Source organism: Massilia arenae, assembly GCF_008014745.1.
GTDB classification, from domain to species: Bacteria; Pseudomonadota; Gammaproteobacteria; order Burkholderiales; family Burkholderiaceae_D; genus Telluria; species Telluria arenae.
The window spans coordinates 171,620-263,816 of the sequence record NZ_VPFD01000005.1 but is presented as its reverse complement, the minus strand read 5'-3'; the positions used below and the strand labels follow the sequence as shown (position 1 = coordinate 263,816).

The window sequence follows — 92,197 nt, the reverse complement described above, 5'->3', positions numbered from 1 at the left end:
AAGTAGGCCTCAACGGCTGAAAATTTAAACTGCTCGTCGTACTTCATAAGACACCTTGAAGTGGAGTCTCACTTCAAGGGGTCACATCACAGGCGGGGACCCAAGTTTGCTTGCGTAGCCACTACGATTTGCATTAGTGGTCTGCGTGATACTTGGGTCCCCGCCTGCGCGGGGACGACGGTTTTTAGGCTAGCAATACGGTCGTTGTTCCGCTTTACTCCACGACCACCGCGCTACTGCCTCCACCGGCGGGTCGCACCAGCACCTTGGTCGCGATCCGCTCGGTCATCTCCTGCACGTGCGAGATCACGCCGACCTTGCGGCCCATCGACTGCAGCGCATCCAGGGCGTCCATGGCCACCCCCAGCGTTTCGCTATCGAGGCTGCCGAAGCCTTCGTCGATGAACAGCGATTCGACCCGCACCCGATTCGAGGACAGCGAGGCCAGGCCCAGCGCCAGCGCCAGCGACACCAGAAACGATTCGCCGCCCGACAGGGAGTTCACCGAACGCACTTCGCCGCCCATGTCCTGGTCGCGCACCATCAGCGCCAGTGACGGCATGCCCTGGTAGCTGACGCGCTCAAGCCGGTAGCGGCGGGCCAGCTGCTTCAGGTGTTCATTGGCATAGCCGAGCAGCACGTCCAGCGTGAATTGCTGGGCATAGTTGCGGAACTTCTTGCCGTCGCTGGAGCCGATCAGCTCCGACAGCTTGCCCCAGCGCTGCTCGACTGCCTGCTGGCGCTCGATCTCGGCCAGGCTCGATTCGGCCTGGCGGCGCCGCTCGTCGTCCTGCATCGCGCGCAGGCGCAGCGCGGTCGCCGCTTCGATCGATGCCTGGCGCTCGACGACCAGCGCGTCGACCATCGCCTGGATCACGTCCATCGGCTGGCCTTCCGGCGGCGCCGACTCGAGATGCGCCGCACGCTGGGCGCGCCGTTCGGCCAGGACCGTGTTGGCATTGGCCACCCCGGTCTCGATGGCGTTCAGGGCGCTGCGTTCCTGCGCCAGCCAGGCGGCGCCGACCTGCAGCAGGCGCGCCAGTTCGTCGGTGTCCCCGATTTCATCCAGGCCGTCGGCCTGGCGCCGGTAGTCTTCCAGCCAATCGGCGAGTCGCACGCTGGCCGTGGCGCCGGCCCCGTCGAGTTCCGCGATGCGCTCGATCAGCTGGGCTTGCGCGGTGCGGGCCCGGGTCTCGGCCTGCGCGGCCTCGTTGGCGGCCTGCTGGCGCGCCGCTACCTGCTCGCGCGCGCCGCTCACGGCGGCGGAGAGTTCGCGTTCGACCTCGCCCGCCGCGCGGCCCTGCCACAAGGCGGCGCGCGCCGCGCGCTTCGTGCTCGACTCGCCGTCGATGCGCTCGAATTCCGCGGCCAGCCTGGCCCCGGCCGCGTCGATCTCGGCGATGCGCGCCTGGAGCGCGCCCGCCTCGACGTCCAGCGTCGCGCTCGCGGCGGCGCCGCGCGCCTGGGCCTCGGTCTGCTCGCGCCACTGGGCTGCTTCTGCGGCGCGGGCCTGGCTCCAGCCAGCGGGATCGCGGCGCCATGCCGTCTGCCAGCCGTCGCCGTGGGCGGCGGCCATGGCAGGATCGAGCTCGGCCAGCAGGGCGTCCAAATGCGTGGCTGCCGCCTGCTGGCCGGCGTCCAGTGCTTTCAGTTCGTTCTGCAGGCGGGTCGCCGTGTCGCGCTCGGCCTCGGCACTCTGGCGTAGCCGGGCCAGCACCGATTGCGCGCCGTCGACGTCGCGCTGGGCCGCATCGCGCGCGCTGGCGGCGGCGCGCCAGGCTTGCTCGCGCCGCGCCAGCGCATCGAGGGCGTCGCGCACGGCGCTTCGTTGAACGCCGAACCAGTCGCTGCGTTCCGGCTCACCCGGCGCCTCGAACGCCAGCGGATCGGCGTCCCAGGCCTCGCTCAGGCCGGCGATGCGCAGATCGAGCGCCGTGCGGTCCTGGGTAAGCGACGCGAGACGTTCCTGCGCGGCGGCGAAGGCGGCGCCGTGGCTCGCCTGCAGCGCGCCGTTCTCGCGCACGCGCAGGCGGCAGCCGTCGACTTCGGCCCGCAGGCCCGTCAACATCGCCTTGAGCGTCGCATCCTGGTGGGCGTATGGGTGCTCGAGGGCGCCGCACACGGGGCAGGGATCGTCGTCGATCAGGTTAGCGCGCAGTTGCTCCACATTCGCGGCGCACGCCAGTTCGGCGGCGCTCAGCGAGCGCTCGGCCTGCGCCATCGCCGCTTCCAGTGCCGGCGCCGCGGCGCGCGTTTCCTGCAGGGCGCGTTCGGCGGCGGCCGCCGCGGTTGCGGCGCGCTCGGCTTCGCGCGCGAGTCCGGCCAGCGTTTCGCGCGCCGCCGACAGGTCGAGCCAGGCGCGTTCGGACGCCGCCAGCCGCTCGCGGCGGCCTTCCAGCTGCTGGCGTTCGGCGCCGATCGCCTCGGCGTCAAATTTCCCGAGCGCCGCCATCGCCGCGCGCCGATTCGCTTCCAATGTATCGAGACCTTCGATGGCTTGTGCCAGCGCGCCGGCCGCCTGGGCGTCGCGTCCGGCCGCCTGGTCGGCCGCCGTACGGGTCGCCGCCAACGCCGTTGCGCCGGCGGTAAGGGCAGCTTGTGCCTGGCCTGCCTGGCGCAGCAGTCGTTCCCACTGCGGCCAGCCGGTGGCCACGGCCTCGTGCCGGGACTGGGCCGCCAGCCATGCCGCGGCGACCTCGACCAGGCCGCGTGCGTGCGCGAGTTCCTCGGACTTCGCCCCATGCTGGACACGCGCCTCGCGCGCCTGCTGGCGCGCCGCTTCCAGCGCAGCTTTGGCCTGGGTATGGCCGGGGGCGAGCGCATCGAGCGCCGCATCCAGCGCCTTGGCCTGGTCCAGTTGCGGACCGGCGGCGCGCAGTTGCTCTTCACAGACGTCGAGGCGCGCGATGGCGGCGTCGACTTCGGCGCTGCTGGTGCGGCGAAGTTCCAGCGCCGTCGCCAGCTCGCCTTCCAGCTTCGCGACCGAAGAATGGGCCTGGCGCCGCTCGGCTTCCAGGCGCTGGACCTCGACCGCCAGCGGTCGCGCCGGCTGCACCGCTTCCAGCGTGGCCAGGCGCTGGCGTCGTTCGGCGGCCGCGGCACGTTCGCCGTTGGCGGCGGCCAGCGCTTCCTCGGCCTGGGCCTGGCCGCGCCCGAGCTTGTCGAGTTCCTGGTGCCAGCGCAGTTGCTGCTCCAGCAGGGCGTGGCGGCTGTCGAGCGCTTCACGCGCGGCATCGGCTGCGTTGCGCTCGAGGTCGAGCTGCGCGCGTTCGCTTGGTGCCAGCGGGGCCACATTGGCCAGTGCGGCCTGCAGCACCTGGGTGCGCTGCTGTTCGAGCTTGTAGCGCTCGAAGGCGCGGCGCGAGATCTCGCTGTAAACCGTGGTGCCGGTCAGGGTCTCGAGCAGTTCGCCGCGCTCGTTCTCGTCGGTCTTGAGGAAGGCCGAGAACTCGTTCTGGGCCAGCAGCACGGCGCGCGTAAACTGTTCGAACGACAGGCCGATGCGCTGGACAATCTCCGCCGCCACCTCGGTCTTGGTGCCGCCGATCGGTGCAAGTTCGGGCAGGCGGTGCAGGCTCATCTTGGCGGGCTGCAGCGCGCCGCCCGGCTTGCCGTAGGAGCGGCGCACGCTCCAGCGCGCGCGGTAGCGGCCGTCGTCGCTGCCGACGAAGTCGACTTCGGCCCAGGCCTCGGCGGCGCCGCGCCGCAGCAGGGTGCGCGGGTCGAGCGCCGAGACGGTGTCGCCGCCGACGTCCGGCAACTGGCTGCCGGCGCGCTTCTGCATGCGCGGGGTGGCGTCGTACAGCGCCAGGCACAGGGCGTCGAGCAGGGTGCTTTTTCCCGCGCCGGTCGGGCCGCTGATCGCGAACAGGCCGGTGGTGGCCAGCGGTCCGGATTCGAAGTCGACCGCGAATTCGCCCGCCAGCGAGGCCAGGTTCTTGCCGCTGATACGGAGGATCTTCATGGCGCGTCTCCTTCCACGGCGTGGAACAGTTCGGCGAACGACGCGATCTGCTCGGGCGGCGCCTCGTCGCCATATTTTTGCCGCCACAGGCGGCGGAAGATGTCGTCCGGCTGCAGCTGCGCCAGCTGGTCCAGGCTCAGGGCTTCGGTCTCGTCGGATGCCGCGACCAGCTTGCGGGTCGGCTCGATCTTGGCCAGCCGCACAGGTTTACCCGCCAGGACCGCCTCGATGCGCGCACGCAGGCCCGGCTCGGGACCGTCCAGCAGCACCCGCACTTCGAGATAGGGCCAGGCCTGCTGCGGCAGGTCCGCGTCCAGTTCCAGGGTTTCCAGCGCCGCCAGCGCCTCTTCCAGCGGGGCCGGCGCGGCCGGCACGCGCAGCAGCTGGACCGGACGCGGCACGAACAGTGGCGTGATGGCGTCGACCTTGCCGCCATCGAGATCGATGCGCAGTACCTGGTGCTGGTAGCCGACTTCGGAGAACGACAGCGGCAGTGGGCTGCCGCAATAGCGCACGTGTTCGAGACCGCCGACGCGCTGGGCCAGGTGCAGGTGGCCAAGGGCCGCATAGGCGATGCCGGCGTCGAACATGCTGACCGGCAGGGCCTCGCTGCCGCCGATCACGATGCGGCGCTCGGAGTCTTCGGACGCCTGGCCCTTGGCCATATGGCAGTGGCCCATGGCGACGATGGCCTGGCCCTCGGCCGCCCGTTCGCGCGCCAGCGCATGCGCCTGGCGGTAGAGCAGGGCGGTGCCGTGCATATAAGGGTCGCGCACGCTGTCTTCGGCCGGCTCACTGCCTTCGGCGGCGCGCAGGCGCGGCAGGTCGCCCGGACGCAGGAAGGGCACGGCCAGGCACCAGGCCGCCGTGTTGCCGTCGCGGTCGCGCAGCGGCAACAGCAGGCGCTCCAGGTCGATCTCGCCGTCGCCGCGGCGCAGGACGTTGCCGACCACGATCGTGCCATGGGCTTCCAGCAGCGGCGTCGGCGCTTCCAGCCGGCCCGGAGAATCGTGGTTGCCGGCGATGACCACTACCTGCAGGTGCGGCAAGCGGGTGCGCGCCTGCTGCAGGAAGCGGTACAGCTGGCGCTGGGCGCTCGAGGACGGATTGGCGGTGTCGAAGATGTCGCCCGCGATCAGGAGCACGTCGATCTGCTCCTCGGCCAGCGTGTCGGCCAGCCAGTCGAGGAAGCACTGGTGTTCGTAGGTCCGGTCGTGATTGTGCAAGGTCTGGCCGAGGTGCCAGTCGGAGGTGTGCAGCAGCCGCATGAGGAATTGACGAGTGAGGGTGAAGAAGGTCGGTAGGCAGGATCGGGATAGGTTCTTACTATAGCGCAGCTGGGCGCCGCCCTGCTGGACAATGGATGGGCGCAGCACGGCGTGATGCAGCGGTAGCATGTTGGAGGGGCATTTTGTAGAGGAAACTCACCCCGTCTGACCTCGCTCGCATTGTGAAATCGGGTTTGATCAATGTCAAACCCGCCCACCTTCTTCTCTCTACACTACGAAGTTCCTGTCGGCCGGCACATAGCAAACACAATAGCCGGCTACCCCTATAAAGCATCCCCGACCGCCACAGGCGTGGATTATCCACGCGCGCCGGAGGAGCAAATTGAGAGGAGACACAATGCTGACATCAACCTATACGCTGGTCGCCCTATCCGTCGAGCAGGCACGCGCGCGGATCGAGGTGCAGGCGTTGCTCGAACGCTGGCGACCTTGCGCCTGGTGGGGCGAACCGCCCAGCATGCGCCAGTACGAACAGGCTTGCGAAGCCTTGCGCCAGGTCTGCGAGGCCTGTCACTGGCGCAAGCTCGACAAGTTCGTGCTGCCGGCGCTGCGCCGCCGCGAGGATGCCGCCCGCCTTGTGGCCGAGCTGGATGGCTTGGGCCGGCAGGCGCTCGTGGCGCGCCAGGCAGCGCAGGCGGCCGCCGTCGACGGCGATCCCGGTTGCCTGGCGGCGCTCGAGCGCTGCTGCGAGCTGCTGCTCGAACGCCTCGAGCGCGAAGAGCGAGAGCTGCTGCCGCTGGCGCGCACCATGATCCCGGGCGAGACCTGGTTCGCCATCGCCAACCAGATGCTGGCGCATGATGCCCACCAGAGCGAGAACCGTGGTGAAACCCGTGGCGACAGCCGCGGCGCAGACCTGGGCGCGATGCGCGGCTTGCCGCCAGCTGAGCTTTCTTCAAGGCAAAATCGGCTTTGCCATTCGTAAATTGCCACTCGTAAACTGAGGAGAGCTGCCAGGCCGGACATGCCGATCGATACCGACGTTCTTTGCTATGATGGGAGTTTTGGAAGTGCGATTTCATCATGTTCGAATTCCTATTCAAGCGGCAGGGCGGGAAATCGGCCACGTCCGGCGACAAGCCGGAGGCCAAACCTGCCGCGGCGAAGGCCTCGGGGCCGGCGGATCGCGGCGTCAAGACTGGTTCGGGCAAGTCGGGCACTCCTGCTGCAGCTGCGCATGACGCGCAGGCTGCCCGTACCGCGCTCGCCGATGCCCGCGCACGCCAGGCCGAACGACTCAAGGCGCTGGGCGCCGACGAAGCGGCTGCCGTCGATTTCATCCTCCAATCAGAATTCTCCGAACTGCGCCTCGCCGCGGCCGAACTGGTCCACGGACGCGAGCACCTCGAGCGCGTGCACACGGCAATGCGCAACGTCGACCGCCGCGTCGCCAAGCTGGTGCAGGGCAGGCTGGACGCGATCCGCCACCACGAATCCGAACTGCGCCGCGGCGACGAGGCGCTGGCCCAGGCACGATCGCTGCTGAACGACACCCTCCTGACCCCGAATCACGTGGCCGAGCTGGACCGTAAATGGTCGGTCATCCGCGCGCCCGAGCTGGCAGCCGACTTCGACACCGTGCGCGCCGAGCTCGGCCGCCGCCTGGAATCGCAGGTGGCGCTGCAGCGCGCCATGATCGACCGCCTGGTCGTCTTGCGCGCCCTCGACGCGGGCGGGCTGGACGCGGCCGCCCTGGCAGCGCGCCTGGCCGAACTGCAGCAGGAGCAGGCGGCGGCGCTGGTCGATCCCGGCCACGCCTCGCTGCCACGCGCCCTGGTGGCCGAATTCGCGACCGAGCACGCACGCCTGACGGCCGGCCTGGCGACGATCGAACAAGACCAGGCCGCGCTGGCCGCGCGCGAGGCGGCCCTGGCCGCATGGCAGGCCCAGGCCCCGGCCGAACTCAAGCAGGAAGCGCTGCGCAGGGAGTGGCAACGCCTGCCCGCCTTGCCGGCCAACGCCGCCGCCAGCGCCGTGCAGGAGCGCTTCGACGCGCTGCTCGCGGGCCTGCCACAGGAAGCGCGTCCCGCCAAACAGGCGCCGGTCGTGAGGGAGGGCAGCAAAGAGGGCGCAAAAGAGAGCGGCAAGCCGGCCGCGCGCGGCGCCGACCAATCCTTCCTCGACAATATGGAAGCGCTCGAAGCGGCTTTGCAGCAGGGCTCGCTCGGCACCGCCGCCGAGCTCGACAAGGCGCTGAAGGAAGCCAAGGACAAGGGCATGCGCCTCTCCGCGCCGCAGGCCGACCGCCTGGCCCATCTGCGCGCCGAGCTCAAGCGGCTGTCGGACTGGGCGCGCTGGGGCGGCAACGTCTCGCGCGAAGAACTGATCAAGACCGTCGAATCGCTGCCCACCCAGGGCCTGGCGATGGCCGAGCTGGCCAAGAAGGTGGGCAGCATGCGCGATCGCTGGAAAGCCCTGGACAGCCTGTCCGGTCCGGCGCCGCGCAGCCTGTGGGAGCGCTTCGACGCCGCCTGCAGCGCCGCCTATGCGCCGGCCGCGGCCCACTTCAGGCAGCTGGCCGACGAACGCCACACCAACGCGGCGCGCGGCCAGGCCCTGGTCGAGGAAGCGCAGGCCGAGATCGGGCGCCTGCAATCGGGCGAGGCTGACTGGAAGCACGTGTCCGGCACCGTGCAGCGCCTGCGCACCGCCTGGAGCCACCTGGGTGCGGTCGACCGCAAGGAAAAGAAGCGCCTGGACGGGCTGTTCGCCGACGCCTTGACCACCTTGCAGCGTCCGTTGGAAGACCAGCGCAAGGTCGAGATCGCGGTGCGCGAGCAGCTGATCGAAGAAGTGCACAAGCTCGACCCGCACGAGCGCCATGCCGTGGACATGCTGCGCGAGCTGCAGGCGCGCTGGCAGGAACATGCGCGCGCGCTGCCGCTCGAGCGCAAGGCCGAGCAGGCGCTGTGGCAGCGCTTCCGCGGCGCCTGCGACGCGCTGTTCGCCGCGCGCAAGGAGCAGGCGCACGCGGCCGACAGCGAGCGCCGCGCCCACGAGACCGCCAAGGAAGCTGTTTGCGAACGCCTGGAAGCGGCCGCCCCGGATGCCCTGCCTGCCAACGTCGGCAAGCTGCTGCGCGAGGCCGCCGCCGAATGGCAGGCGATCGGTCCGGTGCCGCGCGCCCACGAGGCGCGCATCGACAAGCGCTATCACGCCGCCATCGCGAAAGTGCAGCAGCATGCCGACGCCGCCCGCCGCGCCCAGGACACGGCGCTGGCCGGGGCCGTGCGCGACAAGCTGCGCCTGGTCCAGTCGCTCGAGACGGCGCTGGCCAATCCCGCAGCCCAAACCCAGGCCGCGGACTGGCGCGGGCGCTGGGACGCCATGCTGGCGCTGGACGGCGGCTACGAACCGATCCTGCGCGCGCGCTTCGACGCCGCGCTGGCTGCACTGGAAGCGTCCGACGGCGAACGCGCCGCCTGCGTGCGCACGATGGAAGGCAACCGCGAACGCCTGCTGAGCGACTTGCTGCGCCTGGAAATCGCCGCCGGCATCGACAGCGGCCCCGAGTTCGCGCGTGAGCGCCTGCGCCTGCAGGTCGAGGTGCTGCAAAGTTCGCTCAAGTCGGGCCAGAAGCCGGGCGCGCAGGCGGCCGAGCTGCGCGCGCTGCTGGCCTTGCCGGCCCTGCTCGACGTGCGCACCGAAACGCGCATCGAACACCTGTTGTTGCGCCAGCCGAAGGACCATCCATGAACGAGGTGAGGGTACAGGCCGGGGATTTCGACCTCGGCCACGAAGTGGCGCGCCTGCGCGCGAACGATGCGCGCATCGGCGCCGTGGTGTCTTTTGTCGGCACCGTGCGCGACCTGAACGACGGCGCGAAGGTCTCCGAGATGGAGCTGGAACACTATCCGGGCATGACCGAGAAGTCACTGGAGGAGATCGCGGCGCGCGCCTGCGAACGCTGGCCGCTGTACGGCACCCTGGTCATCCACCGCGTCGGCCCGCTGGCGCCGCTGGACCAGATCGTGCTGGTGGCCTGCAGCGCCGCGCATCGTGGCGACGCCTTCGCGGCCTGCGAATTCATCATGGACTACCTCAAGACCGAGGCCCCGTTCTGGAAGAAAGAGCAGACGCCGGACGGCGCGCGCTGGGTCGACGCCCGCGTCAGCGACGACGCGGCCATGGCCAAGTGGCAGGCGGGGTGACGGCGCTCGGCTTTGCCGCGGTCGGCATCGGCGCTGCGCTCGGCGCCTGGCTGCGCTGGGCTTTCGGTTTGTGGCTGGGCGGCCTGCATGGCTTCGTGCAGGCCGGAACCTTGGCCGCCAACCTGGTCGGCGGCTACCTGGTTGGTCTCGCGCTCGGCTTCTTCACCGACCAGCCGCAACTGGCGCCGGAGTGGCGCCTGTTCATCATCACCGGCTTCCTGGGCGGCCTGACCACCTTCTCGAGCTTCTCGGGCGAGTCGGTGACGTTGCTCCAACGCGGGCAGGTCGGCTGGGCGTTGGCGCATACGGCGCTGCACCTGCTTGGTTCACTGCTGCTGTGCGCGGCCGGCTTCGCTACCTGGCGCGCGCTGCGGGGCTAGCCGGCGCCGGCCATCTTGAAAAGTTGTCCGCTCATCCCTATCTTGTTCTCCAGCTAAGAACAACCTCTAGGGAGCAACACCATGCGGCAAGATAAATTGACGACCAAGCTCCAGGAAGCGCTGGCGGATGCCCAGAGCCTGGCGGTCGGCAACGATAACCAATACATCGAATCGATTCACCTCCTGCTCGCCCTGCTGAACCAGGACGACGGCAGCGCGCGCTCGCTGCTGCAGCGCGCCGGCGTCAATGTCGGCGCGCTGACCAATGCCCTGAAGGCGCAGCTGGAGCGCCAGCCGAAGGTCACCGGCGCCGGCGGCAACGTCCAGGCCGGACGCGACCTGATGGCCTTGCTGAACCTGTCCGACCGCGAGGCGCAAAAGCGCGGCGACCAGTTCCTGTCGTCCGAGATGGTGCTGTTGGCGCTGGCCGACGACAAATCCGACGCCGGCCGCCTGGCGCGCGAAAGCGGCCTGGCCCGTAAATCGCTGGAGTCGGCCATTTCCGCCGTGCGCGGCGGTGAAGCGGTGAATTCGCCCGAGGCCGAAGGCCAGCGCGAATCCCTCAAAAAATACACGCTCGACCTGACCGAGCGCGCCCGGGCCGGCAAGCTGGACCCCGTGATCGGCCGCGACGACGAGATCCGTCGCGCGATCCAGGTGCTGCAGCGGCGCAGCAAGAACAACCCGGTGCTGATCGGCGAACCCGGCGTGGGCAAGACCGCCATCGTCGAGGGCCTGGCCCAGCGCATCGTCAACGGTGAAGTACCCGATTCGCTCAAGGGCAAGCGCGTGCTGTCGCTCGACATGGCGGCGCTGCTGGCCGGCGCCAAATACCGCGGCGAATTCGAAGAGAGGCTCAAGAGCGTATTGAAGGAGCTGGCGCAGGATGAAGGCCAGACCATCGTCTTCATCGACGAGCTGCACACCATGGTCGGCGCCGGCAAGGCCGAAGGCGCCATGGACGCCGGCAATATGCTGAAACCGGCGCTGGCGCGCGGCGAACTGCACTGCGTCGGCGCGACCACGCTCGACGAGTACCGCAAGTACGTCGAGAAGGACGCCGCCCTCGAGCGCCGCTTCCAGAAGATCATCGTCGACGAGCCGAGCGTGGAGGCGACCATCGCCATCCTGCGCGGCCTGCAGGAGAAGTACGAGCTGCACCACCAGGTGGACATCACCGACCCGGCGATCATCGCCGCGGCAGAGCTGTCGCACCGGTATATCACCGACCGCTTCCTGCCCGACAAGGCGATTGACCTGATCGACGAGGCGGCGGCCAAGATCAAGATCGAGATCGATTCCAAGCCCGAAGTCATGGACCGCCTCGAGCGGCGCATGATCCAGCTGAAGATCGAGCGCGAAGCCGTGCGCCGCGAGACCGACGAGGCCTCGCAGCGCCGCCTGGAACTCCTGGGCGAGGAGATTGCGCGCCTGGAACGCGAGTACAACGACTACGAAGAAGTGCTGAAGGCCGAGAAGGCGGCGGTGCAGGGCACCACCCATATCCGGGAAGAGATCGAGCGTATCCGCTTCCAGATGGACGAGGCCAAGCGCCAGAGCAACTGGCAGCAGGCTTCGGAGCTGCAGTACGGCCGCCTGCCGGAGCTGGAGGCGCAGCTGCGCCAGGCCGAGGAAGCCACGGCCCGTGCCGAAACGGATAACGTGAAACCGAAGCTGCTGCGCACGCAGGTGGGCGCCGAGGAAATCGCCGAAGTGGTCTCGCGCGCGACCGGCATCCCGGTGGCGCGCATGATGCAGGGCGAGCGCGACAAGCTGCTGCACATCGAGGACGAGCTGCACAAGCGCGTGGTGGGCCAGGACGAGGCGATCGAGGCGGTGTCGGATGCGATCCGGCGTTCGCGCGCCGGCCTGTCGGATCCCAACCGTCCCTATGGCTCCTTCATGTTCCTGGGCCCGACCGGGGTCGGCAAGACCGAGCTTTGCAAGGCGCTGGCGGGCTTCCTGTTCGATACCCAGGATGCGCTGATCCGCATCGACATGAGCGAGTTCATGGAGAAGCATTCGGTCGCCCGCCTGATCGGCGCGCCGCCGGGCTACGTCGGCTACGAGGAGGGCGGTTATCTCACCGAGGCGGTGCGCCGCAAGCCGTATAGCGTGATCCTGCTGGACGAGATCGAGAAGGCGCACCCGGACGTGTTCAATGTGCTGCTGCAGGCGCTGGACGACGGCCGCATGACCGATGGACAGGGCCGCACGGTGGACTTCAAGAACACGGTGATCGTGATGACCTCGAACCTTGGTTCGCACCGGATCCAGGCGATGGATACGGACGAACCCGCCGTGGTGAAGATGGCCGTGATGGCCGAGGTGCGCGGCCACTTCCGTCCCGAGTTCATCAACCGGATCGACGAGATCGTGGTGTTCCATGCGCTCGACGAGAAGAATATCGGCGCCATCGCCCGCATCCAGCTGCACAACCTGGAAGGGCGCCTGGCCAAGATGGAGATGACGCTGGATATCGACGAAGAGTCGCTGCAAAGAATAGCCGAGGCCGGCTACGATCCGGTGTATGGCGCGCGGCCGCTCAAGCGCGCGATCCAGCAGCAGATCGAGAACCCGCTGTCCAAGGCGATCCTGGCGGGCCGCTTCGGACCGAAGGACACGATCCCGGTGCGGGTGCGTCACGGCGAACTGGTGTTCGGCGAAGAGTCGGTCGACCTGGCCAAGTAAGCCATTCGGTTAAAGCGACCAAGGGGCGCGGCATCTGCCGCGCCCTTTGTTCGTTTACGCTCGCATGCAGGGTCTTTCTTGATGAGAATTAAGGCGCGATTTTTCAGGATGCGAAATGATCGTCCTGCCATATGGAATGCGCAGCAAAGGCGGACCCGGACTTGTTCTCATTGTAAGAAATTTCATTTCGTATGCCGGAATGAAGATTTCAAGTCATTGAAAATAAACGACAAAATTTTAGTAATCTGTCTTATATAAGAGTGATTGTGCTGCGCACAAAGCGGGCTATGATGGATTCAACGGATTCGCACTACCTACCAATCGTTGTCAATCATCTTCAGGAGAACATCATGACTAGCCGTGAACAGCAAATCGCCGAATTGCAGCAGGAATGGGACAGCAATCCGCGCTGGAAAGGCGTGGTCCGCAACTACACCGCGGCCGACGTCGTGCGCCTGCGCGGCTCGGTCCCGATCGAGCACACCCTGGCCAAACGCGGCGCCGACAAGCTGTGGAACCTGGTGCACGACGAACCCTACGTCAACGCCCTCGGCGCCCTGACCGGCAACCAGGCCATGCAGCAGGTGAAGGCCGGCCTGAAGGCGATCTACCTGTCGGGCTGGCAGGTGGCGGGCGACGCCAACGCCGCCGGAGAGATGTATCCCGACCAGTCGCTGTATCCAGCCAACTCGGTGCCGCTGGTCGTGCGCCGCATCAACAACACCTTCCAGCGCGCCGACCAGATCCAATGGTCCGAAGGCAAGGACGACATCGATTACTTCGCGCCGATCGTGGCCGATGCCGAAGCCGGCTTTGGCGGCGTGCTCAATGCCTACGAGCTTATGAAGTCGATGATCGAGGCGGGCGCCGCCGGCGTGCACTTTGAAGATCAACTGGCCTCGGTCAAGAAATGCGGGCACATGGGCGGCAAGGTGCTGGTCCCCACCCGCGAGGCGGTCGAAAAACTCAACGCCGCGCGCCTGGCGGCGGACGTGATGGGCACCTCGACCCTGGTCATCGCCCGCACCGATGCCGAGGCGGCCGACCTGCTGACTTCGGACGTCGACCCCAACGACAAACAATTCTGCACCGGCGAGCGCACGGTGGAGGGCTTCTTCCGCGTCAAGCCGGGCATCGAACAGGCGATCTCGCGCGGCCTGGCCTATTCGCCGTATGCCGACCTGGTGTGGTGCGAGACCGGCAAGCCCGACCTCGAATTCGCGCGCCGCTTCGCCGACGCCATCCATGCGAAATTCCCGGGCAAGATGCTGGCCTATAACTGCTCGCCCTCGTTCAACTGGAAAAAGAACCTGGACGACGCCACCATCGCCAAATTCCAGCAAGAGCTGGGCGCCATGGGCTATAAATTCCAGTTCATCACGCTGGCCGGCTTCCATTCGCTCAATTACGGCATGTTCAATCTCGCCCACGGCTATGCCCGCAGCGGCATGTCGGCCTTCGTCGAGCTGCAAGAGGCTGAATTCGCAGCCGCCGAGAAGGGCTTCACCGCCGTCAAGCACCAGCGCGAAGTGGGCACCGGCTACTTCGACGCCGTGACCCAGGCCATCCAGCAGGGCCAGAGCTCGACCACCGCATTGCATGGCTCGACGGAGGACGAACAGTTCTTCGAGCCAAAAAAGGTAGCGTGATCGTCGGGGCGGCGGCGTAGCCGCCGCCCCAATTGGAATTCCCAGCCGCAGCCGGTTGTAGTGGATAATGGCGCCTAATTCTGCCGCCAACTTTCTCGCGGCAACCTCTTTTAGGAATTCCAGCTTATGTTGAGCTACCGCCACGCCTTCCACGCGGGTAACCACGCCGATGTCCTCAAGCATTTTGTACAGGTGCAGCTGCACGTGTACATGAACCAGAAGGATGCCGCCTATACCTATATCGACACCCACTCGGGCGCCGGCGTGTATGCGCTCGACAGTTTCCAGTCTACCAAGACCGCGGAATTCGATACCGGCATCGGCCCCTTGTGGAGCTGCACCGACGTCCCGGCGCCGCTGAAGGAATATCTCGACCTCATCAAGGGCATGAATCCGAGCGGCAAGATGCGCTACTACCCGGGTTCGCCCTACGTGGCCGAGCAGATGTCGCGCGAGCAGGATCGCCTGCGCCTGTTCGAGCTGCACCCAGCCGATTGCAAGATCCTGGCCGATAACTTCCGCAAGCTCGACGCGCACAAGGCCGAGCAGGGCGAGCGCTCGCGCGGCCGCCGCGTGATGATCGAGCATGGCGACGGCTTCCACAGCATGAAGGCGCTGCTGCCGCCGCCGTCGCGCCGCGCGCTGGTGCTGATCGACCCGCCCTACGAGGTCAAGGACGACTACAAGCGCGTGCGCGATGCGCTCGACGAAGCGCTGGCCAAATTCCCGAGCGGCATCTTTGCGATTTGGTATCCAGTGCTGCAGCGCATGGAGTCGCGCCAGTTCGCCGACCGCCTCAAGCGCCTGCCGGCCAAGGAATGGCTCAACGTCACGCTCACCACCACCACCCCGACCCCGGACGGCACCGGCCTGCACAGCAGCGGCATGTTCATCCTGAATCCGCCGTACACGCTGGAGCCGATCCTGCGCGAAGTCATGCCCTATCTGGTGCGTGTGCTGGGCAAGGACGCCGGCGCCCGCTTCACGATCGAGACAGGCACGCAAGTGACCGGCGCCGCCGCCGGCCGCATGGTGGGCGATGCGCCACGGGCGCCGGTGGGCAATGCGCGCCGCGCCAGCCCGCTGTCGGGCAAGGGCAGCCTGCGCCTGCCGGGCCAGAGCATGCCGCGCGCAGACGAAGCGCCGGCCGCGCCAGCGAAACCGGCGCGCGCCGGTGGTCCACGCACTGCCGCGCCACGCGATGGCGCACCGCGTGATGGAGCGCCACGCAGCACTACCGCGCCACGCGGCAATGCATCGCGCACCCGCGCCGATGCCGCCACGGGCCCGCGCGACGGCGCACCGCGCACCGCGCGCAACAGCGCCGCCCGCCCGGCAGCGCCGAGCGCACCGCGCAATGGACGCACCCGCCAGGGTGGTGGCGGCCGCGGCTGATTCGGACCTCGTTCGATTCGATGTCGAAATGCTAAGATTAGCATTTTTGTAGTATAGTCGGCGTAGGTGGATGGCGCGTGCCGTCCACCGGGCGCGGCGCGCTGCCGTGACTGTTTCCAGGAGTATTTTTCGATGCACGCCGATGCAACGGCAGCGGTCTCCGTGCCGTCCGACGATTTCTTTCTTGCGCGTCAGCCCATCCTCGGGCGCGACCAGCATCTGGTGGCGTTCGAGCTGCTGTTCCGTGCTGCCGGCGAGGACGACGACGCCAAGCTGACCGACGGCGCCGCGGCCACCGCCGCCGTCATCTCGCATGCATCCCAGCTCGGCATGGAGCAGGTGGTGGGCGAGCAGCTTGCCTTCGTCAATGTCGACGAAGTGGTGTTGATGAGCGACTTCGTGCGCTTCCTGCCTCCGCACAAGGTAATCCTGGAAATCCTCGAGACCGTCGTGCCGACGCCGGAACTGCTGGCGCGGGTGGCCGAGCTCAAGGAGCTGGGCTTTAAATTCGCGGTCGACGACGTGGTCGAGCACTCGAGCGAGCTCGATAAACTGGTGCAGCTGGTCGACATCATCAAGGTCGACGTCAAGGGCGTGGTCCCGAACGAGCTGGCGCAACTGGTCGAATCGCTGCGCGGCACCGGCAAGACCCTGCTGGCCGAGAAGGTCGAGACCATCGACGAGTTCAAGCTGTGCATGGAACTCGGCTTCGAATATTTCCAGGGCTATTATTTTGCGCGTCCCGTGATCCTGAGCGGACGCAAGATCACGCCGTCCGAGATCACCATCCTGCGCCTGCTGGAGCTGGTCAACTCGAACGCCGACAGCCAGGCGATCGAGACCGCCGTCAAGCGCGACGCCCTGATCAGCCTGAACCTGCTGCGCCTGGTGAACAGCCGGGCGGTGCCGGGACCGCGCATCGAGTCGCTGTCGCAAGCCCTGGTCCAGCTCGGCCGGCGCCAGCTGGGACGCTGGCTGCAGATCCTGCTCTATACGGCGGCCGGCGCCCGGGTCGAGCTCAAGTCGCCGCTGCTACAGCTGGCCACGACGCGCGGCAAGCTGCTCGAATTGATGACCCTGCGCGTGCGGCCGGGCGACACCGCCAGCGCCGACCGCGCCTTCACGGTCGGCATCATGTCGCTGGCCGAAGCCCTGTTCTCGGTGCCGATGGCCGACATCCTGGCCCACGTCGACATCGCGCATGACGTGCGCGAAGCGCTGCTCGAGCGCGAAGGCGATTTCGGCACCATGCTGCGCATCGCCGAATTGCTAGAGGCGGCCGAGGGCGGCCGCAAGCTGGCGAGCGCGCTCAAGAAGATCGGCCTGACGGTGGCCGAGGTGCGCGAGATCGAGCTGGCGGCCTTCGACTGGGTGCGCGAGCTGACCAACGACGCCCCGCCGCCGCTGCAATAACTACTGCGGCATGCGTGACATTCCGTGAGCGTGTGGCGCTGCGTCTGGCGCTACAGTCATAGGATGAGTGTCGCCATCCTTTTCCTGGCCGCCGCCGCGGCCGTCGCTTCAGTCCACGATTCCGCAGAACAGGATCGCATACGGCAGGCGATGAAGTTCGATCTTTACGCCTGCGCGCGTCCTGCCTATCCGCCTGCCGCGCTGGCGCAAAGGGCCGGCGGACAATCGACGCTGGAAATCCAGGTCGGCGCCGGGGGCAAGGTCGCTGACGCCCGTGTCGCGGTTTCCAGCGGCAGGGCCGATCTGGACGCCGCGGCGCTGGCCAGCATCCGCACATGCAGCTTTCATGCGGTGAATACGCTGGGCAAGCCGCCAGGCAAGCGGTTCGCGGCGCAGTTCATCTGGAAGCCGGGGGAGCCGCCGCGGGCGCTCGATCCGGCGCTGGTCATGCGTACCCAGCGGCTGGCGGAACTGGGCGACCCCGTCGCCCAGAACACCCTCGGTACCTGGTATGAACAGGGCCGCTCCTTCGAAAAAGACCTGGCGCAGGCCGCGGCCTTGTACCGTCTCGCAGCGCACGGCGGCAACGCGTACGCGCAGAACAATCTCGGGGTGCTGCTCAACCGTGGCGCCGGCGTGGCGCGCGATCGCCGCCAGGCGGTTTTCTGGTATGCCAAGGCTGCGGAACAGGGGCATGGCTGGGGCCAGGCCAATCTGTCCTGGGCCTATCAGCATGGCAGCGTCGGCGAGCCGGATATGGAGCAGGCGCGCAAGTGGCTGACCCGGTCGGCCGAAGGCGGACTGGCCGCCGCCCAGGTGCGGCTCGGCCTGCTGATGCTCGATCGGGCGGCCTATGCCGAAGCGCGGGCGCCCGGTGCCCAGTGGTTCGCCCGTGCGGCCGTGGCGGACGATCCCGCAGGCCTCTATTACCTGGGGCGAAGTTACGAGCTGGGAGTCGGCAACGAGCCGGATGACGTGCTGGCCGCCGCCCTGTATCGGCGCGCGCTCGGACGCAGCGGCGGACGCGCCGAAACGGCGCTTGCGACATTGATCGAGGACGGCCGGGCGCAGGCTGAGGCGCCGGACGAAGTGCTCACGCTGTACGAGACCGCCATGCGCTCACGCGATGGCGGCGCCTTCTATCGCTATGGACTCGTGCTGGAGCGGCGGGGCGATCACGCGCTGGCGGCAGCGCTGTTCCGGCATGGGCGGACACTGGGCGACTGCCGGGCGGCTGTGCGATCCATTCAGATCCAGGCGGGGTGGACGCCCGAGGCGCGTGGTGCATCGCCGCGCGCGGTCCGGCCGGTATCGGTGAAGCGGTGCGGGGACCGGCTCGAGCCTTTGCGGCCGTCCTGGCGCGAGCTTTACTGACCCAGGAACAGGAATACGGTCGGCTTCTTGTGGAAGTCCGGCCCTTTATTGGCTGCCAGCGCCGCCTTCCACTTGGCGGCCGTTAGCGTGCGCACCGATTCGGTCGGCAGCGACAGGTCGGTCGCCACGCAGATCAGGGTGCCGGGCTGGCAAGCGGCCGCCAGCGCTTCGAGCATGGCGCCGTTGCGGTACGGCGTCTCGATCAGCAACTGGGTCTGGCGTTCGTTGCGCGAACGCTTTTCCAGGTCCTGGATGCGCTTGGTGCGCTGCGCCGCATCGGTCGGCAGATAGCCGTTGAAGGCAAAGCTCTGGCCATTCAGGCCGCTGGCCATGACGGCCAGCAGCAGCGAAGACGGCCCCACCAGCGGACGCACCGCGATGCCGTGTTGATGCGCCAGGCGCACCAGGTCGGCGCCGGGATCGGCCACGGCCGGCACGCCGGCTTCCGACACCAGGCCCGCGTCGCGGCCCGCCAGCAGCGGCGCCAGCAGTTGCGCCAGCGCCGCCGGCGGCGTGTTCACGTTCAGTTCGGCGATCTCGATTTCCTGCAGCGGCTTGGCCAACGGGTGGTCGATCGCAATCAGTTTCAGGAAAGCGCGGGCGGTCTTGGCGTTTTCGGCCACGAAGTAATCGAGCTTGCTGGTCAGCGCCTGCACCTGGGTCGGGAGCAGGGCGTTCAGGGAGCCTGGAGTGGCGTCGGTCGGGCCGAGGGTGTTCGGGATCAGGTACAGGGTGCCGGGCATGGTGAAATGAAAATGGTGGATCAGACGCCAAAAAACGGGACGCCGGCCTTGCGCAGCATCCCGGTCAGGGCGATCAGCGGCAGGCCGGTGAGGGCGGTCGGGTCGTTCGATTGGATGCTGTCGAGCAGGGCGATGCCCAGCCCTTCGTTCTTGGCGCTGCCGGCGCAGTCGTACGGCTGCTCGATGCGCAGGTAGGCGTCGAGTTCATGGTCGGGCAGGTCGCGGAAAGCGACGCGCACCTGCACGTTCTCCACTTGTGCGGCCTGGTCCGGGTCGGCAACCCGCCCATCCCACAGGCACAAAGCGGTATGGAACACGACTTCGCGTCCGCGCATCAGCTGCAGCTGGGCCAGGGCGCGTGGATGGTCGCCCGGCTTGCCGATCTGCAGCCCATCCAGGGTGGCGACCTGGTCGGAGCCGATCACCAGCGCACCGGGGTGACGCTGCGCGACGGCCTGGGCCTTCGCGCGCGCCAGGCGCAGGGCGGTGGCTTGCGGCGTTTCGCCATCCAGCGGTGTCTCGTCGATGTCGGGCGCGACGGCCTCGAAAGGCAGGTCCAGGCGCTGCAAGAGTTCGCGGCGGTAGGCGGAACTCGAGGCGAGGATGAGCAAAGGCATCGGTTTCATGGCGCTGTTTGATGAGAATACGACGGGGGAATACGACGGTTTTTTGACGCTGGCGCGAAAAGCCTGCTATTATCGCAGGTTTTCCGGGGTAACTTTCTAAATGAGCGCTTTTGTCATCGACGCCTTCGAGTTTTGCAAGAACGACGGTCATCGTGAAGGCGCTACGCCCCTGGTCGAGATGACCCGTCTGGCCGCCGAAAGCGTGGAAAAGAGCGGCGACATCACCTGGTCGATTCAGGGCGGCAAGACCCGCCACGGCTATCCGTCGATGACCCTCGCGGTCGCCGGCCACGTCAAGCTGGTCTGCCAGCGTTGCCTGCAGCCTCTGGACTACGAGATCGATTCGTCGACCATGCTGGTGCTGGGCGAGAACGACGAGGATGCCGATGGGATCGAGGAAGTCCTCGACGACGAAAGCATCGACGTGATCGTCGGCAGCCGCACCTGCGACATCCGTCAGTTGCTCGAGGATGAGGCCCTGCTGGCCTTGCCGCAGTCGCCACGGCATGACGTTTGTCCGGATACGGGCTTGCTCGATCGCCTGAAAACCGATAAAGTGTCGCCTTTCGCCGCCCTCAAGAACTTGAAGGCGGACTAAAAAGAAGAAATAGCAGGAAAAATCAGCAGCACAGGATTCGCAGTACGGTGGCGGCAGCGTAGAAACAATGTCGTCCAAAATCTGCAAAAAAACGTGTCAAACGCGTGCAATCGAGTATGGCATTCGCGGTAGTTGTAGCAGCGTTCAACATGTCGGCAGTCCTTAGGGCTTGCCGCCGAGATACTCGACTTGCATCCTTTTTGCATATCGATTGTGTTAAAATTTTAGAACTTAGTATTAGGAGTTATCATGGCTGTTCAGCAGAATAAGAAATCCCCATCGAAGCGCGGCATGCACCGTTCGCACGACTTCCTGACCGCCCCTAACCTGGCAGTCGAGCCGACCACCGGTGAAACCCACCTGCGTCACCACATCTCGCCAAACGGTTTCTACCGTGGTCGCAAGGTCCTGAAGACCAAGAACGACGAGTAATCGACGTTCTGGCTTTTAGTATCATGAAAGCGGCGCAACGTATGTTATCTGCGTGGCGCCGCTTTTTCTTTGGCATCTGCTCAGTAACCGGCTGCATCCCTGGCACCGCCGTCATGTTGAACAGCCTGGATCCCGTGCGCATGTGCGCCACGCCCCGATCCCCTCTGGCCGCCCGTCCTGTGTGAGCCGCGGCATCTCCAACAAATGACAATTAAAATATCCATTGACTGCATGGGCGGCGATCACGGCCCCTCAGTTACCATTCCGGCAGCCATCTCCTTCCTCAAAAAGCAAGCTGACGCCGAGCTCGTGCTCGTGGGCGTCGAGGATGTGCTGCGCGCAGAACTCAAGAAGCATCACGCGGACAAACACCCGCGCTTGTCCATCAAGCACGCCTCCGAAGTCGTCGCGATGGACGACCCTGTCGAAGTCGCCCTGCGCCGCAAGAAGGATTCGTCGATGCGCGTGGCGATCGAGCTCGTCAAGGACGGCAGCGCCCACGCCAGCGTCTCGGCCGGCAATACCGGCGCCCTGATGGCTGTCTCGCGCTACGTGCTCAAGACCATGGCCGGCGTCGACCGCCCGGCGATCTGCTCGATCATCCCGAACCAGAAGGGTGCGCCGACCTATATCCTCGACCTCGGCGCCAACGTCGACTGCGAGCCCGATCACCTGCACCAGTTCGCCATCATGGGTTCGGTGCTGTGCTCGGCGATCGAGGGTATTCCGCGCCCGACCATTGGCCTGCTGAATGTCGGCACCGAAGATATCAAGGGCAACGAGGTGGTGAAAGCCACCGGCGTGCTGCTGCGCGCCGATGCCGAACGTGGCAAACTGAACTTCTTTGGCAATGTCGAAGGCAATGACATCTTCAAGGGCACGGTCGACGTCGTCGTCTGCGACGGTTTCGTCGGCAATGTCACCCTGAAAACGATCGAAGGCATGTCGCGCTTCGTCAAGAGCGTGTTCAAGGAAAGCATCCTGTCGATGCTGGGCGCGCTGCTGGCGCGCAAGTCGCTCAAGAAGCTCAATCCGGAACGCTACAATGGCGCCGGCCTGCTGGGCCTGAAAGGCCTGGTCTTCAAGAGCCACGGCGGCGCCAATGCCTATGCCTTCGAGTGGGCGATCAAGCGCGCCTACGATGCCGCGCACAATAATGTGCAAGAGCACCTGTCGGCCCTGATCGCCGAACTGATGCCTAGCTCCCCGGTAACGGCTCCAGTCACTGCTCCCGCGGCCGCTCCGGCGTCCGTGCAGGACGGCCAGCGCCAGGCACAATAACCCAGCAGGATGGTGAAGCAATGAGCATGTATAGCAAAATCACCGGCACCGGCAGCTATCTGCCAGCCAACCGCGTCAGCAACGAACAGCTGGCGGCCCAACTGGCCGAGAAAGGTGTCGAGACCTCGCACGAGTGGATCGTTACCCGCAGCGGCATCGAGGCGCGCCACTATGCCGCGGCCGATGAACTGTCGTCCGACCTGGCCGTGCACGCCGCCCGCAAGGCGCTCGAGATGGCCGGCAAGTCCCCGTCCGACGTCGACCTGGTGATCGTCGCCAGTTCCACCCCCGATTTCCACGGCAGCTTCCCGAGCACGGCCTGCATCGTCCAGCAAAAGCTGGGCATGGCCAACGGCAGCGCCGCCTTCGACGTGGCCGCCGTGTGCAGCGGCTTCGTGTATGCGGTCTCGACCGCCGACGCCTTCATCCGCGCCGGCAACCACAAGCGCGTGCTCGTGATCGGCTCCGAAGTGTTCTCGCGCATCGTCGACTTCAACGACCGCACCACCTGCGTGCTGTTCGGCGACGGCGCCGGCGCCGTGCTGCTCGAGGCCTCGAACGAGCCGGGCATCCTCGGCGCCAAGTTGCATGCCGACGGCAGCCATGCCGACATCCTGTCGATTCCGGGCAACCTGGCCAATGGCGCGGTCGCCGGCAGCGGCTTCCTGCACATGGACGGTCCGGCGGTGTTCAAGCTGGCGGTGTCGGTGCTGGAAAAGGTCGCGCATGAGGTGCTGGATCACGCCGGCGTGTCCGCCGATCAGGTCGACTGGCTGGTGCCGCACCAGGCCAATATCCGCATCATGAACGGCACCGCCAAGAAACTTGGCCTGCCGCTCGAGAAGATGGTCGTCACCGTCAACGAACACGGCAATACCTCCGCCGCCTCGATTCCGCTGGCGCTCGACCAGGCGGTGCGCGATGGCCGCATCAAGCCGGGCCAGAACGTGCTGATGGAAGGCGTGGGCGGCGGCTTTACCTGGGGCGCGGTGCTGGCGCGCATGTAAGCGCCGGGCCTGGCCTCCAAGAACAACAAAACTACGGAAAACTACGATGAGCAAATTCGCATTCCTGTTCACCGGACAAGGTGCCCAGGCAGTGGGCATGCTGAACGGCTTCGCCGGTAACCCGGTTGTCGACCAGACGGTGCAAGAAGCGTCCGACGCCCTGGGCTTCGACCTCCAGCGCCTGATCGCCGAGGGTCCGAAGGAAGACCTGGACCTGACCACCAATACCCAGCCGGTCATGCTGACCGCCGCGGTCGCCGTCTACCGCGCCTGGATCGCGGCCGGCGGTCCCGTGCCGAACGTGATCGCAGGCCATAGCCTGGGAGAATATTCGGCCCTGGTGGCGGCCGGCGTGATCCCGTTCGCCGATGCCGTGCCGCTGGTGCGCTTCCGTGCGCAATCGATGCAGGACGCGGTGCCGGTCGGGCAGGGCAGCATGGCCGTCATCCTGGGCCTCTCGGCCGACGACGTGCGCGCCGTCTGCGTCGAAGCGGCGCAGGGCGAGGTGGTCGAAGCCGTCAACTTCAACGAGCCGACCCAGATCGTGATCGCCGGCCATACCGCCGCTGTCGAGCGCGCCTGCGAGATCGCCAAGGCCAAGGGCGCCAAGCGCGCCATGAAACTGTCGGTGTCGGCGCCGTTCCACTCGTCGCTGCTGAAACCGGCCTCCGACCGCCTGCGTACTTATATGTCGGAGCTGAAGTTTGCTGCTCCGCAAATTGACGTCATCAACAACGTCGACGTCGCCGTGCTGAACGATCCCGAGCAGATCAAGGACGCGCTGGTGCGCCAGGCCGCCGGTCCGGTCCGTTGGGTCGAGACCATGCAGAAAATGGCGGCGGACGGCGTGACCCAGGTCATCGAATGCGCGCCAAGCAAGACCCTGATCGGCATGGCCAAGCGCATCGACGCGAACCTCGTCGGCGAAGCGCTGGTCGACCAGGCTGCGCTGGAGCGCGTGCTGGCATCGTTCAAGCCGGCTTGATGCCTCTGAACCAAGAATAAAGGAAACCTATGAATCTGCAGAACCAAGTCGCGCTCGTCACCGGCGCATCGCGCGGCATCGGCAAGGCCATCGCGCTGGAACTGGCGCGCCAGGGCGCCAAGGTCGTCGGCACCGCCACCAGCGAATCGGGCGCCCAGGCGATCTCCGACTACCTGGCCGAATTCGGCGGCAAGGGCGTGGTCCTGAACGTGCTCGACGCGGCCCGCTGTGCGGAAGTCGTGGACGAAGTGCAGAAAGGCTACGGCAGCCTGGCTATCCTGGTCAATAATGCCGGCATCACCCAGGACAACCTGGCCATGCGCATGAAGGACGACGAGTTCGACAACGTGATCGCCACCAATCTCACCGCCGTCGGCCGTCTGTCGCGCCTGGTATTGCGCGGCATGATGAAGGCCAAGGCTGGCCGCATCATCAGCATCACCTCGGTGGTCGGCGCCGCCGGCAACCCGGGCCAGATGAACTACGCCGCCGCCAAGGCCGGCGTGGCTGGCATGACCCGCGCGCTGGCGCGCGAGATCGGCAGCCGCAACATCACCGTCAACTGCGTGGCCCCCGGCTTCATCGACACCGACATGACCAAGTCGCTGGGCGAAGGCCAGCACGAGGCCCTCTTGACCCAGATTCCGCTGGGCCGCCTGGGCCAGCCGGAAGACATCGCCCATGCGGTGGCCTTCCTGGCCGGACCAACGGCCGCCTACATCACGGGCACCGAGCTGCACGTGAATGGCGGCATGTACATGAATTAATCAGTAAAGTATTAAATAGATAAAGATCGCGTTCCAATCGGCCCCGGCCAGCCGGTCCCGATTGGAGCGCAATCCGGATTTTTAGCAGGACTTTCCGGCGAAATAGCCGCAGTCGCCGAAAATAGTTTTTCGGGTCGCAAACCTGATAAAATGCGCGCACTTTCCGCAACACATACCTTAATGGAGCTACAACATGTCGGATATCGAACAACGCGTTAAAAAAATCGTCGCTGAACAACTGGGCGTTGCAGAAGCAGACATCAAAATCGATTCCTCGTTCGTTGACGACCTCGGTGCTGACTCGCTGGACACCGTTGAACTGGTGATGGCACTGGAAGACGAGTTCGAAATGGAAATCCCTGACGAACAGGCTGAAAAAATCACCACCGTCAAGCAAGCCATCGACTACGCAACCGCGCACGTCAAGGCCTAAGTAGTCGCTTTACAGTTTTTGGGAGAATCGCTTGAGTCGTTCACGCAACCGCCGTGTCGTCGTCACCGGCCTGGGCTGCATCTCACCGATCGGTAACACCGTTGCCGAGACGTGGGATGCGGCACTGGCCGGCAAGTCGGGCATTGCCGCCATCACCAAGTTTGATGCAGCGCCATTCACGACCCACTTCGCTGGTGAGGTCAAGAACTTCGTCGTCGAAGATTACCTGCCGGGCAAAGAAGGCCGCCACATGGATAGCTTTATCCATTTCGGCATGGCAGCCGGCATCCAGGCCTTGCAGGATTCGGGCCTGGAAGTCACCGAAGAAAACGCGGACCGCATCGGCGTGGTGATCGGTTCGGGCATTGGCGGCCTGCCGATGATCGAAGCGACCAAGGAAGAATACGCAAGCCGCGGCGCACGCCGTATCTCGCCGTTCTTCGTGCCGGCCTCGATCATCAATATGATCTCGGGCGATCTCTCGATCAAGTTCGGCCTGCGTGGCCCGAACCTGGCCATCGTCACCGCCTGCACCACCGGCCTGCACAGCATCGGCGCGGCAGCGCGCCTGATCGAGTACGGCGATGCCGACGTGATGATCGCGGGCGGCGCCGAGTCGACCGTGTCGCCGCTGGGCCTGGGCGGTTTCGCCTCGGCACGCGCGCTGTCGACCCGTAACGACGATCCGGCGACCGCTTCGCGTCCATGGGACCGCGACCGCGACGGCTTCGTGCTGGGCGAGGGCGCCGGTGTCATGGTGCTCGAAGAATACGAACACGCCGTTGCGCGTGGCGCCAAGATCTATGCTGAAGTCATCGGCTTCGGCATGAGCGCGGATGCCTACCACATCACCTCGCCGGTCGAGGATGGTGCTGGCGCGGCGCGTTGCATGGTCAATGCGTTCAATAACGCCGGCATCAACGTCGACCAGGTGCAGTACGTGAATGCGCACGGCACCTCGACCCCGCTGGGCGACAAGGCTGAAGTGCAGGGCATCAAGCGCGTGTTCGGCGACCATGCCAAAAACCTGGTCGTGAACTCGACCAAGTCGATGACCGGTCACCTGCTCGGTGGCGCCGGCGGCCTGGAATCGGTGTTCACCGTGCTGGCGATCCACAACCAGGTGTCGCCACCGACGATCAACATCTTCAACCAGGATCCCGAGTGCGACCTGGACTTCTGCGCCAACACGGCGCGCGAGATGCAGATCGACTACGCGGTGAAGAACTCCTTCGGTTTCGGCGGCACCAACGGTACGCTGATCTTCGCCAAAGTCTGAACCACTTTGCCCCATCCCGGTCTAACGGGATGGGCGCTTCCAACAGCCCGGCCTGCCTCCCGTTCGTGGTGGCAGGCCGGTGCTGGCGGTAGAGGATCCTCCTCCGCCCGCCATCCTGCTCCTCATCCTTTGCTTCATGTCGCTTGCGGTGTCCGCCGTCATCGCGCCGTCGCGTCGCCTGCGCTGCCTGCTGGCCGCCTTCTGCGCGTCCCTGTGCGCGGCCGCCCTGGCCGTGGGCCTGCTGCTGCCCGAGCGCTTCGCATTCGGCGGCGCTGTCGCATGCGCGCCGCTGCTGGCCGCGCTATCGCTGGCCCGCCTCCTCACACATTCCAGAGCGATTTTGCACTCGATTGCAACGGCGCGCCGAATTGATATTTCTGGAGTTGGGCAGCTACGCCTGACGGTACAACAGGAGTTGGGGGAAGGCGGGCCGGCGGCCGCGATTCCGGGGCCGGGCCCAGCCATGACGCTGCTTCCCGGCGCCACGGTCTGGCCTTGCTGCATCGTGCTGCGCCTGCGCGCCGAGGACGGCGCGACGTGGCCGCTGGTGCTGCTGCCAGACGCCGTGGGCGCCGGCCAGTACCGTGCGCTGGCGGTGGCCGTGCGTGCCCTGGCCAATGGGGTTGCAACAATACCGATACAAAACAGCGTGAACTTATTGCAGGGGGCCAACTCTTAAGGATGTACCGATTTACCTTGCACGAGTAAATCGGTGCTTCTCGCGAGAGGGTCGCCAATGGGGCATGGTCCGTGACGACAGAACGCGAGTGTGATCAGTTGCTGGTAGAGCGCGTCCAGGCCGGGGACCAGGGGGCTTTCGATTTGCTTGTCTCCAAGTACCAGCGTCGCCTGATGCGCCTGGTGTCGCGTCTCGTCCACGATCCGGCCGAAGCCGAAGACGTGGTGCAAGAGACCTTCATCAAAGCATACCGGGCCCTGCGCCATTTTCGCGGGGATTCGGCTTTTTATACGTGGCTTTATCGAATAGGAATCAACACTGCCAAGAATTTTCTAGTCACCCAGGGAAGGCGCGCACCGACCTCGACCGAGACGGATGCCGAACGCGCCGAAGGCTTCGATGATGCAGACAGCTTGCGCGACATTAATACACCTGAATCCATGCTCGCCAGTAAGCAGATCGCCCATACAGTCAACGCGGCCATGGAGGCATTGCCGCTGGAACTGCGTACGGCGATCGTCTTGCGCGAAATCGAAGGACTCAGCTATGAGGAAATCTCCGAAGTGATGGCCTGTCCAATAGGTACGGTGCGCAGCCGGATTTTCCGGGCGCGCGAAGTCATTGCCGAGAAATTACGCCCTTTACTCGATTTCCCGGTTGACAAACGTCGGTAGGTAGCGGGATCGTACGAACACAGCACATATTGAACACTACCGACGTCGATGGAACCACCGATGGACACCAATAGAAAATTACGCGAGCAGATCTCTGCGCTGAAAGATGGCGCCCTGCTTGACGCCGACCTGGAGCTGGCATTGGCTGCGCTGCAGGGCAGCGACGGTCACCAGGCCTGGGATCTGTATCACCTGATCGGCGACACGCTGCGCGAAACGGCCGCGCCGGCGCTGTCGCCCGAATTCCGCGCGCGCCTGGCCGAGCGCCTCGCCAATGAGCCGCCGCCGCTGCGCCGCGCGGGCGTCGCGGCCGAGTCCACCGGCCTGGCGGCGGTGCTCGCCAAGACCGCTTCTTCCTGACTTTCCGGTCGGCCATCCTTATCCCAGGCTTAAATTCCATCTCTCTTGCGTCGGACGTAGGCGATACGCGGCTGGCATGGCGCGACAAAGCGCATAATTTGGCTTACCATTCAGTCAATCTTAGCCATTCGATAGCGAATCCATGACCAGTAAAACTGCCAGCCTGCTCCTGTCGGCGCTGCTCGTGTCCGGCGCCACGGCATTCATTCAACCCGTCCACGCCGCCGCCCCCGTCCCCACCCCGAACGTTTCCGGCTTGCCCGACTTCACCGACGTCATCGACAAGGTGGGGCCGGCCGTCGTCAATATCCGCACCACCGAGCGCGTGCGCACCCGCGGCGGCGCAGCGGGCGAGGAAGAAATGCAGGAATTCCTGCGCCGCTTCTTCGGCGGCCAGATGGTGCCGCGCGGCGGCGGCCGGCGCGGCCCGCAGCAACAGGAAGAAGAACGCGAAGTGCAGCGCGGCGTGGGCTCCGGCTTCATCATCTCGGCCGACGGCTTCGTGCTGACCAATGCCCACGTGGTCGAGGGCGCCGACGAAGTCACCGTAACGCTTTCCGACCGGCGCGAGTTCAAGGCCAAGGTGCTGGGCGCCGACGCCCGTTCCGACGTCGCTGTCCTGAAGCTGGAGGCCAAGAATCTGCCTTACCTGCGCACCGGCGACTCCAGCAAGATCCGGGTCGGCGAATGGGTGCTGGCCATCGGTTCGCCGTTCGGCCTCGAGAATACCGTGACCGCCGGCATCATCTCCGCCACGGCGCGCGATACTGGCGAATACCTGCCGCTGATCCAGAGCGACGTCGCGGTCAATCCCGGCAACTCGGGCGGCCCCCTGATCAATCTGCGCGGGGAAGTGATTGGCATCAACTCGCAGATCGCGACCTTGTCGGGCGCCTATAACGGCATTTCGTTCGCGGTGCCGATCGACGAGGTGATCCGCGTCTCGGACCAGCTCAAGGCCACCGGCAAAGTCACTCGTGGCCGCCTGGGTGTGCAGATCAGCGACGTCACGCGCGACGTTGCCGAATCGCTGGGCCTGGGCAAGGCGCGCGGCGCCGAAGTCTCGATGGTCGAGCCGGGCGGCCCGGCCGAGAAGGCGGGCATCAAGGTCGGCGACATCATCCTGGCCTTCAACAAGCAGCCGATCGAATCCCGGGGCGACCTGCCGCGCCTGGTGGGCGCCTCCAAGGTCGGCAGCCGCGCCAGCGTCACCGTCTGGCGCCGCGGCGCCCAGGTCGAGGTGCCGGTCACCATCGTCGAACTGCAAGAGGAGCGTCCGACCCAAGGCCGCCAGCAGCCGAAGAAACCGGCGCCGGGCGTCGCCCCGGATGCGCTGGGCCTGCAGCTATCGAATATTCCGGCCGCCGAGCGCAAGGAGCTGGGCATCGACCACGGCCTGCTGGTCGAGCAAGCGCAAGGGCCGGCCGCCAGCGCCGGCATCCAGCCCGGCGACCTGGTGCTGCAGTGGAACAATACGCCGATCACCAGCGTCGAGCAGTTCAAGGCCTTGCTGGCCAAGCACGACAAATCGAAGGCGGTGGCCCTGCTGGTACAGCGCGAGGAGACCACCCAGTACATCACGCTCAAGCCGCGCCAGTGATGCAGCAGGGGAGTATGCCGACGCAGTTCGGCCCAAGCTTTGTCCTGTATTCGCGCAGCTGGTGCCACCTGTGCGAGGACATGCTGGCGGCGCTGCGCGCGCTCGAGCCGCCCGGGCAGCCGTTCGACGTCGCCGTGCTGGACGTCGACGCCGACCCGGCTCTGGTGGCACGGTTCGACGAGCTGGTGCCGGTGCTGTACGGCGACCCGGCCCAGCCCGAGCTATGCCATTACTTCCTGGACGAGGCGGCGGTGCGGGCCTACCTGGCCGCCTGTGCCGGCGCACAGGTCGCGTCCTGAGCCACCCTCTGGAAACCGGCCTTTCTGGCTCGAAATCCGGTAAAATGCCGGGTCGGAGCGGTGATGTCTAACCTTCCAAGAATTCCAAGGCGCTCGCCTGGGGACCGGCACGGCCCCCGACGCAGCGCTTTTTCGTATTGCGCGGCCCGTTCGTCCTGCAACGCAGTGCGCCATATTTCGTCGTAATCGCCGCCTTTCGCGGCCTTTCTGGTTTTGAGCTTTGTTAATGAACAACATACGTAACTTCTCCATTATCGCCCACATCGACCATGGCAAATCGACCCTGGCCGACCGCATCATCCAGCTGTGCGGCGGCCTGTCGGACCGCGAAATGGACGCGCAAGTGCTCGATTCGATGGATCTGGAACGCGAGCGCGGCATCACCATCAAGGCCCAGACCGCGGCGCTGTCGTACAAGGCGCGCGACGGCCAGGTGTATAACCTGAACCTGATCGATACTCCGGGCCACGTCGACTTCTCGTACGAAGTGAGCCGCTCGCTGTCGGCCTGCGAAGGCGCGCTGCTGGTGGTTGACGCCTCGCAGGGCGTGGAAGCGCAGACGGTCGCCAACTGCTATACCGCGCTCGACCTGGGCGTGGAAGTGGTGCCGATCCTGAACAAGATCGACTTGCCGCACGCCGACCCGGACAACGCCAAGAAAGAAATCGAGGACGTGATCGGCATCGACGCGGCCGACGCCACCGTGTGCTCGGCCAAGACCGGCCTGGGCGTGGAAGACGTGCTGGAAACCCTGATTGCCAAGGTGCCGCCACCGAAGGGCGACCCGGACGCGGCGCTGCAGGCCCTGATCGTCGACTCCTGGTACGACCCGTATGTTGGCGTCGTGATGCTGGTGCGCGTGGTCAACGGCACCCTGCGTCCGAAAGAAAAAATCCTCCTGATGGCCACCGAGTCGGTGAACCTGGTGGAAAACATCGGCGTATTCACTCCGCGCTCGGTGTCGCTGCCGCAATTGACCGCCGGCCAGGTGGGCTTCATCATCGCCGGCATCAAGGAGCTGACCGCCGCCCGCGTGGGCGACACCGTGACCCTGGCCAGCCGTCCGGCCCCAGAGCCGCTGCCAGGCTTCAAGGAAGTGCAGCCGCAGGTGTTCGCCGGCCTGTTCCCGGTGGAAGCGAACCAGTACGACGCGCTGCGCGACTCGCTGGAAAAGCTGAAGCTGAACGACGCCGCCCTGATGTACGAACCGGAAGTCTCGCAGGCGCTGGGCTTCGGCTTCCGCTGCGGCTTCCTGGGCCTGCTGCACATGGAAATCGTGCAAGAGCGCCTGGAGCGCGAATTCGACATGGACCTGATCACGACGGCGCCGACCGTGGTGTACGAGGTCGAGATGCGCGACGGCAGCATGATCCGCGTCGACAATCCATCCAAGATGCCGGAACCGTCGAAGATCAACGAAGTGCGCGAGCCGATCGTCGACGTCAACCTGTACATGCCGCAAGAGTACGTGGGTGCGGTGATGACCCTGTGTAACGGCAAGCGCGGCATCCAGATGGACATGGCCTATCATGGCCGCCAGGTGAAGCTGCACTACGAGATCCCGATGGCCGAGATCGTGCTGGACTTCTTCGATCGCCTCAAGTCGACCTCGCGTGGCTACGCCTCGATGGACTACGAGTTCAAGGAGAATCGCGCGGCCGACGTGGTCAAGGTCGACATGCTGATCAACAGCGAAAAAGTCGACGCCCTGGCCATCATCGTGCACCGCGCCAACGCGCCTTACCGCGGACGCCAGGTGGCGGCCAAGATGCGCGAACTGATCCCGCGCCAGATGTTCGACGTGGCGATCCAGGCCGCCATCGGCGCCACCATCATCTCGCGCGAAAACGTCAAGGCGCTGCGCAAGAACGTCCTGGCCAAGTGCTATGGCGGCGACATCTCGCGTAAGAAAAAGCTGCTGGAGAAACAAAAGGCCGGCAAGAAGCGCATGAAGCAGGTTGGCTCGGTGGAGATTCCACAAGAGGCCTTCCTGGCTATTCTCCAGGTGGAAGATAAATAATGAACCTGCAACCCATCCTGGGCAATTTTGCCCTGATCCTGTTCGTCTTGATGGTGATCACGGGCATCATCTGGTGCCTGGACACATTCTATTTGGCGAAACAACGGCGCCGCGCCGCCGATGCTGCCCTGCGCGAGTACGATACGCGCAATGCCAAGCTGGTCGCGGATGGGATCAAGGTCGACCACAACGGCAACCGCGCGGCGATCGAGCAGGCCCACCTGCGCCAGCCGACCTGGATCGAGTATTCCGGCAGCTTCTTCCCGGTGATCGCGCTGGTGTTCATCTTGCGCTCGTTCTTGTGGGAGCCGTTCAAGATCCCGTCGTCGTCGATGGTGCCGACCCTGCTGGTGGGCGACTTCATCCTGGTGAACAAGTACACCTATGGCATCCGCCTGCCGATCGTTAATAAAAAAATCATCCAGATCAATAATCCCCAGCGCGGCGACGTGATGGTGTTCAAGTATCCAAAAGATATGAACCAGGATTACATCAAGCGCGTCATTGGCGTGCCGGGTGATAAAATCACGTACGAGGACAAGCGCCTGACGGTCAACGGCAAGCCGGTCGAGTACACGGCGCTGGACGACTACCTGGACGATCAGCATCCGATCTACCACAAGCAGTTCGTCGAAAAACTGCCGAGCCCGGGCGGCTTGACCCAGCACCGCATCCTGAACACGGCCGACAAGCGCAATATCGACCTGGGCAGCGTGGACAATTTCCCGCTGCGCGAAAACTGTGAATACACCTACGACAAGTTCACCTGCGTGGTGCCGGAAGGGCAGTATTTCATGATGGGCGATAATCGCGACAATAGCGCGGACAGCCGTTACTGGGGTTTCGTGCCTGATCGCAATATCGTCGGCAAGGCCTTCGTGGTCTGGATGAACTTCAGCAATCCGAAACGTGTCGGCGGTATCCAATAACAAGGGGCGCGCATGGATCGCAGGAAGCTGTTGAACAAGCAAGGCGGACTCTCCCTGTCCGGCCTGATCGGGGCGCTGGCCATCATCGGCGTGGCCGGCATCTTCGCCATGCGCATGGTCCCGGCCTATATCGAGTACAGCGCGATCAAGTCCGGGATCGCCCAGGTCAAGAGCAACGGCGGCAGCATCCGCGAGATGCAGCAAGCCTTCAACCGTCATACCAGCATCAACGACGTCGAGGCCGTACGCGGCCAGGACCTGGTCTTCACCCGCGACGGCGAAGAAACGCAGATCAGCTTTGCCTACGAAAAACGGTTGCCGCTGATGGGTAACGTCAGCCTGCTGATCGACTTCGCCGGCACCACCGACCCCAGCGGCGTGGTGGCCGAGGCCGATAGCGCCGCCCCTTAAGCCTTTATAGAAACACCGTGGCCCGTCCGGCCACGCACACGACATCAACAATGAATCTTCAGTTATTGCAAACGCGCTTGGGGTATACGTTCCGGGAAGTCGGGCTGCTGCAGCAAGCCCTGACCCACCGCAGCCATAGCAGTCTGCATAACGAGCGCCTGGAATTCCTGGGCGATTCGGTCCTCAACTGCGTCGTCGCTTCGGTGCTGTACGAACGCTTCGGCACGCTCGACGAGGGCGACCTGTCGCGCCTGCGCGCCAACCTGGTCAAGCAGCAGGCGCTGTTCGAGATCGCCCAAAAGCTCGACCTGTCGCAATTCTTGCGCCTGGGCGAGGGCGAACTCAAGTCCGGGGGCTTTCGCCGCCCCTCGATCCTGGCCGACACCCTGGAAGCGCTGCTCGGCGCGATCTTCCTCGACGGCGGCTTCGATAGCGCCCGTAACACGATCCGCGCCTTTTATATCCCGCTGCTGGAGACGGTCGACCCGGCCACGCTCGGCAAGGACGCCAAGACCCTGCTGCAGGAATTCCTGCAGGCCAAGCGCATCGCGCTGCCGACTTATAATGTGGTGGCCACCCACGGCGCCGCCCACAGCCAGGAATTCGAAGTCGAATGCCTGGTGCCCAAGCTGAGCGTGCAGGTGTTCGGCCGCGGCGGAAGCCGCCGTGCGGCCGAGCAGGCCGCCGCCAGCCTGGCGCTCGAGGCGGCCCAGAAGGCGCTGGCCAAGACGCCGGGCGCGCGCAAGCCACGGCAGCGCTCGCCCCAGCTGAAGCTGGCGGGCATCGGTACCAATCAGGGCGACACCACATCGGACGCCCAAGCAGCACAACCAGGAACAGAAAAAGCATGAACGCCACTCCCGACAATTTCCGTTGCGGCTATATTGCCATCGTCGGCCGCCCGAACGTCGGCAAGTCGACCCTGATGAACGTCCTGATCGGCGCCAAGGTGTCGATCACGTCGCGTAAGGCCCAGACCACGCGCCACCGCATCACCGGCATCCAGACCCGCGACGACGCGCAATACATCTACGTCGACACCCCGGGCTTCCAGACCCGCCACGCCAACGCGCTGAACAAGACGCTCAACAAGACCGTCTCGAACACGCTGACGTCGTCGGACGCGATCCTGTTCCTGGTCGAAGCCGGCACCTTCGGCCCGGCCGACCAGCAGGTGCTCGACATGCTGCCAAAGAATGTCCCGGTGATCCTGGTCATCAATAAATCGGACCGCGTGAAGGACAAGGCGGTGCTGATGCCGTTCGCGCAAAAGATTTCGGCCCTGTTCAATTTCGCCGCCATCGTGCCGGTCTCGGCCAAGCTGCGCTTTCAGGTCGACGCGCTGGAAGCCGAGATCAAGCGCCATCTGCCGGAAAATCCGCCGGTGTTCGGACCGGACGACATCACCGACCGCAGCGAGAAATTCCTGGCGGCCGAGATCGTGCGTGAAAAAGTGTTCCGCCTGCTGGGCGACGAACTGCCGTACACCAGCACCGTGGTGATCGAACAGTTCGAACAGGAAGGCAATCTGCGCCGCATCTTCGCCGCCATCCTGGTCGAGCGCAGCACCCATAAATCGATGATCATCGGTGACAAGGGTGCACGCCTGAAAGAAATTTCGACGCAATCGCGCCTCGACATGGAAAAGTTGTTCGGCGGCCCGATCTATCTGGAAATCTGGGTCAAGGTCAAATCCGGCTGGGCCGACAACGAAGCGGGCCTGCGCGCTTACGGTTACGAGTAAGGGCGAGGGACGCTAGCCGCGCGCATGTCCAGCCACGACCAATTTATCGACGACGCGCCGGAGCAGGGCGCGCCCGCCGCGGGCAAGCGTCCGCGCGCGCCGGCGCGTGGATCTGTAAAAGACGGCCGCATCGTCGGCCAGCCCGGCTTCGTGCTGCACAGCTATCCCTACAAGGAAACCAGCCTCATCATCGACATGTTCACCCGCGACCATGGCCGGGTGGGGGTGGTGGCGAAGGGCGCCAAGCGCCCGTTCTCCAAGCTGCGCGGCGTGCTGCAGACTTTCCAGCCGCTCTCGGTGTCGTGGAGCGGCAAGTCCGAGCTACGCACGCTGATCGATGCCGAGTGGGTCGGCGGCATGCTGCCGCTGGAACGCACCGCGCTGCTGTGCGGCTTTTATCTGAACGAACTGCTCGTCAAATTGCTGGCGCGCGACGACCGCCATCCGGCCCTGTTCGACCATTACGTCTCGACCCTGAACCAGCTCGCCCATGGCGAACCGGCGCAAATCGTCTTGCGAAAATTCGAAAGAGCCTTACTTAGGGAAACAGGCGTCGCAGCCGATCTCGGCCGCTGCACGAGCAGCCGCGGCCCGGTCGCGCCGGATCGCGATTACGTGGTCGATCCGGAGCGCGGCGCGCGCGCGGCGGGCGCCGGCGAAGTCTGGCCCGTTGTATTGGGCAAGACCCTGCTGGACATGGAGCGCGAGGACTATACTGATCCGGCGACCCAGGCGCAGAGCAAGCAATTGATGCGCTTCCTGCTGGCGCACCACCTGGGCGGACAGCCGCTCAATACGCGCCAGATTTTGATCGATTTGATGCAATTGTAAGAATAATATTATGAGCTTCCTGCAACCCGCCGGCCAGGTGATCGACCTGGGCGTGAACATCGACCACATCGCCACCGTGCGCAATGCGCGTGGCACGACGTATCCGGACCCGCTGCGCGCCGCGCTGCTGGCCGAGCAGGCGGGCGCCGACCTGATCACGCTGCACCTGCGCGAAGACCGCCGCCACATCAAGGACGCCGACGTGCTGGCCCTGCGTCCGCTGCTGGCCACGCGCATGAACCTGGAAGCGGCCGTGACCCGCGAGATGATCGACTTCGCCTGCCAGGTGAAGCCGCAGGACGTATGCCTGGTGCCGGAGCGGCGCGAGGAAGTCACGACCGAGGGCGGCCTGGACGTGGTGCGCTACTACAACGAGGTCGAGGCGGCGGTGAAGCAGCTGAAGGAAGAGGGCATCCGCGTCTCGCTGTTCATCGATGCCGATGCGCGCCAGATCGAAGCGGCGGCCGCCGTCGGCGCCACCGTGATCGAGCTGCACACGGGCCGCTATGCCGAGGCCGAAGGCAATGAAGTCGCGCACGAGCTCGAACGCATCAAGCTGGGTGTGCACGAAGGCGCGAAGCGCGGCCTGCGCGTGAATGCCGGCCATGGCCTGCACTACACGAACGTGCAGCCGATCGCGGCGATTCCCGACCTGCACGAGCTGAACATCGGCCACGCCATCGTGGCGCATGCGCTGTTCGCCGGCTGGGAAAACGCGGTGCGCGAGATGAAGGCGATCATGGTCGCGGCGCGCCTGGGCGTGTCTTACGCCCCGAAAGCCGGAGCCTGAGATGATCTACGGCATCGGCACCGACATCGTCCAGATCTCGCGTGTCGAGGCTGCCCTCGCGCGCAGCGGCCCGCGCTTCGCCGAGAAAATCCTCGGCCCGCAAGAGCTGGAAAAATACCATGCCCGCAGCGCCAAGAACGCGGTGCGCGGCCTGCGCTTTCTGGCCACCCGCTTTTCGGCCAAGGAAGCGTTCTCGAAAGCCATCGGTATGGGCATGCGCATGCCCATGACCTGGCGTTCCGCCCAGATGCTGAATGACCCGAGCGGCAAGCCGGTCATCGTCTGCAGCGGCGCCCTTGGCGACTTCATGCGCGAGCACCGGCTCAGCGCCCAGGTGACGATCAGCGACGAGGCCGACTACGGCGTCGCCTTCGTGATCGTGACCCAGGCGCCGTTGGCATCACCATCATTGGCAGAGTAATGTCCGAAGCAAAACCCGCAGCAACCGGCACTCCATCCGTCGACGTCACTCCCGAACTGGCCGCACGGCTCGGCCGCGAGCGCCTGTCGGACGCGCGCGAGGAAATGCGCGCCGAAGCCAACCGCGAATTGAGCCCGAAGTTGGAGGCCGACGTGCGCGCGCAGGTGCTGGCCGTCGTCAACCGCCTGCCGGGGCTGCCCGGCGTCTACCGCTACTTCGATGCGGCCGACAATGTGCTGTATGTCGGCAAGGCGCGCAACCTCAAGAACCGCGTCTCGAGCTACTTCCAGAAAAACCTGTCGAGCCCGCGCATCGCGATGATGGTGTCGCAGATTGCGCGCCTGGAAACAACGGTCGTCAGCAGCGAGGCCGAAGCGCTGATCCTGGAAAACAACCTGATCAAGACGCTCAAGCCGCGCTACAACATCCTGTTCCGCGACGATAAGTCTTACCCCTACATCAAGATCACGGGCGGCGAGGCCCCGCGCATGGCGTATTACCGCGGCGCGCTGGACAAGAAGAACCAGTACTTCGGTCCTTTCCCCAGCGCCTGGGCGGCCAAGGAATCGATCCAGCTGCTGCAGCGCGTCTTCCGGCTGCGCACCTGCGAGGACAGCGTCTATGCGAACCGCACGCGGCCGTGTTTGCTGCATCAGATCGGCCGCTGTAGCGCGCCCTGCGTGAAGTTGATCGCGCCGGATGAGTACAAGCTCGACGTCGAGAACGCGGCGCGTTTCCTGCGCGGACGCCAGAGCGAGGTGATGGCCGACCTCGAGCAGAAGATGCTGGATTACGCGATGGAGCTCAAGTTCGAGCAGGCCGCCTCGGTGCGCAACCAGATCCAGGCGCTGTCGAAGGTGCTGCACGCACAAAGCATGGAGACGACCGGCGACGCCGACGTCGACGTCATCGCCGTGGTGGTGCAGGGCGGGCGTGCCTGCGTCAACCTGGCCATGGTGCGTGGCGGCCGTCACTTGGGCGACCGCGCCTACTTCCCGAGCCATGTCGGTGAATCGCTGGGGGAATGCCCGATCGAAGTGGAGGTGCTGTGCGCCTTCCTGGCCCAGCACTATGCCGGCCAGTTCATCCCGGGCACGCTCATCATGAACGTCGAGTTCGACCAGCCCGAGCTGATCATGGCCCTGCAGGAGCAATGCGGCCACCGCATCAGCCTGGTGCTGCAGCCGGGCGGCCAGCGCCGCCAGTGGCTCGAGATGGCCTGCAAGGGCGGCGAGATCGCGCTGGCGCGCCTGCTGTCCGAGCAGGGTTCGCAGCAGGCGCGCACGCGCGCGCTGGCCGACACCTTGCAGCTCGATAGCGAAGACCTGGACGCGCTGCGTATCGAATGCTTCGACATCAGCCACACGGCGGGCGAGGCGACGCAGGCCTCGTGCGTGGTGTTCCACCACCACCAGATGCAGAACGGAGAATATCGCCGCTTCAACATCAACGGCATCACGCCGGGCGACGATTACGCCGCCATGCGCCAGGTCTTGACGCGCCGCTATGAAAAAGTGGCGGGCGGGGAGGGCGTGATGCCCGACATCGTGCTGGTCGACGGCGGCAAGGGACAAGTGGAGATGGCGCGCCAGGTATTTACGGAGCTGGGGCTGGATATCTCGATGATCGTCGGCGTGGCGAAGGGGGAAGGGCGGCGCGTGGGCCTGGAGACCTTGATCTTCGCCGATGGCAGGCCGGCGCAGGAGCTGGGCAAGGAATCGGCGGCGCTGATGCTGGTGGCCCTGATCCGCGACGAGGCGCACCGTTTCGCCATCACCGGCATGCGCGCCAAGCGCGCCAAGGCGCGCCAGGCGTCGCGCCTGGAAGAGATCGAAGGCATCGGCGCCAAACGTCGTCAGCGCCTGCTGGCGCGCTTTGGCGGCCTGCGTGGGGTGGTCGATGCCAGTGTCGAAGACTTGATGACGGTCGAGGGGATCTCGAGCGCGTTGGCGGAAGAGATTTACCGGCAGTTGCATTGAATGACCTCGTCCACCCTACGTTCAATCGACGGTAGGGTGGACCGGGGCGCGCAGCCGGCTGGCCGTCCACGCGTCCAACCATCACGCGCACCACCCGTTCCGCATCAATATTTCCATGCGGTCAACCCGAAGCAACTGCCAACCGTTGAGCCAACAAGCTCCGCGCAGTCGCATACAGATGAGTCAACTGGCCCAAACCAGCATACCCATGTAGACTAACGGCCAAGCATTTTTCCACGGTAATCAGCTCTCTCATGCCCTTCAATATACCGATTCTCCTGACCTGGTTACGCGTCGCGCTCATTCCCCTCGTTGTCGGATTGTTCTATCTTCCCACTGACTGGATGACGCTCCCTGAGCGCAATCTGGCGGCTACCGTCGTCTTCATCGTCGCCGCCATCACCGACTGGTTCGACGGTTTCCTGGCCCGCCGCTGGAACGAAACCTCGGCCTTCGGCGCCTTCCTCGACCCGGTCGCGGACAAGCTGATGGTGGCCGGCGCGCTGCTGGTGCTGCTCCAGCTGGATCGGGTGGACGCGATCATCGCCGGCATCATCATCGGCCGCGAGATCACCATCTCGGCACTGCGCGAATGGATGGCCCAGATCGGCGCCACGCGCTCGGTGGCGGTCAGCTCGCTCGGCAAGATCAAGACCGCGGCCCAGATGACGGCGATCCCGATGCTGCTGTTCCACGACCGCCTGTTCGGCATCGACATCCACTTCTGGGGCGAGTACCTGCTGTGGGTGGCGGGCGTGCTGACGGTGTGGTCGATGTTCTATTATTTGCGCCGCGCCTGGCCCCTGATCAAGGAGAAGGCGGGGGCGATTTAATTTGTTTCATGGGCATCCTTGACGTACAGAATAGAATCTCTATAATGCCTGCCTGTTGCGACAACAACGCAACAGAATGAAAGACGAAGCGGGAGTAGCTCAGTTGGTAGAGCGCAACCTTGCCAAGGTTGAGGTCGAGAGTTCGAGACTCTTCTCCCGCTCCAAAGATTGCAAAGCTGTAAAGCGATCTTGGAAAAAAGTCAAAGTTCTGTCATAATCGTTGTTCTGTACGCGGGAGTAGCTCAGTTGGTAGAGCGCAACCTTGCCAAGGTTGAGGTCGAGAGTTCGAGACTCTTCTCCCGCTCCAGTTTTCTGAACTGGCGCTGCAGTTGGTAGTAAATTGTAAGGCTCCATGCGGGAGTAGCTCAGTTGGTAGAGCGCAACCTTGCCAAGGTTGAGGTCGAGAGTTCGAGACTCTTCTCCCGCTCCAGGTTTTACAAGTTAAGTGGTAACACTCCTAAGCGGGAGTAGCTCAGTTGGTAGAGCGCAACCTTGCCAAGGTTGAGGTCGAGAGTTCGAGACTCTTCTCCCGCTCCAGAATTCAGGAAGATCCTTTCTTCCCTTGTTGATGTGTTTCATAACCGTTCACATCGATCAAGCGCACTATATCCTCTGGCGAGGTAGCAAAGCGGTTATGCAGCGGCCTGCAAAGCCGTGTAGACGGGTTCGACTCCCGTCCTCGCCTCCAAATAATAAACGGACGGGCCTCATTTGAGGCCCGTTTTGTTTTTATTGGACGTATAAATGCCAAATTAAATTTTGAGAGGTCGTGCCGAAGTCGGTAGTCACCGTTAGCGGCCCTGCAGGCCGTTGAAGATTGGCTCAACTCGGCTTCGTACCCAGTTCGCAGAGGTTTCAGTGGTACTCGAGTCCGTTTTGCCATAGGCTCACACCGTTGAAGTTCAAGCTATACGTTAGTCCTTAACCCCCCACGGAAACATGCGAAATCTGTACGCTGCTACGCTGCTACGCTGCTACGCTGCTATGCGGCACCAGGCGACGCAGATTTAGTGGCATGGGTCTGCCCACCTGACCGGCGACATCGACAGGTATTGTCTGCTGATGATTGCACACGTAATCGACATCAGCGCCTTGATGGACCTTGAGCAGTTCATCAACGCACGGATCCAAGACATGGGCAATGAGACACGCTGGAAAGACAGGGTCGCGAATTCAGGACTGTTTGAGGTGCATTTCTCTGGCGGATTGAGTGGCGGCCCTGCTCAATAGCCATGACCGGATCGATCTGCTGTTTGCTAACGTGATCTCGCGTCGTAGAATGGACCGGGACGCGCAGTCGGCTTCGCCGTCCACGGGTTCAGCTCACGGATGCGATGTGGCAGTGCAGTCCTGGATTGAACGCGTGGACGGGAAACCCTTCCACCCTATTGCAGTACTAACTGAACGGCCTTAGGCCGTCCGGCGGCTTGTTTTATGGCGTGCATCACCTGCGCGAGGATCAATTGCACACCTCCAAGCGCAAGTGAAGCGCGCCGACGTTATCCGGTGGAGTCAGGCGTCGGGAGTTGCAGATGTGTCAGGCAGCACCCGGTCACGGCGCCTGACGCCGCAGCGTAATGCGGGTCAGCTCGGCAGGCACGCCAAGCCGGAGTGCGAAGCCCGGCCAGAGTGCCGTGCCGTTATTCAGGTACAGCGTCATGCCATCGACCTCATAGCGGCCCGACACGAAGCCATTGTTGGCCCGCGCCACGACGCGATCGAGCCCGACGATCATGCCGCCGTGCGTATGGCCGGACAACTGTAGCGCGACGCCGCGGCTGGCCGCGAAGCGGGCATTCCTGGGCTGGTGATCGAGCAGGACGACCGGCACGTCAGCCGGTGCGCCGCGTAGCGCCGCATCGAGATCGGGTCCTGGGGCGCCAGTGCCCGGCGCGGTCACATCGTTCACGCCCGCAAGAACCAGCTGCCCGGCGCCGCGCTGGATGATGGCATGGCTATTGTCCAGCGGCGTCATGTTGAGCCCGGCGAAATACGCCATCCATTCGCGGTGGCCGAAAAAGTACTCGTGATTGCCGGGAATGACCCAGACCCCGTCCGGCGCGCGCAGGTCACGCAGTGCGGCCACGTCGGCTTCGCGCTGCGCGATATTGCCATCTATAAGGTCACCGGTGATGACGATCAGGTCAGCGCCCAGCGCATTCGCATCATCGACGACCTTGCGCGTCCATGGCGCGTCGAACAGGCGGCTAATGTGCAGATCGGTCAGGTGCAGCACCGGTAGCCATCGAACTCGCGCGGCAGATTCCTGACTTCGATCTGCACGTCCTCCAGCGGCGGCGACTTGATTGCCTGCATGACACCGAGCGCGGCCAGCAGCATCGCAGCGACGCCGATCGCAGCGCGCAGTCGCGCAGGAATCAGCACACGCCTGCGCCGTACCAGCGCCATGACCAATGCGCCAAGGTCGAGCAGCAACTGGAACACGGCCAGCAGCAAGATTGCGCCGAATGCCCAGTTGAACAGGATCACCAGGAACTTCGGAAATTCCGGCGCAAACACACTGCCTGACGACAGGCGCGACCACAGGTGATATTGGGAGGCCAGCAGCAGCACGACTGCGCTGGCCAGCCTGAGCCGCACGGATACAGGCAGCGGCCATAGCCAGCGTACCAGCACGACCAGACAGGGAAGACTGAACATCAGATGGAACATCAGGCGCGCTCCACCTGCTGCTGGTTGCTGCCAATGCTTTTGGAAATGCCTTGTGGGCGGCGCGCGGCGCCCGCAGATTGAATCAAATAAATACGAATGGTGCCTTGTGCCTGAACTGTCGAACAGACAAGGATAGCCTAGATTGCCTGGAAGCATAGGCAGCGACGCCGTTCGGGCACCGGATCACGCGGCAAATCATCCTGCCCACTGAATCGCCCCCACTTTCGCGGAGACGAGTTGGTGTGAGTCAGGTCCACGCTACAACGGGCTTTTGGTTCCACCACCACTGCCTTGCAAAAGCGCTCGGTTATATACCGCCAGCCGAAGCTGAGGCAAACTACTACAAGCAGTTGAGCCGTCAAGCCAGCCTAGCCTGACTCATGATAACCGCCGTCCGCAAAACCGTGCGATTCCCAACCTGGCAAAGGCATCTATGTCAACTTATAAAGCCACTATTGAGATCGAAGGTAGATATCCCTACCATGGTACGAATGTCAGACGATGAGTACCGGGAATTTATTGAGACTCATGGACTGTTCTGGATCGATCATCATGAAATTTTAAGATCTACCGCAGCCGAGTACGCGCTTGCCACGCGCAAGTCTTAGCTCGACATCCTCATCGCCGCTTTACAGCAATGTCGTCATGGCGTGCGTGAGGACAACCCTTACTAACAAGGCTCTACGCTGAATCGCCCCGGCTTTTCGTGGAGATTAGTTAGTGGAGTCAGGTTCAGATAGTCAGGCCGGAACTGAGAAGAACCAAAGATGCATTCCTTTAAAATCTTCTGCAGCTCGCATTGGACGATCAAACAGCAGCAGTACGCTTGGGTGGCTGAATCAGTGCCTCGGCGGGTATGCCAAGTCCCTTATGTGTTCAGTATCGTGCGATCATGTTCCTCGCCGTAGCTGGCCTTTGTTCCGTGCAAAAGCTATGCTGGGCGAATTGATTGCTGGGTTCAGCAGTCCCAGTATTCAATCGCACCCGGAGCAGTTGGCAGCATGAGTTCAAGCATTCATCTACAGGCCCGTACCACACCAAAGATCCGCCAGGAGATCAAGGATTCTGGCCTGTCTTCCAGAGAAGCCGCCAAGGTCTTCAACATCACACGAGCCACGGCACAGAAGTGGCTCGGTCGTGACGATGTGCAGGATCGTTCCCACCGAGCCCACACGCTGCGCACGACTCTGAGCCAAGCTCAGGAAGCCATTGTCCTTGCNATTCATCCACAGGCCCGTACCACACCAAAGATCCGCCAGGAGATCAAGGATTCTGGCCTGTCTTCCAGAGAAGCCGCCAAGGTCTTCAACATCACACGAGCCACGGCACAGAAGTGGCTCGTTCGTGACGATGTACAGGATCGTCCCCACCGGGCCCACACGCTGCGCACGACTCTGAGCCAAGCTCAGGAAGCCATTGTCCTTGCTCTACGCCAGTCGCTCTATCTGCCGCTCGACGACCTGCTGTTCATCACAAAACAGGACATCAATCCGGCCGTCTCGCGAGCGGGCATTGCACGCCTGCTCAAGCGTGAGGGCATGTCTCGCCTGACAGACTTGATTGCGACTGCCGAGGGCGAGAAGATCACGCCGAAGAAGACCTTCAAGGACTACGAGCCTGGGTTCATCCACATCGACATCAAGTACCTGCCGCAAATGCCGGACGAGACCTCGCGCCGCTATCTGTTCGTCGCCATCGACCGGGCCACACGCTGAGTTTTCATGCATATCCACGGCGACATGACCGAGGCAAGCAGCGTCGATTTTCTGCGTCGGCTCCAGCTGGCTTCCCCCATCAAAATCAGCAAGATTCCTTCCGGAGGTTACTCCCGATGTTTCTCCATCCTCACGTCTCCTTTGCCAATCTCAGTCTCGTTCATCCAGCCAAGATGGCGATACAACTTTGCGGCCCGACTTGACTGTGCTGTTTCCAGCCAGGCGACGGAGTGAGACTTGAAAATTTCGGATTCACACGCATTGATCAGTCCCGTGCCAATGCCGAGTCCCTCGTATTCGGGCAGTACAAAAGCCGCGAATAGACAGGCAGTATCTAAATCCACCATGGAAAAACCAACGATCTCGCTGTCAACGGTCGCCACCCATGCGCACGGCGAGCGCTCGATTTCTGCTGAGATAACTTCGGGCGTTATTCCAAGCTCGACGAGCTCCTCAGCCGTGAGCACGTTTTCACGAACCGATGTTCTGACTTTGAACATGGCTCCTACGTCGGTAGAGAGTGCCGCGCGGATTTGCAAGGTCGCAGTGTTGATGGTCATCAGTAAGATCTAGAAACTTTAGTATGTGCCCGCTAGTGGGGTGGTTGCACTCGTTCTGACTGGCTGCTTTTGACCGAACCCGGCCGCTCGGATCAGCCTAGCAGATTACCAGGCTCAAAATCCATCAGTCACTATGACCGGCAGCTGCCGACCCGAAGCAGACCTTGGTCTGAAACTGGTGGCCGCCTCTTACTACGCGGTCCCGTAGCTCGATTTTCCACTCGTTATTCAGCTGCTCCAGAAAGTCTTTGAGCGGCCAACCGGGTGCCGTCTCGATCAAATGCATAAACGAGGAGGCAACACCATAACAGCCACCAAGGCGGAAAAACTCGCGGTCTGTCACGAAGGCCGGAACCGAACCGAAGCCGACATTTGTCGACGCTCGCACCGTAGACTTGACGATGGGCTATTGGATGCGGCTAGAGAAGATGCGGGAATGGCACCGCTGCCGGTTTTAGAAAATTTCGATGCACTCCTGAATTGAGGCCTTCGCCTCAGCACGGGTGGCGTAACGGCGGTGATGAACAAGTTCATTCTTCAACGTGCCGCAGAAGCTTTCCATCGGAGCGTTACCGTAGCAGTTCCCACGGCGCGACATCGATGCGCGCATGCCAAGTTGCGCCACCAGCTCCTGGTAGGCATGGGCATAATAATGACTCCCTCGATCAGAATGATGAATCAGTCCTTGCGCCGGGCGCTCAATGCTTGCGGCGCGCCATAGCTTTACGTCGCTCGTACGGCTTGACTTGCAGTTGCATATCCGCAGTCTCTGATGGAGGCGCGAGCTGCACCGACAGGGCTGTCCACCGTATCGGTGATCGAACAGGGAGGCGGAAGTCGGCATCGACGCTGCATGATCGCAAGCTGCACCTTGCCTGCGCTTCAGGGCCGCCGCGCCCACTCGTAGATGCCGCCATCCGCTGTCAAAGAAAGGAACAGCTTGTCGCCGACGATCCGGTAGCCACGCACGAATTCGATGTCGCCGGGCAGGCGAGCGCTCATCGCCTGCTGAGGGCACATCGCACGGGTTGTGGCGACCGCGCCGAAGCGCAGGCTGCCGCTGCCGCCCGCAGTGTCGACCGTCTCGAAGCTACCGTTGCCACGGTTGCAGTCGAACTGGAAGGTGGCCTTGCCGTCCGTGCCGAATGCTACCTGGAACTGCTCCGCCGCTTGCGGCTTGATCACGCCCACCTGGTCGCTCGATGACGTGAAAGACACCAGGTTCCAGGCACTCCCGGCCAAGACGGCTTTCTGCGCACCCGCAGTATCGGTCGGACCGCCCGCGCAGGCCGAGAGCAGGGCCGCTGCCAGGCCCATGCCGGCGACGCGCTGCGCAGGCGCCGCTGCACCATCTAGCAATTTTTTGATGCGATTTGCGCTTGTCATCGTTCATTCCTTTCGATTGTGGATCAGGTAGCCCATACGCCGACCAGTTGTACCAGCAGGATCTTCAGCACCGTCATTGACGGAAAAATCATCGCGTAGCCGATATCGGGCCGGTCGGTCCGTGCGATGCGGTTGGCAAAGGCGAGAATGGCAGGATTGCCGGTCGCGCCGGCGACGATGCCTGCCACGCTGTCGAACGGCAGGCGGAACACCAGCAAGGCGATCGCCATCGTCACCGCAACCAGTACCGCGACGATGCCGCTGCCGAGCAGCAGGTATAGCAGCCCGTTGGCGGCAATCGTCGCCGCGAAGGTCGCACCGGACGACAGCCCGACCACGGCCAGGAACAGGGTCAGGCCAAAGTTGCGCAGCACCAGGTTGGCCGAGATCGGCATCGCCCATTGGAACGGGCCGCTCCGGCGGCGCCAGCCGAGCAGCAACGCCACCAGCAGCAGGCCCGCAAAGCCCAGCGACACGTGTCCCAGCAGGGGCAGCGGCCAGTGGATCGCGCCGAAGCCAAGCCCCAGCGTCACGCCGACGCCGATGCCGGTGTAGCTGATGTCGCCCGTGCTGCGCACCGAGTCGCCGAACAGCTGGCGCAGGGCGGGGAAGCTTGCACGCGGCGCCAGCACGCCGATGCGGTCGCCGGCTTCCAGGATGCGCTCGGACGTGAGCGGCAGGTCGGCGTCGCTGCGCCGCAGGTGCAGGATGCGGGCATTGAGCGATTCAGGAAGCGCCAGCGCGGACAGGCGCTGGCCGATCAGCGCCGGGCTCGAGACGAAGAACCGTTCGTAGTCGAGGTCGCTGCGATCGCGCAGCATCCGGCCCGGATGCGCGCGCCCGAAGCGGGTGGCGACATCGTGCAGGCAGGCCTGGTCGATCCCGGTCACCAGCAGCACATCGCCGGCTTCGATGCAGGTGGCATCGTCCGCCACCAGGTTGCGATGGCCGCGACGGATGGCGGCGATCGTGATGCCGTCGGGTAGCCGGCGGGCGGCTTCGCCCAGTGTCATGCCGAGCACGCTGAATTCATCGACGTCGATTTCCTCGACGTGCATGGTCGAGGCGGCGCGCTCCGCGATGACGGGCTTGCGCACTGCGTTGTAGATTCCCAGCATCAGGATCGGCACCGCGACCCCGAGCGGGTAAGCAACCGAGTAGCCGGTGGCGGGCCCGGTGCCGAAGGCTGCCAGCGCCGCCTGCAGCGCGGCGGTACTGGTGCCGGCGCCGGCGAACGCGCCGAGCGCTTCACCGAGCCCCAGCGCAGGCATCCAGTGCACCATCCCGAGCATCAGCGCCAGTGCGCACAGGACTGCCGTCGTGGCGGCGATGTTCGCTTTGGCGCCGTCGGCGCTGCTCAAGCCGCGCCAGAACTGGGCGCCGTAGGCGATGCCGACGCCGTACAGGAACAGCAGCAGGCCCAGGTTGCCCAGCAGGGGCGGCAGCGACAGCGTGGGCACGGCGGCGCCAAGCCCCAGGCCAACGAACAGCACCGCGCCCGAGCCCAAGGCGAAGCCCCTGACATTCACAGCGCCAATCAGGTAGCCGACGGCGATCGTGAGGAACAGGGCAAGCAGGGGCTGGCTAGCGAGAAAGAGGCCGATGTCCGTGAGCATTGTCAAGGCTTTCAATTTGGCTGCATTGCAACTATTGTAATAGGGGCGGCCGAGCACGGGCAAACCAACTTTTAATTTTCGACGGGGGCAAGTATGAAGACTGCGGTATTCAGCGCGCGGCGCTACGACAAGACGATGCTGGCGAACGCCAACCAGGAGGGCCATGAACTGCGATTCATCGAAGACCGCCTGACGCCTGCCACCGCGGTGCTGGCCACCGGCTGCGAAGCGGTCTGCGTGTTTGTCAACGACAGCGTCGATGCCGAAGTGCTGGCCCTCCTGGCGGCGCAGGGTACGCGGCTGGTGGCCACCCGTTCCACCGGGTACAACCACATCGATGCCGCAGCGGCCGAGCAGCATGGCATCGCCGTGGTCAGGGTCACCGACTACTCGCCGCACTCGGTCGCCGAGTTCGCGGTCGGCCTGCTGCTGGCGGTGAACCGCAAGATCGCGCGCGCCAGCGTGCGCACGCGCGAAGGCAACTTCGATCTCGACGGGCTCATGGGTTTCGACCTGCACGGCAAGACCGTGGGCGTGATCGGCACCGGCAAGATCGGCACGATTTTCGCGCGCATCATGAGCGGCTTCGGCTGTACAGTCGTCGGGCACGACAAGTTTCACAATCCCGCCTTCGAGGCGCTGGGCGGACGCTACATCGGCATCGACGAGCTGCTCGAATGCAGCGATGTCGTGTCGCTGCATTGTCCCCTGACCGAGGAGACCCATCACATCGTCAATGCCGATTCACTGGCGCGCGCCAAGCGGGGCAGCATCCTGGTCAATACCAGCCGCGGCGGCCTGGTCGATACCGAGGCAACCATCGGGGCGCTCAAGACCGGGCAGCTGGGCGGGCTGGCGATCGATGTCTACGAGCAGGAAGCGAGCCTGTTCTTCCAGGACCTGTCGTCGACCATCATCACCGACGACGTGATCCAGCGCCTGGTCTCGTTCCCCAACGTGATCGTCACCGGGCACCAGGCGTTCTTCACCGTGGAAGCTATCGGCCAGATCATGCGCACCACGATCGAGAGCATCACCGCGCTCGAACGGGGCGAGCCGCTGCGCGACCGCGTGCCGCGAGCTTGACTGCCGCTTTCGGTCAGCGCTTGGGTTCGAGCTGGCCGATGCGCGCCAGGTAGCGCTGGCTCAGGCAGCGATCGACGCCTGGCTCACGGGCACATGAGTCGCGCGTTTGAATCCACTGGCGCTGGTCGCGCCGGATGTCGTCCGCTCGACGCGGCGGGGCGCCGGCCAGCGCATCGCGGTAGACGAAGGCAAGCCGGGCATCGAGCTCGGCCAGCGCGGGGCTACGGCACACCGTGGTTTCGACCACCCCGCGCGCCTTGCGGCAATCGAAGCTCGGGCCGCTCGCGTGCGGGCCGCCAGGCGGCTGCGCCGGTGCACCGGATTGGCGTATCCGCAAGGTAAAGTTGACGTTCTTGCCGCGCCGTGCGTCGTTGCGCATCAGGTAAACCCGGACCTGGTACCTGCCGCTTTCGCCCAGGTTCGCCTGGAAGCGGCTACCTTCGAGGCTGCCGTTGAAGACCGTGTTCCCGGAAGGAGCAATGACATTATGGTAGAGCGAAGCCGACCCGGGATGCGTCAGCAGGACCGATGTCTTCGCGCCAGCCGCGCCGTCGAACTCGTATACGAGGACCTGATAGCCTGTCACCTTGCCGCTGACGTCCAGCTCCGCCTGGCCGGGGGCAAATCGCAGAGGTGTCGGCGGCGACGGCGCGTCTTGCGGCTGTGCGAGTACGGGCGTGGCGAGAAAACAGGCGACCAGTAGCAGGGCCGGCAACGAGCGGATCAGCGGTGTTCGCATTGTTTGTTCCTTTCCGGAGTGGCAAGCAGGTTGTGCATGGGCGCTTGACCCGGCATGACGGCCCTGACGGTGCGTGCGCGCGATGCCAACACGAACATGGTTACTTGTCCGGACCGTTTGCTGGATTAATTGCGCCAAATAAGCTAATTATGCGCATACGGCGCCAGCCTCCTGGCCGGATGGGCGATGTCATGCGGTCCGGGTCGACGCGCCTGGTGAGCGTGTTCATGGCAGTTTTCCTCTGCAGTCGCCAGCCTTTCCGGCGTGACTTTCCTATGAATATTGGTACACTTGGTTGCAGGATATAGCCTTACTGCAAAGTAGTCCATGCCGTCGGCAGGGCGGTCGGCAGGTGCTGGATGTAACATTCACTTCGGAGAGACATGCGATGAAATACATGCCCTTGATCCTGATCCATGGCGACCAGGGGCGTATTCGCATGCCCAAGGGATTGATCCCGCCCATGCATTCGGGCGGCCACGATGGCTGGTGGACCCTCGACGACCTGATCGTCGGTCATAACGAGGTGCGCGCCAAGTTCCGGCTCAACGGGCTCAACCGGCCGAATGTGGTCATCAACCGGCGCAGCGGGACGATCTCGGTCGACGGGATGATCAAGTTCAACGGGCGCTGCGAGCAGGACAGCGGGCACCGTCGATTCTGATGGTGAGAAAGGAAAAGGTGTTGTCAGTCATGGCTCGAGCTCTTGCAGCGATGCCGATGTCGGTCCGTGCAGCCTGCCTGGCCCTGGCCGCATGTTTGCCGGCGGGCGTCGCGACCGCGCAGGGGGCGAGCGCGTCTTCCGCGGTCGAGCTGGCCAGGCAGGCCGACCGGCTCAAGCCGGGTGAATGGGTGTGGGCGCCTCAGATTGCCCCACGCGGTCCGATGCTCGTGTTCGTCGACCTGTCCAGGCAGACGGCGACCATCTACCGCAACGGCGTACGGATCGGGGTGAGCACTGTCTCGAGCGGCAAGGCAGGCCACGCCACCCCGACCGGCGTATTCACCATCCTGCAAAAGGACGCGAAACATCGCTCGAGCACCTACCATAACGCGCCGATGCCTTATCAGCAACGCCTGACCTGGGACGGCATCGCGCTGCATGCGGGCGGTCTGCCCGGCTACCCGGAGAGCCACGGCTGCGTGCACCTGCCTTACGCGTTCGCGCGTGAGCTGTTCGCTGCCACCGATCACGGCACCACGGTGATCGTCGCCGGCGATGCCCAGCATCCGGTGGCGTCGGCGGCGGGCCAGGTATTGTCGCCGACGCTGTCGGCAAGTGCGGATCCGGCTGACTTCTGGGCGCCCGAACGCTCGCCGGACGGACCGGTGACGATCGTGATGTCGCGCAGCGACCAGAGTCTGCTGGTGTTGCGCAATGGGGTGGAGATCGGCCGCTCGCGCGCAGCCTTGCCCAACGATAACGATAGCACCCATGTACTGACCCTTGCCGTCGACGCCGCCGGCGCACCGGTGTGGGTGTACGCGGCGGTCAGCGGCCATGTCGATGAGGCCGGGAAGGGCGTGGATGAAGCGGTGCGCAACCGCGTCGATATTCCTCCTGAGTTTTACAAGAAGGCGATCGGTGTCCTGTCACCAGGGGCGACCCTGCTGGTGACCCAGGCGCCACTGTCCAGCGGTGCAACCGGCACCCCGCTTACCGTCCTGCGCGACGACGAACCATCATCCAGTAATGACTGATTTCAACTGCATTTTTTCTGGCGCGGCCCGTTGCCTGGCGCTCATCTTGAGCGCGCTTGCCGTTTCCGGATGCAACACCATGGCGCCCAGTACGGCCATGCCGGCCGATGTGCGCACGCAGGGACTTGTGCTCAAACATGATGTCCCATCGAAGCTGCCAGAAGGCAGCAAGCGGCTGGCGGGCAGCCAGCTGATACTGGTGCCGACCGATTCGGCGGTCGGGCTGGTCGTGCCAGTGCCGTTCGTCGCCGACATTGCCACGAACGCGTACCACTCCCATGAGGCGACGACGCTCGCCGCCCGCTACGCCGGTATCGACGTGTTTGATCTGGTACAGCGCGCCATGGGATCGAGTGCGCTAATCCACGATGGGGCTGGCAAGAACACGCTGTTCGCTGTTGCCTATCTGGTCGACTGCGATGATGCGGTGTTCCGTGTCGCGCTCTCCGGTCGCGTTGAAAGTGGCCCCTGGACTGGCCGCTATACCGTGCATTTGCCGACCGCGTTGTCCGAACATGCGCTCGCTGCTGGCGCGCCGGCAACGATCGCCGCCTTGACCAGCGAATTAAGCGACGCGGCAGTGATATTGCGCAGCCTGATCGAACGAGATGCCGCCGATGCGTTCAGGGCCGGCTTGTATCGCGCCGATGTCGGCAGCCTGCATCTCAACTGCGGCAAGGTGGCCGGACTGGTGTCGCCCAAAATGCTGCTGGCGCGTAACGCCGAAGTCCTGGAGGACGGCGCCGGTCACATCGTGGTGCGCGCGGCCGGCGACCTGGGGCAGTCGGGCCCTTCGGGCGGCCTGATGTACGGCGTGCATTACCTGCGCAGGGACCAGGTGCATACCTTCAACCGGAAGCCGTAAATTGTCTGGACCCGCGGCGCCCTGCAGCGCGCGCGTGACAGGAGTGCTTCGCATGCGCGGACGGCGATTCCTGCATCATGCTAGCATGGGATTCACTGTTGCCAGCATCGGGGAGCTGCCATGGAACTGATCGAGCCTGACGAAATGCTGCGATATGGGCAGGTTCTGAGAGCATGGTCTTGCGATCCTGCAGATTTTGAACTGCATGAAGTCGATACGACCGATCCGTGTAGTGACGAGTTGTACCCTATCAAGGGTTATGTCGACATCCTTCGCAATTCGACCGCACAGCGCAGGGAATATCCGACCGGCGACGGCACGGCATGGGTCGAGACGTTTGAACGCGATCTGGCTGCAGGACGATTTGGCCAGGTCCGGCCGGCCTGACGGATGCCGAAGCGCCGATGGTGGCGTCTCCATGAGATGCTTCCCTGACCTCGGCCTGCACATTTGTTTTACTCTCCAGCGATTTCGGACCAGATTCCCAGTCACTCACTGTTCAATGACACACGACGACCTAGCCATCTTCAAACGGAGAACATCATGAGCAAAAATCAGGACGCGAAGAAATCCACCAAAAAGGAAGCTGCCAAGACGCCTAAGGAAAAAAAGGCGGACAAAAAAGTAAAGAAAGCGGAGAAATTGCGCCAGCAATAAGATCCTTGTGGCGAATTATCGCCAGTACAGGCTTGCCTCGACCAGAACCGCGCGTCTCGTCTGGGCTGCAAAAGCGCCGGCACGAGATTCCTCGCTCGCCGGCGGCAGTGGACGATGCCATGGCATCGACACCGTGCCATGACACAGTGCAGGGAGAGTGCAAGGCGCTCAGCCAGGCCATCCATTGCCGAGCATTGCCTGCATCTGCGCCGCGTTCACCGGATGGCTGAACAGGAAGCCCTGGCCCTCGTTGCACTTGTGGTCCTTGAGAAAAGCGAGCTGCGCCACATCCTCGACACCCTCGGCGATGACGCGCTGGTGCAGGTTCTTGCCCATGTCGATAACCGCGCTGACGATCGCGCCGTTGCGTCCCGCCCCCGTTCCCGACTCGATCGCCTTGACGAAGGACTGGTCGATCTTGAGCACGTCGATCGGGAATTCATTCAGGTAACTAAGGCTGGAATATCCGGTGCCGAAGTCGTCGACCGCGATCTGCAGGCCCATTGCCTTGAACTTGCCCAGCAGGAGGGCGCTGGCGGCGACATCGTGCATCAGCACGCTCTCGGTCAGTTCGAGCTGGATCTGGGCCGGGTCCACGCCGGTGGCATCGAAGATTGCGAGCGCGTGAGCGAAAAAATCCCGATGGCGAAATTCCACAGCAGAGATGTTCACCGCGACCGATATGTCCAGGATGCCGATGTCGCGCCAGCGTACCAGTTGCGCGCACGCTTGACTCAATACCCAGCGTCCGATGGGAACGATCAGGCCGCATTCCTCGGCGATCGATACGAAACGCTCCGGCATGACCAGTCCCCATTCGGGATGCTCCCAGCGCAGCAGGGCTTCGACGCCGGTAATGCAATCGGTTTGCAGGTCGATCTTGGGCTGGTAGTACAGCGTGAATTCGCCGCGTTCCAGCGCCTGGCGCAAGCTGGTCTCGATCAGTTGCCGCTCGACGGCGCGGGTGTTCATGTCCTGGCGAAAGAACTGGTAGTTATTGCGACCCAGGTCCTTGGCGTGGTACATGGCGGTGTCGGCGTTCTTGATCAGGGTGGCGGCGTCGGTCCCGTCGAGCGGAAACGTGCTGATGCCGATACTGGTCGAGGTATGCAGTTCGTGAGAGTCGATCACGAATGGCGCCGACAATGCCAGCAGGATCTTGTCGGCCGCCGCCGCCGCATCGCGCGCACGCCGTTCATTTGCCAGCAGGATCACGAACTCGTCGCCGCCGTGGCGGCTGACCGTGTCGGACGTACGAACGCAGGCGACCAGGCGCTGCGATACCGCATGCAGCAGGCGGTCGCCGACCGCGTGTCCCATGGAGTCGTTGACGTGCTTGAATTTGTCCAGGTCGAGAAATAGCAGCGCCGGTGCGGTGTTGTTGCGCCTGGAGATGGCGATGGCCTGGGTGATGCGGTCGTTCAGGAGGGCGCGGTTGGGCAGGTTGGTGAGGAAATCGTGCTGGGCCAGGTGGCGCATCTTGGCCGTCAGTGCCACGGTGTCGGAAATATCCCGGAACACCATCACGGCGCCAACGAGCTGCCGGTCCCAGTCGTGGATGGGGGCGGCCGAGTCTTCGATGGGAACGCGCCGGCCCTGACGTGAAACGAGGATGGCATTGCCGCTCAGGGTCGCGGGCTGGTCGGTGTGCAGGATCTCGTCGGCGGGGCTGATGATCGTGTGTCCGCTGTCCGCATCTACCAGATCGATCACTTCGGCGACGGGCCGTCCGCGTGCATCTTCGCGCGACCAGCCGCAGACCAGTTCGGCCGCAACGTTCAGGTAATCCACGCGCCCGAGCATGTCGACAGAGACCACGGCATCGCCGATCGAGTTCAGCGTGATTTCGGCACGTGCCTGGGCAACGTACAAACCCCGCTCCACCTTCATGCGTTCGATGATGTTGCGCAGCGACTGCGGCACCAGGTAATTGTCGAAGAAACCCTTCGGTAACCAGCCCTGCGCCCCGCGCTGGACCGCTTCGACGGCATGGGCCTCGTTGTCCAGTCCGCATAGTGTGAGGATCGGCGTATGACGTGCCGCTGCGTACAGGCGGTCGAAGCCGGCCAGGCCCTGGCTGTCCGGGAGCTGCAGGTCGACCAGGATCGCATCGATGTGGCCGCCCTGGATGCGGCGCAGTCCGTCTGCCAGGGTGGCGGCGTCTTCAAGGATGAAGGGGCTATCGCGTGCATTGCCCAGCGCCTGGCGCAGGATGCCCACGTCGTGGGCATCGGGGGAGAGGATGAGCACTCGATAAGGCATGGCGTCTCCGGCTGGCATCGGTGGTCACCTCTTTGCGTGTCTTGCAATCTGCCTGGCAAGGGCCAGTGATGAAGCAAATACAGTATGGCAGCCTGCTGCATGATTGTCAAATTGGCAATAGTAAATAGCTTGGCAGTATTTTTTTGCTTGTTGGCGCCGCTGTCGCCCGCACGTGGCCATCCATTTCCACCTGTATTCTCGAGCAATGTCTTGCCGCTTGCCATTGTCCGAAAATAGATACGCGAATCGGCCGCACGGACGCGGAAAAGAGCGCATAGTCTGGAGGTCAAACACGATCTGTCCTGATCGTCCTCTCCCAGCCGGCACCTGCCGTGCTGCCATTCCCGCCGAACTTGGCAACGCATTGCGTTCGGCGCTCGCACGTCCATCCCACCCGATTTTTCATACCTTGAAAGGTACGCCATGTATCCGTTTCCCCAATCCGTCAATCCCGCCCTGCGTTCGCACATCGACGCCCAGAGCGCCTTCATGAACGAGCTGTCGCAGGCAGTGTCGCGCTCCTTTCAGCAGGTCTTCCAGCTGAACATGCAGCTGGGCCAGACCTTGATCGAGGAGACCACCGGCACCTTCCAGCGCATGCTGACCGCCGATCGTCCCACCGACGCCTTGTCGGCAGCCGCCTCGCGGGCCCAGCCCGCCACCGACAAGCTGCGTTCGTACCAGCAGCAGCTGTCGCAGCTTGCTGCCGCCACCCAGGTCGACCTGACCCGCGCGAGCGAGCAGCATGTGCAGGAAACCTCCCGTACCGCACGCGCGTTGGCCAGTGAAGTCACCCGGGTGTCGGCCGAAGAAGCAGACAAGAGCCTGCGCCAGCAGGAGGAGACCGTCAAGAACTCGCGCGATGCGTTCCTGCAGGAGGCGCAGCGCGGCGCCAACATCGGCGCCGAGTACCTGAACCAGCTTCATGGCGAGGCGGCAGGCGCCAAGCCCGATGGCCAGGCTGGTCCGCCGCGCAACCCCGGCAACCAGCAAGGCGGTAACAGTCAGGCCGGCAACAAGGCGCCTTCGCCGCCACGCTAATCTTCAATGCCCCCGGGTCCCGCGGGGCAGGCCTTGCGGCGGCGCCGACCATGCGGTCGCGCCGCCGCTTGCGCTTGCGCGACGCCTTTTTACCACCTCATTGGGGAAAACGAACCATGTTCAACACGTTCTTCGATGCCTGGTCATCGATGGCTCTGCCATGGGCCGGCGCGCCCGCCCAGGGCCTTTCCGGCAGCCGGTTCGGCCACGGATTGCACGATGACGGCAAGCATGCGCTGCGCTACCGCCTGTTCATCCCCGGCGGCGAGCGCGGCCCAATGCCGCTGATCGTCATGCTGCATGGTTGCGGGCAGGATGCCGCCGATTTCGCCGCCGGCACCGGGATGAATGCGCTCGCCCAAGAGCACGGTTGCCTGGTCCTGTATCCGGAACAGTCCTGCAGCGCGCACTGCAACAAGTGCTGGAACTGGTATGACCGGGCCCATCACCGGCGCGGCGAAGGCGAGCCGGCACTGATCGCCGGACTCACCCGGCATATCATGGCCGAGCATGCGGTCGATGCCGGACGTGTCGCGGTCGCAGGCCTGTCCGCGGGCGGCGCCATGGCAGTCATTCTCGGGCGTACCTATCCCGACCTGTTCAGTGCCGTCGGCTGCCACTCGGGACTTGCGCACGGCAGCGCCGGCAGTGACGCCGGCGCGCTGCTGGCGATGCGCACCGGCGCCAGTCCGCCGGCGCCGCCGGCCCCCAGTGCGCATGCCGCAGTGCCCGTCATCGTCTTCCATGGAGATGCCGATGCGACGGTCCATCGCACGAACAGCCGCGGCGTGATACGCCAGTTTCTCGACAGCCATGCGCTGCACCGGCGCGCGGCCGATGCCGGCGTCGCCGTGGAGGCCGAGACAGGAAGCAGCGGCGGGCGGGCATTCACCCGCCACGTGCATCGCGAACCCACGGGCGGCATCGTGGCCGAGGAATGGACGGTGCACGGGGCCGGCCACGCCTGGTCGGGCGGTGACGCGCGCGGCAGCTACACGGATGTCCGCGGACCGAACGCCAGCCAGGAGATGCTGCGCTTCTTCTTCGGCAGCATGGATGCCTGAGCGGGCCCGGCGGCGGTACAGATGACATGCACGCCCGTGCGTGTCCTACGCCGGCACGCGGCGCCAGCGTCCATCATGATGTACGACGATGAAACCGGGAGCCGCTGTGGCACGAATACCTGAAAGGCGGCGCGCCATGGACCGGCGCGGCGAGACTGCGCTGGATGCCCATGGTCTGCTGATCGGGCAGATTGCCTGTCCTGCGTACTGTTGTACTCCTGACGGGGCCGTACGGTACGCCAACAACTCCGCCAGGCGGCTATGGGGCGCCTGGCCCGATCCGGACGAGGATGGGCGCTGGGACGGTTTCAAGGCGCTGTTCCGCCCCGATGGCAGCGCGCTCGACAGGCCGGCATCGCCGGCCGCGCTGGCGGCGCGCACCGGCCTTGCCCAGCCGGCCGCCGAACTGCTGGCCGAGTCTGTGGATGGCGGCCGGCGCTGGGTGGTAATGCATGCACGGCCGGTGCTCGACGCCGATGGCGCCAGCGCAGGCGTATTGTGCTCCCTGACCGACATCAGCGAGCGGCGGCGGCTCGAAGACCAGGTGAAGTTCGTGCGTGACAGCCGGGCCGGCTTTCTGCAGGTGCTGGCGCATGAATTGCGCAATCCGCTGGCCCCGGTCATGGCGGCCGCCACGCTGCTGCAGCGCCGGCCCGGCGCCCCCGGCATCGACCGCATGGCCGGCGTCATCGCGCGCCAGACCAGGAAGCTGGCGCGCTTCGTCGACGATCTGCTCGAAGGCTCGCGCATCGAACAAGCCGGTGATACGCCGGTGTTCAAGCGCGCCTCGAACGTGGACGAGGTGCTGGAGAACGCGTGCGACGTTGTCGGCTGCGTCCTGAGCGAACGTGGCCAGACGCTCAAGTTGAGAATTCCAGCGGAGGGGCAGGTGCGGGGCGCCATATTGTGGTGCGATCCCGAGCGGCTGGCGCAGGCGCTCGGCGGCGCCCTGCTCAATGCCAGCCAGTTTTCCGACGATGGCACCGCGATTTCACTGGCGGTCGCGGTCGATGGCGTGTTTCTCGAGCTGCTGGTAAGCGACCACGGGATCGGCGTCGAGGAAGGCGAACTACCCCTGCTGTTCCAGCCGTTTCGCAAGTTCGCCCCCCATCCCGCTCGGGCTGAGTCGGGCGCGGGACTCGGCCTGGCCGTCGCGCGCAGCGTGAGCCGGGCGCATGGGGGGACGGTGTCCGCCGACAGCGCCGGGCGGGGGCAGGGCTTGCGCCTGAAATTCGTGCTGCCGGTGGTACTGGACGCGACGGTTGCCTGAGCCGGACCTGGCGCCCAGGCCCGCCTCGGCCCGCCGGCCAGCAGGGCGCCTGGCGGCAGTCGATGCGCGCAGGCCCGGATTGCCGGTCACAAGATTCTGTAAGAAAACACGATGAGGCCCGAACCCGCGAACACATGTCGCGACCGGCGTTGGTTCAGCCGGGCAGGCGAGAAGACTGTCGGAGAAGGACCGCATCGATCCTGGCTTTTGCAATGCGGATCACGCTCAGGTGCGCGTTCGCGGCGCTGCGTTGTGGATTGACGAGCGAACCCCTGACTGTGCGCTCTCCTGCCTTGAACGCGTGGAAGTGTCCCAGCCACATCTCGGGCTGATTCTGCGACGGCGTGGTTGCCCACTCGATCCTGTAGCCAAGGTATGGCTCGTCGAGCATGGTGAATTCCATGGTGTTCGTGTCAGCGCGGTTTTGCATGATTGCCCGAATGTTGACGCATATTGTGCGGGTCGGGCGCGCTCATCGTGCCGATGGGAGCGCACTGGGAACCTTCGCCGGCATGGGGGAAAGTGGCGATCGATGGTCGCCATGCCGCTGTCGATGCGGGAATGGACCGCCTTGCGAGCATGCAAAAGCTTGCTGGCGCTTCAATGAATATGTGGGATATGGCGATTGTCGATCCACTTGCGCGCATTGTCGAAGGAACTGCTGACGGCTTCTTCGACGGTCAGGAAGCCCTTGGTCCCGGTCGCCTGGTGATGGCAGAGGGGGAAAGTCGCATGTTCGCTTTCATAGATCGTGAAAATGGCCATGAAGCGTCGGCGGATCGTTTCGACCGGATTCGCCACGATGGTATAGCCTTTGTAATGCGATTTTGGCTCGGCGTGCATCGAATGCTCCTTGGTCAGGAAACCACAGTAGCACGAAACCATGTACCCGCTTCGTCTGGCAAAAAATATAATACTTGTGTTCATCGGCGGAATGCTAGACTGGCAAATGCATACCCGTATCGACCGCCTGAGTGCCATATTAATCGATGCTATCGTGAGCAATCATCGCGCACTCGGCATCCGATCCGCAGCCGAAGCGCTGGCGACACATCACGTTTCGCTGGAGGTGGCGCTGCGTGTGCTGACCCGGCCATGGCGGCGGCGAATTGTGCGCATCGGGATCCCTGTTTTCGGGCATCGCTTGCCCGAGTGACGCACCTTGGCCGGCCGTGCGCGGCTGTCCGCACGCAGGCCGGGTCTTGCCTCTGAAAGGCGGCGCATGGTCCACGGTGAACGCTTCAACAGCATCACCCATGCCGTGGGGGCGGTGGCCGCGGTCGTGGGCGGCGTGCTGCTGGTGCACGTGGCGGCGCGCAGCGGCGATGTCTGGAAGGTCGTCAGCTTCAGCATCTACGCGGTCACGCTGTTGCTGCTCTACCTGACCTCTACCCTGTATCACAGCCTGCGCGGCGCAAGCAAGGACGTACTGCGCAAGATGGACCATTGCGCCATCTACCTGCTGATCGCAGGCACGTACACGCCATTCACGCTGGTGGCGCTGCGCGGGGCCATCGGCTGGACCATGCTCGGCGTTGTCTGGACCCTGGCCGTGCTCGGTATCGCGCAGGAGCTCCTGTATGCCGAACGGCGGCGCGTGCTGTCACTCGTCATCTATTGTGTGATGGGCTGGCTCGCCATCGCCTGCACCGGTCCCCTGGTGGATGCGCTCGGCCGCGACGGCTTTGCCTGGCTGGCGGCGGGCGGCTTGTGCTACACGGCCGGTATCGTGTTTTATGCCACCGACCACAAGGTGCGCCACGGTCACGGGATCTGGCATCTGTTCGTTCTGGCCGGCAGTACTTGCCATTACATCGCCGTGCTGGATATGGCATGAGGCAGGCCTCGTCGTCACGGCCGGCCATCGGCCCGCAATCGGCCCGCGCCAGCGATCCGGCATCACCCGTTCAAAGATCGACCGTCATCGACAACTGCACGGTGCGCGGCGCCCCCAAGGCCAGGCTCGACAGCAAAGGCATGCCCCAATAGGCCTTGTTCGTGACGTTGCTGACGGTGCCCCGCAGCGTCATCCGACGTCCTCCCACCACGGCGCCATAGCGCGCACCCACATCGAAGGTCGTGCGACCGGCCGCCGCCAGGGCGTTGTCGGCGCTGATGTACTGCTTCGATACCGAGGTCGCGTTGCCCGTCAGTGTCAGCCCCGGCAGCGCGGACACATCCCATTCCACGCCGGCCTTGCCCTGCAGTTTGGCGACGCCGGTGGCTTGCTTGCCCACGCTGGCGGCGAGCGCGGAGCGCGTGACTTCCGGGTCGACCCAGGCGACCCCGCCCATCAGGCGTAGCGCAGGCACCGGGGCGCCGAAGAAGCTCCATTCGGCGCCGCGGTTACGCTGCTCGCCGCCAAAAGAAAACACGTTCGTGGCCGGGTCGGTATAGCTGCTGGGGCGTTCGATCTGGAATACGCTGAACGTATGGGCGAAGGCGCCTGAGTCGAGCTTCAGGCCGGCCTCTTTTTGCCGGCTCTTGTACGGAGGGAACAGCTCGCCGGCGTTGGCGGCGCTTACCGGCGCCGACTGGCCCTTGCTCAAGCCTTCGATGTAGTTGGCGTAGACGGACAGGTGACGATCGAGCCTGACCAGCAGCGCTGCAGCCGGCGAATTCGCGCCTGCATCGTAGCGGCTGGCTAGCGCCCCGGTGGTGACGTTGAAACTGTCAGTGCGTACTTCCTGGCGGCGCAGGCCGGCGGTCAGCTGCACCCGGTCTGCGGCGAACGACATGGTGTTGGCGAAGCCCACGCTCGACAGGCGGGTTTCGCTGTGCAGGGTTGGCGGCCAGACCATCGGCGCCACCGGACCCCATACCGGATTGTAGATATTGGTCACCCAGTCCGCGCCCGGCACCGACCTGCGTCCGTGGTCGTGCTGCTTGTCCTCGTACTGCGTGGCGTTGACCACCCACTGGTGTTTCACGCCGCCAGTGCGCAGCGTGCCGCGCACGCCCACTTCGGCCGAGGTCTTCCGGATGTCCATCTTCAGCTGCGCCATGGTGGTCCGGAAGTCGCCCTGCGCGTTCAGCAGCGCCGACGAGATGGCGCCGTTGTACTCGTAGTTGGCGCGGCTGGCGCCGGCGGCCGCATAGGCCATCATGTCGGCGCCAAGGTCGACATCGGCGCGCGCCATGACGCCCTTGTCACGGGTCTCGGCATGGGACCAGGAAGGGTTCAGCTGGGTATCGGCCTTCGGTGGCCGGGGCACGGCCACGCCGGCGGCCAGGCCGATGCCGCGGGTCACGCCCTGCACCCGGTCGTCGCTGTGATAAAGATCGGCGGACAGGCGTACCCCGTCGCCGCGCCAGTCCAGTCCGAGCGCCGCGAGGCCGGCCCTTCTCTCTTGCCGATCGACCGGGCCATCGCCATCGCGGTAGACGCCGTTGAAGCGGATGCCGAACTGCTTGCGCTCGCCGAACCGGCGGCCCAGGTCAACGTGGGTGCCGAACTGCGCGTCCGACAGATAGGTCGCGCTCAGCCGCGTCAGCGGGGTGGCGCCGGCGCGCTTGGGAACCAGGTTGATGGCGCCGCCCACCGAACCGCCTGGCGGCATGCCGCCCAGCAGCGCCGAGGGTCCCTTCTGCACTTCGATGCGCTCGTACATCTCAGGCGAGGTGCGGTAGTAGGGCGCCATGCCGGCCAGGCCGCCGACGGTCAGGTCGGTCGTGGTCGAGGCGAAGCCGCGGATCGAATAGTTTTCGCTCCAGGCGCCGCTGACGCCGTTGCTGAACACCGTGGGATCGGTCTTGGCGATGACGTCGGTCAGATCCTTCGCCTGCAGGTCCTGGATGTAGCTCGAGGTGTAGGCGACAGTGGAGAACGGTGTCTCCATGAAGTCCTTGTCGCCGAGGAAGCCGACGCGGCCGCCCGAGGCGACCTGGCCGCCGGCATAGGGGGCGATCGTGCCCGGCGCTTCGCCGGTCACGGTGACGATCGGTACTGCGCCCTGGTCCTCGGCGGCAGGCGCCGGCGCGGCGGGAGCGGCCAGCGCGGCGGCGCTGAAGCCGATGCCATACAGCGTCGCGGCGATGCGCGTGAGCGCCGGGGAGCGGTCCTGGCGTGTGCGGTGTGGATTGCGGGGTGTGATGCCGGGTGTGATGCTGATAGTGCTCATATCGGATTCCTGGTTGGGGGAAGGGAGGGGGTGCTATTTATTGGAATGAGAAGCATTTACATTCGTGGGCGCAGTTCGGCGCCCGGCGCGGCGCGGCTCAGCGCCGGTAGCCGGAGATCACGTCGTCGATGATGATGTTCAGCGAAGTCGGGCTGGCGGCGGTGACATACCAGGCCTGCGGATCGGCGAACACCACGCGGCCGTTGCGCCAGGCCCTGGTTTGCCGCAGCAGCGGATTGCCCAGGGTCTCGGCGGTCAGCGCCGGCCGGCGCTCCATCACGGCGGTGCGGTCGACGATATAGATGATGTCGGGGTCGGCCTGCCGGATGAATTCGCTCGAGACAGGCTGGCCATGCAGCCCGGCCTCGGCCGTCGTGCTGGCGGGCTGCACGCCCAGCGCCTCGAACACGAAACCGTAGCGCGAGCGCACGCCGAATGCGCTGAAGGCGCCGTTGTTGTGCAGTATCACGAGCGCCTTCTCGGGAGGGCCGTCGGTGACGCGGCGCGCCTGCCGGACTTTCGCATCCAGGCTGGCGGCTTTCTGGCGGGCCAGTTCGTCCTTGTCGAAGATGCGGCCGAGCGTCAACAGATGGTCCTTGATGACCTCGACGTGTTTTTTCTCGCTATTGCTATAGTCGACGTCGAAATGGACGGTCGGCGCGATCTGCCTGAGTTCAGCGTAGTGCCTCGCCTGCAGCGAGGTGATCAGGATCAGGTCGGGCCGCGCCGCGTGCACCCGTTCCAGGTTCGGCTGGACGATGGCGCCGGTGTCCACGATATCTCCCGCCTGCTGGTATCCGGCCAGGAAGCGGGGCACGAAATCCTTCGGCATGCCGGCGACCGGAATGCCCAGCTGGTCGAGGAAGTCGACCTCGTTCATGTCCAGCGCGACCACGCGCCGCGGCGGCTTGTCGATCGTCGTGCTGCCCAGTGCGTGGCGCACGGTGACCGGCTGGTAGGCGCGCGCCTGCGCACTTTCGGTGGCCGGCGCCGCATGCGCGGGGCCGTGCAGGGACAGCGTTGCCGCCATCGAGAGGGCAAGCGCCCGACAGGTGTGAATCATCTAGAAAGCTCCTGGTGGATTGAAGTAGTTGCACAGGAATCCGCGCGGACCCTGCGTGATCTCGAAGTCCAGCCCGTACAGCGCGCGCAGCCGGTCTTCGGTGAGGACGTCGGCTGCCGAGCCGGCGCAGTGGACCGCCCCGGCTTGCATGGCGACGATGTGGTCGGAATAGGCCGCCGCAAAATTGATGTCGTGGACCACCAGGATCACGGTGCGGCAGCGTTCGTCGCACAGGCGGCGCAACGCGCGCATGATCTGCACCGCATGCCGGATGTCGAGGTTGTTCAGGGGCTCGTCGAGCAGCAGGCAATCGGTTTGCTGGGCGATGGTCATGGCCAGGAAGGCCATCTGCCGCTGGCCCCCGCTCAGGTCATCCAGGTAGCGCCCGCGCAGCGGCGCCAGCCCCAGGAAGGCGATGGCGTCGTCGATCGCTTCGCGGTCGGCGGATGTGAGCGCGCCGCGGCTGTGCGGAAAGCGGCCGAAGGCGACCAGTTCGTCGACCGTCAGGCGCAGGTCGAATCCCGGCGACTGGCGCAGCGTGGCCACGCGCCGCGCGTAGTCGCCAATGCGCATGTCCGCTACCGGCCTGCCGTCGAGCAGGATCTGGCCCCGGCTCGGCGCCAGCAGCCGGGCGATCGCCATCAGCAGCGTGGTCTTTCCGGCGCCATTGGGGCCGATGAGCGAACTCAGGCCGCCGGTGGGGAAGCTGGCGCTGACATCGCGCAGGACTTGCCGCGCGCCATAGGCCATGGAGAGTTGATTGACGACGATCATGCGTGTGCTCGTGTGCGCAGCATCAGGGCCAGGAACCAGGCGCCGCACGCCAGGTTCACCAGGATGCCGACGGTGGTCCGGTAATTGAAGATGTGCTCGACCGCGATCTGGGCGAGCAGGAACAGCCCGATGGCGATGGCGCTGGCGGCCGGCAGGGTGCGCCGGTGGCGAAAGCTTCGTGTCACCGCATAGGTGGCGTTGGCCACGAAGATACCCATGAAGGCGGTCGGGCCGAGCAGGCTGGTCGACACCGCCACCAGCACCGCGACCAGCGCGAATTGCCGGCGCACGAGGGCGTGCGCGTCCACGCCCAGCGACATCGCCTGTTCGCGGCCCAGGGCCAGCACGTCGAGCGCGGGCAGGCTGGCGCGGCTCGATAGCGCGAGCACGGCCAGCACCACGCCGGATAGCGCCAGCTGCATGGGCTGAGCGCGGTCGAAGGATGCCTGGCCGAAGCCGAGCAGCAGCGAGAATTCGCCCGGGCTGGTCCAGAGCTGCACGAACTGGGTAAAGGTGCCGATCACCATCGTCAGGACCAGGCCCAGCAACAGTCCATGGACCGCGTTGCCGCCCTTGCGAAACAGCCAGCGGTGCAGCGCCCAGGAGTAAGCCAGCATGAGCGTCATGGACAGTGCAAAATTGCCGCCGGCGCCGAGCAGGGCCAGGCTGTGGGTTCCCGCAGCCAGGATCAGGGCGGCCTGCAGCAGCAGGTAGACCGCTTCGTAGCCCATCACGGCCGGCGTCAGGATCCGGTTGCCGGTGATGGTCTGGAACACGATCGAGGACCAGGCCACGCACACGCCGCCGATGACGATGGCGGCAAGGCGCGCCAGGCGGCGCGGGATGATGTAGCCGAAGTCGAAGCCGGAGCCGAGCAACAGGAAGACCAGCGCCAGGGCTGGCAGCACCAGCCACGGCGCATGTCGCGAGAGCGCGCGCATCAGCGTTGTCTCCGCACGATCAGGGCCAGGAACAGCAGGCTGCCGATGCCGCCCGCCGTCAGCCCGATCGGCACCTCGTAGGGATGGATCAGCAATCGCCCCACGATGTCGCAGGCCAGCAGCAGCGAGGCGCCGCCCATGGCCACCAGCGGCAGCGTGCGCGCCAGGTTGTCGCCGTGGCGCAGCGCAACCAGGTTGGGGATCACCAGCCCGACGAAGGGGATGGCGCCCACCGTGATGACGGTGGCGGCCACGGTGACGGCCACCAGCAGCAGTCCGAGCGCCACCATGGCCGGGTAGTTCAGGCCGAGGCTGCTGGCCATGCCTTCGCCCATGCCGAGCACGGTGAAGCGGCGCGCGAACAGGTAGGCCAGCACCACGATCGGCAGGATGAGATAGATGGTTTCATAATTACCCTCGATGACGCGCGAAAAGTCGCCCAGCAGCCAGCCCTGCATGCTTTGCAGGATGTTGTGCCGGTAGCCGTAGAATTCGCCGATGGCGCTCAGCACGCCGCCGTACATCAGCCCGATCACGGGCACCAGCACCGTGTTGCGGAACCGGATGGCGCGGATGAAGGCCACGAATACCAGGCTTGCCGCCAGGCAGAACACGAGCGCGACCAGCAGGCGCTGGAGGGTGGAGGCGCCCGGTGCGAGCGTCAGCGACACCAGGATGCCGAGCCGGGCGGCATCGAGGCCGCCGGTGGTGGCCGGTTCCACGAAGCGGTTGCGCACGATGTGCTGGAGGATCACGCCGCACACCGCCAGGCCCACGCCGGTCAGCACCAGCGCTGCCATGCGCGGCAGGCGGCTGGCGCTCAGGGTCAGCCAGGCGTCGCCCGACAGCGTCCAGGCTTGCGACCAGTCGAGCTGCCGGGCGCCGACCAGCAGCGACGCGCAGCACAGCAGCAGGAAGGATAGAAGCAGGGGAATCCGCATCAGGGACGCGCTCCATCGGCATCGGCGATGCGCCAGCCGAGGGCGCTGCTGCGCTGGCGCAGGAAGCGCGCATAGCGTCCGTCGCGTGCGCGCAGTTCGGCGGGGGCGCCATGCTCCACGACCTGGCCGTCTTCGAGCACCACGATGGTATCTGCGAGCGCGACCGTGGAAAGCTGGTGTGCGATCACCAGCAAGGTGCGCCGGCCCCGCAGGCGCGCGAGCGTGGCGGCGACGATGGCCTGGTTCCCGGCGTCCAGCGCCGCGGTCGCCTCATCCACCAGCATGATCGGCGCATCCTTGACCAGGGCGCGGGCGATGGCGATGCGCTGGCGCTCGCCGCCGGACAGGCGCGCGCCGCCTTCGCCGACCGGGGTGTCCAGGCCCTGCGGCAGGGTGGCCAGGGTCAGGCCGGCATCGCGCGCCGCTTCCACGACCTCGGCATCGGTGGCGCCTGGCTTACCGATGCGGATATTGTCGGCGATGCTTCCGGAGAACAGGAAATTGTCCTGGAAAATCTGGCTGATCTGCGCGCCGAGCATGTCGCTCGACATATCGCGCACGTCCACGCCGCCGACCAGCACGCTGCCCGCGCTGGCGTCGAAGAAACGGGCGACCAGGCGCGCCAGCGTCGTCTTGCCCGAGCCGGAGACGCCGATCAGGGCGGTCATTTCGCCTGGCGCGATGCGCAGGCTCACGCCGCGCAGCACTTCCGGCGCGTCGGCGGCATACCGGAAACGCACCGCGCGCAGTTCCACGGAAGCGTCGCGCGGCGCCTGCGGCGTTTGCGGTTCCGGCAACGGCTCGGCAGCGAACAGCGCATCGACCGCGTCGAGCTGGCCCCGCGCGCCACGCAGCGCGTCGGCATAGCCGGACACTTCCATCAGGCCATCGACGTAGCGCACCAGCAGCAGCACGGCGATGACGGCCACCGTCGGCGAAGCGGCGCCAGGGCGCCCGCCCAGGCTCCACGCGAGCGCGATCAGCAGCGCGGCGAAGACCGCCTGCACGGCCCATGCGTTCAGGACGCTCGATAGCGCCGAGCGCCAGATCAGGCGCAGGCCGGCGCGGCGCTGTTCTTCCACCGCCTGCTCGAGCAGGCGCTCGCCGTTGCCTTCGCCATTGAAGGCGCGCAGTACCGACTGGGCCTGGGCGAATTCCACCACGCGCGCGCTGGCAGCGGCGAAGTTGTGCTGGAACGCGGCGCCGGAACGGCGCGCCAGCCGGCCGGTGAGGATGAATACGGCGCCCAGCAGCGGCAGCGCCGCCAGCGCGAGCAGGCCGAGGGGCAAGTCGAGCCAGCACAGGACCGCTACCATCACCAGGGGCGTTGCCAGTCCCGTGATCACGGGCGTGAACACATGCGCCGGCAACTGGGCCACCGCCATCAGGCCCTGGGTCACGACGTGGCCGAGGCTGGCGGTGTTGTGCGGCGTAAACCAGCCCACGGGAAGGCGCGCGACGTGCTGGCCCAGGCGGTGGCGGCCAGCCTGCAGGACCGCGACGCCCGCGCGCACGCCGGCCTGTTCCACCTGGCGCCGCAGGATCCAGCACACGACGATGCCCACGAGCAGCGCCGCGAGCCAGGCAGCGGCGCCCTTGCCGTCGCCGGCCAGCAGCCGGATGACGACAGGCGCCAGCGCCGCGATGGTCAGGCCGCACAGGACGCCATAGGCCAGCGCCAGGCGCAGGTAGCGGCGCAGCGCAGCGGCATCGTCCCCCAGCAGGCGCAACAGGCTGTTCAGCATGGCGCGCCCTGCGCGACAGGGGTGTCGGCCAGTTGGTCCAGGCGCCACATCCGCGCATAGCGGCTGTCGCGCGCCAGCAGGTCTTGATGCCGGCCCTGTTCGACGATCGTGCCGGCGTCGAGCACGACGATGCGGTCGGCGTGCACGACGCTGTGCAGCCGGTGCGCGATCACGAGCACGGTGCGGCCCCGGGCAAAGCGCGACAGGGCATCCTGGATCGCCGCCTCATTGTCGGCGTCGGCCGCCGCCGTCGCCTCGTCGAGCACCAGGATGTGAGGATCGAGCAGGATGGCGCGGGCGATGCTCACGCGTTGCTGCTCGCCGCCGGACAGCCGCGCGTCCTCGCCGACCACCGAGTCGTAGCCGCGCGGCAGGGCCAGGATGCGCCCGTGGATATTGGCGGCGCGCGCCGCGTCCTCGATTTCCTCGGCGCTGGCGCCGGGCCGGCCCAGCGCGATATTGTCGCGAATGCTGGCATGCACCAGGCGCACGTCCTGCATCACGAAACCGACGCGCCGGTACAGTTGCGCGCTGTCGATCTCGCGCAAGTCGACGCCGCCGAGCGTGACGCGGCCGCTGTCCGGATCGAAGAAGCGCAGCAACAGGCGCGCCAGGGTCGACTTGCCGGCGCCGGACGGGCCGACGATGGCAGTGACCGTTCCCGGCTCGAGCGCCAGGCTGACTTCCACCAGCGCCTGCTGCCCGTCATGGGCATGGCTGACCTGGTCGAAGACGACGCGGTGGCCGGCGGGCAGCCGGCCGCATCCCGGAGAAGGCTGCGCCAGCACCGGTGTCGCCAGCAGGGCCTGCACCCGCTGCGCGGCGGCACTGGCGCTGCCCAGGTCGTGCAGCAGCGTATGCAGCAGCAGCATCGGCGCGCAGATGCCCGGCGCCACCAGGGCGAAGGGCAGGATGTCCAGCGGCGCCACCCATCCCAGGGCGGCGAACAGGGCGCCGCTGGCCAGCACCACGCCCAGTACGGTGACTGGCGCGATCAGGGCGTGGGCATGGGCCATGGCCGCCACCAGCGGACGGGTGAAGGCGATGAAGGCCGCCGCGAAGCCATCGACCGCGTCGCGGTAGGCGCCGTGGGCGCGTCCGCTGGCGCCGAAAGCCTTTATCAATGGCATGCCGCTGGCGAATTCGACGGTGGCATGGTTCAGGCGCCCGGCCCAGGTCATGAACTCGCCCATGCCGGCGCCGCCCGCGCGCATGGCGTGGCGCAGGAACAGCAGGAAACCGGGGAAGGGCAGCAGGGCGGCGATCGCGAGCCGCCAGTCGAGTGCGAAAAGGTAGATAGCCGCGGCCAGGATGGCGCCGGCGGCGCGCGCTACCGAGGTGTAGAAATGGGCCGTGAGGCCGTGCAGCGTGGCGATGTCGTCCTGCATGGCCTGCTTGACGTCGCCGGATCCGCGCTGGCTGAACCAGCCCAGCGGCACCCTGGCCAGGCGCCGCGCGATATCCAGCCGCAGCCGATGGGTGAGCCGGTTATCGGCCAGGTGCGCCGCCAGTTCGCCGGCCGAGACCAGCGCCATGCCGGCGAACATGCAGGCCACGCTGGCGACCACGGTGGGCCAGACTTCGTCCACGGGGGCGTCGGCAAGAATGGCAGCGGCGATGTGGGCAATGCCGGCCAGCGGCGCCAGCGTGAGCGCGCTGCCGGTGAATGCCAGCACGGCGGCAAGCGCCAGTTGTCGGCGGATCGGATGCAGCAGCTGGGAGATGGGGCTGCGCTGGCGCGGTGCGCCCGGGGATGAGGTGGTCATGGTTCTGGGGATGCGGGCAGGACGGACCCGCCAGGCTAATTGAGACTGAGAATTATTTTCATCACTATAAACTAATAGGTTAATTAGTTTCAAGCCCTAAACTAATTCGTTTTCGCGGCAGGGTAGAATGTCGGCCAGCATCGCTTTTCGAAGGAAACCCATGAATTCGCCACTACGCTCTCCGGGGCGTGGCCGCCCGCCCACGATCACGCGGACCCGCATCGCCGATGCCGGCATCGCGATCGGTTTGCCGAACATTACTTTCGTCGGACTGGCCGCCGCCCTCGGCGTGAGCCATATGGCGCTCTACAAGCACGTGGCGAGCCTGGAGGAGCTCAAGCGGCTGGTCGCGGACGAGATCTTCAGCCGGTGGGAGATTCCGCGGGCCTCGGGCGGAGAAGACTTGCAGCGCTATCTATGCGGGTTTGCCGCGTCGGTGCGCGACTTCGTCAAGGCACACCCGGGCGTGACTCCCTACGTCATCCGGCGGCTGGCGGCGAGCGACGCGATGATCGCCAAGATCGACGGTCACCAGCGGCATATCGCGGAGACTTATGCGATTTCCTGGGAAAAGGCGCGCTGGGCGCTGGCCACCGTGGCCTTCCATGGGATGGCGGTGGCGGACACCGTGTACTCGGTTGCGGGGCGGGAGCCTGGAGTGGACGCCGAACGTTCGGCGGAGGAAGCGGAGATGGAAGGCGAACTGGAGCAGGGCATGCTGGCGCTCATCGTCGGTGTGCTGGCAAGGATCGAGGCGGCAGGCGGAGTGCTTGCTTTGTAGGGGAACAAAACCTGTCCGCCATGCAGCATCAGCTTGCACACATTGCCCGACATCTCGGCTGCGACCGTGTCGCCGCGTCAGAAGAAATACCGCAGCGACGCACCGCCGCTGGCCTGCGGTACCGTAGTGACCACCAGCCCGCCCGCCGTGCCATAGGCTATGTCGCTGGCGAACTTGTGCGGCTGCAGCGTCGCGAACAGCGCACCCTGGAACTTGCCGATGTCGTAGGTCGCCTTGACGTCGTAGCGCACATAGGTCGGCATATCGCGTTCGTATGACGGCGTGCCCATGTAATAGGGATTGCCGGCCGTGATGTACACGTCGCCGGCCAGCGTCAGCCGGCCCGGGCCCAGTGCGCTGCGGTACTGGGCGCCGGCCTTCCAGGTGTGTTCCGGCACCGACAGGCGGGCGCCGGCGCCGGGCGCCGGGTTGTCCAGTCGCGCGCGCAGGATGCGGCCATAGTTCAGGTAGGTACTGAACGCGCTGCTGAACTGGTAGCGCAGGTCGAGCTCCACGCCGCGGCGGGTGGTTTGGCCCGAGGCGACGAACACGTCGGGCGCCGTGTTGACGATCTCGTCGTCGTTCTGAATATAGTAGAACGCGCCGGACACGCTCAGGCCGCCGAGCGGCCTGGCGTTGAACCCGACATCGTGCGAGCGGACCCGGCTCGGATCGATCCCGGCGTTGATGCGTCCGCCCGCAGCGCCCAGTGGTCCCAGGCTGCCGCTGGTGCTGATCTGCTCGGCGGCCGGCGAGCGGAAGCCCTGCGCGATATTGGCGTACAGTTCCACGTCGGGCACGACGCTCCAGATCGCGCCGTACTTTGGCGTGAGCACCGAACCCTTGTAGCCGGTCGAGGCGGCCGGCAGCTTGAGGTTGACCAGGTCGTAGTCGAACCGATCGTAACGCGCGCCGCCATGCAGCTTGACGGTCGGCAGTACCCGGTACTGGCCCTGCACGAACACGCCGTAGGTCAGCAGGTCCAGGTCCTGGTTGTTGACGTAGTTGGCGGTCGGCTGGCGGTCGCGGTACTGCTGGCGATACGCATCGCCCTTGTCCTTGCGCGCCTCGGCGCCCAGTGTCAGCACGGCAGCGTCGCCGAAGGTCCAGGTATTGCCGCCGCGCGCACCGTAGATGCCGCGGTCGTCGTAGCCGTAGGTGTGCTGGGTGGTGCTGGTCTGGATCGCGCGGCTGCGCTCGAAGTCCTCGGCGTAGGCGGTGGCGAACCAGCCCGCCTCGCCGGATGCCGGACGGCGGTTGAACACCAGGGTCTTGCGCTGGGCGGCGCCGAAGCCGGGCAGGCCGTACATCGTCGAATGCGGGTCGAGCCCGGCTGCCATGGCCGGCAGCGACAGGTAGCCGGCGCCGGCGAAGTCGGACTTGTAGTACGTGGCGCGCAGGCTGTAGACGCCGTCGCCGATCGTGGTCGACAGTTTCCAGAACAGGTTGCTGCGATCGGTAAAGGCGCCGTGGCGGAATCCATCGAGGCTGTAGCGGTCGGCCACGACCAGCGAGCGCAGCTTGCCGTGTTCGGTGGAGAGCACCAGCGAGCCACGCCGTCCGCCATAGCTTTCCACGGTCACCGTGGCGCTCGATGGCGTGGCGGCGCCGCCTTCGCGGGTGCGGATCGCCACCGCGCCGGCGCGGTTCTGGTCGCCATACAGCGCCGAGACGGGTCCCTTGATGACGTCGATCGTGTCGATCATGTCGCCGGTCATCCACTCGAGGAATGCCGGGCCGTGGCCGGCGCCGCCCTGGCTGGACGGGATGTTCTGCGGCACGCCGTCGATGTAGATCGCAGTGTCGGCGCCGTGCGTGCCCTGGGTGGCGAAACCGCGCATGCGGAAGCCATTGCCGGTGTCGCCCTGGTCGATATTGTTGGCGACCACGCCTGGCACGCGCCGGAACACGTTCGAGATATCGCGCCCGATGTCCAGCGTGGCGAGCTCTTCCGAGGTCACCGTGGTGACGCTGCCGGGCAGCGACCTGGCGCCGGTGCCGGGCGCCAGGCGCTCGTCCTCGCTGCGCTGCCCCTTGACTTCGACGACCTGTGCCGGGTCGGCGGACGCGGCGGCTGGCATCTCGTCCGCCAGCGCCGGCGCGGCCAGCGCGCAGGTGAGCATGACGGCATGCGGAATCGCGCGCAGGGACGCGGCGGTCGGGGTGGGGCGGGTGACGGATCGCAAGATGACAACTCCAGAAACGTGGGGAAGGTGTGGAAAATAAGTGGGGGAAATCTGGGATGCCGGCTCAGCCGCGCTGGCGGCGACGTTCCCGGCGCAAGGCGAACAGCGCCAGTGCGACGAAGCAGGCCGCCCATGCCGCCAGCAGCCAGGCCTGCCACGGCATCGCGGCCGGCTGACCAAGCCCTGGGGAGGCAGCGAAGCGCGGCACCGCGTCGAAGTCGCGGAAGCCGTAGCCGCCCGGGCAGGTGCGCGGGCAGGGTGAGCGCTCGTCACCGAGCGCGGCGCGCTGGATGGCGCCCTGGAACCAGGCGCGCAGCGCGTTCTGGTGGCGTGCGACCTCGCCGACGAAGCGCGCGTGGCGCGCGCCATCGTTGCCGGCGAGCCGGGAGAAGGCGGCATTCGCCAGCGTCACCGGACTCACGAGGCTCAGGCGTGCGAACAGGGTGCTGCGCGCATCCCTGGCGGCGGCGAACTCGCGCTCGACGCCGGCCATGGTGCGCTCGACCTCTTCGGCACGGTGCAGGCGCGAGACGTTCGACGATACCTTGCCGGGCGCGGTGCGCTGCGGCTTCCATTCCGGGTGGCTGTCGTAGAAGCGCGCCATGCTGCTGGCCGTGTTGGCGTTGACTTGGTCGAGCGCATCGCGGGTTGCCTGGACATAGCGCTCGCGCGGCGGCACCGGCGCAGCCATGCGTGCGCCGGCATCGAGCGCGGCGGGCAGCACGATCGCGAACAGCAGCCACAGGCCGAAGCCGGCGAAGGTCGCGCTCATGCGGTTCGCGCAGGCCGCGCACACGGCGGCGCCGACTGCGGTCCAGAAGGCCGAATACAGCAGCACGAGAGCGCTCCAGCTGCCCAGCGCGGCGAAGCCAGCGCCATCGCGCGGGACGGTGCCGCCGAGCAGTGCCGCGCCGGCGACGGTCGCCACCAGCAGCGCCGTGGCGAGCAGGTTGCGGGCGCCGGCCTGGGTAAACAGGATGCGGCCGCTGCCGACGCCCTGCAGCAGCAGGCTGCGCAGGCGCAGGCTCTCGCGGTCCTGGGTCAGGACCGAGGCCGACAAGGTCAGCAGCACCAGCGGCCACAGGTAGACGACGAAGAACATCAGGTCGTAGCGCCCGGTCGCCAGGCGCGCCGGATGCTCGATCTCGGTTGCGGTGCGCACCGATTCCATCGACTCGGCGCGCACGCGCACGTAGCCGGGCTGGATGTCGGCCTGGCCGATCGCCAGCGCGGCGCCGGGCAGGGCGGGCAGCGCCGCGAATCCCACGTGCTCGCGGAAGGCGTAGCCGCGGATGTCGACCGGGGTGCGGAAGTAGCGCATGCCGGCGAAGTCGGGATGGTCCGGATCGGCGAAGTAACGCGCCGCCAGTTCCTTTGCGGCGGCGCGCGCGCCGGCTTCCTGGGTCAGCGCAGCCTGCTGCGCGGCCTGGGCATGGCGCTGGAAGCGCGCGCCCTCGAACAGGCCGTACAGCGCCAGCAGCAAAGCTGCCGCGATCAATAGCAGCGTACCGCGCTCGCGCCGCAGGGCGCGCAGGTCGAAACGCGCCAGGGCAAGGATGGACATCATTCGACGCTCCCGGTGCGCAGATGGCGCAAGGAGGCAGCTGCCAGCGCCAGGCTCGCGGCCAGGCCCGCCAGCAGCGGCAGCAGCCAGCGCGCCAGCAGCTCGCCCATGTCGAGGGCGGCGTAGGTGAACCGGAGCGGCGGAATACTGCGCCACAGCGCTTCGCCGGCCTGGTACTTGACGCCATTGCGGTCGGGATTGCGCGCAAGGTCGCTGTTGAGCAAGTCCTGCATCAGGCGCCGGTGCGCCTCGGCCGCCTGCATGAATTCGGTATGGCTGGCGTTGTCGCTCGCCGCCAGCCGGCTCGACAGGCCGCCGATCGCCACCGCCGGCGACAGCCACGACGCCAGCGCCACCGCATGGTCCTGCGCGGCCATCGCTGCGAACAGCGGACCGTAGTGGCGGTCGAACACCTCGTTGCCGTGGGCCTCGCTGCGCAACTGGCTGATGCCGGCCCAGTTGACTGGCAGGTCGGAGACATCGTCGACGCCGTATTGCTTGAGCAGCTGCCGCTTGTGGCGCTCGGCCTCGGCCGGGTCGTCGGGCATGCCGAGTTCTTCGTCGACCGCCTGGCGGAAAGCTTGCATCGACGGCAGGGGCGCCGCCGACTGCGCCAGTTCGACCGCGGCGCGCGGCAGCACCAGGGTCGCGACGATCCACAGCGCGACCAGCAGCGCCAGGCTGGCGCGCATGGTCCGGGCAAAGGCCGATACCGCCGTCACCAGCGCGGCCCAGGTGGCCAGATAGACCAGGTAGGCGGCCGCGAACAGCGCCCCGCGCGCAGCGGCGTCGGCCACCGGCTCGGCGCCGCCGGCATGCCACTTCACGCCGGCGATCGCAACGATCGCCGGGAGCGACATGGTCAGTGCCAGGCAGAGCAGGACGGCGCCGCGCGCGGCGGCGATCGCACCCAGTGGCGCGCCGTTCAGGCGCAGCGCGGGCAGCATGCCGCGCTCACGCTCGGCGGCGAACATGCCGAAACCCAGGAAGATCATGACGGCCGGCGCCAGCACCTGCAGCATCAGGGCCGGGCTGAGGCGAAACTGGCGATCGGCGCCGGCGCCGTCGGCAGCTGGGCGGTACACCATATCGTTCTGGCGGTGGGCCTCTAGCCACACGCTGGTGCCGACATAGTGCTCGATGCCGGGATCGAGCGCCGCCAGCGTCGGCAGCGGCTTGAAGACGTACACGCCATAATGGGCGGCGGAGTGAGGATTCTTGCTGCCCTGGTGGACCCAGCGCTGGGCCTCGGCCTCGGCCGCCACCGCGCGCGCGGCACGGGTGCGGTCGAGGTCGAGCGAGGCCAGCAGCGCGGCGCAGGCGGCCAGCGCCAGGCCGAGCGCCAGCACCATGCCCACCCGCCAGTCGCGCCGGCGCTCGCGCCAGTCGGCCTGCCAGGCGCCGACAAAGGCGTGGCGCCACACGGCGTCAGGCACGGGCCGCGAGACTGTCGAGGTAATTGCGTTCGAGTTCGCCTGCATTCAATTCTCCAAGTTCCCATTCGCTGACCAGATGGCCGCCGACCAGCACTCCGCAGCGGTCCGCCAGTTCCTGGGCGCGCAGCAGATCGTGGGTGGCCATGATCACGGCCGCGCCGTCATCGGCCACCGCGCGGATCAGGTCGCCGAAAGCGACGCTGGCTTCCGGATCGAGACCCGAGGTCGGTTCATCCAGTACCAATACGCTCGCGCCCTTGGCCAGCGCCATCACGATGCCGACCTTCTGGCGCATGCCTTTCGAATAGCCGTGCGCCTGCCGGTGCCACGCGTGCTGGGGCAGGCCGACACGAGCCAGCAGCGCTTCGATCTCGCTCGTGGGGAGCCTGCGACCCAGCAGGCGCATGAAGAAATCGACGTTCTCGACGCCGGTAAGGCGGTCGTACAGGGCGACGTTTTCGGCGATGTAGGCGGCGTGGCGGATTGCCGCCTCAGCCGGGGGAAGGGGCGACCCGGCAAGGGTGATGCGGCCGTGGTCGGGTTTCACGAATCCCAGCAGGCAGCAGATGGTGGTGGACTTGCCGGCACCGTTCGGACCAAGCAGCGCATAAACCTGGCCGGCGGGCACGTGCAGATTGAGGTCGTTGACGACGGTGCGCTCGCCGTAGCGTTTGGTCAGGTGGTCGATTCTGATCATTGGGGGTGTGGGGGTGAAGGCGGGGCGCCGCGATGCGGGAATCGGAGACGCACAGGGGCCGTCAGCACGATGTGTCTTCTTAATGAGAATGATATCTCATTATCACAAATGTGTAAATGCGCTGATTCACACGCCGCCGTGGGTGTAACTGGTCATGTCGGTGCTGGGGAAATAGCTGAAGCGTCCGCTGATGATGCGGATCGTGGCCTGCGGGGAATGCTGCTGGTGATTAGCGATCGTGGCCCTTCGGCGCGATCGCGACTCGTTGTTTTTCGGCGAAACGGCTTTAGGTCCGAATCCGCCGGTGCATGAGCCAGTGCATGCGCGAGTGTGATGGCTACAGCTTGCGCTCAACCATTTGTCGTCTGCAAGGTGGGCGCCGCCGGGACCAGGCGCGCATCCAGCGGAATATCGATGACGAACGTCGTCCCCCGTTCCAAGCTGCTGTCCAGTCCAATGCTGCCGCCATGGCTTTCGGCCACCGCCCTGACATAGGGCAGCCCGATTCCCCAGCCCTGGCGCTGGCCGCTCAGGGCGGCTTCGGCGCGGCGGTACATCTGGAAGATGCATTCCTGTTCGTCCGGTGGAATCGGCTCGCCCTCGTTATGCACGGTCAGCAGCAAGCGCTCATGGACGTTGTCCAGGCGGATGGTGACCGGCGAGCCGGCGGCGCCGTACTTGACCGCGTTCGAGACGAGGTTCTCCACCGCGCGCTTGAGCGCCGCGCGGTCCCAGCAGCCGACGATGGAACGGCCATCGAGATGGATACGGGGTCCGTGCGCCGCCAGGGCGTCGGTCTGGACTTCCTTCGCGACCTCCCAGATGTCGACCTTGGTAAGTGCCAGCTGGATGCTCTCGCCGCTGTGGAAAGCCATGGTGTTGAGTAATTCATCCACCATCGCGGCCATGCGTTGCAGATTGGTGAGCGCCTTGGCCGCCACGGTCTTGACCCGCGTCAGGTCGTTGCTTAGAAGGATGAGTTCAAGTCCCGACATGGACGCCGCCAGCGGCCCGCGCATATCGTGGGTCAGCGCGGCGGCAAAGCGCTCGCGAAAGCCGCTGTGCACCAGCGAGAATGCCTCGACCGCTTCCTGGATGCCGGCGTCGATCGAGGCGTGGATCGTGCGGGCTTCGTGGTGACCGATGTCGACCTGCTCGCGCTGCAACACGTCAAATATGGCCCAGCGCAGGATCTGGTACTCCTCGATCAATGCCGCATGATCGTAGACGGTGACCCGCGCCCGTTCGCCGCCGTGTTCGGCGGCCACCGAGGTGCCGTCGACCGCGGTGATGCGGGGATAGTCGGGGCTGATGCTCTGGGCGATGTTGTCGTAGAAGGCAGGCAAGGTGTCGATGAGGATGGGATGCTGGACGTCACGCGCCTGCACGATCCGCTCGCGTACGCGTGCTTCCCAGGTGGAAAAGACGGCGTCACGCAAGTCGAGCATGCGCCGAGCCGCCGTTGAAAGACCAGCTTCGGCGCCTTCCTGATCGCTTGCGAAAGTCATCGCTTACCCAGTCGATTGAAACTGTCTATCCGCGCATGGTACGGGAGTCGTACCGCCGGCAGCGACGATTGTAACAGGATGCTCTTGGGATTTTACAATCTCCGTCTTGCCGGCAGTGACCCGTAATAGAGGGGAGGGGGCTAGGACGTTCCAGTGAATGACCGTTTGGTTTCTGGCCTTCGACCAATCACACGCCGTAAAATGCGGTCTTGATCCACCACGTATAAGACATTCGCATGGAAACCATCGACCAGCGTTATCTCGTCCAGCAAAAAAAGCGCACCGAGGAGGGAAAACCACCCGTATTCGCCAAAGTCATGCGCAGCAAAGACGGCAAGTTCGAAGGCGTGTCCTTCATCAAGAACAAAGAAAAAGCCACCGTCATGACGGTGGCCGAGGCTCAGGAAGTCATCGACTGGGCTGCCAAGAAGAAAGGCAACGCCCACGAATACGACACCAGGATCATTTGCGTTGGACAGTAGCCAGGGATCCGGCGGCACGCGTCAACTGGGCATCCCCCCAGGTCGCCACCACCGGCGGCGCATCGGCTGCCTGTGATCCACGCACCACCAGCTCAATGACCTTGACGCCCCGGACGTCCGCCTTCAACAGCGGCGCCCTGGCGCCAAACGCCACCGACGCGCTTTCGGCCAACAGCTTTCCATCGCCATACACGTAGAAGCGCACCGGCTGGCTGGTGTTCTCGGTCGAATCGTCCACGCCGACCGATGCCGTCAACTGCGCATAGGCGCCATCGTTCTTCACCTGCAGCCGGGAATTCGACAGCACGCCGAGCCCCGACTCGAACACCTGTCCTGCCACCTGCAGGCTCTGGCCATACGGCGTCGTATCCGCCTGCGCGCCGCCCCAGCCCGCGTACTGGGGACGCGAGCCGCCGGAGCGGGTGCTCGACCATGGGTCGATCATGCGGTGGACGGTCGGATCGAGTTGCGGTTGCCGGGTGCCGTCGACGGCGACGTTGATCGCGCCGGGGATCTCCGACAGGTACACGCCGTTTTCCAGCTGCCGCTTGCCGGTCGCCTCGAACACCAGCGTCTCGTGTGGCGCGAGCACGAATTTTTTTTCGCCGGTGAAGGTCGAGCTTTGTTTCGACCACAGGTCACGCAGGGTGACCGGTGCGCTGTCGGACAGTTTCAGGTGGCCTGCCAGCAGGGTCACCGGCGCCGGCGAGGCGCCGCGGTTGAACAAGGCCACCGCCTTGCGCTCGCCGTTGCCCAGCGTCTTGACGATGATCTGCGCATCGTCCGAATCGTAGGTGACCACGCCCTGGTGGCCTGCCTTGTCCTGGTTCAGGCCGACGACCTCGGCGTTGCCGATGACTTCGAGGAAGGAGGCCGGTCCGTTGCGCAGGTCATAGCTGAGCAGCAGCGGCGCGTTGATCATCGCCCACAGCGAGAAATGCGAGCGCACTTCGACCGGGTTGGCGACATCGAATTCGCCGTGGCCGATGTGCAGGATGTCGGGATCGTTCCATTGGCCGGGGCCGGCGTACAGCGCGCGCTTGGCCGCGCTGTCGAAGTTGTGCAGCATGCTGGTCCAGCTCGGCGTGATGTCGGCGCTGGTGCGCCATAGGTTGCCGACGTCCTTGCCCCAGGTGCGCACGTTCGCCATGCCCCAGGCGCAGATCGACAGCACATAGTCATTGTTCGGCCGCGCTTCCTTGAGCGCCGCGGCCACGTCTTCGTAGCGCGCGCGCACCGCCTTGATATCGGTGCGGTTGATCGAGCCGCGTTCGATCAGCGGCGCCGCCGCGCGGTAGTCCTGTTTTTTCACCAGGTCCGAACCCGGCAAGAAGTCGGCCAGCCCGCAGGCGTCGATCTTGATGTAGTCGAAGCCCCACTCCTTGAAGTACAGGTTGATGTCCTGCCTGACGTGCCCCTCCAGCCCCACCTCGCGCTCGGCGGTCGTGCCCTGCGGCAGGTTGGGCGAATGCAGGTCATAGGCTTGCGAACAGGCGTTGCGTCCGATGTCCGTGTAGATGCCGGCTTTCAGGCCCATCGCATGCAGCTTGTCGGTGAATGGCTTGAAGCTGGTCCCGTTCGGCCCGCCGGTGGCGGCCGATGGAAAGATGCCGGTGCGGATCTGCAGCCGGCCGTCGCCGGTGCGGCGCTTCACCCACCAGCCGTCATCGATGTTGACGTGTTTGTAGCCGAGTTTGGCGAGCCCGCTGTCGACCAGCGTTTGCGCGGCGCCGAGCACCTTAGCTTCGTCGACTTCGGTGCGGAACGCGTTCCAGCTGCTCCAGCCCATCGGCGGCGTGCTGGCGCTGCCGCTCGTGGCGCCTTCCCAGCGGCCCGCCGGGGCCAGTGGATCGCCGGCGGGCGTGGCATGCGCCGGCGCACACAACAAGGCCACGGCGGCAGCCAGGCTACCGCAGACAAGTTTCCACGGCTTGGGTTGACTCCTCTTGGTCAAGCGGTCTTTCATCCATATCTCCTTATTGTCGTTGTCATTCGATGATAATCGAAAGAAATTTTCGCCTTACTGTACGCGCAGCGTCGTTCCGACGCGGAACGCCCCCAGTGCGTCATCCCATCCCTGCGACCGCGCGGCATCCGCGGCATTGGCGGGACGCACGCTATAGCGCACGTCGCTGGCAAGCGCGGCGGCGCCATCCGGCAATGCAAGCAGCACGTCGTAGGCGCCGGTGGGTGTGCCGGCCGGCACGGCAAGGCGTGCGTTCACCTTGCTGGTGGTTCCTGGCAGCCAGTCGCGCGGGTCGATCGACGCCAAGGGTATGCGCGCGACCGCGCCGGTCGCGCGGTGCCTGAGCAGGACATGCACGGCGCGTGGATTGAAGGCGCGCGCCCAGCCCCGGTTGCTGACCGTCAGCGCCAGGTCGCCCGACTGGCCGGCCGCGACCGTGGCGCTGTGCCGCAGCGCCGCCAGCTCGAAGCGGTAGCCCATGCTGCGCCTGACTTGCGCCATGCAGCCCTGCGCCTCCCAGCGCGCATGAAACAGCTTGCGGTAATAGGTGTCGTTCAGGTAGGTCAGGCCGAACTGCCGTCCTTCGCGCAGGATGTCCTCGCAGTTCCCGCGCGGCGTCGGATCGACCGCATCGGCCGGATTGCAGGTCTCGCCGCCGAACGGTGTGACGGCCGCCAGCGCCGCGACGTAGTCGCGCTCGCGCTGGCGTGTCGGCGCGTCTTCGCCGTAGGTGCCGACGTCCGTGCTTGATGCCAGGAAGCAGTCGTTGTGCACGCCGATGCGCGCAGCCTTCGAGCCGTCGCGCCAGCGCGGCGCCTGCGGCGCCCACGCCATCAGATAGGGAGGGTAGCGCAGTTGCAGGAATCTGCCTTCCGGCAGCGCCGCGAGCAGCGCGTCGCGAACCCGCGTGCGCGCCTCCGGCAGGGTGAGCCGGTTGGACGATGTATGCCATTCGCCCCAGGCCCCGACGAATCCGGCCTGCAGGTAGGCGATGACGTCCGCATTGGCCGCAAGCACCGGCTCGAGCTGACCGATGTGCTCCAGCACGCGCGCGAGCGGTGCATCCTGCGCCGCCTGGTAGCCGGTTTCGCCCGCCGGGTAGTTATAGAGAAAACGTGGAATCACCTTCAGGCCCGCCCGGCGCGCCCTGGCGAAACCTTCGGACAAGTCCTCGAGCAGGGCGGCTGGCAGCGCGCCACCGGCATGTCGGTCCAGCCGCACCGGCGCATAGACCAGGCGATAGCCGGCCGCGAACTGCGCATCGGCCTCTACTTGCGTCCATGCGGCCAGGTCGTCCGCCGCCCAGACGTACATGCCGCGCTCGGGATTGGCGATCTCTTCGTCCGTTGCCCGGAACGTGGTCTCGACGGTGTCCGCCGCCTGGGCCGAGAAAAGAACCGCCCCGGACAACAGGGCGGCGAGGGGAGAGACAACAAATCGCATCAAAACTTCAGGCTTGCACCGAGGGTGAACGAGCGGCCATAGCGGTAGTAGCCGTTGGGCAGGCTGACGATGCCGTTGGTCAGCTTCGGCGCCTGCTCAGCGTCGGTCAGGTTATTGCCTTCGAGGCTGATGCGCAGCGACTTGTTCACCTCGTAGGCGATCTGGGCCGTGACCCAGGTCATCGAGTTGGCCATCTCGTTGAAGCCGGAACCGATCACATTGGTGGCGGTGACGAAGGAGTCGGTGTAGTCGGCCGTGGTGCTCATGCTCCATGGGCCCTTCTCGTACAGGACGCCCACCGAGGCGGTCGCCGGCGCGATACCCTCGAGCGGGCGTTCCTGGCCGTCGACCCAGCTCTTCGACAGGTTGCGCGTGTATTGCGCACGCACGCCGAAGCCGTTGTCCCACAGGTGCTGCAGGCCGATCTCCATGCCGCGGGCCTTGGCGCTGTCGCCATTGATCGGGCGCTGCACGTTGAACAGGCGTCCACCGGGCGCGCCGATGTCCTGGCCGGTCAGCCACTGGTTGGTGATCTGGTTCTTGATGTTCTTCTGGTAGACCGCGAAGGTCAACGCGGAGCTCTTGGCGTAATACCACTCGAGCGACACGTCGGCCTGGCGTGCAGAGTACGGCTTGAGGTCGGCATTGCCGCCGTAGATCTGCGTGAAGTCGCCCCACGAGATGCTGGCGGTGGTGCTGGACGGCGCCAGCTTGTCGACCGACGGACGCGCCATCGTCTTGGCGGCGCCGAGGCGCAGCTGCAGGTTGTCGGTCAGCGAGTAGGTGAAGTTACCCGATGGCAGTGCGGAGGTATAGCTGGCGTCTTGCTGGATGACCGACGGATCTGCGTAGATGGCAGTGAAGTTGAACGCGCCGTTCTGCAGGATGTCGTTGATCTTCGCGTCCCAGGCCTGGGCGCTGGTCCTGGTGCGCACAAGGCGCACGCCGACGTCCGCGAACCAGCGGTCGCCCGACATGTCCGCCTGCACGAACGCAGCCGTGGTTTTCTCTTCCACGCGGTAGCTTTCCAGCGGGTTGAAGGCGGGCGCCGACAAGGTCGAGCTGTAGACGCCGCCGCCCGGGCGAGGCTTGCCGTCGAGGGCGGCCAGTGCCTGCGCATAGTTGTTGACGTCGAAACCGAGGAAGCTGCGTGGGAAGTTTCCGCTCACGCCGGACAGGAAGCCGCCCGGGCTGAGGGTCTGGTTGATGACGTTGTTGCCCAGGGAGCCCACATTGATCGCATTCTCGCCGGAGTAATGATCCTGGCCCGCATTGAACGCGTTGTTGATCATGTCGCGCGACTTCTTGCGGTTGGTCTGGCTGACGCCGAACTTCAGGTTGTCGACGTTGAACCGGTCTACCCGCCAGTCGGCATCCAGCGTCAGGCCACCGATGCGGTCCTTGATGTTGTCGCCCGTGCGGCTGTAGTAGTGGGTATTGAAGTCGTTGCCGGTGAACAGGCCCTGGGCCAGGCCGGTCTGCAGGTCGCGGCCGTCGGCCAGCGTGGTCGTCACGTCGGGCACGGAAGAGCCGGTGAGGCGGATGCGCGTGGTGTTGGGCTGGTTCATGCGCAGCACGACATAGCTGTCGTTGCCGCCCGAGTTGCGCTCCGAGGTGGAGATGTAGCCGTCGGCCGCCACCTTGAAGGTCGGCGACACCTTCCATTCGGCCCGGGTGCCGTACATGGCGGTATCGACCACGCGGTACTCGGTCTGGTTCAGGACCTCGGGATTGAGGCGCAGCTCGGGGTCGGTGCTGTCCAGGGTCAGGTCGGTCACCACGCCGTTGGAGACTTGCATATTGGACCAGCGGCCCGGCGCGAACAAGGGGTAATACGACAGCTGGTAGCCGACCTGCGGCGAGTCGAGGCGGGTCTTGAAGCCGTCGAAGATGACTTTCACGTCGCTGGTGGGGCGCCACTCCACCTTGCCCGAGAGGGCCATGCGTTCCTTCTTCTCCATGATGGAGCCGAAGCGGAACTGCCCCGGCCCGATCAGGCCTTCTTCTTCGGGATCGAGGATGCCGTTGCCGTTGGGGTCGATGTGGCCGCCCCAGGCGTTGCCACCCTCCCAGAACTGGCTCGGGTCGCTCGGAATCGCGTTGCGGGTCCAGCCGCCATCGTTGCCGGCGGTGTCGGTGCGCACGTCGCGCTTGGCGTAGACCACGCCGAGCAGCACGCCTACCTTGTCACCCCAGGTATTGCTGTAAGTGCCCGACAGCTTCTTGCCGTTGAGGCTGCTCATGTCGTTGTGATCGCCTTCCAGGCGCAGCAAGCCGCGCTGGCCTTTCTGGTCGAACGGGCTGGCCGAGCGCAGGTTGACGAGGCCGCCGATGGCGCCTTCGACCAGTTGCGCCTGGGTCGACTTGACGACGTCGGCGCCGCTGATGACGTCGGCCGGCAGCACGTCGTAGGCGAAGTAGCGGCCGGCGCTGTCGGTGCCCAGCAGGCGGCCGTTGAAGGTGGTGATCGTGTAGTCGGGGCCGAGGCCGCGGATGCTGACCTGCTGGCCTTCGCCGCCGGCGGTGCGCGAGATCGACACGCCGGTGATGTGGCTGAGCGAGTCGGCCACGTTATTGTCGGGGAAGCGTCCGAGCTCAGTGGCGCTGATGCTGTCCTGCACCACAGCCGAGTTGCGCTTGAGCGCCAGCGACTGCTGCAGACTGGCGCGGGTGCCGGTCACGACGACCTGCTCGACCTTGTCGGGATCGACCGTGGTGGCGTCCTCCTGGGCGCGGGCGGGCGCCGTGAGGGTGGCTAGTGCGAGCAGGCAGGCGGAAGTCAGGGGCTTGAGCACGAGGCGGGCGTGACTGTCGGCGTGCGGGCGGCATTGCATATGAGAACTCATTAAACGCTTCCTTTTTTATAAGTTGTTGGAGCAGTACGGCGAGTGCAGGTACACCGGGAAGGCGGACCGGTCGCGCTCACACCATTCGCCGGCCACGGCGCGGGCAAGCTGGTGTGAGTCGAATGATGCTTTCGTTTGATTTCGTAGCACGTTGTCTCTCACGTGTGAAGGTTTCGGTCCTTTGGATATCGAAAGCGTCCGGTATTGCCGTTTCTACAGCGATATTTAGTCTATAGCGAAATCGCGGCGATGACAAAACATCTTTCGATTTTTTTCGAAAGACTTGTTGTATCTGCGTTAAAGCTTTCGTTCGAAAGCTTCATCTGTTTGCTATTAATGTTTGGATGCGCCCTTGGAAGGACGATGGATGCGTCGGGCGGGAGGCGTGGTCAGTTCTTGCGCAGCAGTCCCGCCAACGCTTGTGCTTCCAGCGGCCGCGCGCACAGGTAGCCCTGGTAGGTCGTGGTCAGGTCGAGCACGAAGGAGCGGTCGATCTTGAGCATGTCGAGCGGCAGCCGCTTGAGGTAGGCCAGCGACGAATAGCCGGTGCCGAAATCGTCGATCGCGAAAGTCAGGCCGTGGGCCTTGAGGGACTTGATCTTGCCGATCGCGTCTTCCCTCGTGCGAGGCGCTGCAAGCGCCGCTCCGATTTGCACGCGCGGGCCGGCGCTGCGATGCAGGCGGACGGCTGCAATTGTTTCAAGAGAGGCAAGTACATTTGTACGAATCTGCATTGCTAGGTTACAATATGCCTTTCTGCCGCCAGTCATGGCCTGGCATTCGTCAATGTTCCCCCCCGTCGATGCGGCGCCGAGCGCGCCGGCAAGCATGGGGCGCATTGAGCAGCGTTCGAGATCGCTGTCTTGTCCGGATCGACCCCATGCGCCAGGCAGGGCGCCCTGTGCGGCGTCGTCACCTTGAATGGTGAACCTGGTCCTGTATTCCCACGACGATGACGTCATTGGCCTGGCCGTGTCGGTCATCGAGGGCAATCGCAGGCCACTTCGACCTCGGGAGCTTGCACATCGCGCGACATGGATCGCCCGATATCAAGTTCTGCTGCGCCGTCAATAGACCGTAGGCCCGGGATTCTTCGTCAATTGCGCCATCGCCCGCTCGACGCCGGCCGCGGCGCGCCGATCATCACTCAGGAAATCTACGTGAATTTGCACTACACCATTACCCCGCAAGACCTCGATTCGACAAGGGCGGCGCTTTTAGCTCGCATGAGCGCTCGCATGAAAATGAAGACGATGACTGGCCTGTGCGCGGCCCTGGCCGGCATCGCCGTCCTCGCGTCCGGCCATGTCTATGCCCAACAGGTCGAGAGCGCGCAGGAGGAAGCGGCATCGCCGCTGACGATCGGCGGCGCGATCCGCTTCAATTACGGCCACAAGAGCTGGGACAAGGATCGCCGCAGCGGTTTCGTCGGCCTCGACACGGCGCGCCTGGACGTCAACTACGACGACGGCCGGATGATCGGCTCGGCCCAGTACCGCTACAACAATTACCCGAAGGGGCAGGGCGACTACTGGCAGCATTTCCTGCGCCATGCCTGGGGCGGCGTGCGCTTCGACGACAAGAGCGAACTGCATGTGGGCCTGGACAGCAATCCCTTCGGCCTGCTGCCGTTCGCCTCGATTAACTTCTACGAGTCGATCGCCTTCTATGCCGGCTTCGAAGACAAATACGACCTCGGCGTGAAATACATCAGCAGCCCCGGTCCGGTCGAATGGCAGCTTGCCTTCTTCCCGCGCGATGGCGGTTCCTACGGCGGCGGCAGCAATACGGCGGGCGCCTCGAACCGGTATTCCTACAATATCGTCAAGGATGACGACGAGCAGGGCTACGGCACCGGCCAGACCGACAGCGAGCGCAACACCCTGGTGGGGCGCGTTGTGTGGAATGTGGGGCCCGAGGGCCGCCACCAGTTCGGCTTTTCCGGCCTGACCGGCGAGATCGACAACGGCCGCGGCACCGACACCCGGCGCCACGCCGGGGCGGTCCACTATCGCGGCAACTATGGTCGCGTCAATGTGATGCTGCAGTCGATGCGCTATAGCTACCGCACCGCCCACGGTCCCGAGCAGACCTATGGCGGGCTGGACCCCAACAGCTTCGTCCTGGTCGGCGGTTTCGGCTATCCGTTCCCGGTCGCATCGAAGGGCGACATCCATATCGCCAACATCAGCTACGACCTTCCCGGCAGGATCGGCCCGTTCAGCGGGTTCAAGGTCTACAACGACTACAGCGTCCTGAAAAAGCGCAGCGGCGCCTATCGGGACTCGGTGCAGAACGTGACCGGGATGAGCTTCGGGGCAGGGAAGTGGTCGTTCTATGCGGACCTGATGATGGGCAAGCACCATCCCTATCTGTCGCCGGATCTCGGCGGCCTGGCAGCGACCTCGTCCGCGCACCAGGGGTTCACGCGGCGCATCAATCTGCAGGCTGGTTACTACTTCTGAGGCCTGCGAGAAGCGGGGAATGATATCAAAACGGGTATCGATCTCGTCAAATTCTTGATTGGAATGCCATCACGAAAGGCCCTACCATGCGGGACCGGGCCGTCGGCGCCAGCCGCGAGCGGACCGGAGCGTTGCAGCATCCCGATCGATCCGTTTGAAGGAGTCTTCCATGCCCGGTCCCACTGCCGCTTCCGGCACAGCTTCCACCGTAGCCGGATCGGTGAGGGTCAGCAGCTTCGCCGTCATGTCGCTGCTGTCGAGCCTGTTCTTCATCTGGGGCTTCATCACCGTCATCAATAACACCCTGCTGCCGCACCTGCGCAGCGTGTTCGACCTGAGCTATACCCAGACGACGCTGATCGAATCGGTCTGGTTCGCCGCCTACTTCATCGCGTCGATCCCGTCGGCGCGGCTGATCGAGCGCGTCGGCTACAAGCGGGCGATCGTGACCGGCCTGGCCATCATGGCCGTGGGCTCCCTGTTGATGGTCCCGGCCGCGCGGCTGCCATCGTATGGCGTCACCCTGTTCGCGCTGTTCGTGATCGCCAGCGGCATCACCTTGCTGCAGGTGTCGGCCAACCCCTACGTGACCGTGGTAGGCTCGCCAGAAACAGCCTCGTCGCTCCTGAACCTGGTCCAGGCCTTCAACTCGCTCGGCACGACGCTGGCGCCGCTGTTTGGCGCCTATCTGATCCTGGGGCGCTCGAACTCCGGCACCGCCGAGGCGAACACGGTCCTTACCCAGGCCGAGCGCCTCGCCGATGCCCAGACGGTCCAGCTGCCCTACCTTATCGTGGCGGGTGTGCTGGTATTGCTGGCGGTGGCGATCGCGCGTTTCCCGCTGCCGGCGCTGCATGCCGGCACGCGCCGCGTCAGCAAGGAAGTGCGCGCCACGCTGTCGCTGTGGCGCCACCGGAACCTGGTGCTCGGCATCCCGGCGATCTTCATCTACCTGATCGCGGAAATCGGCGTCGCCAACCTGTTCATCAACTTCGTGGCGCTGCCGGAGATCGGCAACCTGAGCCACGAGCAGGGCGCCCATTACCTGTTCCTGATGTGGGGCGGCATGATGGTTGGGCGTTTTGCCGGCAGCGTCCTGATGCGCCGGGTGGCGGCGCAGCACGTGCTGGCGATGGCCAGCATCGGCGCCTTCATGGTCATGCTGGTCGCCGCGCTGGGAACCGGCCAGGTCGCGCTGTGGGCGCTGGTCTCGGTCGGCCTGTTCCATTCGGTGATGTTCCCGACCATCTTCACGCTGGGCATCCGGGGCCTGGGGCCGCTCACCGAGGAGGGCGCGGGCCTGCTGATCATGGCCATTGCCGGTGGGGCGCTGGTCATCGCGCAAGGCTGGCTCGCCGATACCGTCGGGCTGCAACTGTCGTTCCTCCTGACGGCGGCATGCGAGCTGTACGTGCTGTTCTACGCCGTGTGGGGAGCGCGAGGCGGCCGCCATGCCGGCCGGCCGGACTGAAGGGGGCAGCAGTCAGATCATCGGCGAGAGGATCTGGCTGCGCGCCGCCCAGGACAGCGCCAAGGGCTCCGTAAGACGCTGCCGCAGTCCTTCTTTTCAAGGGTCGACAAGGCGGTGAATCCATCAAGAATATTGTGATTGATTATGCAAATGAGTATAATTCTCATTTGCATTCAATTTCAATTCTTACTGGACCTCTTCATGACCAAGCTTCGGACTCCGCCATCTGCCCAATCCAATCGTCCCACGGAACTGTGCCTGATGATCGGCAGGGTCTGGGGTAGCGCATTTGTTGCCGCGCCGATCGCGCTGCTGGCCGGCGCCGTGCACGCCCAGAACGCCGCGACGCCGCAGATCGAGCAAGTGCTGGTGACCGGCGCCCGCACGCTGGATGAGGCGCCCTACATGAATGGCGGCGTGGCGCGCCGCGGCGGCGTTGGCGTGCTGGGGGCAAGCGACATCATGGACACCCCGTTCAGCACCACGAACTACACCTCGCAGCTGCTGGAAGACCAGCAGGCGCGCACGCTGGCCGACGTGCTCGTCAACGAAGCCTCGGTGCGGGTGCAGACCTCGACCTCCGGCTTCAGCGACGACTTCCAGATCCGCGGTTTCAACGTGGGCAGCGGCGACGTCGGCGTGAACGGCCTGTACGGGCTCGCCTCGGGCAACCGGATGCCGGCGGCGATGATGGACCGCGTCGAAGTGCTGAAAGGCCCTGGCACGTTCATGTATGGCATTCCCCCCGGCGGCAGCTCCGGCGGCAACATCAATATCGTCACCAAGCGCGCGGGCGACAAGCCATTGACGCGCATCACCGGCACCTTCGAGAGCAAGTCGATCTTCGGCACCCACGTGGACGTCGGCCGCCGCTTCGGCGATGCCGGCCAGTGGGGTGTGCGCTTCAACGGCGTCTACCGCAACGGCGACAACACGCTCGACCACAGCAAGACCGAGACCGGCCTGGTCGCGCTGGCGCTCGACTACCGCTCCTCGAACCTGCGCTGGGTGGTCGATGCCTATGCACAGCGCGAGGACACCGACGGTTTCCGCGGCCAGTCCAGCTTCCGTCCCAACGTGACGCGGATCCCGGATGCGCCGTCCGGCAAGAGCGCGATGTATCCGGGCGTCGAACTCGCGATGCGCGATTCGACCATTTCGTCGCGCCTGGAATACGACCTGGCCCCGAACGTGATGCTGTACGCCGCCGCCGGCTACCACTACAACGCCTATGAGCAGGACTTCCCTGCGGCGCGCGGCAACGATGCGATCGACATGGCGGGCAATCTGCGCATCACCAATGCATGGTACGACGCAGCCACCCGCAACAAGACCGGCGAGGTCGGCGCCCGCGCCACCGTCGAAGGGCTGGGCGTGAAGCACATGTTCACCGTCTCGGCCTCGCGCCTGGAACAGGAGTCCGGCAGCTTCTACCTGCCCGGGCCGGCCAGCGCCGCGGTGAATTCGAACATCTATCATCCGGTGCCGCTGCCGGCCATGACCGGGGTACGCCAGTCGCCGACCACGACCTCGGGCACCGAGCTGTCCAGTATTGCCCTCACCGACACCCTGTCGTTCTTCGACAACCGCGTGCTGGTGACCGGCGGCGTGCGCAAGCAGAAGGTCGTCGCGAAGAACATCGCACCGAGCGGAGCCAGCACGACGTCATACGACGAGAGCGCGACCTCGCCGCTGCTCGGGATCGTGGTCAAGCCGATGGCCAATGTGTCGTTGTACACTAACTTCACGTCCGGCCTGACGCGCGGTGGGACGGCGCCCCAGACTGCGGCGAATGCGGGCGAGGTGTTCGCCCCGTATAAATCGAAGCAGTACGAGGCCGGCGTGAAGGTCGAGCAGGGCAAGCTCCTGACCGGCATCTCCGTGTTCCAGATCGATCGTCCGAACGCCGTCACCGATCCGGTCACCACGATCTACAGCATGGACGGCAACCAGCGCAACCGCGGCCTGGAACTGTCGGTCATGGGCGAGGTCGTGCGCGACCTGCGCCTGATGGCCAGCGCGACCTTCTATGACGCCGAACTGCAGAAAACCCAGGGCGGCATAAACGAGGGCAACGACGCCAATGGCGTGCCGAAGCGCGCCCTCAGCGCCGGCCTCGACTGGGATCTGGCGCAGGTGCCGGGCCTGAGCTTCAATGCCCGCGCCATCCACACCTCGGACATCCCGTTCAACGCCGCCAACACGCTGTTCCTGCCATCGTGGACCCGCTTCGATATCGGCGCCCGCTACCGCACCAGCCTGATGGGTCGTCCTGTCATCCTGCGCGCCAGCGTCGAGAACGTCGCCGACAAGGCTTACTGGCTGGCCAACGGCACCTTTGCCACCGCAGCCGCGTCGCGCACCGCGCTGGTGTCGGCGCAGTTCGATTTCTAGGGATGCGCCTGAGGCTCGACGCAGGACAGGAGTGAAAATTGCCGGCTGGCGCCGGCAATTTTTTATTTGGACTCAAGAATGTGTCAGTTGCGAATATGGCCGCATGCTATCTGCTGTCCGGTGCACAAACTAGCTGCTATACTGGTTTCAGGATCATTTAGTGCACTTTAAGGGCGTTGAGCGAATATGGACTGCCATATCGAGATTTTCCAGGACGGCCAGTGGATGGCAGCTGCCACAGCGAGCTTTTCAGACATCGTCCACAACGGCTTCAGGGCCAACGATTGCGTATTCGAGTACGATTTGCCCTACGCTTTCGGTAACGCGCCGTCTCCGGTCTCGCTCGTCCTTCCAGTCGATGCCAGTCGCCATGTCCGCGAGGCCTGGCCGACGTTTTTGTACGATCTCGTACCGCAGGGGAATGGTCGCAAGTTTCTCCTCGATCATCTCAAGCTTCCCGATGCCCAGGCGTCCGATCTCCCGCTGCTCTGCGCAGGCGCCTTCAATCCCATCGGGCGACTGCGGGTCAGGGAAGCCGTGCATTATTACGAGCAGCATGTCGGACGCCATGATGTTGCTGCCGCGGGTTTCGATTTCGATGAATTGCTCGCACGTTCGGCAGACTTCCATGAAGTGATGATGGTCCATGGCATGCTGGCGGCAGGTGGCACTGGCGTGCAGGGAGTCGCCCCCAAATACCTGTTGACCGAAGGGCATGACGGCAAATGGTATCCGGATGCGGCGCTGTCCGACGACCGTGCCCGGCGCCATTACATTGTCAAGCGACCACGCGGGTCATCCGAAGACGATCGCAAGGTGTTGCGCAACGAAGCCGGCTATATGGAAGTCGCTCACCGACTTGGCATCCGTACCTTCGACCTGCCGACATGGCATGAAAACACCTTGTTCGTTCCTCGCTTCGACCGCCGCGCACGGGACGGATAC

Annotated in this window: 78 protein-coding genes, 5 tRNA genes and 2 pseudogenes (1 of these 85 only partly in view); 55 read left to right on the top strand and 30 right to left on the bottom strand. The window is 65.2% G+C overall.

All coding sequences use genetic code 11. The features are described from left to right. Positions 1 to 214: 214 nt before the first annotated feature. Both FVD38_RS07430 and FVD38_RS07425 read right to left on the bottom strand, forming a co-directional pair. Positions 215 to 3,964, bottom strand: coding sequence for an AAA family ATPase (locus FVD38_RS07430; protein ID WP_147934212.1), 3,750 nt, complete (start codon positions 3,962 to 3,964; stop codon positions 215 to 217). Continuing rightward, positions 3,961 to 5,232 (bottom strand): exonuclease SbcCD subunit D C-terminal domain-containing protein, encoded by a 1,272-nt coding sequence (locus FVD38_RS07425; protein ID WP_147934232.1) that lies wholly within the window; start codon positions 5,230 to 5,232, stop codon positions 3,961 to 3,963. Before FVD38_RS07425 ends, FVD38_RS07430 begins: the two co-directional genes overlap by 4 nt. Positions 5,233 to 5,590: 358 nt before the next feature. Between FVD38_RS07425 and FVD38_RS07420 the strand changes: the two genes are divergently transcribed. The 9 genes from FVD38_RS07420 (at position 5,591) to FVD38_RS07380 (ending at position 18,306) form a co-directional block, all read left to right on the top strand. Further along, complete coding sequence (locus FVD38_RS07420; RefSeq protein ID WP_187271503.1) at positions 5,591 to 6,178, top strand: hypothetical protein; 588 nt, start codon at positions 5,591 to 5,593, stop codon at positions 6,176 to 6,178. 98 nt (positions 6,179 to 6,276) lie between these two features. Next, positions 6,277 to 8,949, top strand: coding sequence for a DUF349 domain-containing protein (locus FVD38_RS07415; protein WP_147934211.1), 2,673 nt, complete (start codon positions 6,277 to 6,279; stop codon positions 8,947 to 8,949). Continuing rightward, positions 8,946 to 9,404, top strand: coding sequence for a molybdopterin synthase catalytic subunit MoaE (gene moaE / locus FVD38_RS07410; RefSeq protein WP_147934210.1), 459 nt, complete (start codon positions 8,946 to 8,948; stop codon positions 9,402 to 9,404). The genes FVD38_RS07415 and moaE overlap by 4 nt, the downstream gene beginning before the upstream one ends. Further along, positions 9,401 to 9,784, top strand: coding sequence for a fluoride efflux transporter CrcB (crcB, locus tag FVD38_RS07405; protein WP_147934209.1), 384 nt, complete (start codon positions 9,401 to 9,403; stop codon positions 9,782 to 9,784). Before moaE ends, crcB begins: the two co-directional genes overlap by 4 nt. 81 nt (positions 9,785 to 9,865) lie before the next feature. Next, positions 9,866 to 12,475: an ATP-dependent chaperone ClpB gene (gene clpB, locus FVD38_RS07400; protein ID WP_147934208.1), complete on the top strand. Its 2,610-nt coding sequence runs from the start codon at positions 9,866 to 9,868 to the stop codon at positions 12,473 to 12,475. A gap of 350 nt (positions 12,476 to 12,825) precedes the next feature. Beyond that, the gene (gene aceA / locus FVD38_RS07395) at positions 12,826 to 14,124 is read left to right on the top strand and encodes an isocitrate lyase (RefSeq protein WP_147934207.1); all 1,299 of its coding nucleotides are present in this window, start codon (positions 12,826 to 12,828) and stop codon (positions 14,122 to 14,124) included. A 126-nt stretch (positions 14,125 to 14,250) separates the two neighbouring features. Continuing rightward, complete coding sequence (locus tag FVD38_RS07390) at positions 14,251 to 15,519, top strand: 23S rRNA (adenine(2030)-N(6))-methyltransferase RlmJ (protein WP_147934206.1); 1,269 nt, start codon at positions 14,251 to 14,253, stop codon at positions 15,517 to 15,519. 132 nt (positions 15,520 to 15,651) lie between these two features. After that, positions 15,652 to 16,932: an EAL and HDOD domain-containing protein gene (locus tag FVD38_RS07385; protein WP_147934205.1), complete on the top strand. Its 1,281-nt coding sequence runs from the start codon at positions 15,652 to 15,654 to the stop codon at positions 16,930 to 16,932. A 63-nt stretch (positions 16,933 to 16,995) separates the two neighbouring features. Then, the gene (locus tag FVD38_RS07380; protein ID WP_147934204.1) at positions 16,996 to 18,306 is read left to right on the top strand and encodes a tetratricopeptide repeat protein; all 1,311 of its coding nucleotides are present in this window, start codon (positions 16,996 to 16,998) and stop codon (positions 18,304 to 18,306) included. On the opposite strand, the gene FVD38_RS07375 is transcribed toward FVD38_RS07380, so the two are convergent. After that, on the bottom strand, positions 18,300 to 19,049 hold the full coding sequence (locus FVD38_RS07375; RefSeq protein ID WP_147934203.1) for an SAM-dependent methyltransferase: 750 nt from the start codon (positions 19,047 to 19,049) through the stop codon (positions 18,300 to 18,302). The two genes, FVD38_RS07380 and FVD38_RS07375, sit on opposite strands and share 7 nt — an antisense overlap. A 20-nt stretch (positions 19,050 to 19,069) precedes the next feature. After that, positions 19,070 to 19,666, bottom strand: coding sequence for a Maf-like protein (locus tag FVD38_RS07370; RefSeq protein WP_147934202.1), 597 nt, complete (start codon positions 19,664 to 19,666; stop codon positions 19,070 to 19,072). Between FVD38_RS07370 and FVD38_RS27055 the strand changes: the two genes are divergently transcribed. The 29 genes from FVD38_RS27055 to FVD38_RS07230 all read left to right on the top strand — a co-directional run bounded on the left by FVD38_RS27055 (position 19,653) and on the right by FVD38_RS07230 (position 40,715). Further along, positions 19,653 to 19,775 (top strand): hypothetical protein, encoded by a 123-nt coding sequence (locus tag FVD38_RS27055; RefSeq protein ID WP_267874121.1) that lies wholly within the window; start codon positions 19,653 to 19,655, stop codon positions 19,773 to 19,775. The genes FVD38_RS07370 and FVD38_RS27055 overlap by 14 nt on opposite strands. Continuing rightward, positions 19,776 to 20,273: a YceD family protein gene (locus FVD38_RS07365; protein WP_147934201.1), complete on the top strand. Its 498-nt coding sequence runs from the start codon at positions 19,776 to 19,778 to the stop codon at positions 20,271 to 20,273. A gap of 249 nt (positions 20,274 to 20,522) precedes the next feature. Further along, the gene (gene rpmF / locus FVD38_RS07360) at positions 20,523 to 20,705 is read left to right on the top strand and encodes a 50S ribosomal protein L32 (RefSeq protein ID WP_005666806.1); all 183 of its coding nucleotides are present in this window, start codon (positions 20,523 to 20,525) and stop codon (positions 20,703 to 20,705) included. A 204-nt stretch (positions 20,706 to 20,909) separates the two neighbouring features. Next, entirely contained in the window at positions 20,910 to 21,986 is a 1,077-nt protein-coding gene (gene plsX, locus FVD38_RS07355) for a phosphate acyltransferase PlsX (protein ID WP_147934200.1), read from the top strand. Positions 21,987 to 22,006: 20 nt separating this feature from the next. Next, positions 22,007 to 22,993: a beta-ketoacyl-ACP synthase III gene (locus FVD38_RS07350; RefSeq protein WP_147934199.1), complete on the top strand. Its 987-nt coding sequence runs from the start codon at positions 22,007 to 22,009 to the stop codon at positions 22,991 to 22,993. Positions 22,994 to 23,039: 46 nt separating this feature from the next. Beyond that, positions 23,040 to 23,978: an ACP S-malonyltransferase gene (fabD, locus tag FVD38_RS07345; RefSeq protein WP_147934198.1), complete on the top strand. Its 939-nt coding sequence runs from the start codon at positions 23,040 to 23,042 to the stop codon at positions 23,976 to 23,978. 29 nt (positions 23,979 to 24,007) lie between these two features. Beyond that, a complete protein-coding gene (gene fabG / locus FVD38_RS07340; protein WP_147934197.1) occupies positions 24,008 to 24,745 on the top strand; it encodes a 3-oxoacyl-ACP reductase FabG in 738 nt (245 codons plus the stop codon). 193 nt (positions 24,746 to 24,938) lie between these two features. Continuing rightward, positions 24,939 to 25,178 carry an acyl carrier protein gene (gene acpP / locus FVD38_RS07335; RefSeq protein WP_005666812.1) on the top strand — a complete coding sequence of 80 codons (240 nt, stop codon included), beginning with the start codon at positions 24,939 to 24,941 and terminating at the stop codon, positions 25,176 to 25,178. Between the two features lie 31 nt (positions 25,179 to 25,209). Continuing rightward, positions 25,210 to 26,457, top strand: a complete 1,248-nt coding sequence (fabF, locus tag FVD38_RS07330) for a beta-ketoacyl-ACP synthase II (RefSeq protein WP_123067627.1) — start codon at positions 25,210 to 25,212, stop codon at positions 26,455 to 26,457. Between the two features lie 79 nt (positions 26,458 to 26,536). Further along, on the top strand, positions 26,537 to 27,136 hold the full coding sequence (locus tag FVD38_RS07325) for a protein YgfX (protein ID WP_147934196.1): 600 nt from the start codon (positions 26,537 to 26,539) through the stop codon (positions 27,134 to 27,136). Positions 27,137 to 27,207: 71 nt separating this feature from the next. Next, entirely contained in the window at positions 27,208 to 27,810 is a 603-nt protein-coding gene (gene rpoE, locus FVD38_RS07320) for an RNA polymerase sigma factor RpoE (RefSeq protein ID WP_040776532.1), read from the top strand. A 60-nt stretch (positions 27,811 to 27,870) separates the two neighbouring features. Further along, a complete protein-coding gene (locus FVD38_RS07315; protein ID WP_147934195.1) occupies positions 27,871 to 28,170 on the top strand; it encodes an RseA family anti-sigma factor in 300 nt (99 codons plus the stop codon). A gap of 142 nt (positions 28,171 to 28,312) precedes the next feature. Further along, positions 28,313 to 29,770: a DegQ family serine endoprotease gene (locus FVD38_RS07310; protein ID WP_147934194.1), complete on the top strand. Its 1,458-nt coding sequence runs from the start codon at positions 28,313 to 28,315 to the stop codon at positions 29,768 to 29,770. 14 nt (positions 29,771 to 29,784) lie between these two features. After that, a complete protein-coding gene (locus FVD38_RS07305; RefSeq protein WP_147934193.1) occupies positions 29,785 to 30,069 on the top strand; it encodes a glutaredoxin family protein in 285 nt (94 codons plus the stop codon). A gap of 226 nt (positions 30,070 to 30,295) precedes the next feature. Next, positions 30,296 to 32,089, top strand: a complete 1,794-nt coding sequence (gene lepA, locus FVD38_RS07300; RefSeq protein WP_147934192.1) for a translation elongation factor 4 — start codon at positions 30,296 to 30,298, stop codon at positions 32,087 to 32,089. Next, positions 32,089 to 33,018 (top strand): signal peptidase I, encoded by a 930-nt coding sequence (gene lepB, locus FVD38_RS07295; protein WP_147934191.1) that lies wholly within the window; start codon positions 32,089 to 32,091, stop codon positions 33,016 to 33,018. The genes lepA and lepB overlap by 1 nt, the downstream gene beginning before the upstream one ends. A gap of 12 nt (positions 33,019 to 33,030) precedes the next feature. Further along, a complete protein-coding gene (locus FVD38_RS07290) occupies positions 33,031 to 33,429 on the top strand; it encodes a DUF4845 domain-containing protein (RefSeq protein WP_147934190.1) in 399 nt (132 codons plus the stop codon). Positions 33,430 to 33,506: 77 nt separating this feature from the next. Continuing rightward, positions 33,507 to 34,280 (top strand): ribonuclease III, encoded by a 774-nt coding sequence (gene rnc / locus FVD38_RS07285; RefSeq protein WP_229493483.1) that lies wholly within the window; start codon positions 33,507 to 33,509, stop codon positions 34,278 to 34,280. Further along, positions 34,277 to 35,173, top strand: coding sequence for a GTPase Era (gene era, locus FVD38_RS07280; protein ID WP_147934188.1), 897 nt, complete (start codon positions 34,277 to 34,279; stop codon positions 35,171 to 35,173). The genes rnc and era overlap by 4 nt, the downstream gene beginning before the upstream one ends. Before the next feature lie 24 nt (positions 35,174 to 35,197). Next, positions 35,198 to 36,004: a DNA repair protein RecO gene (gene recO, locus FVD38_RS07275; RefSeq protein WP_147934187.1), complete on the top strand. Its 807-nt coding sequence runs from the start codon at positions 35,198 to 35,200 to the stop codon at positions 36,002 to 36,004. Between the two features lie 10 nt (positions 36,005 to 36,014). Then, the gene (pdxJ, locus tag FVD38_RS07270; RefSeq protein WP_147934186.1) at positions 36,015 to 36,794 is read left to right on the top strand and encodes a pyridoxine 5'-phosphate synthase; all 780 of its coding nucleotides are present in this window, start codon (positions 36,015 to 36,017) and stop codon (positions 36,792 to 36,794) included. A 1-nt stretch (position 36,795) separates the two neighbouring features. After that, a complete protein-coding gene (gene acpS, locus FVD38_RS07265; RefSeq protein WP_123067615.1) occupies positions 36,796 to 37,215 on the top strand; it encodes a holo-ACP synthase in 420 nt (139 codons plus the stop codon). Positions 37,216 to 37,319: 104 nt separating this feature from the next. After that, the gene (gene uvrC / locus FVD38_RS07260) at positions 37,320 to 39,194 is read left to right on the top strand and encodes an excinuclease ABC subunit UvrC (protein WP_147934231.1); all 1,875 of its coding nucleotides are present in this window, start codon (positions 37,320 to 37,322) and stop codon (positions 39,192 to 39,194) included. Between the two features lie 254 nt (positions 39,195 to 39,448). Continuing rightward, positions 39,449 to 40,027: a CDP-diacylglycerol--glycerol-3-phosphate 3-phosphatidyltransferase gene (gene pgsA / locus FVD38_RS07255; RefSeq protein ID WP_147934185.1), complete on the top strand. Its 579-nt coding sequence runs from the start codon at positions 39,449 to 39,451 to the stop codon at positions 40,025 to 40,027. An 88-nt stretch (positions 40,028 to 40,115) separates the two neighbouring features. Then, positions 40,116 to 40,191 (top strand) — tRNA-Gly (locus FVD38_RS07250). A gap of 67 nt (positions 40,192 to 40,258) precedes the next feature. After that, positions 40,259 to 40,334: transfer RNA gene (locus FVD38_RS07245), tRNA-Gly, on the top strand. Between the two features lie 47 nt (positions 40,335 to 40,381). Then, positions 40,382 to 40,457 (top strand) — tRNA-Gly (locus FVD38_RS07240). A gap of 31 nt (positions 40,458 to 40,488) precedes the next feature. Continuing rightward, positions 40,489 to 40,564, top strand: a tRNA-Gly gene (locus FVD38_RS07235). Positions 40,565 to 40,641: 77 nt separating this feature from the next. Further along, a tRNA-Cys gene (locus tag FVD38_RS07230) sits at positions 40,642 to 40,715 on the top strand. A gap of 864 nt (positions 40,716 to 41,579) precedes the next feature. Here FVD38_RS07230 and FVD38_RS26630 read toward each other — a convergent pair. Together FVD38_RS26630 and FVD38_RS26625 are read right to left on the bottom strand one after the other, a co-directional pair. Further along, complete coding sequence (locus FVD38_RS26630; RefSeq protein WP_222706896.1) at positions 41,580 to 42,263, bottom strand: metallophosphoesterase; 684 nt, start codon at positions 42,261 to 42,263, stop codon at positions 41,580 to 41,582. Beyond that, the gene (locus FVD38_RS26625; RefSeq protein ID WP_222706895.1) at positions 42,251 to 42,700 is read right to left on the bottom strand and encodes a hypothetical protein; all 450 of its coding nucleotides are present in this window, start codon (positions 42,698 to 42,700) and stop codon (positions 42,251 to 42,253) included. The genes FVD38_RS26630 and FVD38_RS26625 overlap by 13 nt, the downstream gene beginning before the upstream one ends. Before the next feature lie 1,001 nt (positions 42,701 to 43,701). On the opposite strand from FVD38_RS26625, the pseudogene FVD38_RS27270 reads away from it, so the two are divergent. Beyond that, positions 43,702 to 43,923: pseudogene (locus FVD38_RS27270) on the top strand (IS481 family transposase); the annotation flags it as partial. A gap of 599 nt (positions 43,924 to 44,522) precedes the next feature. Here the strand turns inward: FVD38_RS27270 and FVD38_RS07215 are convergent. The 4 genes and pseudogenes from FVD38_RS07215 to FVD38_RS07200 all read right to left on the bottom strand — a co-directional run bounded on the left by FVD38_RS07215 (position 44,523) and on the right by FVD38_RS07200 (position 47,977). Next, a complete protein-coding gene (locus tag FVD38_RS07215) occupies positions 44,523 to 44,975 on the bottom strand; it encodes a GNAT family N-acetyltransferase (RefSeq protein WP_147934184.1) in 453 nt (150 codons plus the stop codon). 457 nt (positions 44,976 to 45,432) lie between these two features. Further along, positions 45,433 to 45,696, bottom strand: a pseudogene (locus FVD38_RS07210) (DDE-type integrase/transposase/recombinase); the annotation flags it as partial. Positions 45,697 to 45,857: 161 nt separating this feature from the next. Beyond that, positions 45,858 to 46,361, bottom strand: a complete 504-nt coding sequence (locus tag FVD38_RS07205) for an META domain-containing protein (protein WP_147934183.1) — start codon at positions 46,359 to 46,361, stop codon at positions 45,858 to 45,860. 23 nt (positions 46,362 to 46,384) lie between these two features. Beyond that, positions 46,385 to 47,977 carry an aspartate-alanine antiporter-like transporter gene (locus tag FVD38_RS07200; RefSeq protein ID WP_147934230.1) on the bottom strand — a complete coding sequence of 531 codons (1,593 nt, stop codon included), beginning with the start codon at positions 47,975 to 47,977 and terminating at the stop codon, positions 46,385 to 46,387. A gap of 93 nt (positions 47,978 to 48,070) precedes the next feature. Between FVD38_RS07200 and FVD38_RS07195 the strand changes: the two genes are divergently transcribed. Beyond that, positions 48,071 to 49,063, top strand: a complete 993-nt coding sequence (locus FVD38_RS07195) for a 2-hydroxyacid dehydrogenase (RefSeq protein ID WP_147934182.1) — start codon at positions 48,071 to 48,073, stop codon at positions 49,061 to 49,063. Positions 49,064 to 49,076: 13 nt separating this feature from the next. Here the strand turns inward: FVD38_RS07195 and FVD38_RS07190 are convergent, their stop codons facing one another. Further along, positions 49,077 to 49,802, bottom strand: a complete 726-nt coding sequence (locus FVD38_RS07190; RefSeq protein WP_147934181.1) for a lysozyme inhibitor LprI family protein — start codon at positions 49,800 to 49,802, stop codon at positions 49,077 to 49,079. Between the two features lie 388 nt (positions 49,803 to 50,190). On the opposite strand from FVD38_RS07190, the gene FVD38_RS07185 reads away from it, so the two are divergent. From FVD38_RS07185 to FVD38_RS07170, 4 genes are all read left to right on the top strand, one after another. Beyond that, entirely contained in the window at positions 50,191 to 50,466 is a 276-nt protein-coding gene (locus tag FVD38_RS07185; RefSeq protein ID WP_187271501.1) for a hypothetical protein, read from the top strand. Next, complete coding sequence (locus FVD38_RS07180) at positions 50,466 to 51,503, top strand: L,D-transpeptidase family protein (protein WP_229493481.1); 1,038 nt, start codon at positions 50,466 to 50,468, stop codon at positions 51,501 to 51,503. The genes FVD38_RS07185 and FVD38_RS07180 overlap by 1 nt, the downstream gene beginning before the upstream one ends. After that, a complete protein-coding gene (locus FVD38_RS07175; protein WP_147934180.1) occupies positions 51,496 to 52,368 on the top strand; it encodes a hypothetical protein in 873 nt (290 codons plus the stop codon). The genes FVD38_RS07180 and FVD38_RS07175 overlap by 8 nt, the downstream gene beginning before the upstream one ends. Positions 52,369 to 52,488: 120 nt before the next feature. Then, a complete protein-coding gene (locus tag FVD38_RS07170) occupies positions 52,489 to 52,755 on the top strand; it encodes a transcriptional regulator (RefSeq protein WP_147934179.1) in 267 nt (88 codons plus the stop codon). A 438-nt stretch (positions 52,756 to 53,193) separates the two neighbouring features. Here FVD38_RS07170 and FVD38_RS07165 read toward each other — a convergent pair whose 3' ends face one another. Next, the gene (locus tag FVD38_RS07165; RefSeq protein ID WP_147934178.1) at positions 53,194 to 55,287 is read right to left on the bottom strand and encodes a putative bifunctional diguanylate cyclase/phosphodiesterase; all 2,094 of its coding nucleotides are present in this window, start codon (positions 55,285 to 55,287) and stop codon (positions 53,194 to 53,196) included. A gap of 423 nt (positions 55,288 to 55,710) precedes the next feature. On the opposite strand from FVD38_RS07165, the gene FVD38_RS07155 reads away from it, so the two are divergent. The 3 genes from FVD38_RS07155 to FVD38_RS07145 all read left to right on the top strand — a co-directional run bounded on the left by FVD38_RS07155 (position 55,711) and on the right by FVD38_RS07145 (position 58,662). Beyond that, positions 55,711 to 56,328 carry a phasin family protein gene (locus tag FVD38_RS07155; RefSeq protein ID WP_147934177.1) on the top strand — a complete coding sequence of 206 codons (618 nt, stop codon included), beginning with the start codon at positions 55,711 to 55,713 and terminating at the stop codon, positions 56,326 to 56,328. Between the two features lie 149 nt (positions 56,329 to 56,477). Continuing rightward, a complete protein-coding gene (locus tag FVD38_RS07150) occupies positions 56,478 to 57,392 on the top strand; it encodes an extracellular catalytic domain type 1 short-chain-length polyhydroxyalkanoate depolymerase (protein ID WP_229493479.1) in 915 nt (304 codons plus the stop codon). 136 nt (positions 57,393 to 57,528) lie between these two features. Further along, the gene (locus FVD38_RS07145) at positions 57,529 to 58,662 is read left to right on the top strand and encodes a PAS domain-containing sensor histidine kinase (RefSeq protein ID WP_187271500.1); all 1,134 of its coding nucleotides are present in this window, start codon (positions 57,529 to 57,531) and stop codon (positions 58,660 to 58,662) included. Between the two features lie 154 nt (positions 58,663 to 58,816). On the opposite strand, the gene FVD38_RS07140 is transcribed toward FVD38_RS07145, so the two are convergent. Both FVD38_RS07140 and FVD38_RS07135 read right to left on the bottom strand, forming a co-directional pair. Next, positions 58,817 to 59,065, bottom strand: a complete 249-nt coding sequence (locus FVD38_RS07140) for a hypothetical protein (RefSeq protein WP_147934174.1) — start codon at positions 59,063 to 59,065, stop codon at positions 58,817 to 58,819. 197 nt (positions 59,066 to 59,262) lie between these two features. Further along, a complete protein-coding gene (locus FVD38_RS07135) occupies positions 59,263 to 59,505 on the bottom strand; it encodes a hypothetical protein (RefSeq protein ID WP_147934173.1) in 243 nt (80 codons plus the stop codon). 40 nt (positions 59,506 to 59,545) lie between these two features. Here FVD38_RS07135 and FVD38_RS07130 point away from each other — a divergent pair, with 40 nt between their 5' ends. Both FVD38_RS07130 and trhA read left to right on the top strand, forming a co-directional pair. Further along, positions 59,546 to 59,818 carry a hypothetical protein gene (locus FVD38_RS07130; RefSeq protein WP_147934172.1) on the top strand — a complete coding sequence of 91 codons (273 nt, stop codon included), beginning with the start codon at positions 59,546 to 59,548 and terminating at the stop codon, positions 59,816 to 59,818. 66 nt (positions 59,819 to 59,884) lie between these two features. After that, entirely contained in the window at positions 59,885 to 60,499 is a 615-nt protein-coding gene (gene trhA / locus FVD38_RS07125; RefSeq protein WP_147934171.1) for a PAQR family membrane homeostasis protein TrhA, read from the top strand. A gap of 70 nt (positions 60,500 to 60,569) precedes the next feature. Here trhA and FVD38_RS07120 read toward each other — a convergent pair whose 3' ends face one another. The 7 genes from FVD38_RS07120 to FVD38_RS07090 all read right to left on the bottom strand — a co-directional run bounded on the left by FVD38_RS07120 (position 60,570) and on the right by FVD38_RS07090 (position 70,013). Beyond that, positions 60,570 to 62,783 (bottom strand): TonB-dependent receptor, encoded by a 2,214-nt coding sequence (locus FVD38_RS07120; RefSeq protein ID WP_147934170.1) that lies wholly within the window; start codon positions 62,781 to 62,783, stop codon positions 60,570 to 60,572. A 97-nt stretch (positions 62,784 to 62,880) separates the two neighbouring features. Continuing rightward, entirely contained in the window at positions 62,881 to 63,846 is a 966-nt protein-coding gene (locus FVD38_RS07115) for a siderophore ABC transporter substrate-binding protein (protein ID WP_147934169.1), read from the bottom strand. Beyond that, positions 63,847 to 64,620 carry an iron ABC transporter ATP-binding protein gene (locus FVD38_RS07110; RefSeq protein WP_147934168.1) on the bottom strand — a complete coding sequence of 258 codons (774 nt, stop codon included), beginning with the start codon at positions 64,618 to 64,620 and terminating at the stop codon, positions 63,847 to 63,849. Then, entirely contained in the window at positions 64,617 to 65,561 is a 945-nt protein-coding gene (locus FVD38_RS07105; RefSeq protein ID WP_147934167.1) for an iron chelate uptake ABC transporter family permease subunit, read from the bottom strand. Before FVD38_RS07105 ends, FVD38_RS07110 begins: the two co-directional genes overlap by 4 nt. Beyond that, positions 65,561 to 66,502: an ABC transporter permease gene (locus tag FVD38_RS07100; RefSeq protein WP_147934166.1), complete on the bottom strand. Its 942-nt coding sequence runs from the start codon at positions 66,500 to 66,502 to the stop codon at positions 65,561 to 65,563. Before FVD38_RS07100 ends, FVD38_RS07105 begins: the two co-directional genes overlap by 1 nt. Then, entirely contained in the window at positions 66,502 to 68,247 is a 1,746-nt protein-coding gene (locus tag FVD38_RS07095; protein WP_147934165.1) for an ABC transporter ATP-binding protein, read from the bottom strand. The genes FVD38_RS07100 and FVD38_RS07095 overlap by 1 nt, the downstream gene beginning before the upstream one ends. After that, on the bottom strand, positions 68,241 to 70,013 hold the full coding sequence (locus tag FVD38_RS07090) for an ABC transporter ATP-binding protein (protein WP_147934164.1): 1,773 nt from the start codon (positions 70,011 to 70,013) through the stop codon (positions 68,241 to 68,243). The genes FVD38_RS07095 and FVD38_RS07090 overlap by 7 nt, the downstream gene beginning before the upstream one ends. Positions 70,014 to 70,173: 160 nt before the next feature. Here FVD38_RS07090 and FVD38_RS07085 point away from each other — a divergent pair, with 160 nt between their 5' ends. Continuing rightward, positions 70,174 to 70,794 (top strand): TetR/AcrR family transcriptional regulator, encoded by a 621-nt coding sequence (locus tag FVD38_RS07085; RefSeq protein ID WP_147934163.1) that lies wholly within the window; start codon positions 70,174 to 70,176, stop codon positions 70,792 to 70,794. 77 nt (positions 70,795 to 70,871) lie between these two features. On the opposite strand, the gene FVD38_RS07080 is transcribed toward FVD38_RS07085, so the two are convergent. From FVD38_RS07080 to FVD38_RS07060, 5 genes are all read right to left on the bottom strand, one after another. Continuing rightward, a complete protein-coding gene (locus tag FVD38_RS07080) occupies positions 70,872 to 72,980 on the bottom strand; it encodes a TonB-dependent receptor (RefSeq protein ID WP_229493477.1) in 2,109 nt (702 codons plus the stop codon). Positions 72,981 to 73,044: 64 nt separating this feature from the next. Beyond that, a complete protein-coding gene (locus FVD38_RS07075; RefSeq protein ID WP_147934162.1) occupies positions 73,045 to 74,547 on the bottom strand; it encodes a DUF3526 domain-containing protein in 1,503 nt (500 codons plus the stop codon). Continuing rightward, positions 74,544 to 76,025: a DUF3526 domain-containing protein gene (locus tag FVD38_RS07070; protein WP_147934161.1), complete on the bottom strand. Its 1,482-nt coding sequence runs from the start codon at positions 76,023 to 76,025 to the stop codon at positions 74,544 to 74,546. The genes FVD38_RS07075 and FVD38_RS07070 overlap by 4 nt, the downstream gene beginning before the upstream one ends. Continuing rightward, positions 75,973 to 76,677: an ABC transporter ATP-binding protein gene (locus FVD38_RS07065; RefSeq protein WP_147934160.1), complete on the bottom strand. Its 705-nt coding sequence runs from the start codon at positions 76,675 to 76,677 to the stop codon at positions 75,973 to 75,975. The genes FVD38_RS07070 and FVD38_RS07065 overlap by 53 nt, the downstream gene beginning before the upstream one ends. Before the next feature lie 350 nt (positions 76,678 to 77,027). Beyond that, positions 77,028 to 78,125 carry a sensor histidine kinase gene (locus FVD38_RS07060; RefSeq protein WP_147934159.1) on the bottom strand — a complete coding sequence of 366 codons (1,098 nt, stop codon included), beginning with the start codon at positions 78,123 to 78,125 and terminating at the stop codon, positions 77,028 to 77,030. Positions 78,126 to 78,421: 296 nt separating this feature from the next. Between FVD38_RS07060 and FVD38_RS07055 the strand changes: the two genes are divergently transcribed. Then, on the top strand, positions 78,422 to 78,667 hold the full coding sequence (locus tag FVD38_RS07055; protein ID WP_147934158.1) for a hypothetical protein: 246 nt from the start codon (positions 78,422 to 78,424) through the stop codon (positions 78,665 to 78,667). Here the strand turns inward: FVD38_RS07055 and FVD38_RS07050 are convergent. The 4 genes from FVD38_RS07050 to FVD38_RS26770 form a co-directional block, all read right to left on the bottom strand. Continuing rightward, positions 78,648 to 80,633: an NPCBM/NEW2 domain-containing protein gene (locus FVD38_RS07050; RefSeq protein WP_147934157.1), complete on the bottom strand. Its 1,986-nt coding sequence runs from the start codon at positions 80,631 to 80,633 to the stop codon at positions 78,648 to 78,650. The two genes, FVD38_RS07055 and FVD38_RS07050, sit on opposite strands and share 20 nt — an antisense overlap. A gap of 54 nt (positions 80,634 to 80,687) precedes the next feature. Continuing rightward, on the bottom strand, positions 80,688 to 82,076 hold the full coding sequence (locus tag FVD38_RS07045; protein WP_147934156.1) for a DUF4832 domain-containing protein: 1,389 nt from the start codon (positions 82,074 to 82,076) through the stop codon (positions 80,688 to 80,690). Next, positions 82,076 to 84,922: a TonB-dependent receptor gene (locus tag FVD38_RS07040; protein WP_147934155.1), complete on the bottom strand. Its 2,847-nt coding sequence runs from the start codon at positions 84,920 to 84,922 to the stop codon at positions 82,076 to 82,078. The genes FVD38_RS07045 and FVD38_RS07040 overlap by 1 nt, the downstream gene beginning before the upstream one ends. A 389-nt stretch (positions 84,923 to 85,311) precedes the next feature. Continuing rightward, the gene (locus tag FVD38_RS26770) at positions 85,312 to 85,692 is read right to left on the bottom strand and encodes an EAL domain-containing protein (protein ID WP_229493490.1); all 381 of its coding nucleotides are present in this window, start codon (positions 85,690 to 85,692) and stop codon (positions 85,312 to 85,314) included. A gap of 468 nt (positions 85,693 to 86,160) precedes the next feature. Between FVD38_RS26770 and FVD38_RS07030 the strand changes: the two genes are divergently transcribed. The 4 genes from FVD38_RS07030 to FVD38_RS07015 all read left to right on the top strand — a co-directional run. Next, the gene (locus FVD38_RS07030; protein ID WP_229493475.1) at positions 86,161 to 87,387 is read left to right on the top strand and encodes a hypothetical protein; all 1,227 of its coding nucleotides are present in this window, start codon (positions 86,161 to 86,163) and stop codon (positions 87,385 to 87,387) included. A gap of 169 nt (positions 87,388 to 87,556) precedes the next feature. Next, positions 87,557 to 88,858 (top strand): sugar MFS transporter, encoded by a 1,302-nt coding sequence (locus FVD38_RS07025; protein WP_147934152.1) that lies wholly within the window; start codon positions 87,557 to 87,559, stop codon positions 88,856 to 88,858. Between the two features lie 261 nt (positions 88,859 to 89,119). Next, on the top strand, positions 89,120 to 91,252 hold the full coding sequence (locus FVD38_RS07020) for a TonB-dependent receptor (protein WP_229493473.1): 2,133 nt from the start codon (positions 89,120 to 89,122) through the stop codon (positions 91,250 to 91,252). Between the two features lie 186 nt (positions 91,253 to 91,438). Next, on the top strand, positions 91,439 to 92,197 hold the 5' portion of the coding sequence (locus FVD38_RS07015; protein WP_147934150.1) for a type II toxin-antitoxin system HipA family toxin. 522 nt of this gene lie beyond the right edge of the window; the window shows 759 of its 1,281 coding nt (coding positions 1-759); its start codon is at positions 91,439 to 91,441; its stop codon lies beyond the right edge, outside the window.

Excerpts from the sequence above, each read along its gene's own strand:
- FVD38_RS07430 (WP_147934212.1), bottom strand. The coding sequence starts at position 3,964 with ATGAAGATCCTCCGTATCAGCGGCAAGAACCTGGCCTCGCTGGCGGGC.
- FVD38_RS07425 (WP_147934232.1), bottom strand. The coding sequence starts at position 5,232 with ATGCGGCTGCTGCACACCTCCGACTGGCACCTCGGCCAGACCTTGCAC.
- FVD38_RS07420 (WP_187271503.1), top strand. The coding sequence starts at position 5,591 with ATGCTGACATCAACCTATACGCTGGTCGCCCTATCCGTCGAGCAGGCA.
- FVD38_RS07415 (WP_147934211.1), top strand. The coding sequence starts at position 6,277 with ATGTTCGAATTCCTATTCAAGCGGCAGGGCGGGAAATCGGCCACGTCC.
- moaE (WP_147934210.1), top strand. The coding sequence starts at position 8,946 with ATGAACGAGGTGAGGGTACAGGCCGGGGATTTCGACCTCGGCCACGAA.
- clpB (WP_147934208.1), top strand. The coding sequence starts at position 9,866 with ATGCGGCAAGATAAATTGACGACCAAGCTCCAGGAAGCGCTGGCGGAT.
- aceA (WP_147934207.1), top strand. The coding sequence starts at position 12,826 with ATGACTAGCCGTGAACAGCAAATCGCCGAATTGCAGCAGGAATGGGAC.
- FVD38_RS07390 (WP_147934206.1), top strand. The coding sequence starts at position 14,251 with ATGTTGAGCTACCGCCACGCCTTCCACGCGGGTAACCACGCCGATGTC.
- FVD38_RS07385 (WP_147934205.1), top strand. The coding sequence starts at position 15,652 with ATGCACGCCGATGCAACGGCAGCGGTCTCCGTGCCGTCCGACGATTTC.
- FVD38_RS07380 (WP_147934204.1), top strand. The coding sequence starts at position 16,996 with ATGAGTGTCGCCATCCTTTTCCTGGCCGCCGCCGCGGCCGTCGCTTCA.
- FVD38_RS07375 (WP_147934203.1), bottom strand. The coding sequence starts at position 19,049 with ATGCCCGGCACCCTGTACCTGATCCCGAACACCCTCGGCCCGACCGAC.
- FVD38_RS27055 (WP_267874121.1), top strand. The coding sequence starts at position 19,653 with ATGAGCAAAGGCATCGGTTTCATGGCGCTGTTTGATGAGAATACGACG.
- FVD38_RS07370 (WP_147934202.1), bottom strand. The coding sequence starts at position 19,666 with ATGCCTTTGCTCATCCTCGCCTCGAGTTCCGCCTACCGCCGCGAACTC.
- FVD38_RS07365 (WP_147934201.1), top strand. The coding sequence starts at position 19,776 with ATGAGCGCTTTTGTCATCGACGCCTTCGAGTTTTGCAAGAACGACGGT.
- rpmF (WP_005666806.1), top strand. The coding sequence starts at position 20,523 with ATGGCTGTTCAGCAGAATAAGAAATCCCCATCGAAGCGCGGCATGCAC.
- plsX (WP_147934200.1), top strand. The coding sequence starts at position 20,910 with ATGACAATTAAAATATCCATTGACTGCATGGGCGGCGATCACGGCCCC.
- FVD38_RS07350 (WP_147934199.1), top strand. The coding sequence starts at position 22,007 with ATGAGCATGTATAGCAAAATCACCGGCACCGGCAGCTATCTGCCAGCC.
- fabD (WP_147934198.1), top strand. The coding sequence starts at position 23,040 with ATGAGCAAATTCGCATTCCTGTTCACCGGACAAGGTGCCCAGGCAGTG.
- fabG (WP_147934197.1), top strand. The coding sequence starts at position 24,008 with ATGAATCTGCAGAACCAAGTCGCGCTCGTCACCGGCGCATCGCGCGGC.
- acpP (WP_005666812.1), top strand. The coding sequence starts at position 24,939 with ATGTCGGATATCGAACAACGCGTTAAAAAAATCGTCGCTGAACAACTG.
- FVD38_RS07315 (WP_147934195.1), top strand. The coding sequence starts at position 27,871 with ATGGACACCAATAGAAAATTACGCGAGCAGATCTCTGCGCTGAAAGAT.
- FVD38_RS07310 (WP_147934194.1), top strand. The coding sequence starts at position 28,313 with ATGACCAGTAAAACTGCCAGCCTGCTCCTGTCGGCGCTGCTCGTGTCC.
- FVD38_RS07305 (WP_147934193.1), top strand. The coding sequence starts at position 29,785 with ATGCCGACGCAGTTCGGCCCAAGCTTTGTCCTGTATTCGCGCAGCTGG.
- lepA (WP_147934192.1), top strand. The coding sequence starts at position 30,296 with ATGAACAACATACGTAACTTCTCCATTATCGCCCACATCGACCATGGC.
- lepB (WP_147934191.1), top strand. The coding sequence starts at position 32,089 with ATGAACCTGCAACCCATCCTGGGCAATTTTGCCCTGATCCTGTTCGTC.
- FVD38_RS07290 (WP_147934190.1), top strand. The coding sequence starts at position 33,031 with ATGGATCGCAGGAAGCTGTTGAACAAGCAAGGCGGACTCTCCCTGTCC.
- era (WP_147934188.1), top strand. The coding sequence starts at position 34,277 with ATGAACGCCACTCCCGACAATTTCCGTTGCGGCTATATTGCCATCGTC.
- recO (WP_147934187.1), top strand. The coding sequence starts at position 35,198 with ATGTCCAGCCACGACCAATTTATCGACGACGCGCCGGAGCAGGGCGCG.
- pdxJ (WP_147934186.1), top strand. The coding sequence starts at position 36,015 with ATGAGCTTCCTGCAACCCGCCGGCCAGGTGATCGACCTGGGCGTGAAC.
- acpS (WP_123067615.1), top strand. The coding sequence starts at position 36,796 with ATGATCTACGGCATCGGCACCGACATCGTCCAGATCTCGCGTGTCGAG.
- uvrC (WP_147934231.1), top strand. The coding sequence starts at position 37,320 with ATGCGCGCCGAAGCCAACCGCGAATTGAGCCCGAAGTTGGAGGCCGAC.
- pgsA (WP_147934185.1), top strand. The coding sequence starts at position 39,449 with ATGCCCTTCAATATACCGATTCTCCTGACCTGGTTACGCGTCGCGCTC.
- FVD38_RS26625 (WP_222706895.1), bottom strand. The coding sequence starts at position 42,700 with ATGTTCCATCTGATGTTCAGTCTTCCCTGTCTGGTCGTGCTGGTACGC.
- FVD38_RS07215 (WP_147934184.1), bottom strand. The coding sequence starts at position 44,975 with ATGACCATCAACACTGCGACCTTGCAAATCCGCGCGGCACTCTCTACC.
- FVD38_RS07205 (WP_147934183.1), bottom strand. The coding sequence starts at position 46,361 with ATGACAAGCGCAAATCGCATCAAAAAATTGCTAGATGGTGCAGCGGCG.
- FVD38_RS07200 (WP_147934230.1), bottom strand. The coding sequence starts at position 47,977 with ATGCTCACGGACATCGGCCTCTTTCTCGCTAGCCAGCCCCTGCTTGCC.
- FVD38_RS07195 (WP_147934182.1), top strand. The coding sequence starts at position 48,071 with ATGAAGACTGCGGTATTCAGCGCGCGGCGCTACGACAAGACGATGCTG.
- FVD38_RS07190 (WP_147934181.1), bottom strand. The coding sequence starts at position 49,802 with ATGCGAACACCGCTGATCCGCTCGTTGCCGGCCCTGCTACTGGTCGCC.
- FVD38_RS07185 (WP_187271501.1), top strand. The coding sequence starts at position 50,191 with ATGAAATACATGCCCTTGATCCTGATCCATGGCGACCAGGGGCGTATT.
- FVD38_RS07180 (WP_229493481.1), top strand. The coding sequence starts at position 50,466 with ATGGTGAGAAAGGAAAAGGTGTTGTCAGTCATGGCTCGAGCTCTTGCA.
- FVD38_RS07175 (WP_147934180.1), top strand. The coding sequence starts at position 51,496 with ATGACTGATTTCAACTGCATTTTTTCTGGCGCGGCCCGTTGCCTGGCG.
- FVD38_RS07170 (WP_147934179.1), top strand. The coding sequence starts at position 52,489 with ATGGAACTGATCGAGCCTGACGAAATGCTGCGATATGGGCAGGTTCTG.
- FVD38_RS07165 (WP_147934178.1), bottom strand. The coding sequence starts at position 55,287 with ATGCCTTATCGAGTGCTCATCCTCTCCCCCGATGCCCACGACGTGGGC.
- FVD38_RS07155 (WP_147934177.1), top strand. The coding sequence starts at position 55,711 with ATGTATCCGTTTCCCCAATCCGTCAATCCCGCCCTGCGTTCGCACATC.
- FVD38_RS07150 (WP_229493479.1), top strand. The coding sequence starts at position 56,478 with ATGGCTCTGCCATGGGCCGGCGCGCCCGCCCAGGGCCTTTCCGGCAGC.
- FVD38_RS07145 (WP_187271500.1), top strand. The coding sequence starts at position 57,529 with ATGGACCGGCGCGGCGAGACTGCGCTGGATGCCCATGGTCTGCTGATC.
- FVD38_RS07140 (WP_147934174.1), bottom strand. The coding sequence starts at position 59,065 with ATGGAATTCACCATGCTCGACGAGCCATACCTTGGCTACAGGATCGAG.
- FVD38_RS07135 (WP_147934173.1), bottom strand. The coding sequence starts at position 59,505 with ATGCACGCCGAGCCAAAATCGCATTACAAAGGCTATACCATCGTGGCG.
- FVD38_RS07130 (WP_147934172.1), top strand. The coding sequence starts at position 59,546 with ATGTACCCGCTTCGTCTGGCAAAAAATATAATACTTGTGTTCATCGGC.
- trhA (WP_147934171.1), top strand. The coding sequence starts at position 59,885 with ATGGTCCACGGTGAACGCTTCAACAGCATCACCCATGCCGTGGGGGCG.
- FVD38_RS07120 (WP_147934170.1), bottom strand. The coding sequence starts at position 62,783 with ATGAGCACTATCAGCATCACACCCGGCATCACACCCCGCAATCCACAC.
- FVD38_RS07115 (WP_147934169.1), bottom strand. The coding sequence starts at position 63,846 with ATGATTCACACCTGTCGGGCGCTTGCCCTCTCGATGGCGGCAACGCTG.
- FVD38_RS07110 (WP_147934168.1), bottom strand. The coding sequence starts at position 64,620 with ATGATCGTCGTCAATCAACTCTCCATGGCCTATGGCGCGCGGCAAGTC.
- FVD38_RS07105 (WP_147934167.1), bottom strand. The coding sequence starts at position 65,561 with ATGCGCGCGCTCTCGCGACATGCGCCGTGGCTGGTGCTGCCAGCCCTG.
- FVD38_RS07100 (WP_147934166.1), bottom strand. The coding sequence starts at position 66,502 with ATGCGGATTCCCCTGCTTCTATCCTTCCTGCTGCTGTGCTGCGCGTCG.
- FVD38_RS07095 (WP_147934165.1), bottom strand. The coding sequence starts at position 68,247 with ATGCTGAACAGCCTGTTGCGCCTGCTGGGGGACGATGCCGCTGCGCTG.
- FVD38_RS07090 (WP_147934164.1), bottom strand. The coding sequence starts at position 70,013 with ATGACCACCTCATCCCCGGGCGCACCGCGCCAGCGCAGCCCCATCTCC.
- FVD38_RS07085 (WP_147934163.1), top strand. The coding sequence starts at position 70,174 with ATGAATTCGCCACTACGCTCTCCGGGGCGTGGCCGCCCGCCCACGATC.
- FVD38_RS07075 (WP_147934162.1), bottom strand. The coding sequence starts at position 74,547 with ATGATGTCCATCCTTGCCCTGGCGCGTTTCGACCTGCGCGCCCTGCGG.
- FVD38_RS07070 (WP_147934161.1), bottom strand. The coding sequence starts at position 76,025 with ATGCAGGCGAACTCGAACGCAATTACCTCGACAGTCTCGCGGCCCGTG.
- FVD38_RS07065 (WP_147934160.1), bottom strand. The coding sequence starts at position 76,677 with ATGATCAGAATCGACCACCTGACCAAACGCTACGGCGAGCGCACCGTC.
- FVD38_RS07060 (WP_147934159.1), bottom strand. The coding sequence starts at position 78,125 with ATGCTCGACTTGCGTGACGCCGTCTTTTCCACCTGGGAAGCACGCGTA.
- FVD38_RS07055 (WP_147934158.1), top strand. The coding sequence starts at position 78,422 with ATGGAAACCATCGACCAGCGTTATCTCGTCCAGCAAAAAAAGCGCACC.
- FVD38_RS07050 (WP_147934157.1), bottom strand. The coding sequence starts at position 80,633 with ATGAAAGACCGCTTGACCAAGAGGAGTCAACCCAAGCCGTGGAAACTT.
- FVD38_RS07045 (WP_147934156.1), bottom strand. The coding sequence starts at position 82,076 with ATGCGATTTGTTGTCTCTCCCCTCGCCGCCCTGTTGTCCGGGGCGGTT.
- FVD38_RS07040 (WP_147934155.1), bottom strand. The coding sequence starts at position 84,922 with ATGAGTTCTCATATGCAATGCCGCCCGCACGCCGACAGTCACGCCCGC.
- FVD38_RS26770 (WP_229493490.1), bottom strand. The coding sequence starts at position 85,692 with ATGACTGGCGGCAGAAAGGCATATTGTAACCTAGCAATGCAGATTCGT.
- FVD38_RS07030 (WP_229493475.1), top strand. The coding sequence starts at position 86,161 with ATGAAAATGAAGACGATGACTGGCCTGTGCGCGGCCCTGGCCGGCATC.
- FVD38_RS07025 (WP_147934152.1), top strand. The coding sequence starts at position 87,557 with ATGCCCGGTCCCACTGCCGCTTCCGGCACAGCTTCCACCGTAGCCGGA.
- FVD38_RS07020 (WP_229493473.1), top strand. The coding sequence starts at position 89,120 with ATGATCGGCAGGGTCTGGGGTAGCGCATTTGTTGCCGCGCCGATCGCG.